Below are 115,343 nucleotides of genomic sequence, written 5' to 3'. Positions count from 1 at the left end.
TCTGCGGTGCCGCCGACCGGCACGGGCCCGGTTCCCGCGGGGCCGGGACGGAGGGAACCGGGGTCGGCCACGGTGCGAGTGCCGCCACCAGGTCGGGGACGGTCCACACCCCTCCGGAGGTGAACAGTTCTCCGAGTACCCGGGAACCGAGCGTGCCGTGCTCCGCCAGCATCGCGGGCAGCGCCCGGACCCAGGCGAGGGCGACGCGGGTGTCGTCCTCCCAGTCCCGGGCGTCGCCGACGGGACGGACCTCGGTGTAGGTGGCCCGCAGGAACCCGGCGCGCAGCGCGACCCCGAACAGCCTGGCCACCTCCTCCCGGGCCACCCCCAGGTGCGCCGAGGCCTCGGCCACGGTGTGCTCGGTGAGCGCCTCCTCCTCGACGGCGGCGCTGAGGGGCAGGCCCCCGTCCGCCCACGCGGCCAGGCGCAGGGCCCGCTCCAGGTCGGGGCAGGCCCGAGCGGCGGAAGCGGCGAGCCCGGCCGGGGGGAGGTGCACCCGGGGGAGGTCCTCCGGTTCCCAGAGCCGCCCCCACCACGGTGCGCCGTCCTCGGTGACCGACCAGGGGGCCTGGTCGTGGGGGAGGGGCTGGACGGCCTCCACCGCCGCGCGCAGGGCGCGGGGGCTCTCCTCCGGTCCCAGCAGGTTCTGGTCCACGAGGTGGTCGCACCAGGTCAGCCAGGTGGCGCGGAAGTCCTCCGGCAGAGGGCCTCCCGCGGACAGGGTGAGCATGACCCGGGTCACGTCGTCGCGGTCCCAGTCGCCCGGGTCGGATCGGACGTGGCCGTGGACGGTGAGGAGGCGGGTGAGGAATCGTGGGTCGACACGACGGGCCCCGTCGGCCCAGTCGAGGCAGGAACGGACGGCGTCGTCGACGGTGGGCAAAACGGTCATGGCGTCCTCGCTTCTCTCCCGGGGGCTGAGTGGCCGCGCCCCGCACCACCGGGAGGTGACGCCGCCACACATCCATCATCGGAGAACGCGGGTTCCTCTGCTGAGGGCCTGTGGACAACCGCGGACGAACGTTCGGGGGACCCGTGGAGAACGTGCGCGCCGGGTTGGTTGAATGCGCTCATGCTGATCCGTACCGCGCCGCCCTCCGAACGGGAGACCGTCGGCGCCCTCCGTGTCCTGGCCTACGAGCACCAGGGGCTCCTGGACGCGAGTCCCGTGTACGCCCACACCCTGCGGGGGCTCGGGTGGGAGGACGGGGACGAGGTCCTGGTGGCCGAGACGGAGGGCCGTGTGGTGGGCACGGTCGTGTTCGTTCCCTGGGGGCCGCGCTGTGAGATCGCCCGGGGCCCCGACGAGGCCGAGGTCCGCGCCCTCGCGGTGGATCCCTCCGCCCGGCGGTCCGGGGTCGGGGCCGCCCTCGTGCGCGCGCTCGTGGACCGGGCGCGCGCGGAGGGGGTGGCCCGTCTGGTGCTCTGCACCCGGACGGTGATGACCGGGGCCCAGCGCCTGTACGAGTCCCAGGGCTTCGTCCGCCTGCCCGAACGCGACTGGACCCCCGTCCCCGGGGTCGACCTCCTTGCCTACGAGCTGGTCGTCAAGGGCTGACGCGGTTCCTACCGAGCCCGGACGGCGGTGTTCCGCAGGGGGCACGCCCCGACGCGGGCCATCACGCTCTCGGCGGAGGGGTCGGCGGCCACGGCGAGGACGAAGGCCTCAGGGTCGTCGTCGAACGTGGGCAGACCGGCGTCCACCAGGTCACGCGCGGCCTCCTTCGGCGGCCGGTCCGCGAGCCAGCGGTCCAGCAGCACCTCCACATCGACCGGTCGGACCCGATCCAGCAGGTCCAGGAGTCCCTTCGCGTCCAGTCCGTCCAGCGGCGGCACGACCGGGACCCGGACACCGGAGTCGCGCAGGTGCCGGGCGGCGCAGTGGTCGCCCAGGCCGGTGCTCCGGTAGCGCCCCGTTCCGACACCCTCCACGGCGCCGAGGTCGGCCAGCGCTTCGAGCGCCCGCAGGACGTGCTGTTCGGGCTCCTCGGAGCTGGGCAGGGCGCCGGGGCCGCAGGCCCCGACCAGCTCGGCGGGGGTGTGCGCACGCCCGGACAGGAACAGTTCGGCCAGGAGCAGGAACGGGGCGGCACCGGGGAGCGCGACCATGGTGGTCAGCGCGTCCGCCCACGCGTCGGCGGCCGCGCCGGGCCGGTCCTCGGCCCAGGCGGTCGCCGCGGGGCCGGGCAGGACGTGCAGGTAGGTGGTGCGCACCAGCGCCGCCGAGCGCGCCACCGAGAACAGGAACCGCACCTCGGCCGGAGTGCGGTCCAGGTCGCGCGCGGCCTGGGCGGTCTCCTCCGCGCCGAGTTCGTCGTGGTCCGTTCCGGGGCGCAGCAGACGCCTCGGAGCCACCCACGCGGACAGCCGGGCCGCTCGGTGCAGGGGCGGACAGGCCAGGGCCCGGGCGTCGAGCTCGGCCCGGGACTCCGGGACGTAGGGCAGCACCGGTGCGGGTTCGGTGCCCTCCAGGAACCCCAGCCGAGCCAGCAGCGGAGAGGCGGCGTCGTCCACGGGATCGTGGCCGGGAGGTCGTGCGGAACCCGGAGTCAGACCGATGCGCTCGATCGCGGCGCGCAGACGGCGCGGACTCTCCGCCGACCGCAGCCCTCCGGAGGAGACGAGGTGGTCGCACCAGGCCAGCCAGCTGTCCCGGAGGCTGTCCGGCAGGGTGTCCCGGTCCCGCAGGTGGGCGGCGACGTCGTGGACGTCGTCCACGGTCCAGTCGCCGGGTTCGTGCGCCCCGGTGTCGCGGTGGACGCTGAGGAGGAGGGCCAGGTCCCGCTCCTCCAGCGCGGGTGGGGGATCGGCTTCGCTGGCCCAGTCGAGGCAGGCGGAGATGGCGGGCAGGAGTCTCTCGGTCATGTCATGGTCACCGAACGTTATGCGGATGGCCGAACCGCATCAGGGTAACCCCGGCAGGTGCCCTCGCATGGGAAAACGTCGAAAACCAGACCCTTCCCGACCGTGTTCGGACGCGGTAATGGACGCGTTTTTCCCTGGTGTTGCTGGGGGAGCGGTGAAGCGGGGGGAGAAAGGGTGGGCAAAAGCGACGGAATCATAACGGGTGGGTGTATCGGTGGGATTGGTCGTGCTCTCTGTCGGTAATAACTAATCGCCGTTTCGCTGGCCGGAATCGGTCATTTTCTCAAGGCGTGCGGTGTTTGGGGTCCGTGGGTCGGGAAGAATCGCCGGAGGCGGCGGGAGGGGGCCGGTGTCGGGCGAGGGAGGTCCGGGCCAGGGCACCCGCACCGCGGGGTGGGAGTGGACTGTCCAGGCACGAGGCGCGTGGATACCCACGGGGAGTACACAGAACGACAAATGCGATAATCCAACTGGGTTACGCACTTTCCGTCATCCCAGGAGGTCGCCCGCGTGGCACGGAGTACCGATCCGGAAAGACGCCCCGAATGGCCCGATGGCATGGACGTCGACGCGCTCCTCGGTCAGGGGTGGCGGCCCACGCCCTTTCGTGAGTTCATCCTCAAGATCCACAGCCGCTGCAATCTGGCCTGCGACTACTGCTACATGTACGAGATGGCCGACCAGAGCTGGCGGTCGCAGCCCCGCCGCATGGCCCGGCCCACCGTGGACCGCGTCGCCGAACGCATCGCGGAGCACGCCCGCGCCCACGGACGCGAGCGGGTGGACGTCGTCCTCCACGGCGGTGAACCGCTCCTGGTCGGCCTCGACCACCTGAGGCACACCGTCCAGTCCCTGCGCAAGGCCTGTGAACCCGACGTCCACGTGGCGCTGCGCATGCAGACCAACGGCGTGCTGATCGACTCCCACTTCCTCGATCTGTTCGAGGAGCTCGGCATCCGCGTGGGGGTGAGCATCGACGGAGCCGAGGCCGACCACGACCGCCACCGCACCCGCGCCAACGGGCGGGGCACCCACGCCGAGGTGCGCGCGGGCATCCAACGGCTCAACGACCGCGACGGCCGCCTGCTGGCGGGCCTGCTCACCACCATCGACCTGGAGTCGGACCCGGTCACGACCTTCGAGCACCTGCTGGAGTACGACCCGCCCGGCGTCGACTTCCTCCTACCGCACGGCAACTGGGACGAACCTCCGCCCGGGTGGTCGCCCACCGAACCGCGCTACGGCGCCTGGCTCGTGTCCGTGTTCGACCGCTGGTACCACTCGACCGAGCGCGAGACCAACATCCGCATGTTCAACGAGATCATCCGACTCGTCCTGGGCAGCCCCTCGCGCACGGAGAGCGTGGGACTCTCGCCCGCCGCGCTCGTGGTGGTGGAGACCGACGGCAGCGTCGAACAGGTCGACAGCCTCAAGTCCGCCTTCGAGGGGGCCGCGAGCACACCCCTGCACACCTTCACCCACACCTTCGACGACGCCCTCTACCTGCCCGCCGTGGCCGCCCGCCAGATCGGGGCCCGCGCGCTCAGCCCCACGTGCGCCGACTGCCCCCTGTCCCGGGTCTGCGGCGGCGGCCTCTACCCGCACCGCTACCGCGAGGGCAGCGGCTTCCTCAACCCGTCCGTGTACTGCGCGGACCTGTTCCACCTGATCACCCACATCCACCAGACCGTGGCCGCGGACGTGGCCCGCATCAGGAGAGGGGTCTGAATGTCAGATCCGGTTCCGGAACCGGTGTTCGAGGCCCTCGCCCGTGGCGGCGGCGGGGACGGGGCCACCGCCCACCTGCGCGCCGCCCAGTTCGGCAAGCACCTCCTGCTGTTGCGCCGCGTCGTGGACGCGGCGCGGGCCGCGCGGCACCCCGACGCCGACCGCGCCCGGAACGCCTACGAACTGCTGGCCCGAGCCCAGGAACAGGCACCCGAGCAGGTCGCGACGGTTCTGCGCCACCCCACCGTGGGGGTGTGGGCCCGGCGGACCGCGTTGGCCTTGGCCGGACACCGACCCGAACGGCCCCGGGTGACCGGACTGGCGGCGGTCGCGGCCGTCGCCGCCCTGCGCGGCCGGATGGACGCGCGCCTGGAAGTGCCCCTGGACGGCCCCACCGCCCCGCTGCCGTCACTGGGCCGGGCCGTCCTCCACACCAGAGGCGGACGGGCCCTGTTCGAGACCACCGGAGGCCGGGCCACCCTGAGTACCGGACACGGTCCGGAGGTGGCCGTTCCCGAGGATCCCCACGAGGACGCGCCCGGTTGGCACGCCCTGCGCCGACTGGCGGCCGAACACCGGGGCCGACGCCTCACGCTGCTCCTGGACGACCTGGACCCCGACCGCATGCCCGGGGCCGACCTCGTCGCCCACCGGATCGGAGCCGCCGAACTCGCCCACTGGCGGAGCACCCTGGAGGGGGCCTGGCGGCTGCTGGTGGACGACCACTGGACGGTGGCCGCCGAGACCGCCGGCACCGTGCTCACCCTGACCCCCATCACCTCGCCGGGCGGGCGTGCCCACACCAGCGCCACCGCCCGACACGCCTACGGCAACCTGGGGCTGTCCACCCCGCCGGGAGCGACCCTGCTGGCCCTCACCTTCGCCCACGAGGTGCAGCACGCCAAACTCTCCGCGCTGCTCGACCTGGTGGACCTCACCCTGCCCGAGGACGGCAGCCGCTACTACGCGCCCTGGCGACCCGACCCGCGCCCCGCCTCGGGGCTGTTCCAGGGGGTCTACGCCCACCTGGGGGTGGCCGGGTTCTGGCGCAGGCACCGGCACGCCGTCACGGGACGGGAGTCCGCCCGGGCCCACGCGGACTTCGCGCACTGGCGGCGCTCCACGGCGGACGCCGCCGGTGCGCTGGCCGACTCGGGCAGGCTCACCACCGAGGGCAAACGGTTCCTGGCCGCCACCGACCGCACCCTGCGGGCGTGGCTGGCCGAACCGGTCCCCGCCCCGGCCGAGGAGGCGGCCGACGCCGCCGCCCGCACCCACTGGGAACGCTGGCACGCCCGCCACGGCTGACCGGGGACGGGCGGGGTGCGACCCGCCCCGGGGGCTCAGAGCAGCGGGGGGTCGAAGTCCGCGACCAGTCGGCGGCCCTCACCCGCGGCGCCGGTGTAGGAGTGCTCACGGCCCAGGGCACGCAGGTAGCCGGTGAACGTGTGCTCGGCCAGCTCCTCGGCGTCCTCCGTCTCGTGCTCGGCGCGCAGGTCCAGCACCAGGTTGGAGGCGCAGGCCAGCGTGCTCGGGTGCTCCTCGCCCAGCAGGGACCGGTAGCGGCGCAGGGTGCCCCGGCCCAGCCGCGTCGCGTTCTTGGCCTCGCCCAGCGCGGCCAGGTCGCTGGCCAGGTTGGTGGCTGCCGCCAGGGTGTAGTGGTGGTTGCGGCCGAGCCTGGCCTCCAGGGCGTTGAGCGCCGACTCGTTCATCGAACGCGCACGCGCCGGGTCGCCCATCAGCCGGTACAGCAGCGCCACGTTGCTCGTGCAGCCGTGCTTGTACGGGTGGTCGGCGCCGTAGGCCTGGGCGTAGCGCATGTCGGTGTCCTCGGCCAGCTCCAGGGCCCCGGCCAGCTCGCCGGTCATCCGCCACAGGTTGGCCAGGCACATCGCCGCCGCCAGGGTGTCCGGGTGGTTGATGCCGCGCAGCCGCAGGTAGCGGGAGTGCGCGTCCTGCCCGAGTTCGAGCGCCTCGTCCAGCTCACCCGAGAGCCGCCGGGCGATCGCCAGGTCCACCTGGGCGCGCAGCGTGCGGGGGTCCTCCACACCCAACTGCTCCCGGCCGTAGGCCAGCGCGTCCTCACCCAGGTCGCAGGCCTCCGTGTAGTCGCCGGACAGCCGCACCACCTGGGCCAGCCCGGACCAGAAGGCCAGCAGCGTGGGCGAGCCCCCGGCCGGTCCGCTGCGCTTGAACAGCATGTAGGCGCGCTCGTGCTTGCTCTGCGCACCCCCGAAGTCGCTGGTGAGCGTGTGGTCCAGGGCCAGGTTGTACAGGGCGCGCAGGGTGGCGGTGTTGTTGGGGCCGAAGGCCTCCTGGTACTGGCGGAGCACCTCCTCGTCGTGCTCGCGGGCCTGCCAGAAGTCGCCGCGCGCCCGGTAGTCCGCGCCCAGGCCGGAGAGCACGGAGAGGGTCTCCGGGTGCGCGTGGCCCAGGGTGCGGCGCATCTTCGGGAGGATCGCCAGGTTGAGGTCGTGCGAGGCGATGTACCTGCCCAGGTCACGGAGGCGGTTGGCGTACTTGGCCTGGGCCTCCAGCACGAAGGAGTCCTCCTCGCCGGAGTCGGCCGTCCACTTCTCGATGAAGTTGCGCGCGTAGCGGCTGGCGGTCTCGTAGTTTCCGGACACGTAGAGGAAGTTCAGCATGTTCAGCGCGAAGCGCCGCACCTCGGGCCGGTCCGACTCCGCGACCCCGGCCGGGCGCATGTGGGAGAGCAGTTCGAGGTAGCGCGCCTGGGCCGAGGCGTCCGTGAAGCTCTTCGGCGCCGCCGCGCTCAGCAGGGACCACACCTCGACCCGGATCGAGTCCTGGGTGTCCTCGTCCAGCTCCTCGCGGAGCAGCGCCTGGATCAGCCGGTGCACCTGGATGGTGCGGTTGGCCTGGTCGAGCCGGACCAGGGCGTACCGGCCCAGCTGGCCGATGGCCTTGCTCAGGCGGATCGGGTCGGCCATCAGCTCCGCCATCTCGGGACGGATCGGCCCCTCGTCCACCGGGAAGAAGAGATCGCGGGGGATGGGCTCGGGGCCGAAGAAGGCGCAGCAGCGCAGCAGCTCCATCGCCTCGGGCAGGTTCTCCTTGAGCTTCTCCACGGACAGCTGCCACGCGGCCGTCATCGGCTTGGGGTACTCCGGCGGCTTGCCCTCACGCAGCAGCGGGCCGGTGCGCTCGGACAGCAGGCGCAGGTACTCCTGCGTGGACATGCCGGTCTCGGACTGGAGGGCTCCGGCCTGCTCCAGTGCCAGCGGGAGGTGCCCCAGGGCCTCGGACAGCTCGACGGCCTCCTCGGTGGTGATGCCGCGCGGGATGCGCTTCTTGAGGAACTCCACGCTCTCGTGCTCGCTGAACACGTTGACCGGCACCGTCTCCGCCACGCCCTCCCACCGGTGGTTGCGGGTGGTGATCAGGACGTGCCCGGGCCCCTGCGGGATGACCTCGGTGAGTTCCTCCGGCTCGTCGGCGTTGTCGAAGATGAGCAGCCAGCGCGCGTACGGCTCGCCCTTGCGCAGGGCCTCCAGCACCGCGTCGGCGGCGTCCTCGACCCCGGTCACCCCCGGCCCGGGCAGGCCCAGGTGTGGCGCCAGGTGGGCCAGCGCGGAGTCCACCAGGCCCGGCTGGTCGGCCATGATCCACCAGACCAGGTCGTACTCGCCCCGGTACCGGTGGGCGTACTCCACGGCCATGAGGGTCTTGCCGACCCCGCCGTACCCCTGGAGCGTGTGGGGGACCACCGGGTCCGAGGGCTGGGGGACCACGGCGGTGACCTGATTGAGCAGTCCGGCACGGAGCGCGCTGATCTGTTCGTCGCGGCCGGTGAAGTTCTTGTGGCGCGGCGGGACACGCCCCCACACTTCCGGGAATCTGTTTCCGCCGTGCCCTTCCGGGAAACGGTTCCGGTTCTGGCCCAGGGGGGTCCCTTTGGAAGCGGTCACGCGTTGTCCTCCGGTTTCACATAGGCCCCACCAGGAATTCTTTTCCCCATCACAATAAGAAGTCCCGGTGTTGTGTCGTGTCGGTACTTGTTGCCTGAGGGATTCGTCAACCTCATCAGAGTAGGCGAAGAGGTTAGGGAAGGACAGGTGTGTGGTAGGAACTTCTGTACGGCGAATCGAAGAACGCCGGTGCGAATGGGCGGACCCCACCGGCCGTTCGCGGTCGGCCGCGGAACGGCGGCCGCTATCACGCGGAGGCGAGCACATGGGAGAACACGGGTTCACCGGTGGAACAGCGCTGGTGGACGTGGGTGAGCTGTCGTTGCGCGACCTGGAGGGCATCGGCGGTTCGGCGATAGCCGAGGCGCTGCGTACGGTGCTCGACCCCGGAGAGGCGGGCGCCGAGGTGGTGGCCGGGTTCGTCAACGACCCCGAGTAGGACCGTTCGGTGGCGACACGTCGTCGGTGCGGCGAAAAGGACACAGGAATGTCACCAGGGCCCGAAACCGGGCCCTGACGTGACACCATGGACAGCGCTCATCACGCAGACGCTGTCTCCATTCTCGCTGGCCGGGAGCTGCTTCATGACACGAGCCGCCATCGTCCACGCGCACGGACCGTTCGTCGGGGCGCGGCCCTTCCGCGCCCGGGACCGGCGACACTTTCTCGGCCGCCGTTCCGAGACCGAGGAACTGGTGCGTTCCTGGAGCCGCCACCGGCTCACCGTCCTTCACGGGGACAACGGGGTGGGAAAGACCTCCCTGGTCGGAGCCGGCGCGCTGCCCGCGCTCACCGATCGCGGGAGCACCGTCCTCCCCCTGGGCGAACTCCGTTTCGACCCGAGCTTCCCCGCCGCCATACTCCCCGGTCAGAACCCCTACAGCAGGGCCCTGTTGGCGCTGTGGAGCCCCTCGGACTTTCCCACACACGGGCCGGGCACCTCGATCACCGACTACCTGCGCACCCACGAGAGCACCGACCGGCAGGGCCTGCCCCGGCCGGTCTTCGCCGTTCTGGACCAGACCGAACTCCTGTTGCGGCGTTCCGCCGCGCCCGAACCGGTGCGCCGGGACTTCCTGGACGAGCTGTTCACCGCTGTGGAACGCCGCCCCGACCTGCACCTGCTGCTGACCGTGCGCACGCAGCACCTCGACGAGCTCCGGCGCCTGGTGGAGAAACGGGAGGTGGAGCACGCGGAGGTGGGGTTGGCCCCGTTCACCCCCGGCACCGCGACCGAGGTGGTGACGCGCTCCCTGACCCTGGCCGGCTCGCGTACCGCGGTCCGGGACTCCGGGCGGCTCGTCGACCAGATCCGCGCCGTGGGCGAGACGGGGAGCGGTCTCCGCGCCGGCGACGACACCGTCGAGCCCGCCCTCCTCCAGATCCTGGGGCAGGCGCTCTGGGAGGAGGCCAACGGGACCGGAACCGCCCTGGTACCGGACTCCGACGCCGAGGTCGACCGCGTCCTCACGGTGCACCTGTCGAGGGTCCTGGCGGAGGTGGCCCACGAACACCTGGTGTCCCCGGAGGTCCCGCACGCGTGGCTGCGCGCCGTGGCCGAGGCGGGGCCCCGGGGCGTGGGCCGTCCCGCCTGCGAGGATCCGGACGGCGAGCTCACACCCGGAATGGTCCACGCCCTGGAGGACCGCCATCTGGTGACCGCGAACCGCGACGGGTCCGCCTACCTGTTACGGCATCCGAGGCTGGCCCGTCCCCTCGCGGCACTGTCCCCGTTTCCTCCGGCTCCCCGCGGCCAGGGCGAGCCGAACCTCCTGGACGCCGCCCGCGTCGCCCACACCCGGGGGGAGACGGCGCTGGCCGCCGAACAGGCGCGTCGGGGCCTGAGCTCCCGTCCGGCACCGGGTCCGAGGGAGCGCGCGCTGCTCACGGCTCTCCTGGGAGACCTCGCCTTCGAGCGGGGCGACCACCGCGCGGCGGCCGGACACTACGCGGACGCGGCACGGCAGCGGGAGGCGGTCGGTGACGGAGCGGCGGTCTCGCGCCTGCTGGTGGCCGAGGCGCGCAACCGCCTGATGGTCGGGGAGCGGTCGGCGGGGCTGACGGGGCTGGCGGCGGCCGAGGGGCGCGTGCACGCCGACCCCAGCCTGCGGGCCGGGATCGGGCAGGTGCTCTGGCTCGCGGGGCAGGGGAGTTCCGCCCTGGACGTCCTGGAGGGCGCCATGGTGGGCGGCGGCGGGATCACCGAGGCGCGGCGCACGCGTGGTGAGATCCGAGCCGAGCAGCGGGGAGCCGCCAAGGGGGGAACGCGTTGAGCCTGTTCGACTCCACCGTGCTGGTCGCACTGATCACCGGCGTCATCACGGCCGTCAGCACTCTGGGGGCGACGGCCCTGTCGGGGCACCGCGCCGCCCAGGTGGAGCGATGGCGCGCCGAGCACGCCCTGGAGCGGGAGCGGGAGCTGCGCGACCACGAGAGGGGTCTGGCCCGGGAGCGGGAGGTGCGCACCCGGTTGGAGGAGGTGCGGGGCAGCGTGTTGCGGCTCGACATCGGCATGCGCAGCATCGCGCAGATCCGGTTGCACGGACCGTCCCGGCAGGGCGGCGACGACCTCTCCGAGCTCGTGCGTCAGGCCCGGACGGACGTCTTCGAGGCGGTGATCGCGGTGGAGCGCATGCGCGACGTCCTCTCGCCGGACGGACAGGACCGGGTCGACGACCTCCGCGACGCGGTGGACGAGGCCCTCAACCACGTCCAGGCGCGTACCGACCGGAGCGCTGAGCAGGTGCACCGGGATTTGGCCTCGGGTCTTCGGGCTCTGGCCGAGGTGGTTCCGGCGGAGTGGGTCCTGGAGGCGGTGGCGGCCCCCGTCGTACGGTCCGGGGGCGCGGCCGGCTCCTTCGCGGTGCCGTTCGAGGCTGACCCGAGCGCAGAACGAGAGCCAGAGTGAACGCGAGGGTGAGCGTTCCGACGGCCGCGCACACCAGCAGGACGGTGCCGTGCACCCCCAGTGACTCCAGCGCGTAGCCCCCGCACAGCATGCCCACGGGCAGGGCGCCCCCGCTGAGGAAGCGCACGGTACCGGTGAGCCGTCCCAGGTACTCGGGGGGCACGTGGGTGGTGTGGTACGTCGCCACGGTGACGTTCATGTGCGCGCCGACGAAGCCGATGCCGCCCCAGACCACGGGCAGCGTCGCCAGGAGCCAGGTCGGTCCGGCCCGCTCGGCCGTCACCAGCAGCAGGGTCAGGGCCAGCCACGACCACAGGCAGAGCACCACCATCCGGGTGGGGGTCAACCTGCGGACCAGGATCGGGGCGAGCAGGGCGCCGAGCAGCCCTCCGGCACCGGTGGCGGCCAACACCACGCCCAGCAGGAAGGCCGACAGCCCCTCGTCGGTGGCGGTCATCATGATGATCAGCCAGACCGACTGGAAGAGCGCGTTCGTGACGGTGCACACGACCAGGGACCGCAGCAGGAAGCGGTCCGAGCGCAGGAGCAGGAAGCCCCCGGAGAGTTCCCTGAGGACACCGTGCCGGGAACCGGAGCGCCGCGCCCTCCTCGGGATCCGGGGCAGCAACCAGGCCGCCCACAGCCCCAGGGCGGAGACGACGGTGTCGAAGAGCGCGGGCAGCCCGTGTGCCAGTCCGTACAGGGCACCGCCGAGCGGGCGGCCGATCATCTGGGTGGCGTCGGTGCGGGCCTCGTTCTTGGCGGCCGCGCCGGCCAGTTCGTCCCGGGGTACGAGCAGGGGCACCGCGGCCGCCCCCGCCGTCGCGTGCAGGGTGCCGCACACGCCGTGCAGGGCCGAGGCCACGGCGAGCAGGACGACCGGCGCGTCGAACACCAGGACGGGACCGACGAAGAGCACGACGCAGGCCACACGGGTGGCCAGACCGACGACCATGACGGTGCGCGGGTCGTGGCGGTCCACCACGAGGCCGACGGGTATGTGCAGGACGGTACGGGGCACCATGCCAGCGGCGGCGATCCAACCGGCCAGGACGGGAGACCCGGTGTGGAACAGGGCCAGGAGGGGGATGGCCAGGCCGAAGGTCATGGTCCCGAGGCTGGCCAGCGCCACACTGCTCCACAGCAACGCGAAATGGCGTCGCCAACGTCCGGTGTCTCGAGTCGGAAAGGTCTCCCCAACGCGGGGTTCCGTTGTTGACATCGTTCTCAATGCAGATGGAAAACGTGGGTGCCGAAAAACCCCGCAAGGTGTACCGGGGTGACAAATCCGAATGCGGCAGGCCCTGTGGTGTAGGGCTTGTGCTGACCCGATCGGCGTGGTCCACGCGGTTCTGAAGGTCCCGGGTCATGCTATCCGGAAAAGCGCGTCACCTAGGCCTGTTGGTGTTCAAGATGAGTGTTTGGGTCGCAAGTGTCAACAGGGGAAAGGGTGATTGGTCGTTTTATGCCGTTTTCTCCGTTTGACCTCAACTCTGGTTGAGGTCGCACACTGCTCGGTAACCGGATCCGGGAGGACCGTACCGCGTCCCGAGACACCCCGACCGCGGGCTAGCCGGTCACCAGTCGGGCCACACGGTGGGCCTCGGTGGGGTCGGGGCACTCCCAGCGCCGGATCAGCCGCTCCACCGCCGCCGCCGGTACCGGCGCGGACCTGCGGCCCATCCGTTCACGCAGCACCCGGGGCGGAGCCTCCAGCGCCACGATCTCCACCCGGGCCCGGTAGTCGGCGGCCAGGGACACCGACCTTCCGCGCAGGTCACGCGAGACGTTGGTGGCGTTCCACACGAACGACCGCCCGGCGCGCAGGTGCTCGCGGGCGCGCTCAGCTGCGGCAGCGACCACCCGACGCTGGTCGGCGGCGGGCCGGACCCCCAGTTCCCTGCGGAGCGCGTCCAGGCTCACCACCGGCACGTCCGGACGGTTCTCCCGGATCCAGTGGTCCTTGCCCGAGCCGGGCAGGCCGGACATCACCGTCACGGTCATTCGCGTGTCGTCGTGGGCGGCGTGGTCCGGGTCGCGGTCGGGCCTGCGGAAGAACCAGAACCGCGCGTGGTCGGACGGAAACGCGCGCGGCACGTCCAGGCAGCGCTGCTCGGCACAGTACTCCGCGTACAGTCCCACGTTGTCCAGGACCTCCGAGGCGTCCCCGCAGTGACGTCCGAGGATGTCGGCGGTCGCCAGCAGCACCAGGTCGTCGTTGCGGGCCAGCAGACTGGCGCGGAAGGCGATCCGGCGCAGGTCCGGGCGCTCCAGAGCCCAGAACGGAACCTGGTGGTGGCGGACCAGCGCCGCCACGTGCTCACGCCACTCGACCGGAGCTCCCGACTCCCAGAGGAACCTGCGGGTCAGCAGGTCACCGGCCCGGGAGTGCCCGTGGGCGGTCACCCGGCCCTCCTCGTCGCGCCGGGTGCACAGGGGTTTGGCCACGTCGTGCAGGAGCACCGCCGCGAAGAGCCGGACCCGCTCCTCGGCGGGCCGCGCGCGCCACCCGGGCAGTTCGGCGAGGGCCTCGCACGCCATACGGGTGTGCACCTCCACGTCCCCCTCGGCGTGGTGCACCGGGTCCTGCTCGACCCCGGAGAGGTCCCGCACCCACGCGAAGGCCTCCCGCACCCGGCTCCAGTCCAGCCCCCAGTGCGGCGGGGCGGGACAGAGTTCATCGAACGGCCGCATACAGCACCTCCGGGTCGGCCAGCGCGTTGGCGATCAGCGGCCGGTCCAGCCAGTGCGTGCCCGCGTCCAGGATCGCGGAGGTGAACTCCGACCGCACCCACTTGTACCGGTCGACGGTGTGGTCGCCCTCCTCGACCTTGACGTACAGCCCCTCCATCAGGTCGGAGCCGTCCGTCTCCGCGAGCGCCCGTCCGGGGTCGGCGCCCCCGGCCCTGGCGGCGTCGGCCAGGGCCTCGCGCCACGCGGGGGTCCGGCAGGTGGAGGTCCCCACCAGGGAGGTCAGCTCTCCGAGGGAGGACAGGGGGCCCTCGTGCAGCACCGGCACCGACACCACGGGCGTACCGGCCAGGAGCGCACGCCAGCGTGGTGTGGACAGGAACGTCCCGGCGCGGGTGTCCAGCACGTCGAACGCGCAGAAGTAGTGCGGCAGCGCGTCGTAGAACACGGTGTGCCGCGCGTACAGCCACTCGCCGTAGAGCACGTACCGGTCGCCCAACCGGGGCCACAGAGCGGGCGCCACCGCCGCCGCCCAGGCCTTGAACGGGCCGAACTGTCGTTCCCGGGGACCGCCGGTCAGGTAGTGGCCCCGGCTCTGGAGCCGCGGCCGCCCGTCGGGCCCGAAGCTGATCCCCGCGTTGGCCCCGTCCAGCTTCTCCTCCACGACCAGGTGCCGTCCGGCCAGGGCGGCGAACGGCGCGGCCGACAGGTCGTGGTCACCGTGTTGGAGCCGCGACCCGCGGATGTGCCGGGTGCGGGGGTACTTGCGAAGCATGTGACGGTTGTACACACCCTTCAGGGCCGGGGGCCAGCGGTTTTCCGAGCTCTCAGGCCAGCCTGGCGCGGGTCCCCAGGGAGGCGGCGTCGGCGGCGGCCCGGCCCTCGTACCAGCCCTCGGCACTGGAGGGGCCCCGGACCCGGGACGAGGTGAGCGCGCCGAAGGCCTCGTCGACGGCGGCCTCCACGGCCTTCTCCCGGGCCGCGAACACCGGGACGAGGTCGGTGCCGGTCTCGGCGGTGACCGCCTCCTCGGTGGCGCGCGCCGACTCGGTCAGCCGCTCACCCACCCGTACCGCGAACGCGGACATGAAGGACGCCCTGAAGTCCCTGCGCGCCCCGCGCCCGGACCGGTCCCGCTTCGCGCCGCTCACCCGCATCGCGGACTCGGCCTGCACCAGCAGCGACGTGTACAGCAGATCCACGGCCTCGACGTCGCCGGGGAAACCCATCACCGTGCTCAGCCCCAGATCGCGGTGCCATACGGCACGGCAGTGGTTGGCCTCCGCGACCTCGTTCAGCAGCACGGCCCGGTGCTCGTCATAGGGCGAGTCCACCGGGAGCCTGCGGGCCGAGGCGGCCTCGGGCTCCTCGGGGTCCCGCTCCACCAGGGCGAGGTCGATGCTGTGTCGCGCCATCATCTCCTGGGCCCGCGCGGTCAGCGCCTCCGCCTCCTGCGGGAACTCGGTGGACTCCGCCTTGGCCAGCAGCGCGCGGACGCGTTGGAGCCGCCCCCGGTCCACCGGGGCGGAGGAGTTCACGCCCGGTCGGAAGGTTCCCGGCGGCGGGCCCAGCCGACGCATCGGAGGCAGCACGCGCAACAGGGCCAGGAGCCGGAGCACCACCTCCACCGCCTCGAACCTCAGCAGGCCGTGCTCGGAGCCCAGTCGGGCCAGGTGCTGGTCGCCCGAGGCCGGGGCGGTCGCGCCCAGGGCGCGTACCTGCTCGGTCCAGCGGGGGTCCACCGTGGCGGCGGAGTGGCGTTCGAGGTCGGCGGTGACGGCTTCCGCGCACACGGTGGCGGCAAGTGGCCCGGACTCGCGGGACACGTGCCGGACCGTCTCCGTGGGCTGCCAGCCGCGCGCCCAGGCGTCGGCGATCGCGAAGAGCAGGGTGTCGAGGAGCGCGCGCCCCGCCGCCCCCGCCCAGGCCGGGTCCTCGGCGTCGGCCAGTCGGGCCGACGCGAGGTCCACCCCGCCGCCCTCCTGTCCTCGCACGAGCGCGTCGACGGCGCCGGTGACCACCTCCACGGGGGTGTCCGTGGGACCTGGCCCGGACCACTCGGCCCCGGCCCGCGCGTCGCCGCCTCTGCGGCCCTTCCTGCCCACGGTGGTACTCCCCGTTCGAGAGACTGTCGGGCCCTGCGGCCGTTGCGGCCCCCTTCGGGCCGACTGGACATCCTACCGGCCTGCGACTTCGGTGGCGGAGTGGGGGATCACACCCCCGCGCCCTGCCGTTTCCCGCAGGGTGACCGGAGGGGTGGCCCCATGGTGGGGCGGATTCCGGCTGCCCGGGTTCGGAGCCATGCCCGTCGCCACCGCCCCGGACCTACCCGACTCGTCGCGCCCGGCTCCGCTCGCCGCGCCCCTGCGTCGGGGCCGGTCCGATTCCTCCGCTCCTGTCTGGTGAAGGGGATCGGTGCCCGACGCCGAAAGACGCCCCTTTCCTCCCGGAATCATCCCGGAAACACCGGCGGCCTAGCGTCGTCCCCACCGCAGCCACCGAGGAGTCTCCATGCGTCAGGGAACCGGGCCCACGGGCGACGAGGCGGCGGGGGGCGGAACGGCGGGCCCATCGCGATGCCCGTACACCGGAGGGGCCGCCCACTCCCTCGACCGGAGCCCGGCACTCGGAGCGGAACCCTCCTGGGACCGGCTGCGGTCCCGGCACGGTGGCCTGATCCCCGTGGAGGTCACCCCCGGAGTCCCCGGCTGGCTCCTGCTCGGCTACAAGGAGAACCTGCGGGTCCTGCGCGACCAGACCCACTTCTCCGCCGACCCGCGCCCCTGGGGCGACGACGCCGCGCCCGTTCGAGGCGCGGCCCTCGCTCGCGACGGTGACGACCACCAGCGCCTGCGCCTGCCGATCGTGGAGGCGCTGGCCTCCGTGGGCACCCCACACCTGGTCCCGGTGGTCGAGCGCGTCGCCGTGCGGCTGATCGGCCGGGTCGGAGCGAAGGGCGCGGCCGACCTCGTCGGGCAGTACGCCGCACCCCTGCCCGCGCTCGTCCTCAACGAACTCCTCGGGCTCCCGGACTCCTACGGCCACCTGCTCGCGGACCTCACCGACCGCCTGCGCGGCGACGACGCCCGGCGGGCCGCGACGGCCGCACCGGCCGTGCGCGCCTACTTCCTGGGGCTGGTCGCCCGCAAACGCGCCGCACCCGGGCGGGACGTCACCTCCGCGCTCCTGGAGCACCCGCACGGGCTGACCGACGACGAGGCGGTCGAGGCGCTGCGCCTGCTCTGGGCGACGGGCCTCGAACCCACCACCCACCTCATCGGCAACGCCCTGCGCCTGCTCGTCGAGGACCGTCGGGTGTGGACCGCCTACCTCGGCGGGACGCTCACACCGGAGGACCTCCTCGACTACGTCATGTGGACCGACCCTCCGGTCCGCGTGCTGGCGGGACGCTACGCGAGAACGGACCTCCGGTTCTCGGGGACCCGGATCCGGCGGGGCGATCCGCTGCTCTTCGCGTTCGGGGCCGCGCACTCCGACCCGTCCGTCGCCGGAGACTCCGGAACCGCCATGGACCAGCTGGCCGGGAACCGCGCCCATCTGTCCTGGGGCGCCGGAGCCCATCGCTGCCCGGCCACGTCCCTCACCCAGGAGCTGGTCCGCACCGCCCTCGACACGGCGTTGGACCGGATGAGGGACATGGTCGCGGTGGTCGGGCCCGCCGGTCCGCGACGACGGGCGTCCCCCGGCGCGCACGGGCTCGAGGAGCTGCCCGTGCGGTTCACCCCGACCGGGGAGAGCGAGCCGGTCGCGGCAGCCGAACCGGATGTCAGAGGCGCCTCCCGGCGCCGCAAACGCCGTCCCGCCGCCCGGGGCGCCCGCTACCAGGCGCCCTTCGCGGAGAAACCGCACGAGCCCGACCCCCTCGAACGGCTCCTGGAGACGTGGACCCCCCGGAGCTGAGCCCCGGGAGCCGATCCCGCCGTGGGCTCAGCCCGCTTCGGGGTCCACCACGACGAGCTCCGGGTGGACGCTTCCCGGATCGTCCAGGAGGGGCTGCTCACCACCGCGCAGGTGGTGGTCGAAGTAGGCGGCGGCGTAGGTCCGCACCAGGTTCACCCCGTGCTCCACCGGGAGGTCGCCGAACTGCGCCCGCCACTGCTCGGGGGTCAGCGTGTCCCGCAGCCCGAGTCGTTCCATGAGCACACCCCGGTCCAGGGCGGTGGAGTGCCCGGAGTCGGTGACGCGGATCCACTGGCGCCAGCCGGTCAGGCCCGCCCAGCGCTCCTCCCAGCCCTCCCAGGACTGCCCCTGGCCGTTGGCGAGCAGCGCCAGCGGCTTGTCGATCTCCTCCTCCAGCTGCGCGGGGTAGTAGGGGCCGTCCAGGTTGAGCCCGGCGTCCACGCGCTCCTCGGTCACCAGCGTCTGGGCGGTGGCCGCCCCGCCCCAGGAGTGGCCCACCATTCCGGTCCGGTCGGTCGCGACCAGCGCGGACCAGCGCCAGGCCCCGCCGTCCTCCAGTGCGTCCAGGAGGAGGGTGACGTCGTCGGCCCGGTTGACCGCGCCGTCCTCCCACCGCTCGGTGGCGCAGGCCCCGCACCGCTCCACGAGCCCGTCGGGGAACTCCACCGGGGCCGCCTCGTGCCGGTGGTCGATCCCGGCCACCGCGAAACCGTGGCTGGCCAGGTCCTCACCGAGCGAGGACATCCAGGTCCGGGAGACCCCGGCTCCGGGGGAGAGCACCACGAGGGGCAGGCCGTCGTCGGTGCGGGCCGGCGGTGCGTCCGCCACGGAGTGGGTGCGCACCCGGGTCAGGGTGTCCGCCGGAAGGTGGTCGAACCCGCTCTGGGCGAGGATCGCCGCGGACTCGGCCTCGGTCAGGTAGGGGGCGGGACGCCCGGTGTCGGTGCGGGCCGGGTACCAGAGCGTCACCATGATCTCCCGGTCACCGCCGAACCACGGGTCCTCGCGGTCGGTGTCCACCAGGTGCAGGTCGGTGGTGCCCACGGGCGCGGGGCCGGTGGGTGCGGGCAGGGCGGCGGTGGGTGGGCGGTCCCCGTCGGTCGCGGCGGAAGCCGGACCGGAGGCGAGGGTGCCGCCCACGGCCAGGGCGCAGGCCAGGGCCAGGGCGCAGGCCAGGGCCAGGGGCGCGGACCGGCGGCGAGCGGTCCGCGCCGGGGGAGCGGGGGTGCGGGAGGACGTGGAGGGGTGCGGCATAGGGGAGCCTTCCGTCGTGGTCGGTCTGCCATCCCCTGAACCCTAGGAAGCGGGGCCCGACCGGCACGAGGGTGCAGGCCATCGACTCCGCCGGGGGCGGGCACGCGGTCACGGGGTGGGGCGGGCACGACCTCACGGCCTCCCACCGGGCCCGCGCCCCCGGAGTTTCAGCCGACGGTCTCCACCAGCAGCACCTCCAGGGTGCGGGGACCGTGCACGCCCTCCACGCGGTTGAGTTCGATGTCGCTGGTGGCCGAGGGGCCGCTGATCCACGTGAGCGGCCGCGCCGGGTCCAGGAGCCGGACGGCCTCGGGTACCCCGCCCACCACCTGGTCGGCCCGGACCACGCACAGGTGGTAGTCGGGGACCAGGGTGAGGGCCCGACGGCCCTGGTCGGGCCCGGCGTCGAGCACGAGGGTTCCGGTCTCGGCCACCGCCACCGCGCACCCGGTCACCACACCGTCGCAGGCGTCGAGGTCGGCCACGGACAGCGGCTCCCCGGGGGTGTCGGTGAGCCGTGGCGCCGTCACCTCCGAGAACCACTCCGGCGGAGCGCCCGAGGGGGTCGCGACCCGGGTCGCGCCGCGTCGCTCCAGGACGGCGGCGATCCGCTCGGGCAGAGCGGCCTCCGGCACCCTCTCCACCAGGGCCCGGTAGTCCCGCAACCGGTCCACCAGCACCTCCAGGGCGTCCCCGGCGAAGTGGTGGTCGGCGTACCCGCCTCCGGGCGGACGCGCCACCGGCTCCTCGCCGGGCACGTCCGACAGCGCCGCCCGCACCCGTGCCAGGACGCGTTCACGGGAGCCCCGGCCCTCGGCGCCCCCACCGCGCACGCCTCCGGTGCCGCTCATCGCCGCCCCCTCTGCTTCCACCACTGTCGGAAGGACTCGCCGGGCACGTCCGGCACGTCCCGGGTGTCGGTCCACGTCCCCGCCGTCCCCGGCAGGTGCCGGGGCAGGTCCCCGCCCACCAGCCCCGCCGCGCGCTGCGCCGCGTCCAACGCCCGGGCCGAACCGAGAACCGCCTCGGCACCGGCCATGACGGCCTTCTCACCGAGGTGCCCCGGACCCTCCGCGACCTGTTCACGCAGGTGCACCAGGACCTCCGGGATGTCGATGGCCACCGGGCAGACGTCGTAGCACGCCCCGCACAGCGACGACGCGTACGGCAGAGCCCGGTCCACCTCCGAGGACATCCCCCGCAGTTGGGGAGTGAGGATCGCGCCGATCGGCCCCGGGTAGACCGATCCGTAGGCGTGACCGCCGGTGCGCTCGTAGACGGGACAGATGTTCAGACAGGCCGAGCAGCGGATGCAGCGCAGCGCCTGCCGTCCCACGGTGTCGGCGAGCACGTCGGTGCGTCCGTTGTCCAACAGGACCAGGTGGAAGTCGCGCGGACCGTCGCCCGGGGTCACCCCGGTCCAGGTGGAGGTGTAGGGGTTCATCCGTTCCCCGGTGGAGGACCGGGGCAGCAGTTGCAGGAACACCTCGAGGTCGGACCACGTGGGCACGACCTTCTCGATCCCCACCACGGAGATCAGCGTCTCCGGCAGGGTCAGGCACATCCGCCCGTTGCCCTCGGACTCCAGCACCACGAGCGTCCCGGAGTCGGCCACGGCGAAGTTGGCCCCCGAGACCGCCACCCTGGCGCGCAGGAACAGCTCCCGCAGGTGCACGCGGGCGGCCTCGGCCAGCGCGCGGGGATCGTCGGTGAGCCCGGGCGGTGCGGGCACCCCCCACTCCGCCATCCGGTCGAGGAAGATCTCCCGGATCTGGGAGCGGGCCAGGTGGATCGCGGGCACCAGGATGTGGGAGGGGAGGTCGTCACCGAGCTGCACGATCAGTTCGGCCAGGTCGGTCTCGTAGGCCGTGATCCCGGCGGCCTCCAGCGCGCCGTTGAGCTCGATCTCCTGGGTGGCCATGGACTTCACCTTGACCACCTCGGTCTCACCCGTCCGACGCACCAGCCGGGTGACGATCTCGTTGGCCTCGGCCGCGTCGGCGGCCCAGTGGACCGTGCCGCCCGCCCGGTGGACCGCCTCCTCCAGGCGTTCGAGGTGGTGGTCCAGGTGGCGCAGGGTGTGCGTCTTGATCCGCTCGCCCTCGGCGCGCAGCCGCTGCCAGTCCTCACCCAGCTCACCGACGACCGCGTCGCGCTTGCCCCGGATGGTGTGGGTGGCCTTGTGCAGGTTGTGCCTGGTACGGGAGTCTCCGACCGCCGAACGGGCGGCCTCGGGAAAGGGCGGAAGGCCCAGGAACGTGGCGCTCATGCGTGCGCGTACTCCTTCTCGGTACTGGCCAGGATCTCCGCGATGTGGGCGATCCGGACTCCGGAACGCTGACGGGACAGGGTGCCGCCGATGTGCATGAGACAGGAGTTGTCCACCGCGCACAGGACCTCGGCGCCCGTCTCGGCCACGTGGCGGGCCTTGTCGAACCCCATGGCGGCGGAGACGTCGCCGTTCTTGACGGAGAACGTGCCCCCGAACCCGCAGCACTCGGCGGCTCCCGGCAGTGCGAGCAGTTCCAGGCCGCGCACGGCGCGCAGCAGCTGGTAGGGGCGGTCTCCCAAGCCGAGGAAGCGCAGTCCGTGGCAGGTGGGGTGGTAGACCACCCTGTGCGGGAAGTAGGCGCCCACGTCGGTCACCCCGAGCACGTCCACGAGGAACTCGGTGAGGTCGTACACGCGGGGTCCCAGGTGGGCCATCCTGCGGGAGAGCCTGCTGCCCTGGGCGCCGAGCTTCGGATAGTTGTCACGCACCATCGCCGCGCACGAGGCCGAGGGGACCACCACCGCGTCGGCCCCGCCGAAGGTCCGGGCGAAGCGCACGGCGAGTCGGGCCGCGGGGCGCCGGTACCCGGTGTTGTAGTGCATCTGGCCGCAGCAGGTCTGGTCCTCGGGGAAGACCACCTCGTGGCCCAGCCGCTCCAGGAGCCGGACCACCGCGCGTCCGGTGTCGGGGAAGAGCGTGTCGTTGACACAGGTGACGAACAGCGCGACGCGCATGGGCCTCCTTCGCACCCCGCCCCGGCGGGGGAGCGTCCGGTCCGACGGACGGCAACCGCGGCGAGTGGTCCGACCACTTTTGCACAGCGGCGCGAGACGGATCAAGAACCCCGTGACGATCGGCGGAATGTGCGCCGATGCGCAGCGCTGGTCCCACGGCACCCTTGCAGTGGTCCGACCAATGTCCGAGAGCGCTGGGACACGAACACGGGCACCGAGAGTAGAATCTCCGTGTTCGTGGTGGAGACGGGGGAGTGACGTGGTCGAGGGCGTACGGACCCCGGTGGCCCAACGGGCGGTCGAGCGGATCAAGGCGATGATCGCCGACGGCGAGGTGGGCCCGGGGGAACGGCTGCCCACCGAACGCGAGCTCTCCGCCCGACTGGGCGTCTCCCGGGGCTCGGTGCGCGAGGCGATCAGCTCCCTCACCACGTTGGGCGTGCTGTCCGTCCGCCACGGCGCGGGCGTCTACGTCACCGCGCTGCGCCCCGCCGACCTGCTGGAGGCCTTCTCCGTCCTGGCCGAGGTCTCACGCGACGAGACCCTGCTGGAGGTCCTCCAGGTCCGCCGCATGATCGAACCGGCAGCCACCGCCGTCGCCGCCGCCCGGGCCACCCCCGAGGACCTGGCCCGGATCGGTGACCTCCTGGACCGCATGGAGGCCGACGCCGACCGCGCGCCCGCCGACGACCTCGACTTCCACCGCGCCGTCGTGGCCTGCGCGGGCAACGCCACGCTCTCCGCAGTCCACGCCGGGCTGTCCTCGCGCACCTTCAACGAACGGGTCTGGGCCGGACTCGGTCGTGAGGGGCTCACCGACACCCTCTTCCAGGACCACCGGCGGATCCACGAGGCACTGACCGCCCGCGACCCCGAGGCGGCCCGGGCGGCCGCCGCCGCGCACGTGCTGCGGGTGGAGCGCTGGCTCAGCCTTCGAGCCGACGGTTGACCCGGTCGGCGTACCGTTCCGCCCGGAGCACCCGTGAGAGGCTCTCGGGCCCGGGTACCCGGGGCGGGTCCTCCGGGTCGGTCTCCGACTCCCCGTCCGGAACCTCCTGGCCGACTCCGGCGTCTATACCGAGTGCCTCGTGGTCCTCGATCTCCTCTATGCGGTAGTCCTCGGGGTGGTCCTCCAGGTACTCCGCCACGGCGGAGTCCTGGTCCGGGGCACCCACGTCCATCTCGGCGTCCACGTCGTCGATGTCCGCGGCGTCCCTGTCGAATTCGGCGGATTCCGTCACCGGCGGCCCCCTCGCCTCGGTTCCCTGTCTTCGATGATGCCTGCTCACGGCTGCGGACGCCAGTGCGGGACGTACCGAGGGAGACGAGGACGAAACGGGCCGCCCCCGCCGACGGTAGGCTTTTGCGCCGTCGCCCGATGACAGAGACGGAGTCTTCCTCCCAGTGACCACGCGTGAACGCGCCCGTGCCCTCGTCGAGGCCCCCTGGTTCCAGGCCAGCGTCATCACCCTCATCCTCGTCAACGCGGTGATCCTCGGTTTCGAGACCTCCAAGAGGATGATGGACAACCACGGTGACCTCCTCAAGAGCATCGACCGGGTGATCCTGACCCTGTTCGTCGTCGAGATGGGTCTGAGGATGTTCGCCCATCGCCGGGACTTCTTCCGGGACCCCTGGAGCTGGTTCGACATGGTGATCATCGGGATCGCCCTGCTCCCCGCCTCCGGCCCGTTCGCGGTGCTGAGGGTGCTCCGCGTCCTGCGTGTCCTGCGACTGTTGTCGGTGATCCCGTCGCTGCGCCACGTGGTGACCGGACTGTTCCGCGCGATGCCCGGCATGGCCTCGATCATGGTCCTGGTGGTCCTGCTTCTGTACGTCTCGGCGGTGATGGCCACCCGGCTCTTCTCCACCGACGCCCCGCAGTACTTCGGAGACCTGGGGACCTCGCTGTTCACCCTCTTCCAGATCTTCACCGCCGACGGTTGGAGCACCATCGCGTCCGAGGTGATGAAGCACCAGCCCTACGCCTGGGTCTTCTTCGTCGTCTTCGTCATGGTGTCCACGCTGATCGCCCTGAACCTGTTCATCGCGGTCGCCGTCGAGGCGCTGGACAAGGCCGGGCACGAGGAGCAGTACGGCAGACCCGGTTCGGGAGGCGCCCCGGGATCCAAGGGGAGCGGCGGGCCCGACGAGGATCCCGGGGACTCACCGGACGGCGGCGCCGCCCGCGCGCCGGACGAGGGACAGCGGCAGATCCTCGACGAACTGCGGGCGCTGCGCGCCGAGGTGGCCTCGCTGCGCGACGAACGCGAACTGCTCCGGGGCGAGCACGAGCGCATCTAGCGACGCTCCACTGACGGGGCCCGGTCCGCCCCCGCTGGTGTGGGCGGGCCGGGGCGGGCGCGCACCGCGTTCGCTGGCCCTCTGACGTGCGTGGAAGGGCCCGTGGTTGGCGGCTTTCGTGGGAGGGTAGGGGGACAGCCGCACGCGGTGTCCCGGAAGGCCGCCGCAAGCCGACCATGGACGACGAGGAGCGACCGGATGTCTGCGAGTACACCCCTTCCTCGGACCGAGGACGTCGGGGGCGACGCACCCGTCCCCCTGAACCGTCGGGCGGAGTGGACCGCGCTCGCCGAGCACCGCGAGCGGTTCGGCGACACCCACCTGCGGTCCCTCTTCGCCGAGGACGCAGGGCGGGTCGACCGGTTCACCCTCGACGTCGGGAACCTCCACGCGGACCTGTCCAAGAACCTCCTCACACCGGAGACCCTGGACCTGCTCACGGACCTCGCGAGGGGCACCGGCGTCGCCTCCCTGCGCGACGCCATGTTCCGTGGCGAGCACATCAACGTCACCGAGGACCGAGCCGTCCTGCACCCCGCGTTGCGCGCCCCGAGCGACGCGGTGTTCCGCGAGGACGGGCGCGACGTGGTGCCCGAGGTGCACGCGGTCCTGGAACGGATGGCGGACTTCGCCGACCGCGTGCGCGCCCGGAAGTGGCTGGGCCACACCGGCAAGCCGGTGACCCGGGTGGTCAACATCGGCATCGGCGGCTCCGACCTGGGCCCGGCCATGGCCTACGAGGCGCTGCGTCCGTACACGGACCGGGGGCTGGGATTCCGCTTCGTCTCCAACGTGGACGGCACGGACCTGCACGAGGCACTGGTCGACGCCGACCCCGAGCGCACCCTGTTCGTGGTCGCCTCGAAGACCTTCACCACCCTGGAGACGGTCACCAACGCCACGGCGGCCCGGGACTGGCTCCTGGCCGGGCTGGGGGCGGACTCCGACGCGATCGCCCGGCACTTCGTGGCGGTCTCGACCAACGCGGACGAGGTCGCGCGCTTCGGGATCGACACCGCGAACATGTTCGAGTTCTGGGACTGGGTGGGCGGGCGCTACTCCTACGACTCCGCGATCGGCCTGTCCCTCATGGTGGCGCTGGGGCCGGAGCGGTTCCGCGAGATGCTCGCCGGGTTCCACGCGATGGACACGCACTTCCGCGAGGCGCCGCCCGAGCGCAACCTGCCGTTCCTGCTGGGAATGCTCGGCGTCTGGTACGGCGGCTTCTTCGGCGCCCAGAGCCACGCGGTGCTGCCCTACAGCCACCACATGTCGAAGTTCACCGCCTACCTCCAGCAGCTGGACATGGAGTCCAACGGCAAGTCGGTCCAGCGCGACGGCCGCCCGGTCGAGTGGCAGACCGGCCCGGTGGTGTGGGGGACACCCGGGACCAACGGGCAGCACGCCTACTTCCAGCTGCTGCACCAGGGCACCCGGTTCGTCCCCGCCGACCTGATCGGCTTCGCGCGCCCCGCCCCGGACCTGCCCGAGGGGCTGGTGCCCCAGCACGACCTGCTGATGGCCAACCTGTTCGCGCAGGGCCAGGCGCTGGCGTTCGGCCGCACGTCGGCCGAGGTCGCCGCGGAGGGGGTGCCCGCCGATCTGGTCCCGCACCGCACGTTCCCCGGCAACCGGCCCACCACGACGATCCTGGCCGACCGGCTCGACCCGTCGGTGCTGGGGCAGCTGGTCGCCCTCTACGAGCACAAGGTGTTCGTCCAGGGCGCGGTGTGGAACATCAACTCGTTCGACCAGTGGGGCGTACAGCTGGGCAAGGTCCTGGCGAAGAGGGTGCAGCCGGCCCTGACCGAGGGCGCCGGGGTGCGCGGTCTGGACGCCTCCACCGAAGCCCTGGTGCGGCGCTACCGGGGCCTGCGCGGGCGCGACTCCGCGTAGCCGGAGGGGTCGTTCCCTCTCGGACGCACTCCGGTCCGCTCGGCGCGTGGCGCGTGCGCGTGACCGCACGTGGTCCGTTCCGTCCGTGGAACGGTCCGGCTTCGGGGTGTCCTTCTCGGGGAAGGGGCCTTCCCGGGAATCCTCGCGGCGGAGTTCCCGGGTTCGGCTACTCCTCGGCGGTGTCGCTGCCGACGGCCAGCAGCGAGGGACCGCGCCCGGCCTCGATGTGCGCGGCCATGGTCAGCCTGGCGAGCCGGGCGTTGCCGGTGCTGACCGCCGCGTAGATCTCGTGGTGCGCCTGGAACTCCAGGTGGGGGTCGCGGAAGGCGGTCAGGGCGAACAGCCAGCGGGAGCGCGACAGGATCGGTGCCATGAGCTCGGACAGCAGCTCGTGACCGGCGGCCTCCACCACCTGCGCGTGGAAGTCCGCGTTGGCGGTCATGATGTGGTCCAGCGAGCCCGTCTCCGTGGCCTCGGCGGTCGCCTCCATGGCCGCGGCCAGCCCGGCGTGCACGTGCCCCTCGGAGTGCTGGCAGGCGGCCCGCTCGGCGGCGAAGGGTTCGAGCCTGATCCGCAGGTCGAAGAGCTCGTCCACCCCTGAGGGGGACATCGTCCGCACGGTCGCGCCCCGGTGGGCGCTGGTCATGATGAACCCGTCGTGCCTGAGATTGCGCAGCGCCTCGCGCACCGGGAGCCGGGAGACGCCCAGCTCCTCCGAGAGCTCGCGTTCGCGCAGCCGTGCCCCCGGTGCGTACCGGCCGGAGATGATCCCCTCACGGATGGCGACCTCGGCCGCCTCGGTCAGAGGGGCCGACCCGCCTGATGTCCGTGTCATGAGACCCGTTCCCGCCGTGTGCGCCTGGATCACCCCCTACCGGAACCGGCGTCCCGGGACTCGGACCCGCGAACCGGGAACGACGGGGGGAAGAGGGCCTCGACCGGGCGGTGGAGGCCGTCCCGCTCACTGTAGCCGCGCTGGAGTCGCTCGAACACCTCCTGCGCCTGGTTCCTGAGCTCGTCCAGGTCCACCCCCGCGATGCGTCCGTCCCGCACCACGGGCCGACCGGCCACGAAGGTGTGGGTGGCGTTGCGGGCGGTGCCGTTGAGCACGAGGGTGCGCAGAGGGTCCTCCACGACACCGTCGCGGAAGTCGTCCAGGGAGAACGCGGTCATGTCGGCGCTCGCCCCGACCTCCAGGCGCCCCAGGTCGGGACGCTTGAGCGCGGCCGCGCCGCCCAGGGTCGCCGCCTCCATGTATCCGCTCAGGCTGACGGCGCCGTGGCCGTGCAGCAGGCGGGAGGCGTGGAGGCCCACGTCCATGCCGCGCACGAGGTCGGGCGGGAAGGAGTCGGTGCCGAGCGCCATCGTGACTCCGGCGTCCACGAAGTCGTTGAAGGTCTCCAGCATGTCCCCGTACCGGAAGGTGGTCAGGGGGCAGTGGATCACGCTGACGCCCGCGCTGGCCAGGCGGGTGAGGTCGACGCCGTTGGGGCCGGTCAGCGCCGAGTTCCGGTCGGTCCACAGGGCGTGGGGGATGAGCAGTCGGTCGTTGAGGAGACCGGTGCGCTCGATGAGGTCCAGCGGGGTGAGACCGTGGCGCTCGATGATCACCTCGCGCTCCCACGGTTGTTGGAGGGAGTGCAGGCGTACGAGCAGGCCGCGTTCGCTGGCCTCCCGCGCCGTGCGCTCCAGCAGTTCGGGGGTGAGCGTCTCGATGCGGCAGGGGAGGAGGACCGGTCGGACCAGGTCGTCGTCGCGCCCGGTGAGCTCGTCCGCGAAGCGCAGCGCCTCGTCCAGGCCGGACTCGCCGCGTTCGGGGTTCTCGACGAAGGTGCGCTCCCCGTCGGCGACGGCGCCCACCGCGGACCGGTACGAGGGGCCCAGGTAGCCGCGCAGGCCCCAGGCGCGGGTGAGGTCCGCCAGGCGGCGCAGTTCGTCGGCGGACTCGTTCCACTCCAGGTGGATCTCGGAGGCGATCGGCATGTAGGTGGTGACGCCGTGCAGCGCGAGCTGCGCGAGCCCGAACCGGCGGAGGGTGTCGCGCTGCTCGGGGGTCAGGACGTCGCGGGGACGGTCCCGCCAGTGCTCGACGGATCCGACCAGGGAGCGGGTGTGGGCCGGGTCGTGGTGCGCGTCGAGGATGAGGTGGTCGATGTCCACCAGGGCGTCCAGGTCGATCAGCCCGGGAGTGAGGATCGTGTCGCCCAGGTCCAGGACGGGAGCGGCGGAATCCGGAGTGCCGGTCCCCACCTCGGTGACGACGCCGTCGGAATGGGCGACGTAGCCGTCCCGCAGCCAGACGTGGGAGCTCTCGGAATGCGCCAGCACGTACCGTGCTCTGATTACCTGATCCATGAAACTTGTATACCACGCACTTTTGAGAACTGGATCGGCGCGTATGTAGGGGGTGCAGAAATTGGGTCCATACCGCTCTTGACAGCGGTTTTGCCCCAACCATAAGCTCCTCGAAAATTCAGCGGCTCACTGATTGGTATCCCAGATGAGGGCAAGAAGGCAGCAAGCGGAGTCGCGCGGGGACGTGGCGAACCGTGGTTCGGTCGGTCGCGGTGACTGGGTGACCGCCCTTGGCGTGAGCGTGCTGATCAGTGTTCTGGCCGTCCTGGTCGGAGAGCACAAGTTCCGGGTCGGGCCCGCCGCGATCGTGCTGTTCCCCCTGGTCTGGGTGGTGCTGATGGGCGCGGTCATCGGCCTCCAGCGATGGTGGCCGCTGCGCGGTGGCACCCGGTCCGCCGGTGAGGCCCTGATCCCGGTCGGCATGGTCCTCTTCCTCGCGCTGCTCGGCACCGGCATCGGCCCGTCGATCGGCATGGTCGAACAGGTCGGACCGGCGCTGCTCATGCAGGAGGTGGGCCAGCTCTTCGGGACGATCATCCTCGCGCTGCCCATCGCGGTCCTGCTCGGCATGGGACGCGCGGCGATCGGCGCCACCTGGGCGATCGACCGGGAGTCCTACCTCGCCTACGCCATCGACCGGTTCGGGACCTCCTCGCCCGAGTACCGGGGCGTGTTCGGCGTCTGGATCATCGGTTCCATGTTCGGCGCCGTCTTCATCTCCCTGATCACCGGGCTCCTGGGCGGGACGGGCCTGTACAACCCGCTCTCGCTGGCCCTGGCTCTCGGCGTCGGCTCCACGTCGATGATGCTCGGCGGAGTGGGCGCCCTGGCGCTGCTCTACCCCGACCAGGCCGCCGAGATCGCCGCCCTGGCGGCCCTGTCCAACCTGGTCACCAACATCGTCGGCTTCTACGCGGGCGTGTTCATCGGTCTGCCCGCCGCCCGCCGCCTCTACGGTTTCTGGTGCCGCGTCTTCCGCCGCCCCGCCCCGGAGATCGAGGAGGCGAAGCTGGTCGCCCGCGGGCGGATCCCCGAGGGTGACGCCTCCGTGCGGTCGAAGGAGTCCCCGGACGGCGGGCCGACCCCGGTCGAGCGTCCGCGCGATCCGGACATCCCCCGGGGCTGGCGACCGGGCGTCGCGGGCTACGTCTTCGCCGGTGTGGCGGGACTGTTGCTCAACTGGCTGGGCACCGGAGCGTTCCACCCGCGTGACGTCGCCGGCATCGTGGTGCTGCTGGCGATGACGGGGGTCGCCATCCTCCTGTCCCGCAAGGTGAGGGCCATCCCGGCCACGGTCTGGGTGCTGGCGATCGCCACGATCGTGACGACGCCGATCTCCCCGGTCGCCGGAGTGATCGCGGACCTCGTGCAGAACCTGAACGTGCTGCTGATCGGGTTGCCGCAGCTGGCCCTGGTCGGTATGACGATGGGCCGGGACCGCGAGGCGTTCTCCCAGCTGAGCTGGAAGATCGTCGTCGCCGCGGCGCTGACCTTCACGACCACCATCGTCGCGTCCGCCACGCTGGCCGAGCTGTTCATCCACCTCTGATCCCCGAACCGAGCGGACACCGAAGGGAACCCCGCATGCGCGTCACCAACGCCGTCCTGCCCGGCCGGTCCGAGCCGGTCACCATCGTCACCGAGGGCGGGCGGATCACCGCGATCAAGGAGTCACCCGGCGTCGGCGCCCCGGGCGAGGAGGTCATCGACGCGGCGGGCCGGACCGTCCTGCCCGGACTGGTCAACGCGCACGCCCACATCGACAAGACCCTCCACGGCGGTCCGTGGGTCTCCGCCCCGCAGGTGGAGACCGTGGCCGAACGCGTCGCGCACGAGCGGCGCCACCGGGACACCCACGGCCTGCCCTCGCGGGAGTACGTCGCCTCGCTGGTGGAGGCGATGGTCGTGGCGGGCACCACGCACCTGCGCACGCACACGGACGTCGACCCCGGAGTCGGCCTCCGGGGGATCACGGCCGTCGCGGAGGTCGCCCGCCGCTACGAGGGCGTGATCGACATCCAGCAGGTGGCCTTCCCCCAGGGCGGGCTCATCACCAACCCGGGCACACTGCCGCTCCTGCGCGACGCCGTGGAGGCCGGGGCCTCGGTGATCGGCGGACTCGACCCCGCCGGGTTCGACGACGCCCCCAACGCCCATCTGGAGGCCGTCTTCGACCTCGCCGCCTCCACGGGCACCGGCATCGACATCCACCTGCACGACGGCGGGTCGCTCGGGGCCTGGGAGATGGGCCTCATCGCCCGCATGACCCGGGAGTACGACCTGGGCGGTCGCGTGGCGGTCTCCCACGCCTTCGGGATCGCCCACCCGCCGACCCAGGCCGCCCTTCTCGAACGGTTCGCCGAGGCGGGCGTGGCCCTGGTGAGCGCGGCGGTGTACGACGCGCCGGTGCCCCCGCTCCGGGCCTGTGCGGAGCACGGCGTGCTCCTGGCGGGCGGAACGGACGGCATCAACGACCTGTGGGGTCCCTTCGGCGACGGCGACATGCTGCGCCGGGCCATGCTCATCGCCTACCGCAACTCCAGCCGAAGCGACGACGAGCTGATGCTCGCGCTGGACGCGGTGACGACCAATGCCGCCCGCGTGCTCGGGATCGAGGACCACGGTCTGACGGCGGGCGGTCCCGCCGACCTCGTGGTCGTCGACGCCCGGTCGGCGGCCGAGGCCGTCGCCAGGGTGCCGGGGAGGGACCTCGTGATCAGGTCCGGGAGGGTCGTCGCCCGTGACGGTGCCCTCGTCGGCGCGGAGGGTGGAAACGCCCCACTCCACTAGGGCAAACTCTGCGTAGTCACGTGGCCACACACAGACGCCGGTGTGTGGCCACACGCAGAGACAGCGGGAGGCAGGGGTACATGACCGCGCCGATGGACGTGCCCGAGTCGTCCCAGCACGCCGAGCCAGAGGCGGTCGTCGCGGGGGCCAGGAACACCGCCAGCCGCTCTCTGCGCCAGATCGCCTGGCAGCGCTTCCGCAAGGACCGAGTCGGCATGACCGGCGGGGTCGTGGTCGTCCTGCTCATCCTGGTCGCGATCTTCGCGCCCCTGCTCACCGCCTGGTTCGGCCAGCCGCCCAACCAGTTCGACCAGGGCCTGGTCGACCCGCTCACCGGAGGGGTCCTGCGCGACCCGGACGACCCCGCCCAGGGCCTCGACCCCTGGGGCGGGATCAGTCCCCAGCACCTCCTGGGCGTGGAGCCGGTCAACGGCCGCGACCTGTTCAGCCGTATCGTCTACGGGGCCCGCACCTCCCTGCTGGTCGCCACCGTCGCCACCGTGGTGTGCGTGGTCATCGGCACCGTCCTGGGCATCCTGGCCGGGTACTTCGGCGGCTGGGTGGATGTGGTCATCAGCCGCACCATGGACATCTTCCTCGCCTTCCCGCTGCTGCTCTTCGCCATCGCCCTGGTCGGGGTCATCCCCGACGGAGCCTTCGGCCTGTCCGGCAACAACCTGCGCATCGGCGTCCTGGTGTTCATCATCGGCTTCTTCAACTGGCCCTACATCGGCCGCATCGTGCGCGGACAGACCCTCACCCTCAAGGAACGCGAGTTCGTCGAGGCCGCGCGCAGCCTCGGAGCGGGCAGCACGCACATCGTCTTCCGGGAGATCCTGCCCAACCTGGTCACGCCGATCCTCGTCTACTCCACCCTGCTCATCCCCACGAACATCCTCTTCGAGGCGGCCCTGAGCTTCCTGGGCGTGGGCATCAACCCGCCCATGGCCACCTGGGGCGGCATGTTGGAGAACGCCCTGCGCTTCTACACCACCTCGCCGCACTTCGTGATCATCCCGGGTCTGGCCATCTTCGTGACCGTCCTCGCCTTCAACCTCTTCGGCGACGGACTGCGCGACGCCTTCGACCCGCGCTCCTCCGACTGACGTCCACGGGCCACCCGGCCCCACAGTCCAGCCGAGACCCCTCGGCCGGGGCCGTGCGCCGCACGGCCCCACCAGCGAACCGACCAGGAGGCCCAGGTGACCACCCATCACTTCACGCGCCAGGTACCGCCCCGGCGGCGCGGCGCGTTCCGACGAGCCGCCGCGCCCGTGGCCATGGGGACCGCCGTGGCGGTGCTCCTGGCCGCCTGCGGGGGCGGCGGGGGCGGGGGCGGCGGTCAGTCCGACGCCGAGTTCAACGAGGGCGAGACCACCATCGTCAACCCCTCCGACCAGTCCGGCGGCACCCTGCGCTACGCCATCTCCTCCGACTTCGACTCACCCGACCCGGGCAACACCTACTACGCGTTCAGCTGGAACTTCTCCCGCTACTACGCGCGCACCCTGCTCACCTACACCGAGGCCCCCGGAGAGGAGGGCATCGAACTCCAGCCCGACCTGGCCGAGGCGATGCCCGAGGGCAACGAGGACTCCACCGAGTGGACCGTGCGCATCAAACCGGGCCTGAAGTACGAGGACGGTTCGGAGATCACCGCCGAGGACGTCAAGTACGCCGTCGCGCGCAGCAACTTCGGCGACCAGGCGCTGCCCAACGGCCCCAAGTACTTCCAGGGGCTGCTGGCCGACAGTGACGACTACCAGGGCCCCTACGCGGACGAGGCCGACCCGCTGGCCGGGTTCGACGGGATCGAGACCCCGGACGAGCACACCCTGGTCTTCCGCCTCAAGGAGAGCTTCTCCGAGTTCCCCTACCTGCTCCTCCAGCCCCAGACCGCGCCGGTGCCCGCCGACGCCGACCGGGGCGAGCAGTACCAGAGCCACGTGCTGTCCTCGGGGCCCTACAAGTTCGACGGGGACTACCGGCCGGGCGTCTCCCTGAACCTGGAGCGCAACGACCAGTGGGACGCCTCCACCGACCCCACACGCAAGGCGTTGCCCGACCGCGTCGAGGTGGAACTGGGTGTCGACCAGAACGAGATCGACCAGCGGCTGGTCAACGGCGAACTCGACGTCGACCTCGCCGGGGCCGGCGTCGGACCGGCGATGAAGGGCACCGTCATCACCGACGAGGGCCAGCGCCACAACGTCGACAACCCGCAGACCAACACCCTGCGCTACGTCAACATCAACACCGTCATGGAACCGCTGGACAACCTGGCCTGCCGTCAGGCGATCATGTACGCGGCCGACCGGGACGCCCTCCAGCGCGCCTGGGGCGGCGACACCGGCGGTGACGTCGCCACGCAGATCATGCCCGGTGCCCTGCCCGGGTCCGACCCGAGCTTCGACCCCTACCCGTCCGACGAGAACAAGGGCGACCTGGACAAGGCCCGGCAGAAGCTGGAGGAGTGCGGCCAGCCGGACGGCTTCTCGACGGCCATCGGCGCCCGCGCCGACCGGCCCTCGGACGTCAGCACCGCCGAGGCGCTCCAGCAGGCCCTGGCCCGGGTGGGCATCGACACCGAGATCAAGCAGTACCCGTCCGACACCTACACGAACACCCAGGCGGGTTCGCCGTCCTTCGTGGCCGACAACGACCTCGGACTGACCGTGTACGGCTGGGCACCGGACTGGGCCAGCGGCTACGGGTTCATGAGCAAGATCCTGGACGGGGACGCCATCCAGCAGGCGGGTAACGCGAACATCTCCGAGATCGACGACGCGCAGATCAACGACTGGTTCGACGAGGTCGTCGCGGTCGCCGACCCGGACGAGCGCGCGGAGATCTACACGAGGATCGACGAGCGGGCGATGGAGCAGGCCCCGATCCTGCCCGCCGTGTTCGAGCGGACGGTGCTCTACCGTCCCGCGAACCTGACCAACGTGTACTACCACGCGGGTTACTCGATGTACGACTACATGCCCCTGGGCACCAGCAACAACTAGCGGACCCGGGGCGGCACGGCGGCGGTTCCTCCGGGGGAGGGGCCGCCGTCTCCCCGTGCGCAGGACGCCCGCGTGCTCCGAGCGCGGATGGCCCTGTACACGCCGACTTCGTCGCGTGATCGTCCGATTGCGATGGGTTACGGTTTGGCTTCGGGGTGGAATCGTCTCCGCCCCGAACACGGGCCCCGCGGCCCTGTCCCCTGACGAGAGAAGGCACGCGCCTTGCTGACCTACATCCTGCGCCGTCTGGGCGCCGGTCTGCTGCTCCTGGCCGTGGTCACCATGGTCACCTTCGCCATCTTCTACGTGGTGCCCCGATGGGCGGGACGGACCACCGAGCAGCTGGCCACGATGTACGTCGGCCGGGCCCCCACCCCCGAGGCGATCCAGGCCACCATCGAACGCCTGGGCCTCGACAAGCCGATCGTGGTGCAGTTCGGGGAGTTCGTCCGGGGTATCTTCCTCGGCGCCCAGTACCAGTTCGGCCGGGACACCATCGAGTGCGCGGCCCCCTGCTTCGGCTACTCGTTCCAGACCTACCAGGAGGTGTTCCCCGAGATCCTCTCCCGCCTCCCGGTGACCGCCTCCCTGGCCCTCGGCGCGGGCGTCATCTGGTTGGTGGGCGGCGTCGCCGTCGGCGTGATCTCGGCCGTCTGGAAGGGCAGCCTCTTCGACCGCCTGGCCATGGGCGTCGCGCTGGCCGGCGTCTCCCTGCCGATCTTCTTCACCGGTCTGCTGGCCCTGGCCTTCCTGGTCCACTCCTGGGGCCTGTTCGCCACCCCGCGCTACGTCCCCCTCACGGAGGACCCCCTCGCCTGGGCCCAGGGCATGCTCCTGCCGTGGCTGACCCTGGCGTTCCTGCACGCGGCCATGTACGCCCGCCAGACGCGCGCGGGCATGCTGGAGACGCTCAACGAGGACTACATCCGCACCGCTCGGGCCAAGGGCCTGAGTGAGCGCAGGGTCGTGCTCAAGCACGCGCTGCGGCCGACCCTCACCCCCATCGTCACCATCTTCGGCCTCGACCTGGGGCTGGTCCTGGGCGGCGCCGTCCTCACCGAGCAGGTCTTCTCCCTCAACGGGATCGGCCGGTACGCGGTCCAGGCCATCACCCAGAGCGACCTGCCGGTCATCCTCGGAGTGACGCTGTTCGGGGCCTTCTTCATCGTCATCTGCAACCTGCTGGTCGATCTGGTCTACCCGCTCATCGACCCGCGCGTGCGCATCCACAACTGAGAGAGGCCTTCCGATGACCGCAACCCCGTCAGGGTCCCCGGCCGGTTCCTCCGCCGCCCCGGTCGTACGCGTGGACGACCTGCACGTCACCTTCCCGACCCTGGACGGCGACGTCCGGGCGGTGGACGGCCTGTCCTTCGAGGTGCCCGCCGGTGGCGCGCTCGGGATCGTGGGTGAGTCGGGTTCCGGCAAGAGCGTGACCTCCTTGGCGCTGATGGGCCTGCACCGGGGCAGCCGCGCCCGGATCACCGGCGGGATCGAGGTCGTGGGCACCGACGTGGTCGCCGCGAGCGACAGGAAGCTGCGTTCGATGCGCGGCAACGACATCGCGATGGTCTTCCAGGACCCGATGCAGTCGCTGCACCCGCAGTACACGATCGGTAACCAGCTCGTCGAGGCGTTGCGCGTGCACCGGCCGCAGGTGTCCCGGACCCAGGCCCGTTCCAGGGCGGTCGAGTCCCTGGAGAAGGTCGGTATCCCCGAACCCGCCAAGCGGATCAACTCCTATCCCCACGAGTTCTCCGGCGGCATGCGCCAGCGCGTCCTGATCGCCATGGGACTCATGTGCGACCCCAAGGTGCTGCTCGCCGACGAGCCGACCACCGCGCTGGACGTCACCGTGCAGGCCCAGATCCTCGACCTGATGGACGAGCTGCGCCGCGAACTCGACATGGCACTGATCCTGGTCTCCCACGACCTCGCCGTGGTGGCGGGTTCGGTGGACGAGGTCGTGGTCATGCGCAAGGGCGAAGCGGTGGAACGCGGCCCGGTGCGCGCGGTCCTCGCGGAGCCGGAGCACCCCTACACGCAGGCGCTGCTGGCCGCGGTGCCGCGCGTGGAGGTCTCCCGGGCCGAGCGGCGCGCGCGGGACCGCGCCGAACGCGCCGAGACGGAACGGGATCCGCGTCGCGCCCCGGAGAGCTCCGACACCGAGGCGGCCGAGTCCGCGCCCCCCTCCGCCTCCCGGCCCCCCGCCACGGAGGACCGGGGAGCGCCGCTGCTGCGCGTCCGCGACGTCGCGCAGAGCTTCAGGGTGCGCGGTGGGCTGTGGGGGCGTTCCACGGACTTCTGGGCGGTCAAGGGGGTCAGCTTCGACCTGTACAAGGGCGAGACGCTCGGCATCGTGGGGGAGTCCGGATCGGGCAAGAGCACGCTCTCCAGGATGGTCATGCGGCTGCTGGAGCCGACCGAGGGCACGGTGGAGTTCGAGGGCCAGGACATCACCCATCTGCCGGAACGGCGACTGCGTCCGCTCCGTCGCGACGTGCAGATGGTGTTCCAGAACCCCTACTCCTCGTTGAACCCGCGACTGACCATCGGACAGAGCATCGGCACCGCGCTCCGCGTGCAGGGCGAGAACGACGGTCGGAGGATCCGGTCACGGGTCCAGGAACTGCTGGAGCGGGTCGGGCTCGAACCCGACCACTACAACCGGTTCCCGCACGCGTTCTCCGGCGGTCAGCGCCAGCGCATCGCCATCGCCCGCGCGCTGATCCTCAAACCGAGGCTGATCGTGTGCGACGAGCCCGTCTCGGCGCTGGACGTGTCCACGCAGGACCAGGTGCTGCGCCTGCTCTCCGAGCTCCAGGACGACTTCGGGCTCACCTACATCTTCGTCGCCCACGACCTCGCCGTCGTGCGCCAGGTCAGCGACCGCGTCGCGGTCATGCGCAGGGGCGAGATCGTGGAACTGGGGGACAGCGACACCATCTACGAGAGCCCGCAGAGCGACTACACGAGGCAGCTGCTCACCGCCGCCCCGGTCCTGGACCCCGACGAGGCCCGCGAACTGCGCAGCGAACGGGTGCGGCTGCGGGGCGCCTGACCGCTCAGCCCGAGAGGCCCGTGAGCAGGGCCCGCAGCCCGAACCGGAACCCGGCCAGGGCCTCTGCCGCGTCGACCGCGTCCTCACGGCCCTCGTGCCGGACCTGGTGGGCGACCGAACCCAGGCAGTAGGCGTTCAGCGTGTCGCACGCCCGGGGCACGTCGTCCTCGGAGAGGCCCGCCTCGGTGAAGGCCGCGTGGAGCAGCGCCCGCGTGTCCTCCTCGCCCACGGTGTGCGGGGCGCGGTGCATGAGCAGGGACAGCGCACCGGAGTAGGCCAGCAACCGCTCCCGGTAGGCCTCGGCCCAGAGCGTCAGGCGCCGGTCCCAGGGGAGGTCGTCCGCCCCGGCCACCGCCACGGGGTGGGCACCGGTCGCCTCCTCGCCCTCGCCGTCGCCGTCCCCGGGCGGGCCCTGGCCCTCCGTCAGCCCGCTGACCACCCGCGCCGTGGTGACGTACGCGGCGATCGCGTTGAACAGCTGCTCCTTGCCCTTGGGGAAGTGGTGGTAGATCGCCATCGCCTCCACGTCCAGCGCGTCGCCAAGCCGCCGCATGGACAGCCCGCCCAGGCCCCGACCGGCGATGATGTGGAGCGCCTCGACGATGATGCGCTCACGGCTCAGACCCGCGTAGTTCCTGCTCACTCTGGTGCCTTTCGGGGGACGTGGGGGTCGACGGAGTCAAGCTGGCAGGTCCGCCGCCGGGACGCCACCACCGACGCACGGTCCGGCTCGCCCGATGATCTTCGTCACCCATAGAGTTGCCTCGACACGGCTGACGGTACTCCCCACGGAGAGCGGACATGGGACTTGGCAAGCAGGACAGGACGAAGGCGCGCGAGGAACTCGCCCACGACCAGGAGCGGGCCGAGCGGCTCCCCGAGCTCCTGAGGTCGGTGGCCGAGGCGGAGCGGGCCCTGGACGAGGCGCGTGAGCGGGGCGCCCTGGTCGAGGAGGTCCACGAGCAGGGCGTGCGGCTCGACACCGCCCTCACCGAGGCGATGCGCGCCGCCTACGCGCGGGAGCGCGTGCTGGTCGGGGTCGGCGGCTACACGGACCGCATCAGGCGTCGCAAGCGTCTGGCCCGGCCCGAGATCAAGCAGGCCACGCAGGTCGCGGAGCACCTGCTCACCGTCCGGGAGGCGCACCGACTGCACGGTATCCAGCAGGCCCCCCGGTCGGTCGTCTGACCCGGGAACCGGCGTCGGCGGCCTCACGGCTCACCCCGTGGGGCCGCGTCGTCGGTGCCCCGACCTCCGACGACTGGGGAGGATCTGACCCAGGGTGACCAGTGGGACGAACTGTGCGCGGAGCGTGACCCCAGCGAGGTTGGTGGAGGGTCGCGAGTGGGCATAGGTTGGACGAACACCCGGTCCGTGCCGGTTGAGTGGTCGGCGATTCACGTGGGGAGCGCAGAAGGACATGGCGGATTTCATCCGCATTGATCCAACGTCGAAGGTTCCGCCCTACGAACAGATCAGAGCCCTCGTCGCGATCGCCGCGGCCAACGGTGAACTCCCGGTCGGGTACCGGCTGCCCACCGTCCGCGCCCTGGCCGGAGAGCTCTCGGTCGCGGTGAACACCGTCGCCCGCGCCTACCGGGAACTCGAACAGGCCGGGGTCGTCGAGACCCGGGGCCGCTCCGGGACCTTCGTCGCCGCCGCTGGGGACGACCAACGAGCCGAGGCCCTGGCCGCAGCGCGTGCCTACGCCGAGGTCATCACCCGGGTGGGCCTGGAGCGCGAGGAAGCCGTCGAGATCCTGCGCGCCGCCCTGGAGGGGGCACCGGGCGTCAGCCACTGACGACGCACACGGGACCCGTGGGGTTCCCTCTGTTCGCTGTGGTGACCGCAATCGGACCGAACCCGTCCCGAACCCCCTGAACTGGGGCGTTCAGCGGTACTGTCGTGGTGCGCCGCCCTCCCCCGGTGGCGGTGAACGACAACCCCCAAGGAGGCGCCCGATGAGCAGGAGATCCGGCGGCGGACGGTCATCAGGCGGACGTTCGGGCGGAGGCCGCTCCGGAGGAGGTCGCTCCGGCGGCGGACGTTCCGGAGGAGGCCGCTCCGGCGGCGGCAGTTCCCGCGGCGGCGCCGCCCGCCGTGGCGGTGGTTTCAACTCGCGCGGCAGCGGTGGCGGGGCCGGGCGCTCCGGCGGCTTCGGCTCCGGTGGCGCCGCGCGTCCCGGCGGCGGGTTCGCCTCGCGTTCGGGCGCCGCACGTTCCCGGAGGTCGTCACGTGCCTCGCGACCGAGCCGGCACACCCACGTGGTGGGTTCCGCGCACAGCGACCGCCCCCGGAACCGCTGGCACTACGGACGCAACCGCCACTACTACAGCGACGGCCCCGGCTTCGCCCCGCGCGGCGGCGGCCTGGGAGCGGTGCTGGGATGCCTGGGGGCCGTCGTCGGCCTGCTGGTCGTCCTGGTGGTCGTCTTCGCACTGATGATCTGATCCCGTCCCGCGCGACCATGTCCCCCCAGCAGGAACCCGAGAAGGAAGCAGTATCCGTGTCCCATCCCCCGATCCTCACCCGTGCCCTGTCCCTGACCCTCGCCCTGGCCGTCCCCCTGGCGCTGACCGCCTGTTCGGGCAACAAGGCGGAGATCGACGCCGCCTGTGCCGACATCCAGAGCAACATCAACGCCGTCGACCTGGCGGCCGAGAGCATCGGGACCGACGTCCTCGACGACGGAGTCCCGTTCCAGGACGACCACTACGCGGTGCTGGACGCCCACGTGCTGGACGTCGAACGCCTGGAGAACGCGGCGCGCGGAGGCCTCCGGGAGGACGCCACCGAGCGCGCCGACGCCGTCAACGCGGTCCTGGAGGAACTGGACTTCGGCGACGCCAACGGACTGGCCGACGCCCTCGACTGGACCGCCGAGACGCACGACATGATCCTGGCGGCCTGCGGCTACTAGGCCTCCGCGCCACGGACTCGAGAACGGGGAGACGGGGGCGGGCGGAGCGGTCCGCCCCCATCCCTGTGCCGGGAGGACCCGGCCCGGGCGGGTGAGCCCTCCCGGCTGGGCGGCGCGCTCAGCGACGCAGGCCCAGGACCGCGATCAGGTAGAAGCCGATCAGACCCGCCCACACCATGAAGACGGACATGGCGCTCCCGACCAGGGCGGCGACGATACCCGTCACCGGGATGCTGACGCCCAGGCACACCAGGGCCAGGACCATGCGCACGGTGTTGGAGGCCACGCCGACGCGAGCCTCGTCCCTTCCGGCCTGGCGGGCCACGTGGTGCCGGACGCGTTCCTCGATGGTGTCGTCGACCCGCTCGACCAGGGAGGCGGCCACCGCGTCGTCGTACTCGGGGCCCAGCTCACGGCTGGCGCGCAGCGCGGCGGCGATCTCGTCCTTGTGCCGCTGAGGGTTGTCGGTCATGCGCCCATCGTCCCACCGGGCCGCGGCGCCGTGCGCTCCCGTCTCCGGATACCAGGGGAAGTTCGGGGTTGTCCCTGAGCCCGGACAGCCGAAGGGGCCGCTCTCCCGAGGGGGGAACGGCCCCGTACGTCACACGAGGGGTAGGCTCAGCTGGCGAAGTCCAGCAGCTGCTGGGCCCGGCTCGGGTGGCGCAGCTTGGACAGCGACTGCTTCTCCAGCTGCCGGATGCGCTCCCGGGTGAGCCCCAGGTGTTTGCCGATCTCGTCGAGGGTGCGCGGTCGGCCGTCCATCAGCCCGAACCGCAGCGACATGATGGTCGCCTCGCGCGGCTCCAGGTCCGACAGGGCGTTGCGCAGCTGGTCGGCCATGAGCTGGCGGTCGACCACCTCGGAGGCCTCCGAGGCGTCCACGTCCTCGATCAGGTCACCGATGCGGGTCTCGCCGTCCTCACCGATGGTGGAGTCGAGGCTGATCGGCTGGCGGGTGACGCGCAGCAGCTCCTCGATCTGGGCCGGGGTCTTGTCCAGCTCCAGGCCCAGCTCCTCGGGGGTGGGCTCGCGGCCCAGCGCCTGGTGCATGTCGCGCTCCAGGCGGCTCACCTTGCTGAGCAGCTCCAGGACGTGCACGGGCAGGCGGATGGTGCGCGCGGAGTCCGCGAACCCGCGCTGGATGGCCTGGCGGATCCACCACATGGCGTAGGTGGAGAACTTGAAGCCCTTGGTGTAGTCGAACTTCTCCACGGCGCGGATGAGGCCGAGGTTGCCCTCCTGCACCACGTCCAGCAGGGACATGCCCCGGTCGCTGTACTTCTTGGCCACGGAGACGACCAGGCGGAGGTTGGCCTCCAGCATGTGGGACTTGGCCTTGCGGCCGTCCTCGGCCACCCACTCCAGTTCGTCGCGCTCGGCGTCGGCCATGGGGACCGCCCCGTCGACCTCGCCGTGCAGTCCGAGCCGGTACTCGGCGTAGAGTCCGGCCTCAACGCGCTTGGCCAGGTCCACCTCCTGCTCGGCGGTGAGCAGCTGACGCCGCCCGATCGCCTTGAGGTAGGTGTGGACCGAGTCGCCCATGGCGGGTGACTGGTCGTCGAGGTCGGCCTCGCCGGTCTCCGGGTCGGTGGTGTTCTGGTTGGTCTCGGTCTTCTTGGCGCGCCGCGTGGTGCGGGCCTTCCTCCGGGTGGAGGGGCCCTTGCGCGAGGCGGCCTTGCCGGTCGCGGCCTTGGGTGCCTCGTCGGTGTCGGGTACCGTCGCGATGAGAGTGTTTTCCAGCACGTCGTCCTCGGCGTCAGGGTCGGCCACCATCGCGGAGTCGTCGCCCCCGTTGGCGAGTCGGACCCCGTTCTCGGTGAGTTCACGCAGGATGGAGCGGCCGTCACTGGAGGTGACTCCGGCCGCGGAGAAAGCGGTACGTAGTTCTGAGAGGGACAGGTGTCCCTGGGCGCGCCCCTGGGTGATCAGGTCGGTCAGAGCCTCGTGGGCGGCACGGCCCTCGGTCGGAGCGTTGCCGTCGGGGACTTCGGCCTCGGGGCCCGAAGCGTCTAGGGCAGTGCTCGTCATGTGGGCACCTCCCTCCCTTCCAGGACGTGTGGCACGCGGCGGAGGGTTCCCGCCGACTGGTCGCGCCAATATGTCCAACGTGTCGGCGAGTCAAATGTTCCCTGTCTCGATTGGATATCGAAGAGGGTGGTATGGATCACTGTCCCATGAGTGGCGGAGTACCGACCCATGCGGGTAATGGCGCCCGCTCGGTCCGAGTGCGAGAACCGCCGCGCGACAGGCGTTCCGGGCGCGGGGGAGGGCGCAGGGGAGCGGACGGTGGGGTCGATGGCTGCCGCCAACCGCGGACCTCCTTGGAAGAGGGGCCGAAGAGACCGGATACTCAGGTAGACGCCAGGGAGCTTTCGGAAGTTCCCCGCCAACCGGACAAGGTCTCCCGGGCCAGGGTCCCACGTGTGGGGACCACACCGGTACACGCGTCCTCGACCCCCGGTGGAGCGCGTTCCGGCTCCGACCAGCGGAGCCGGAGGAATCCGTGAGCCGGGGCGGCCCCGGACGGCGGCTCGGGTGGGCGGGGACGGCCCGGCGGATCAGGGGGCGGTGCGGCGCAGGGCGACGAGGTCGGGCTTGCCGGAGGCGAGCATCGGCAGGGCGGACCGCAGGTCCAGTTCACGGGGGGCGGCGTAGGCGGGCAGCCGTTCGCGGACCCACTCCCGCAGCTGCTCCAGCGTGGGCGGGTCGCTGGGATCGGCGGGCACGACGACGGCGCTGACCCGCTCGCCCCACTCGGGGTCGGGACGGCCCACGACCACCGACTCCGCGACCTCGGGGCGAGCGGCCAGGATGGCGTTCACCTGGCCGGGCACCACCTTGTGACCGCCGGTGTTGACCACCTCGTCCATCCGGCCCAACACGTGCAGGCGTCCCTCGGAGTCCAGACGTCCCAGGTCGTTGGTGCGCAGCCACGGTTTCCCGGCGTCGTCGAGGACCATCCCCGCCTCGTCCTCTCCTCGGACCCACCCCCGCTGTTCCGACCCCGGGGGCATCCGGTACCCGGTGAGCAGGGTCGGTCCGCCCAGCACGACCCGGCCGGGCTCGCCCGGCTCCGCGCCGACGATCCCGACCTCGACCCCGTCCAGCGGAACACCGTCGTACACGCATCCGCCGCAGGTCTCGCTCATGCCGTAGGTGGTCACGACCCGGCCGCCCGCCACGCGGGCCGCGTCCAGCAGGGACGGCTCGGCCGCCGCGCCGCCGAGCAGGATCGTGCCGAACGCCGACAGGTCGGCCCCGGCCGCGAGCAGGCGACGCAGCTGGGTGGGGACCAGCGACACGTGCGGACGCGACGTGCGCGCCAGCTCCGCCACCGTGTCGGTGTCGAACGGGGCGTGCACCACCTCGCCCCCGGTGACCAGGGCGCGGATCATGACCTGGATGCCGGAGATGTGTCCCGCGGGCAGCACGCACAGCCAGCGGTCGCCCGGCACCGCGCCGATCCGGGCCACGGAGGCGCGCGCCGAGGCGCGCAGGGCGGACGCGGACAGCTCCACGCCCTTGGGCTCACCCGTCGAACCCGAGGTGGTCACCAGCAGCGCCCCGTCGGGGCCCACGGGGAGACCGTCGGGCAGATCGGTCACGCCGTCGGGAGTGCGCAGCGACGAGGGCCGCATGGCGGCCAGCAGGGCCTCGGCGCGCGGCTCGGGGGTGCCGTCGGGGATGGGCAGCAGCGCGGGTCCGGTGCCCTCCAACGCGTGGGCGAGCAGCTCGTGCATGAGGGCGGGGGACAGACCGCGCACCGCCTGGAGGGCGCGTTCGCCCTCGCGGCCGGGGACCTGGGACCGGACTTCGCTTGCTTGTGCCACGGTGCCCCAGCGTACGCCCGACCGGGGGAGGAGACGTCCCGTGGGGCCGGGCGCCGGGTGCGTGCCCGTCCGTCCCGGCTCGCCTGGCACAATGCGTAGGGTTGACGTCTGGGCGCGACGGCCACCCCGGCCGCGCCCACACCGTCCCCATCCCCGTGAGGAGAAGCAGAAGCCGTGAGCAGCGTGATCGACTGGCAGCGGTCGGGCGAGTATTCCGACATCATCTACGAGACCGCGGAGGGCATCGCCAAGATCACGATCAACCGCCCCGAGCGGCACAACGCGTTCCGCCCCCAGACGCTCTTCGAGCTCCAGACGGCGTTCAGCATCGCCCGGGACGACTCCAGCGTCGGCGTGATCATCTTCACCGGCGCCGGTGACCAGGCGTTCTGCTCCGGCGGCGACCAGAAGATCCGTGGCGACGACGGCTACATCGGTGACGACGCCGTGGCCCAGCAGGGGATCGGCCGCCTCAACGTGCTCGACCTCCAGGTGCAGATCCGCCGTCTGCCCAAGCCCGTGATCTGCATGGTCGCCGGGTGGTCCATCGGCGGCGGCAACGTCCTCCAGGTCTGCTGCGACCTCACCATCGCCGCCGACAACGCCAAGTTCGGCCAGACCGGCCCCAAGGTCGGTTCCTTCGACGGCGGTTACGGCGCCTGGCTGCTGGCGGAGACCGTGGGCCTGAAGAAGGCGCGCGAGATCTGGTACCTGTGCCGCCAGTACAGCGCCCAGGAGGCGCTGGACATGGGCATGGTCAACACCGTCGTGCCGCTGGCGGACCTGGAGAAGGAGACCGTCTCCTGGGCCCGCGAGATGCTGGAGAAGTCCCCGCTCGCGCTGCGCATGCTCAAGGGCGCCATCAACGCCGTGAGCGACGGCGCCGCCGGGATGCAGCAGTTCGCCGGTGACGCCACGATGCTCTACTACATGAGCGAGGAGGCCCAGGAGGGCCGGGACGCCTTCAAGGAGAAGCGTCGTCCGGAGTTCGACAAGTTCCCGCGCCGCCCGTGACCGGCGCCTCGGAGCCTGCCCCGGCGGTGACCGCCGCCGGGGGCCGGGCCTTCGCCATCGGCCTGCGCAACCGCTTCCGGGGCATCACGGTCCGTGAGGGGATGCTGGTGCGCGGCCCCGCCGGATGGGGCGAGTTCTCGCCCTTCGCCGAGTACGGGCCGCGCGAGTCCTCCCGCTGGTGGGCCGCCTGCCAGGAGGCGGCCCACCACGGCTGGCCGGAGCCCGTGCGCGACCGGGTCCCCGTCAACGTGACCGTGCCCGCCGTGGACCCCGGGCGCGCCGCCGCGATCGTCGCGGCGGGCGGCTGCGCCACCGCCAAGGTCAAGGTCGCGGAGAAGGGCCAGAACTGGCGCGAGGACGTGGCCAGGGTCGAGGCGGTCCGCTCCGCGATCGGCCCCTCCGGCCGGGTGCGGGTGGACGCCAACGGGGCCTGGGACGTGGACACCGCCGTGCGGATGACGCGCGAGCTGGACCGGTTCGACCTGGAGTACGTGGAGCAGCCCTCCGCTTCCCTGGACGAGTTGGCCGCCGTCCGCCGCCGAGTGGACGTGCCGGTGGCCGCCGACGAGTCCGTCCGGCGCGCGGAGGACCCGCTTCGTGTGCGTGCCTCCGAGGCGGCGGACATCGTCGTGCTCAAGGTGCAGCCCCTGGGCGGCGTCCGCGCCGCACTGCGGGTGGCCGAGGCCTGTGGACTTCCGGTGGTGGTCTCCAGCGCCGTGGAGACGTCGGTGGGCCTGGCGGCGGGGGTGGCCCTGGCCGCGTGCCTGCCCGAGCTGCCCTACGCCTGCGGTCTGGCCACCATGCAGATGCTGAACGCCGACGTCACCGCCGACCCGCTGCTGCCCGTGGACGGGTTCCTCCCGGTCCGTCCGGCCGTGGTGGACGAGGCGGCGCTGGCGGCGGTCGAGACCGATCCGGGCGCCTGGCGCGCACGGGCCGAGGCCGCCGAGGCGGCGGGGCGGACCCCCTCCGACCCGTCCTGACCACGGACGGGGTCGGCGCCGGGTGCCCCGGGGTGACGTGCGACCGTCCCCCGTGGGCAGGAGATCACAGCCCGGATCCCTCGCCGTTCGGAACCGAACGGGGTTCACTGGAGGGGACCGGGTCCGTTCGACCGGGTCGCACCGCACGGGGATACTGGCACATACCTTGACGAACGAAAGACTCTGATGAATCCGTCTACCGCCCTGGCTCGGGTCCTCGTCGACGAACTGGCCCGCTGCGGGATGGTCGAGGCCGTCGTCGCTCCCGGATCGCGCTCGACGCCCTTGGCGCTGGCCCTGGTCGCCCACTCCGGCATCCGGGTCCACGTGCGTGTGGACGAGCGTTCGGCCTCCTTCCTCGCCCTCGGCCTGGCCCGTGCCTCCCGCCGCCCCGTGGCGGTGGTGTGCACGTCCGGCACCGCGGCCGCCAACCTCCACCCCGCGGTTCTGGAGGCGGACGAGAGCGGGGTCCCGCTGCTGGTGCTCACCGCGGACCGGCCTCCGGAGCTGCGCGGAACGGGCGCCAACCAGACCGTCGACCAGATCGGCCTGTACGGCGGCGCCGTGCGGATGTTCGCGGAGGTCGGCACGCCCGACCCGGCCCCGGGCATGGTGGCGTACTGGCGCTCCCTGACCTGTCGGGCCTGGGCGTCGGCGACCGGCGGTCGCCCCGGCCCGGTCCACCTCAACGTGGCCTTCCGCGACCCGCTCACCCCGGACGAGCCCTCCGCCACCCCGACCTGGACGGCGCCGCTGGACGGCCGCCCGGACGGCCGCCCCTGGATCTCGCGTCCCGGCCCGTTCACCGAGCCTGCGCCGCTGGTCCTGCCGGACGTCGAACGCGGCGTGATCGTGTGCGGGGACGGCGACTACGACCCCGTCCCCTTCCTGGCCCTGTCCGAGGTGACCGGCTGGCCCCTGCTGGCCGAACCCACCTCCAACGCCCGCCGGGCGGGCGCGGTCTCCACCTACCGGCAGCTGCTGGCCTCCCCGGGGTTCTCCGAGGAGCACACCCCCGAGCTGGTCGTGAGCGTGGGGCGGCCCAACCTGTCCCGGCAGGTGCTGGCGTTCCTGCGCCGTGCCGACCGCCACGTGGTGGTCACGGCCGGAGCCCTGGGCGACCCGGCGGCGAGCCTGGCCAACGACTTCTCCGACCCCGTGCGCACGGCCACCGACGTGGTCGCGGCGGTGGCCCCGCCCGCCGGTCTGGACTGGGCGCACCCGCGCCGCACCGACTGGTCGCGTTCGTGGGAGCGCGCCGAGGCGGTCGCCCGAGGGGTCATCGACGGGCTGCTGGACGCGGAGGAGACCCTGACCGAGCCGCGCCTGGCACGTGACCTCGTCTCCCAGCTTTCCGAGGGCTCACTGCTCTTCGCCGGTGCGAGCATGCCCATCCGCGACCTCGACGCCACGATGGGTGCCCGCTGCGGCGTGCGGCTGGTCGGCAACAGGGGTGTGAGCGGGATCGACGGGACGGTGTCCACGGCGATCGGCGCGGCCCTGGCCCACCAGCGGGAGGGCGGGGGCCAGGCCTTCGCCCTGCTCGGCGACCTGGCGATGCTGCACGACCAGAACGGTCTGATCATCGGCCCGGGCGAGCCCCGACCCGACCTCGCGATCATCGTGGTCAACAACGACGGCGGTGGCATCTTCTCGGGCCTGGAACAGGCGGGTCACCCCGACTTCGAGCGGGTGTTCGGCACCCCGCACGGCGTCTCCATGGAGAGGGTGGCGGCCGTGGCGGACCTGCCCTACACCCGGGTCGAGTGGGCCACCGACCTGCCCAAGGCGCTCCTCGGCGAGGGTCCGCGCATGGTGGAGGTCCGCACGACCAGAGCGGGCAGCGCGGCGTTGCGGCGCCGCCTCCAGGACGCGGTGGACCACGCGCTCGGCGCTCTGCCCTAGCGGAGCGTCGCACGAAGGGGGAGGCACGGAGCACCGTGCCTCCCCCTTCGTCCGCCGGTCAGCGGTCCAGAATGTCGGTCAGGTCGCACTCCAGCTTCAGCGGAACGGAGGTCCTGAGCGACTTCCGGTGGATGGTCGGCCTGCCGTAGTCGCCGGAGGGGCTGGCCGGGTCCTTCTCGTACTCGTAGACCACCGCGTCGTTCCCGTCCTGCTCGACGCGCCAGTAGAAGCGCACACCGGCCCGCGCGTAGAGCTCGGGCTCGCGTTCCCGGTCCCGTACCTCCGACTCCTTGGAGACCACCTCGACCGCCAGCTCCACCGCCTCGGGCGGGAACCAGGTCCGCTCCAGCTTCCGGAACGCGTCCGTGCGAACCAGCACCAGGTCCGGCTCCGGCCGCTTCCTGGTGTCGCTTTCAGCCAAGGTTCCTACCCAGAGGATGCACCAGGACCCGGGGAGGCGGTCGCCCACGGGGCCGGGACACGCCCGGGTCCCTCGCGGTGGCGCCGGTGCTGAGGACGGCGCGCGTCGTGACGGGTTCCCGGGGGTTCGGCGGCCATACTGACGGGACCGTTACCGAGGAGGGCGTGCGATGCGCGACGTGGTCTATTCGATGGGTGTGTCCCTGGACGGCTACGTCGTCGGGCCGGACGGCTCCTTCGACTGGTCGGTACCGGACGAGGAGGTCTTCACCCTCGCGACCGACGAGGTGCGCCGCGTCGGCGTCTACCTGTTGGGGCGGCGGCTCTACGAGACGATGGCCTACTGGGAGACCGTCGACCAGAACCCGGCACACGACCACTCGACGGTCGAGTTCGCCCGGATCTGGCGGGCGCTCCCCAAGGTGGTGTTCTCCTCCACGCTGTCCGAGGTGCGGGGCAACACCCGCCTGGCGTCCGATGGTCCGGCGGAGGTGATCGCGCGCCTGAGGGCCGAGCCCGGCGAGGGGGACATCGCCGTCGGCGGCGCGACCCTGGCCGCCGAGGTGGCCGACCTGGGACTGGTCGACGAGTTCCGGCTCCGGGTGTACCCGGTGCTGGTGGGCGGTGGCACCCCGTTCTTTCCCCGGGGCGAGCGTCGGCAGGACCTGCGTCTCGTCGAGTCGCGGACCGTCGGCGCGGGGATCGTCTACCTCCGCTACCGCGTGGCACGCTGACCCGCGAGGGGGGTCGAGGCCCCGCCGGACCGTTCCGGCGGGGCGCTCACGGCCTACCCCCGCTCGAAGTGGCGACGGCGTTCGAGGTCGGTGACCGTGGCGGAGAAGGCCGCGAGCTCGGCGCGGCCCGCCGCCGCCTGGTTGCGCACCACCTCCGGGCCGAAGCAGGCCAGGGCGATCTCACTGTCCTCCCAGGCCCGGACGGCCTCCTCCAGGGAGGCGGGCAGGCGGGCGGCACCACTGGCCGAGGCGTCCCCCACCGTGGGTTCGGGCAGGGGCAGCGCCTGGTCGATGCCGTACAGGCCCGCCGCGATGATCCCCGCGACGGTCAGGTGGGGGTTGGCGTCCCCGCCCGGCACCCGGAACTCGATCCGCGCGGACTCGCCCGACCCGATCACCCGTACCGGGCAGGTGCGGTTGTCCAGACCCCAGGTGACGGTGTTCGGGGCGTAGGCCTGCGGTGACAGGCGCTTGTACGAGTTGACGTTGGGCGCGTGGAGCAGGGCGAAGTCCCGGGCGCAGGCCAGCTGCCCGGCGACGAAGTGCTCCATGTGCTTGGACATGCCGTACCGGCCCGCGCCGTCGTCGGCGAAGACCGGGTGGCCGGTCTCGTCGCGCAGCGACAGGTGCACGTGGCAGGAGTTGCCCTCGCCGCCGTCGTACTTGGCCATGAAGGTCAGCGCGACTCCGGCCTGCGCCGCCAGCGCCCTGGCCCCCGCCTTGTACACGACGTGGTTGTCGCAGGTGCGCAGGGCGTCGTCGTAGCGGAAGACGATCTCGTACTGGCCGGGGTGGCACTCGCCCCGGGCCGACTCCACGGTCATGCCGGTGCGCTCCATGGCGGTGCGGATGCGCCGCATGAGCGGGTCGATCTCGGTGACCTCGGGCACCGCGTAGTCGGAGTTGAAGCGGGTCGCGGTGGTCAGGCCCCGGTAGTCGGCCTCGAAGGCCTCCTGGTAGGAGTCGCGGAACACCAGGAACTCCAGCTCCGTCCCGGCCAGGGCGCGCCAGCCGCGTTCGGTGAGCCGGTCCATCTGGGTGCGCAGCACCTGGCGGGGAGCCACCGGCACCGGGGTACCCCCGGCGTCGCGGGCGTCACCGAGCACCAGGGCGGTGCCCGGGTCCCAGGGCAGGTAGCGCAGGGTGCCGGGGTCGGGCAACACGGAAAGGTCCCCGAGCCCGCCGTCCCAGGGGTCGACGGCGTAGCCGGGGCGCGACTCCATCTCGACGTCCGTGGCGAGCAGGTACAGGCAGGCGTCGAAGCCGTGGTCCAGCGTCCGTGAGAGGAAGTCCCGGGGGTTGATCCGGCTTCCCTGCACCCGCCCCTGGAGGTCGGGCAGGGCCACGATCACGTCGGTGATCGCCCCCGACTCCACGTCGGCGCGCAGGCGTTCGAGCGGTACCGGGAAGGGCGGCGGCGGTGGGGAGGGCGGCAGGGTCTCGGTCAGCGGCGGCAGTCCGTCGCCCACGATCCGGTTCATCGGGCCTCCTCGGGACTGGTGGCGGGGGCCCGGTGGAGCGGGTTGGGGATGGGCGGCGCGTCCAGGTGGAACTCCGCGTCGCGTTCGGCCCGGTCGTGGTAGCCGTCGCCCAGGAGGCGCTCCCGGTTCAGGCACACGCGCTCGTACTCGGGGGCGAGCAGGTCGAACACCGCGAAGCGCGCGGCCAGCTCGGGGAACTCCTCCTGGTAGCGCGTGACCTCCGCGCGCACCAGGTCCCAGAACCGCGCCTCGGGCACGTCCAGGTGCTCCTGGACCAGCGGCGCGAGGTAGCGGAAGTGGCCGACGAACAGGGACTTGGCGACCGAGGAGGTGAGTTCGCGGGCGTCGAAGCGCATGAGCACGCCCAGCGTCTCCTCGGGCAGGTCCGCGTACTCGGGCAGGTCGGTGTCGAGGAGTTTCATGTCGTCCACGAAGTCCTTGACGGCGAGCCGGACCGGGCGGTCGTTCCCGTCGTGGACCACGATCGCGTTCTCCCCGTGCGGGTTGAAGGCCAGCCCGTACCGGTACAGCAGGTGCAGGATCGGCGGCAGCAGCGCCGCGAACAGCGCGCGCAGCCACTCCTCCGCACCCAGACCGGAGCGTTCCACGAGTTCGCTGACGAGGGCCCGCCCCTCGCCGTCCACGTGCAGCAGCGCGGCCAGGGTACGGGCGCGCTCCCCGGGGTCGAGCTGTTCGGTGACCGGCTCGCGCCACAGGGCGCCGAGCAGCTGGCGGTGCCGGTAGGGGGCGTCGGGGATGTCCTCCAGGACGGGGTGGCGCACGGCCACGGCCGCGACCTCGCCGGGCAGGACCACCCGGCAGCGCTCGGAGAGGAAGGGGTCGCGGTCGCGCAGGGCGTGCACCCACCCGGTGCTGGCCGGTGCCGCCCGGCACAGCTCGGTGGGGATGCCCCGGTAGACCATCGTGTTGAGGATGGCCAGCGAGAGCTTGACGTTGAGCCGGTCGGGACGGTCGAGGTTGGTGAAGGTGCGGATGGACTGCTGCGGCAGGTAGTCGTCGGCCGCCTCGCCTAGGGGCACGACGAGGCGGTGGGAGATCTCGGCGGCGAACAGCGGCACGACCACCTCGTCCCACTGCCAGGGGTGGACCGGCAGCCACACGAACTCCGTCGCTTCGGTACCGGAGCCCCGCAGGGTCCGCTCCAGCCGGGCGGTGAACGCGGAGGTCAGTTCGGGCCCCAGTTCGCGGGCGCGCAGGGTCTCCTGGTCCAGGCCCGGGACTCCGTGGTGTTCGGCCAGGGAGCGGTGCACGGCGATCCAGGGCATCCGCGCGGGGCGCCGGGCCTCGGGCGGGAACAGGGCGCGGTCGCGGGCGGAGAAGCCGACCCGGCCCTTGTTGGCGAAGATCCAGGGGTGGCCGGTCTGGTGCCCCTCCAGTTCGGCGTGGGGGAGCGCGGCCAGAGCGGCGCTGGAGGTGCGGGAGGAGGCCAGGCGGGCGTCCCCGCTCAGGGTGGCGGTGAGCTCTCCGACGGTGAACGCCTCCACGTCCGGTGAGACGATCCCGGCCGCGCCGAGGTCGCGCAGGAGCGTGAAGGGCGCGGCTGCGGTCCGTGTGCCGTCGGCGGCCTCGCGTTCGACGGTGCCGGGGTGGACCCGCCAGCCGTCCATGGTGGTGCGCCGTCCCTCGAACACGTAGGCGGCGCCGGGGTGCACGCGGGCCCGCCAGATCCCCGGACCGCCGGGTTCGGGGCGCAGGGCGTACTCGAAGCAGAGTTCCGCGAGCATCTTGGCGGCCAGGTGGTCGCTGGCGCGGTCCCAGTGCTCGGCGGTGAGTTCCGGGGGGACCGGCAGCGGATCCGGGTCGGCGGCGGCCGGGCCCCTGGAGGGGGCCGATACCTGGGCGCGGGTCGGGTTCTGGGTGGTCATCGGCGGGTTCTCCGGGCTGGTGGTGGTCACGGCTGCGCGAGGGGGTTGTCGACCAGGCCGTGCATGACGTCGAACTCGGCGTCGCGTTCGGCGCGCTCGTGGAAACCGCCGCCCATCAGCTGCTCGCGGTTCAGGGCGACCCGGCCCACCTTGGGCGCGAGGAGGTCGAACATCGCGAAGCGGTCGGCCAGCTCGGGGAAGCGCTCCTGGTAGGCCAGGACCTGCTCGCGGGCGAGCCGCCACAGCGTCTCGCCGGGTACGCCCAGCTCGCGTTCGACGATGTCGGCGAGGAACCGCAGGTGGCCCGCGCAGATCGCGGACAACACCGAGTGGGCCAGCTCCTCGGGCTTCCACCGGTGCAGCACCGAGCGCACGTGGTCGGGGATCTCGGCGTACTCGGGCAGGTCGAAGGGGAGCAGCTCGACGTCGGAGCCGAAGTCCTTCAGCGCGACGCGGACGGGGGTCTCGTCGCCGTCGAAGACCAGCACGACGTTCTCGCCGTGGGGGGTGAAGGAGGCCCCGTAGCGGTGCAGGTAGTGCAGGACCGGGGGGAACAGCGCTCCCAGGAACCGCTCCAGCCACACCTGCGGCGCCAACCCCGAGCGCTCGACCAGCTCGGTCACGAGCGCACGCCCGTCGGCGCCCTCCAGGAGCAGACACGCCATGGTGCGGGCCCGCTCCCCGGGGGCGAGGTGGCCGTGGATCGGCTCGCGCCAGATCGTGCCCAGGAGTTCGTGGAAGCGGTAGGGGGCCTGCGGCATCTGGTCGAACACGGGGTGGGGGACGGTCGCCGAGGCGCGCTCCGCGAGCATGATCACCCCGGTCTCGGCGAGGTACGGGTCACGCTCGGCGAGCGAGCGCAACCAGGTGCTGGTGTGCGGGGCGCACCCGGTCTGGGTCCCCGAGAGGCCGCGCCACACCAGGGTGTTGCGGATCATCAGGGGCACCTTGACGTTGAGGCGGTCGGGCCGGTCCAGGTTCATCAGGGTGCGGATGGACTGGAAGGGGCGGTAGCGGTCGCGGCTCGGGCCGAGGCGCACCACCGTGCCGAGGGCGATCTCGGAGGCGAACAGCGGGGCGACCACCTCGTCCCACTGGAAGGGGTGGACCGGCATCCACAGGAAGGCGTCGGGGTCGCCGCCGCGCGCCCGCACGGCCTCCGCGAACTCCGTCCGCTGGTCCTCGTCGAGTTCGCGGGTGAGCAGGCCGTGCCGTTCGGTGTCGGCCATGGACTGGAAGCTCCCGAGGTCGGGGTGGACCGCGATCCACACGAGGTGGAACGCGCCCCGGGCCTCGGGGGTGTAGCGGGCGGCGTCGTCGGCGGAGAACCCCAGGCGTCCCTTGTTGACGAAGATGCAGGGGTGGCCGGTCTGGTGTCCTTCCAGGTCCTCGTACGGGAGGTCCGCGAGCTCGGCGGCACCGAGGGCGGAGGAGACCAGCCGGGCGTCGGCCGCGTGGGTGGCCAGGAGGTCGCGGACCACCTCGGCCAGGGAGTCACCGGGCAGGCCCACGGTGGCCTGGGCGTCGGTCACGAACAGGGCGGGGTCCCAGGCGGGCGCCTCGGCCTCGCGGGTCCGGCGGACGAGGGAGTCGGGATCCACGTGCCAGGAGCCGAACCCGCCCCGGCGCGCGGTGAAGCCGTAGGAGACGCCGCCGTCCACGGCCAGGGTCCAGGCGGGGGAGGCACCGGGGCCCGTGTCGGCAGCGGCCTCGGGGACGACCATCTCCTCGTAGGCCATCTCACCGACCATGTGGGCGAGCAGGCGACGCCCGGCCCGGCGCCAGTTCTCGGCGTCGGTGGTGGCGGGGTCGGTGGTGGCGGGTGCGGTCTCGGGCAAGGGGTTCCCTTCCGTCCGGTGGTCGGTCGGTGTGGTGGGCGGGCTGGTCACGGGCGCTCCTCGTCCGGAACACCGAAGGTCTGGTAGGCGGTGCGTTCGGGGAGCCGGTACACGGTGCGTCCGGTGAGGCCGTTGAGGATGGTGGCGGCCCGCCAGGCACCCAGGCCCAGGTCCGGGGTGCCGACGCCGTGGGTGTGCAGCTCCGCGTTCTGCACGTGGATGGGGGCGGACAGCGCGGGGTCGGTCTCCAGACGGTGGTCCGGACCGATCAGGTGCCGCCCGCGCGCGTCCGTGCGCAGGAACTTGGCCACCGGGGCGAGGAAGTCGGGCGCGCGCTGGGCGTACCCGGAGGCGGCCACCACCGCGTCGGTGCGCACCGTGAACGCGCGCCCCTGCTCACGGTGGCGGAAGCGCAGTTCGTAGCCGTTCCCCTCGGCGCGGGCGTCGACGAGCTCGCACTGCGCGGCCAGGGAGGCGCCGACCTCTCCGCCGCCGATGCCGCGCTCGTAGAGCACGTCGTGGATCTCCGCGATGGTGTCGGCGCTGACGCCCTTGTACAGCTGCCACTGCTCGGGCACCAGGCGGTCCCGCACGGGTTCCGGCAGGGCGTGGAAGTAGGCCGTGTAGTCGGGGGTGAAGTGCTCCAGGCCGAGCTTGGAGTACTCCATGGGGGCGAAGGCGGGCGAGCGGGTCAGCCAGCGCACCCGGGTGTCGCGGTGGTCGGGGGAGCGCAGCAGGTCGAGGAAGACCTCGGCGCCCGACTGGCCGGAGCCGACCACGGTCACGTCGTCCGCCCCGGCCAGCGCGGCCGTGTGGTCGAGGTAGTCGGCGGCGTGCAGGACGCGGTCGCCCTCCAGTGCGCGCAGGGGTTCGGGCAGCACCGGAGCGGTGCCGATCCCGATCACCAGGGCGCGGCCCCGCACGGCCTCCCGGGAACCGTCGGCTCGGGCGTACTCGACGGTGAACACGCCGTCCTCCGCCCGCACGGCGGTGACCTCGGCGTCGAAGCGGCAGGAGTCCAGACTGTGCGCCACCCACCGGCAGTAGTCGTCGTACTCGCGCCGGGGCACGTGGAAGTGCTCGGCGAAGTAGAAGGGGAAGAGGCGGTCGTGTTCACGCAGGTAGGACAGGAACGACCACCGGCTGGTCGGGTCCACCATGCTCACCAGGTCAGCGAGGAAGGGCACCTGGAGGCGGGCACCCTCCAGCAGGAGCCCGGGGTGCCAGGAGAAGTCCGGGCGGGCCTCCAGGAAACGCGCGGAGAGCCCGGGGACCGCGTCGGAGAGGGCGGCCAGGGCGAGGTTGAACGGGCCCAGCCCGACCCCCACGAGGTCATGGACGCGGGGGTCGTCGTGCGGGAAGGTCAACGGGTCTCCTCGGGGACGGTCCGTTCGGCGGTGCCCGCCCTGGCCACCTCGTCGAGCAGCGCGGCGGTGTCGTCGGCGGTCGTGTCGGGGTTGAGCAGGGTGAGCTTGAGCCACACCCGTCCGTGCACGGCGGTGCGGCCCACCACGGCGCGGCCCTGTTCGAGCAGGCGGCGGCGCAGACGCGCGTTGACGGAGTCCGCGTGCTCTCCGGCGCGGTAGCGGAAGACCACCGTGGTGAGGCTGGGCGTGGCCAGGAGTTCGAGGTCCGGATGGGCGGTGACCAGGTCGGCGGTCTCCAGCGCGAGGTCGTGGCAGGCCTCGACCAGACGGCCCAGCCCGGCGGTGCCCAGGGCGCGCAGGGTGACGGCGATCTTGAGGACGTCCGCCCGGCGGGTGGTGCGCAGCGAGTAGCCGAGCAGGCTGGGGTAGCCCGCCTCCTCGTCGTCGGTCGGGTTGAGGTAGTCCACCGAGCGTGACAGCGGAGCGAACAGGGCGCGCTCGCGAGTGAGGAGCATTCCTGCGGCCACCGGCTGCCAGCCGAGCTTGTGCAGGTCCAGGCTGACCGAGTCGGCGTTCTCGATCCCGGTGAGCAGGGTGCGCAGGCGCGGGGAGAACAGGGCGCCGCCACCGTAGGCGGCGTCCACGTGCAGCCACACGCCGGACTCCCGGCAGACGCGGGAGACCGCGTCGAGCGGGTCGACGCCGCCCAGGTCGGTGGTACCGGCGGTGGCGACCACGGCCACGGCCGTGTCGCCGTCCGCACGGACGCGTTCGAGGGCGGCGCGTAGCGCCTCGGGCCGCATGCGGTGCCGCTCGTCCACCTCGACGGTGACCACGGCGTCCTCGCCCAGCCCGAGGAGGGCGGCGGAGCGCTGAACGGAGAAGTGCGCCACCTCCCCGCACAGCACGCGGGGCCGGGCCGTGCCGGAGGCCCCGGTCAGTCCGTGGCGGCCCGCTCCGGGCAGGGCGTGGTCGCGGGCGAGGAGCAGGGCGGTCAGGTTGGACTCGGTGCCGCCCGAGGTGACGACGCCGCCCGCGCCGGACCCGTCGTAGCCGACCAGCCCGGCCAGTTCGGCCACCACCTCGGTCTCCAGCGCGGTGGCCGCGGGCGCCTGGTCCCAGGAGTCCATGGACTGGTTGAGGACCGAGGCGACGGTGTCGGCGGCGACCGCGACGGCCAGGGGAGGACAGTGCAGATGGGCCGCGCAGTGGGGGTGGGCGGGGTCGGCGGCGCCGAGGGTCAGCGCGTGGGTGAGTCGTTCCAGGACGGCCTCGGCGGAGGCGTCGGGTACGGGGAGGAGGGGGCCCAGTGCCGCGCGGACCCGCTCGGCGACCTCGGCGGGGCCTTGTGCGGGCAGGGGGCCGCCGCGGAGGGCGGCGGCTGTGGTCAGTGCCTCGGTGGCCCTCCCCACGAGGGTGGCGACCGTGGCGGGTCCGCCGGGTGCTCCGGCCAGCCGGGAGGCGAGGAGGGGGACGGGCGGGTCGGTCTCGGTGTCACTGGAGGTGCTCATGGTCAGAGTCGAGTCACTCTGTGTGATGGGCATGGGTGTCGGGCTCCTGTGGGTCCGGGTGCGGAACGCTCGGGGCGGGTGGAGGTGCGGCGACCGTTCCGGGTGCTGCCGTGCCGGACGGTTCAGAGGAGGAGCCGCGGTGCGGGGGCGCGCGTCCTGCTGGAGGGCGCGGGCCGAGTCGGTCGGGGGGTGGGCCGGGGGCCTGGTCAGGAAGGCAGGGGCAGGACCAGGGCGTGGTGTCCGCGCCAGCCCGGGTGCGGGGCGACCTCGCCCACGTGCCGCCAGCCGTTGGCGAGGAAGAGGTCCAGGGCACGGGTGTTGCCCTCGGCCACCAGTGCGGTGGCCCGCTCCTCCCGGCGGCCCGCCATCAGCAGGGTCAGGGCCCGGCGCGCCACGCCCCGGCCGCGGAAGCGGTCGTGGACCAGCACCTCACACAGGGCGAGGGTGCGTCCGGGGTGCTCCCGGGTGGTCTCTCCGGCGTCGACGCCGGGCCGGGGCTCGAAGCCGTCCCACCAGCCCGTGGTGACGGGCAGCGTGTACCCGTAGGCGAATCCGGCCGGTTCGTCGTCGACACGGCAGGCCGTGAGACGGAAGCCGGGGCGGGAGGCGCTGAACGCCAGGCGTTCGCCGAAGGTGGGTTCCCGGTGGTCGGGCAGGTGCAGGGAGTCGGCGTAGACCGTCTCGTAGGCCTGGATCCAGGGCTTCGGGTCGGCCTGGACGTCGTGGCCCCGGAGGTTCTCCAGGTGCCACTGGGCATCCGGCGCTGGTGCGGACGTGGGAGCGGGTGTCACGGGCATCGGGGGCGCTCTTTCGTCGGGGTCCTCGGGGTGCCGCGGGGGAGTGGGTGTGTCGCCGGAACGACCGTGGTGTTTCGGTGACGTGGTGTGGCCGGGTTCAATTAGGGCAGGCTAACCTAATCAAGTCAATGCTCCGTCGGAGTGCTCAAGTTCACGTTTGGGCGCGGGTGCGGCGGGTGTCGACCGTCCTCCTCGGCGCACCCGGATGCGCCAGGAACGCGGGCATCGCGAACTCGTGGCCGTAGGCGCCCGCGTTGGGGAAGACCACCACGTCACCCGCGCGCAGCGACGCCACCCGCACGTCCCTGGCCAGCACGTCCTCGGGTGTGCACAGCTCTCCTGAGACCGTCACCGAGACACCCTCCACCCCGGGGCGCGGCAGGTCCCGGGGCCAGTCCCCGCCCTCCACGGCGGCGAAGTTGTGCCTGATCTCCCAGGAGGTGGGCAGTTGGAACTGGTTGATGCCGCCGCGCACCACCGCGAAGTGCTCGCCGTAGGCCGACTTCACGTCGGTCACCCGAGCCGCGTACCAGCCGGTCGGCGCGGCGATCCACCGGCCGGGCTCGAACACCACCTCCACCCCCGGGTCGGGCAGCGCGGCCAGGGCCGCGCCCAGGGCGGCGAGGTCGAACTCACCGTCACCCTCCTCGAACGGCACCCCGAGCCCCCCGCCCACGTCCACCACACGCAGGTCCACGCCGTGGCGCTTGGCGGTCTCCGCCGCCCACTCCAGGCACCAGAGCACGTAGGCGGCGTGCGCCACGGCGTCGGTGTTGCCGCTCACCGCGTGGACGTGGAACCCCACCAGGTCCAGCTCGGGCAGCGACATCGCGGTCGCCACCGCCTCCGGAACCCGGGGCTCGGGCAGACCGAAGGGGCTCGGCGCGCCGCCCATCACAAGGGACCCGCTCACCGGCACCCGCTCGGGATTCACGCGCAGCGTCACCGGGAGCACGACGTCCGCCGCACGGGCCGCGGCGGCGGTCCGGTGCAGCTCCAGTTCGCTCTCGACGTTGACCACCACGTCGGCGCCCCGCTCGGCCCGCAGCCGGGCCAGGCCCGAGAGCATCTCCGGGGTCTTGCCCGGACCGCTCACCGCGATCCGCTCGCCGCGGGCGGAACCGCCGTCGGCGCCCTCGGACCCCTCCCGTTCGCGCAGGGCGGCCAGGGCCGTGCGGGCCTCGCTCAACGACGCCGCCTCGAACCCGTCCACGGCCTCGGACAGGTGCGACAGCACCGGGGCGAACCCGTTGGACTTCACCGCGAAGTACACGCGGGCCCAGTCCGGCAGGGCCGCGCGCAGGGTGTGCACGCGGTCGGCGGCCAGGGCCGGGTCGTAGACGTACCCGGAACCGGGGGAGGCCGCCAGTTCCAGGGCGGCCCGGCGGACCGCCTCCGGGAGGACGTCGGCGGACAGGGCGGGCGTGTGCTCGAAGGAGCGGGGCGGTTCCATGGTGGTTCCCTCTCGGCGTGTCATGGTCCGCGCACGGACTGTGCGCGGGTCAGGGCAGGGCAGGGGGGCCCGGAGCCCGGGCCCCGCGAGGGTGGTCAGTTCCGGGGGTCGACGTCGAAGACCTCGGCCACGTCGTCGAGGACCGCGTGAGCGGAGATCAGGCCCACGCCGGACATCCAGTAGTCGTCGTCCACGTCGGTCTTCTCGCCCTCCAGCTGGTCCCACAGCGGGTTGGTGACGTAGTCGTCCTTGGACTCGTCCACCTCGCCCGCGCCGTCGTCGTAGGTGGCCACCAGGATCCGGTCGGCCTCCAGGTCGAGCAGGCGCTCGGGGCTGTGGTAGGTCGCGATCTCCTCGGAGTCGGTCTCGGTGTGCTCCCCGGCGGGCAGGCCCAGGTCGTCCAGGATCACTCCCACGTAGGAGTTGCGCGTGTACAGGCGCACGCCCTCGGCGTCCCCGGCGAAGCGGACCACGGACACCGTGGGGGCCCCTCCGTCGTGGGTCTCGGCGATCTCCTCCCCGATGGCGGCCGCGCGGTCCTCGAACTCGGTGATCAGGCGCTCGGCCTCCTCGGACTGGCCCAGGGCCGCGCCGGTCAGGCGCAGGTTGTCCTTCCAGGAGACGCCGGTGTCCTCGGACATCACGGTGGGCGCGACCTCGGCGAGCTGGTCGTAGCCGTCGCCGTGGCGGACCTCGGCGGACAGGATCAGGTCCGGCCGGGTCTGGGCGACCAGCTCGGGGCTGATCTCCCACAGCAGTCCGACCGACTCGGCCCCGTCGGCGTCGCCGGTGTTCCAGTCGCTCTCGAACAGGTACTCGGGCAGACCGTCCTGGTTCTCCGCGATCTGCGTGTAGCCCACCACGTTCCCGCCCAGGGCGAGGGTGGCGTCCACGTACGTGAAGTCCAGCGGCAGCACCCGCTCGGGGGCGGCCGGGATCTCGGTGGAACCCATGGCGTGGTCGACGGTGAGGGGGAATCCCTCGGCGGACCCGCCGTCGCCGGAGCCGTCACCGCCGTCGGCGTCCTCGCCGGGGCCGGCCGCGCCGCACGCGGTGAGCAGCGCCAGTGAGGAGACCGCCGCCAGCGCGGCCAGCCCCGGGCGGCGGGGGAGGAGGGGGTGGTTCATGGTGGGGGCTCCCGAAGGGGTGTGGGTGGTCCCGGTGCCGCTCCGTCGAGGTTGCCGCGACGAGCTGCCGGAACTTGACGAACGGTCGGACGGGGTGACTCTCTGGTGTGAACCGTGGCAAACTTAGATCATCCAAGTGTGGCTAGGCAAACCTAACTTAGGTCTGCCTGGCCTTTTCTCTGAGGGGAGGCCGGGTGAGCCGGACCACAGTCCCGACCCAGGAAGCGGGCGGGGCACCGCGTTCCCGGGAACCGGCGCGTTCCGCCGTCGACGCCCGACGATCGCGCCGACTGGGCGGCCTGGTGCTGCTCACATCGCTGCTCGCCGTCGCCCTCGCCGCCAGCGTGCTCGTGGGCGCCCGCACCCTCGACCCCGTCACCGTCTGGCAGGCCCTGACGACCGGCGCGGGGCCCGAGGCCGACACGATCGTCAACGAGATCCGCCTGCCCCGCACCGTGCTCGGCCTCCTGGCCGGGATCAGCCTCGGCCTCGGCGGCGCCCTCATGCAGGGCCACACCCGCAACCCCCTGGGCGACCCCAGCATCCTCGGGGTGACCTTCGGCGCCGCCCTCGCCGTCGTGGCGGGCATCCACTTCTTCGGTGTCACCGCCCTGCACACCCAGGCCTGGTTCGCCTTCGCCGGGGCCGGTGCCGCCGTGGTCGTCGTGTACGCGGTGGCCTCGGTCCCCGGACGCGGACCCACCCCCGTCACCCTGGCGCTCGCCGGAACCGCCATCAGTTGGATGGCCTACTCGATCGCCTCCGGGCTGGTCCTGCTCGACCAGTCCACCATGGAGAACTTCCGGTTCTGGAGGGTCGGATCCCTCTCCGGCCGCGACCCGTCGATCATCCCCCAGATGGTCCCCGTCGTCCTCGTCGGCGCCGTGCTCGCCCTGGTCAACGCCCGTGCCCTCAACGCCCTGGCCCTGGGCGAGGACACCGCCCGCGCCCTGGGGTTCCGCATCGGACGGGCCCGCCTCGTCGGCCTGGCCGCCATCACCCTCCTGACCGGCATCACCGTCGCGGCCTGCGGTCCCATCGCCTTCGTCGGCCTCATCGTCCCGCACCTGGCACGGGGCATCGTCGGTGCCGACTACCGCTGGCTGATCCCCTACTCGGCCCTCATGGGCGCGGTCCTCCTCCTCGCCGCCGACATCCTCGGCCGGTTCCTCGCCCCGCCCGGCGAACTCCAGGTCGGGGTGGTCCTCGCCCTGGTCGGCGCCCCCTTCTTCATCCACGTCGTCCGCCGCCGGAGGTTGTTCGCGCTGTGACCGCCACCCTCGACCCCCCGCCCCCGCGCGACCCCCTGGCACGCCGGGCCCGGGCGATCACCCTCGGCCCCGTCACGGTCCCGCTCCGCCCGCGCCTGGTCGCCGTCGCGACGCTCACCGCCGTGGTGGTCGTGGCCCTGACCGGGCTCAACCTCTCCGTCGGGGACGTCTTCGTCGCCCCCGGCCAGGTGTGGGCCAACGTCGTCGGCACCAGCTACGACGAGTACTTCACCATCTGGCGGGTGCGGATGCCGCGCGTAGTGGTCGGCCTGCTCGCGGGCGCGGCGCTGGCCGCCGCCGGAGCCATCACCCAGGCGATCATGCGCAACCCGCTGGCCAGCCCCGACCTGCTCGGGGTCACCCACGGCGCCAGCGCGGGCGTGGTGGCGGTGATGGCCTTCGGCGGCAGCTACGGGATCGTCAGCGGCCCCCTCGCCCAGATCGGGGTCCCCGCGCTGGCGCTGATCGGCGGCCTGGCCGCCGGGGCGCTCTGCTACGGGCTGGCCTGGCGCGGCGGCGTCGACGGCTTCCGCCTCCTGCTGGTGGGCGTGGGCGTGTCCACCGTCCTGATGAACGTCACCCTCTGGATGCTCACCCTCGGGGAGGTCAACGACAGCGGCCGGGCCATGGTGTGGATCGCGGGCAGCCTCTCCATGCGCACCTGGACCCACGCCCTGCCCGTGGCGGTCGCCCTCGCCGTCCTGCTGCCGCTGGCCCTGGCCGGTGCGCGCACGCTGGACGCCCTCTCCTTCGATGACGACGTCACCCGCGGCCTCGGCGTGCGCGTGGAGGCCGCCCGCACGGGCATGCTCGCGCTGGCCGTGCTCCTCGCCGCGTTCGGCACCTCGGCGGCCGGGCCCATCCTCTTCGTGTCGCTGGCGGCCCCGCAGATCGCCCTGAGACTGGGTCGCGCGGCACGGCCGCCGGTCCTGCTCTCGGCCCTGGTCGGGGCCGCCCTGGTGGCCGGGGCCGACCTCGTGGCCCGCAACCTCTTCGGCACCGTCCAGCTCCCCGTCGGCATCGTCACCGGCTGCCTGGGCGCCCTCTACCTCGTGTACCTCCTCGTCCGCGGCAACCGAAAGGTCCAGGCGTGACCACCGAACAGACCCACCCGAGCCCGCTCCCGGACACGGCGCCCGCCATGGCCGACGCGCCCAGGGCGCGGCTGAGCGCCCGCGGCCTCACCCTGGCCTACGACGAACGCACCATCGTCGACGGTCTGGACGCCGACATCGTCGAGGGCACCGTCACCTGCGTGATCGGACCCAACGGCTGCGGGAAGTCCACCATGCTCCGCGCCCTGGGCCGCCTCATGCGCCCACGCGCCGGTGTGGTGGAGCTCGACGGCCGCGACATCCACCGGGTGCCCACACGGGAGGTGGCCCAGGTGCTGGGGGTCCTGCCGCAGCAGCCGACCGCCCCCGACGGCCTCACCGTCGCGGACCTCGTCGCGCGCGGGCGTCACCCCTCCCAGAAGTGGTACCGGCAGTGGTCGGGGGACGACCACCGGGCCGTCTCCACCGCCCTGGAACGGACCGGCCTCCTGGAGCTGGCCGACACCCCGCTCCAGGAGCTGTCCGGCGGCCAGCGCCAGCGCGCGTGGATCTCCATGGTCCTGGCCCAGGGCACGGACCTGCTGCTGCTGGACGAGCCCACCACGTTCCTGGACCTGGTCCACCAGGTGGACGTCCTGGACCTCGTCCGCGACCTGCACCGGCAGGGCGGCCGCACCATCGTGATGGTCCTGCACGACCTCAACCTCGCGGCCCGCTACGCGGACACCATCATCACCATGCGTGACGGCCGGGTGGTGGCCAGCGGGACGCCCGCCGAGGTGCTCACCCCCGCACTGCTGCGCGAGGCCTTCGGCCTGGAGGCCGTCGTCACCGAGGACCCGGTCTCCGGAGGCCCGCTCGTGGTCCCCGTGGGCCGCGCGGGACGCTGACCCGCCGAGCCGTCGAGGAGGGACGTACCGCTTCGAGCGCGACTGGCTCAGGGGAGGCATGGGGCAGATGTGGCGTGACACATGCGGTCAGATCGTCAGAAGACACCCGCGACGCCGGGCGAGGCATCTGGACGTGATCGAGTCGGTAGGCGAGGATCACCACAAGTGGTCCGACGGTGCGTGTTCGTACGACTTTGCTGGGTGATGCCCCCGGGCGTGCCTGGGGAGTTGTCGACGCGTTCACCCGGGTTTCACCATCGCGTGTGAAAACTCGGCCAAGGTCGTGAGCGACCAGGCAGGACCTCCTGCACGATCGCTGTCGCGCCTCCGAGCGGAGCCCCGCAGCCCGACGGGGCGCGTGAGCGGTCACGATCCCCGAGGAGAACGTGTGACCCCATCCGCGCCCCGCCGCCGCCTCCTGCCCCTGCTCGGAGTCGGAGGAGGACGTTCCCCCAAGACCTGCGAGTACCGGTGCGGCAACGCCTGCTTCCACCCCGCTCCCAACAGGAGCGACAACGCCTACTTCGGTGACATCTTCCAGGGCGTGCTCTCCCGGCGCACCGCGCTCAGGGGAGCGGCGGTCGGCGCCGGAGCCGGCGCCCTCGGCCTGGCCGCCTTGAGCCCGGCCGCCGCGGACAGAGGCCCCGGCCGACCGCACCCCTCGCCCCGCCCCACCTTCAAGAGCGTCCAGCCCAACAACCTCGACGCGGTCACGGTCCCCGAGGGCTACGACCACCACGTGATCGTGCGCTGGGGCGACCCCGTCCTGCCCGACGCCCCGGAGTTCGACTTCGACAACCAGACCGCCGAGGCCCAGGAGCGGCAGTTCGGTTACAACTGCGACTACGTCGGCTTCCTTCCGCTGGACGACGACAGCGGCCTGTTGTGGGTCAACCACGAGTACACCAACGAGGAACTGATGTTCCGCGGCTACTCCGACGGCGCGGACGCCGACCTCGAGTGGATCCGCGTGGCGATGGCCGCCCACGGCGGTTCCGTGGTGGAACTGGACCGGGTGGACGGCACCGGCCAGTGGGTGCTCTCCGAAGGCGAACGGGCCTTCAACCGGCGCGTCCACCTCGGCACGGAGTTCCGGCTCACCGGCCCCGCCGCCGGGGACGAACTGCTGCGCACCGAGGCCGACCCCGAGGGCACGCGGGTCCTGGGCATGCTCAACAACTGCGCGGGCGGCACCACCCCCTGGGGGACCATCCTCAGCGGCGAGGAGAACTACAACCAGTACTTCGTCGCCGCACCCGACACCGAGCCCTACGCCCGCTACGGCTTCTCCACCAGCCGTGGAGGGCGCCGCTGGGACCGCGTGGACGAGCGCTTCGACCTCTCCAAGCACCCCAACGAGGCGCACCGCTTCGGCTACATCGTGGAGATCGACCCGCACGACCCCGACTCCACCCCGGCCAAGCGCACCATGCTGGGCCGCTTCAAGCACGAGGGCGCCAACGTCAACCTCACCGAGGACGGCCGCGTGGCCGCGTACATGGGTGACGACGAGCGCTTCGACTACATCTACAAGTTCGTCAGCGCCAAGAAGTACGTCGAGGGCTCCCGCAGACACAACATGACGCTGCTGGACTCCGGCACGCTCTACGTGGCCCGGCTGGAGGGCAACAGCCCCTCCGACGAGATCGACGGCACGGGCGCGCTGCCCTCCGACGGCGAGTTCGACGGCACCGGCGAGTGGATCCCGCTCTGCACCGACACCGAGAGCTTCGTGGAGGGCTTCTCCGTGGCGGAGGTGCTGATCCACACCCGTCTGGCCGCCGACCGGGTCGGCCCCACCAAGATGGACCGCCCCGAGGACTTCGAGCCCAGCCCGGTGACCGGCAAGGTCTACTGCGCGCTGACCAACAACAGCGCGCGTGAGCCCGGCCAGGCCGACGAACCCAACCCGCGCGGCCCCAACAAGTTCGGACACGTCCTGGAGATCATCGAGGACGGTTCCGACTCCGGGGCCACCACGTTCACCTGGATCGTGCCGATCGTCTGCGGCGACCCCGAGGACGATTCCACCTACTTCGCCGGGTTCGACAAGTCCAGGGTCATGCCGATCTCGGCGCCCGACAACGTGGCCTTCGACAAGCACGGCAACCTGTGGATCTCCACCGACGGACAGCCGGGCAGCCTGGGCATCAACGACGCCCTGCACGTGGTCCCGGTCGAGGGCCGCTTCCGTGGCGAACTGCGGACCTTCGCCACCGTCCCGGTCGAGGCCGAGACGTGCGGCCCGCTGATCACCGAGGACCAGAAGACCGTCTTCCTCGCGCCGCAGCACCCGGGCGAGAACGGCACGGTCGAGCAGCCGACCAGCCTCTGGCCGGACGGGGACTTCCCCCGCCCGTCCGTGGTGTGCGCCTGGCACAAGGGCGGCCGCGACATCGGCACCTGATCACCGCACCCGGAGGGTGCGACCGGGCCGTGTCGGCCCGGAGCAGACCACCGGCCCCGGTTCCCTCCGTCGTGGGGGAGGAACCGGGGCCGGTTCCTCGTGCGGGCGCCTCACACGGGCCGGCGCCTCACAGGGCCCGCTCGAAGCACAGTGAGCCGGGGGTGTCCGCGTAGGCGCCGAAGGCGGCGATGGGGCCGTACCCGGCCTTCGTGTAGAACCGCACCGCGTCCGGCTGGCGGTCGCCGGTCTCCAGACGCAGACAAGTCCAGCCCCGCTCGCGGGCCCACCCCTCCAGGACGCTCAGCAGGGCCCCCGCCGCGCCCGAGCCCCGGCTCTCCGGTCGCACGAACATGCGCTTGACCTCGCCGCGTCCGTCACCCAGGTCCCGCAGGCCGCCGCAGCCCACGGCGGTGCCGTCGTCGTCGCGCACCACCGCGAACACCGCGATGTCGTCGGCGGAGGGCGGGGTCCCCGGCTCGGAGTCCGGGGTGGCGTAGCGTGCGGCGATCTCCCGCCGCTGGCCGAGGCGGAGCGCGACGGCGTCGGGATCGTCCCAGGGGACCAGTGTGACGTGCATACCGCGAGCCTGCCGTGCCCGTGTTTCCCCCGTGTGAACCGCCGACCGCGCGTACCCGGCCGGGGAACGGGCCCCGGCCTCCGGCCCCCGAGCCCTGGCCAGGGCTGGCCCCGGGGCTCAGGCCTCGGGGTCGGTCAGGGCCTCACGCATCACCCGGAACTTCGACTCGGCCTCGGCCACCTCCGAGACCGGGTCCGAACCGGCCACGATCCCCCCGCCCGCGTACAGGCGCGCGTGGGCGCCGTCCACGTGGGCACAGCGCAGCGCGATCCCCCACTCGGAGTTGCCCGCGCCGTCCAGCCAGCCCACCGGCCCGGCGTATCCGCCCCGGTCCATGCCCTCCACCTCCGCGATGAGGCGCATCGCCGTCGCGGTGGGGGTACCGCCCACGGCGGCCGTGGGGTGCAGCGCCGCCACCGCGTCCAGGGCGGACACCTCCGGGGAGAGGCGGGCGTGCGCGCGCGTGGCCAGGTGCTGCACGTTGGCGAGTCTGAGCAGGTGCGGCCAGGCCGGGACCACCAGCTCCTCGGAGAGTGGCTCCAGGGCGGCCCGCAGGGAGTCCACCGCCAGCCCGTGCTCCTCGACGTCCTTGGCGGAGGCCAGCATCTCCTGACCCAGGCGCTGGTCGGACTCGGCGTCCTCGCCCCGGGGACGGGTCCCGGCCAGGACCAGGGAGGTGAGCTGGTCGCCCTCACGACGCAGGAGGAGTTCGGGGGTGGCGCCGACCATGCCGCCCACGGAGAACGTGAAGCAGGCGGGGAAGCGGGTGCGCAGCCTCTCCAACAGCACGCGCACGTCGACGGGGGCGTCGGCGTCGGCGAAGGAGTCCCGGGCCAGTACGGCCTTCTCCAGTTCACCGGCGCGGATGCGCGCGACCGTCCCGGCCACGGCGCCCATCCACTCCTCGCGGGTCAGCGAACCGGGACGCCACCGCACGGGGCCGACGGGACGCGGCGCGGAACCGGGACGCAGCAGTTCCTCGGGATGGGTGCCGGGCTCGTCGGTGACGGTGGTCAACCAGGTGCGCCCGGCACGGCGGCCCACGACCACACGCGGCACGATCAGCGTCGAACCCGCGGAGGTGGGCGCGAACGTGAACGTGCCGAAGGTGACCAGTCCCGTGCCGGGCAGGTCGACCTCGTCCTCGACCTCGGCGCGCTCCAGCAGAGCGTCGAACCAGCGCGCCGCCTCGTCGAACCGGCTGGTGTCGGTGGGCGCGGTGCCCTCCGGAAGCGGTGCGCACTCCAGCCGGGCGGCCTCGCCCCAGCCCACGATGCCGTCGTCCCCCGACAGCCAGGCGAGCGGTACCCCGTCGGGAAGACGTCGGACCAGACTGCTGTCGGCGCGGTCACGCAGGGCGACGGTGCGGACGAACAGCTTCCTGGCGTCGGGGTTCGGATGGCTCTGCTTCTGGGGGTGCGGCACGGCGTTCACGGGACTCGATTCTAGGACGTGGCCTGGGACGTCGTGTCCCGGGTCGGTCCCGTCAGGGCGTTTCACGGTGGGACCGTTCCCCGGCGCGGTCGTGGCCCCGGGGGAGAACTTTGCCCGGACCGGGGTGTGGCCTGCCGGAAGCGCCGCCCCGGCGGTGCTTCGTTGACCTGGCAAAAGATTCCCGTTGAGCACCGCGTGCGACGTTATCCACATTATGGCCGAATCGTGTCCGAAAATTGACATCTTGCCCTACTGTGGTTCGCGGCGTGGCGCCAAGCGGACGGCGACACGCGGACCTCCCGAAGGAGATCTGTTGTTGATGCGTTCGAAGGCACGGGACGTGGGTACGCCGCGAGCCGGAGTGCGATGGGCGGCGGCCGCCGCGGCGGCCACGGTGCTGCTGGCGGGGTGCTCCGCTAAGGAGGGTGGCCCCGAGGCGGGAGCCGAGGCCGCCGTCCCCGGTGGCGAGGGCATCGCCGCGCCCGCCCAGTGCGGGACCGACGACGACAAGCGTCAGATGCGCGGCGCCTGGCTCACCACCGTCCGTAACATCGACTGGCCCTCCGAGCCGGGCCTCTCTGCCGACGAGCAGAAGGCCGAGCTCGACGAGTGGCTCGACGAGTCCGTCGACATGGGCCTCAACGCCGTGTTCCTGCACGCCCGGCCCACCGCGGACGCCGTGTACGAGTCCGAGCTCGAACCGTGGGCGCGCTACCTCACCGGTGAGCAGGGCGGCGACCCGGGGTACGACCCGCTGGAGTACGCGGTGGAGGAGGCGCACAAGCGCGGCCTGGAGCTGCACGCCTGGTTCAACCCGTACCGGGTCGGCCTCCAGGACCCCGACGTCGAGAACCTCGCCGACGACCACCCCGTCAAGCAGAACCCCGACTGGCTGGTGGACTTCGGCAAGGAGGCCTACGTGGACCCGGGCAACCCCGAGGTCCGGGAGTGGGTCACCTCCGTCATCATGGACGTCGTCGAACGCTACGACGTCGACGGCATGCACTTCGACGACTTCTTCTACCCGTACCCGCAGGAGGGCGCGACCTTCGACGACGACGCCACCTGGGAGGAGCACGGGGGCGACTTCGACGACCGGGGCGACTGGCGGCGTGACAACGTCGACCAGCTCATGCGCGACGTGCACGGCCAGATCCAGGAGACCAAGCCGTGGGTGAGCTTCGGCGTCTCCCCGTTCGGCATCTGGCGCAACGACAGCACCGACGCGTCGGGCTCGCCCAGCTCGGGCCTGCAGTCCTACGACGCGCAGTACGCGGACACCCGCACCTGGATCCAGGAGGGGACCGTGGACTACGTCGCGCCCCAGCTGTACTGGGAGCGGGGCTTCTCCACCGCCGACTACGAGGCCATGACCGACTGGTGGGCCAACGAGGTCGAGGGCACCGACGTGGACCTGTACGTGGGCCAGGGCGCCTACCGTCTCGGGGAGAGCGGCTGGACCGACGACGACGCGCTGAGCACCCAGCTCGACTACTCGGGCGGGCTCGACGAGGTCTCCGGTGACGTCTACTTCTCCATCAAGAGCATGCGCGACAACCCGGACGCGGTGGACCACCTGAAGGAGTCCCACTACGCCCAGCCCGCGCTGCCTCCGGTGATCGAGTCACCCGAGGACGACGGCCCCCGGGTCGGCGCTCCCACCGAGGTCTCGGCCGAGGTCGGGGACGGTGAGGTGAAGGTGGAGTGGCAGGCCATCGACGACGCCCGTTTCTACGCGGTCTACCGTCTGCCCGCCGAGGCCGCCCGAGCGCTGGAGGCCGGTGACGAGGAGGCCTACTGCGCCGCGCTCGCCCCGGAGAACCTGGTCGGCATGACCGGTGAGCCCACGCTGACCGACACCGAGCCGCTGGATGACGGCGCCGGATACGTGGTCACCGCCCTGGACGACTACCGGGCCGAGGGCCCGGTCAGCGAGATCGCCGCCCCGCGCGGCTGACCTCCGAACCGACGGGGCCGACGGGTCCGCTCCCCACACGGGGGGCGGACCCGTTCTCGTGTGTCCGGGGGTCCACCTCCGGACACACGAGAACGGGCCCGCCTGTCGCGCGTCGGGCTCCGTCTGGCATATTCGCCGAATACGGGCCACGAAGCTATGATTTGCCAGGTCCAAGTACGTCAAAACCTCGTATGTGCGAGTAGTAGGTTCTTTCCCATGCCGACCTTCCAGATCAGCGAGGCCGCCGACCTGCTCGGCGTCAGCGCCGACACCGTGCGCCGATGGGTGGACTCCGGCCGCCTGGCCGCCACCCGTGACGCCTCCGGCCGCCGTCACGTGGACGGCGCCGAGCTCGCCGCGTTCATGCGGGCCGGGGCCGACGAGGACCCGGGCCGCCGCGTCTCCTCCGCGCGCAACCGCTTCCGCGGTCTGGTCACCCAGGTGGTCCGCGACCAGGTCATGGCCAGCGTCGAGATCCAGGCCGGACCGCACCGGGTGGTCTCCCTGATGAGCCGCGAGGCGGCCGACGAGCTCGGCCTGGAGATCGGGAGCGCGGCCACGGCCGTCGTGAAGTCCACCAACGTCATCGTCGAGACCACCGGAGAACTCCATGCGTGAGAGCGTCCCCCACCGCACCGGCCACCGTCCCCCAGCGTCCGGGCTCGCCGCCGTCGCGGCCGTCTGCGTCGTCCTGACCGCCTGTGGCGCCGAGGACACCGAGCCCGGTGACGGCGCCGACTCCGCGGGGGCCCTCACCGGGGAGCTCACCGTCTTCGCCGCCGCCTCCCTCACCGACGTCTTCACCGAGATCGCGGAGGACTTCCGGGACCGGCACCCCGACGTCGAGGTCACCTTCAACTTCGCGGGCAGCAGCGAGCTGGCCCAGCAGATCAACTCCGGGGCACCCGCAGACGTGTTCGCCGCCGCCAACACCGCCACCATGGAACAGGTGGTCGCGGGCGAGGGCCTGGACGCCGACTGGGCGGCCGAACACGGCGAGGACGGGCTGGTCTTCGTCACCAACACCCTGCGGATCGCCGTGCCGCCGGACAATCCCGCCGGGATCGAGAACCTGGCCGACCTCGCGGACGACGGCGTGCAGGTGGCCTTCTGCGCCGAGGAGGTGCCCTGCGGGGCCGCGACCACGGCCGCGCTGGACGCCTCCGGCCTGGACGTCACCCCGGTCACCTACGAGGAGGACGTCCGCGCCGTCCTCACCAAGGTCGAACTGGGTGAGGTGGACGCGGGCATGGTCTACTCCACGGACGTCATCTCCTCGGGGGACCGGGTCGAGGGACTGGAGTTCCCCGAGGCCGAGGAGGCCGTGAACGACTATCCGATCGGCGTACTGTCGAGTTCCGGCGACTCCGCGCTCGCCAGCGCGTGGGTCGAGGCGGTCACCTCCGACGAGGGCGCGGCCGTCCTCCGGGACGCGGGCTTCGGCACACCGTGAGCGCCGCGACACCCGGCCGCTCCGGGCCCGCCTCGCGCGGGCGGGCCCCGCGCCCGAAGTCCGGGCGGGTCCCCTGGATCCTGGTCGTCCCCGCCGTCGCGGGCGTGCTCTTCCTCGTCCTGCCCTTCGCCGGGATGCTGGTCCGCGCGCCCTGGCCCACCATGGGCGCCCGCGTCACCGACCCCACCGTGCTCGCGGCCCTGTGGCTGTCGCTGTCCACCGCCACCGTGGCCACCGTCGTCTCGCTCCTGCTCGGAGTCCCCCTCGCCTGGCTGCTGGCCCGCACCGAGTTCCCCGGCCGCAGGTTCGTCCGGGCCCTGGTGACCGTCCCGCTGGTGATCCCGCCCGTGGTGGGCGGTGTGGCCCTGCTGCTGGTGCTGGGCCGCAACGGTCTGGTGGGCCGGTACCTGGACGCCTGGTTCGGGCTCACCCTGCCGTTCACGCCCGCCGCCGTGGTCATCGCGCAGGTGTTCGTGGCCATGCCGTTCCTCGTGATCAGCGTGGAGGGAGCCCTGCGCGGTGCGGACCGCCGCTATGAGGAGGCCGCCGCCACCCTGGGCGCCGACCGCGTCACCGTCTTCACCCGCGTCACCCTGCCGATGGTGCTGCCCGGGATCGGGGCGGGGGCCGTGCTCTGCTGGGCGCGCGCCCTCGGTGAGTTCGGCGCGACCATCACCTTCGCCGGGAACTTCCCCGGCGCCACCCAGACCATGCCGCTGGCCGTCTACATGGCCATGCAGCGCGACCCCGAGGCCGCCATCGTGCTCAGCCTCGTCCTGCTCCTGGTGTCCCTGGTGGTCCTGGCCACCCTGCGCGAAAGGTGGGTGAACGCCTCGTGAGGCCCACCGCCCCGACCACCGCCCGCGGGCTCGACGCCGACCTGCGCCTCACCCGGGGCGCCTTCGCCCTGGACGTGACCCTGTCCGCGGAACCGGGGGAGATCGTCGCCCTGCTCGGCCCCAACGGGGCGGGCAAGTCGTCCGCGCTGCGCGCCCTGGCCGGGCTGGTCCCGCTCTCCGGGGGACACGTCCGGGTGGACGGCGTCGACGAGACCGCCACCGCCGTCGAGCACCGGCCCATCGGCATGGTCTTCCAGGACTACCTGCTCTTCGAGCACCTCAGCGCCCTGGACAACGTCGCCTTCGGACCGCGCTGCCAGGGAGCGGGCAGGACCGAGGCGCGCTCCCGCGCCGCCGAACTGCTGGACCACATGGACCTGGCCGACCACGCCCACGCGCGGCCCCGGCAGCTGTCCGGAGGCCAGGCACAGCGGGTGGCGCTGGCCCGTGCCCTGGCGGTCCGGCCCCGCCTGCTGCTGCTGGACGAACCGATGGCGGCCCTGGACGCCAGCACCCGGATCGACGTCCGGGCCAGGCTGCGCCACCTCCTGGAGGACTTCGACGGTGTGACGGTCCTGGTCACCCACGACCCCCTGGACGCCATGGTTCTGGCCGACCGTATCGCCGTGATCGAGTCGGGCCGGGTCGTGCAGCGTGGTGAACCCGCCGAGGTGGCCCGGCGCCCGCGCACCTCCTACGTCGCCCGCCTGGTGGGGCTCAACCTCTTCCGTGGTCGGGGCGAGGGGGAGTCGGTCGCCCTGGCGGCCGGTCCGGACGGGGACGGCGTCGCCCGGGTCGCGGTGCGCGAACCGCACGAGGGCCCCGCCCTGGTGGCCTTCCCGCCGCGCGCGGTGGCCCTGTACCCGGAGCACCCCCATGGCAGCACGCGCAACGTGTGGCGGCTGACGGTGGAGGGGATCGAGCGCTTCGGCGACCAGGTCCGCGTGCACCTGAAGGGTCCGCTCTCCCTGGTGGCGGACATCACCCCCGCCGCCCTGGCCGAGCTGGGGCTGGCCCGGGGGGACACGGTCTGGGCGGGGGTCAAGGCCGCCGAGGTGGAGTGCTACCCGGACTGAGCGGAGGCGCCCCGGGGCGGAATGCGGTTCTCACATCATGGAACAAATCGCTTTATCTGCCATCAACAGTGAAATGCGGTGCGAAAATACGCCGAACCCTTGGATATCCGGACCGTACCCGGGGGAGACTCAGGACATCCGGTGACGACAGTCCTTCCCTCATGGCCGAGGAGGGTTCCATGTCCCTGCGAGAGCACGAACGACGCATCCTCGCGGAAATAGAGCGACAGCTCAGCGAGGAGGCTCCGGCGCTGGCCGGACGCCTGGAGGCCTTCGGGAGCGATGATCCCGACGCCCCCATCGACCCCGGTCTGCGAAGTTGGCGGCCCTGGGTCGCCTGCGGACTGATCGCCGCTTTCACCGCCGGGCTGCTGGTCCTGCTGTTCGTGCTCACGCCGAGCGCCCCGCAGCCGGACGTTCCACGCCCCGCGGAGACCTCACAGGGCACCGAACCGGCGCCGGAGGGCGGCACAGCGGACCGCGTCCCCGCGCCCGCCGACTGACCGCCGGCGCCACACCACGACGAAGGCCCCGCCCGGAGCGTCTCCGAGCGGGGCCACACGCGCGCCCGGCTACAGCGCGTTGGTGAACTTGGCGGCCAGCGGGCCGGCGACCGACCCACCGCCTCCGCCACCCTCGACCACGAGGGCGAAGGCCACGTCGCCCTTGTAACCGACCATCCACGCGTGGGTGGGCAGTTCGTCGTCCTCGTCGGCGTCGTCGGCGGTGCCGAACTCGGCGGAGCCGGTCTTGCCGAACACGTCTCCCTGGAATCCGGCGTCCTTGGCCGTGCCGTCCGTGATGACCTCGCGCATCATCGGACGCAGGGCCTCGGCGTTCCCGATCGCCTGGGGCTCGCGTAGGTCGTCCCTGGCGGGCTCGGTGACCAGCACCGGCTGACGCCACGAGCCGTCCGCGACGGCGGCGGGGACCGTCGCCATGTGCAGCGGCGAGGTGAGGATCTGGCCCTGCCCGATGCCCTGGGCGCCCATCATGGTGGTGCTGTCCACGGGCGGGAAGCTCGGCTCCTGGGTGGTGACACCGATGTCCAGCGGAGCGTTCATCCCGAACTGCTCGGCGCTGGCCTGGAGGGTCTCCGGGTTCAGGATCTGGCCGATCTCGTGCACCAGCGCGGTGTTGCAGGAGGTCGCGAACGCCTCCGACACCGACTGCTGGCCGTACTCTCCGCCGCCCGCGTTGCGGAACGGCCACCCGCCCAGCTCGTACTCCTCCGGGCAGTCCATGGTGGCGTCCACCGACAGGCCGTTGTCCAGGAGCGAGCTGTAGGTGACGATCTTGAAGGCCGACCCCGGCGGGTACTGGCCCTCGAAGGCGCGGTTGAAGCCGCCGGGCACGTTCACCGCCGCCAGGACCTCACCGGTCGAGGGGCGGACCGCCACCAGACCGGCGGGGTCGTCGGCGTCGATGATCGCGTTGGCGGCCGCGTTCTGGACGCCCATGTCGAAACTGGTGGTGATGGACTCACCGTCGGAGCCGTCCAGGGAGGCGACGGTGTTCTCCTCTGTGACCTCCGGAGCCTCGCCGCCCTCGACCTCGGCCGCGTCCACCATCACGATGGTCGTGGCGGCCTCCCCGGCCAGCCGCTCCTCGTAGGTGCGCTGGAGTCCGGTCTTGCCGATGGTGTCACCCACGTCGTACGCCGGACCCAGCCGCTCGACGTCGTCCTCGTCGGCCTCCCCCAGCTCGCCCACGATCATCTGGATCGAACCGGACACGTCCGGGGCGTCCAGACGGGTGCCGTCGGCGGCCAGGACCTGTCCGCGCTCGCCCCACACGGCCGTGCGGGTGAGGATCTGGCCCTCACCGAGCCCGGGGTAGGCGACCTCGGGGGAGAACTCGACCAGCCACTCGCCGTCCTCCCGCACCAAGGGGAGCTCACCCTCCCAGCCGAAGTCACTGGCGTTGGTCAGCGACAGCGTGACCTCGTAGGGGGCGCTGCCGGTGCCGCCGTCGGTGGTGGGGGAGCCGACCTCGACGTCGACACCGTCCACACCCAGGCCGGAGTCGATTCCGCCGAGGATCGCCTCGGCGTCGTCACCGGTGGTGACGGCGGCCAGACGGGCGAAGTCCTGCTCCTCCCAGGCGGCCTCGAACTCGGAAGTGGCCTCCTCGGGCTGCGGCAGCGTGTAGACGTACCAACCGGCTCCCGCGCCGACCAGGGCGAGCACGACCACGGTCGCGACCACGCCGATGACGAGTCCACGCCGGGACTTCCTGGGCGGCGGCCCCTGGTCGTAGCCGTCGTAGCCGTCGTCGTCACCGGGACCACCGGGCCCCCGCGGGCCCTCGGGGCCGCCGGGTCCGTCGGGCGCTCCGGCTCCGCCGTAGAGGTACTCGTAGCCAGCACCCTGACCGTTCCGCTCCTGTGCCCCGGGCTCGCCGTGCTGATCGGGAGCGGACCCCGGGTAGGGGGTGTCGCCCTGGTAGGCGGGCTGGCCCCCGTACGGGGTCTCCCAGGACTCGGCGGGGGGACCGACGGGCTCGTGGCCCTGGGCCGTCCGGGCCCAGCCGTCCTGGGGAGCGTGCCCGGGGGTGTCCCTGGGCACGGGTGCGACCGGGGTGCCCCACGGCTCGTGGGGCTCCTCAACGGAGGCGTGCGCGCCCTCGCGCGATCCCGGAGGCGGGACCGGCGTGCCCCAGCTGTCCGAGGGCGTCTGCGGCCCGGACGAGGCGTCCCAGCCGTACTGCGCAGACGACGCATCCGCGGGCGCGCCCCAGCCGTCCGTCGAGGGCTGCGGCTCGGGGGTGGTTCCCCAGCCGGGCTCGGAGGCCTGGGCGGTGGTTCCCCAGCTTTCGGTCGAGGGGGCGGTGGTTCCCCAGGTGTCGGCTGGTGCCTGTGGGCCGGAGGAGGTGTTCCACTCGTTCCGCGTGGCCTGTGAGTCGGTGGTCGACTCCCAGCTTTCGGTGGAGGTCGTGGGGGAGTCCCAGCCGTTGGCTGGTGCCTGTGGGCCGGACGGGGCGTTCCACTCGTTCCGCGTGGCGTGGGGGACGGGGGCTGATCCCCAGCTTTCGGTCGAGGGGGCGGTGGTTCCCCAGGTGTCGGCTGGTGCCTGTGGACCGGACGGGGCGTTCCACTCGTTCCGCGTGGCCTGTGAGTCGGTGGTCGACTCCCAGCTTTCGGTGGAGGTCGTGGGGGAGTCCCAGCCGTTGGCTGAGGTCTGCGGCGCCGGTGGCTCGGAGGTGGATCCACGGCTCGACTCGGAGAGCGGCGGGGGCGACCCCCAGCTGTCCGCCGGGTCCTCGTTCGAGGGCGGGACCGGGGTACCCCACGGCTCCTGCTCCTCAGCCGAACCGGACCAGCTCTCCGAAGTGACCTGAGGGGACGCGGGAGCGTCCCAGCCGTCCCGGGAGGAGGCCGGGGCAGGTGCGTCCCAGCTGTCGGAGGAGGCCTCGGGTGCGTCCCAGTTCTCCGACGACGCCCGGGATTCGGGCGACGAACCCCAGCTCGGGGACGAGGGCGTGCCGGGAGTGTCCCACGGCTCGCGGGGCTCGTCGGCGGTGGGCACGGAATCCCGTTCGGACCCCTGGGGCGCACCCCGGTACGGGGTGCCCCAGGGTTCGTCCGACCCGTCGTGACCGTCGCCGGGCGCGGACTCGCCGCCGCCGTGCTGACCGGCGTCAGCGCTCCACGACTCCTCGGGTTCGGAGACCGGCGACACCGGCGGGTCCACCGGGCGCGGGTGTTCGAACCCGAAGTTCCCGGTGTCCGAGGGGCGGGGAGCCGAGGGCCGTTCCGGGATGCGGTAGGGGTTCTCCGGGCGCGACCGACGCGCCTCCGTACCGTTCGAATCCTCGGGCGGCCCGGAGGAATCCGGCTGCCGGGGGGACCGTTCGTCCACGCCTGACCGTCCTTCGTTGCGTTTTCCTGGAGATACCACGATGCCCCGCTCCCACCTCGGTGGGAGCGGGGCACGAGGATGAGGTCGGCATGGCGGTCGCCTCTCGGCGCGGGGCACAACGGGGCTCCTGGCCGTCCGATCAGCCCACCCGCGAGGGGCGGGTGCCGGACACGGTATTCCGCGAAGGCAATAGTTGAGGCCCGGGGGACACTTGCTACCACACCGACCAACAGTGACTCTAACCCATACGCCCGAGGAGTTGTTCCACGAACCCGGGGAGAGCTCCATGCGCAATCTCACGGTGCCACATGGCGAAGATCGGGTAAAGACGAAGGGCCGGTCCCGCAAAGGGGTACGGGACCGGCCGGGAAGCTCACACGCGGCTACGCCTGGCGTGCGACGCTGGTCTGTTCCTCACGGCTGAGCAGCTTGAGGCGCTTGCGGCCGCGCTCGGCGCCCAGCTCCTCCTCGCGGGCCTCGATGCGCTTCCAGCCCTCCCAGGTGGTGTACTCGACACCGCGCTCGGCGAGCAGGGACCGGAAGGCCGCCGGGTCGGGCTCGGCGGCGGGGGTGAAGGCTTCGCGGTCGGCCACGAGGTTGGTCACGGTCTCCAGGGCGTCGCCCTTGGTGTGGCCGATGAGGCCGACCGGGCCGCGCTTGATCCAGCCGGTGGCGTACACGCCGTCCACGTGCTTCTCGTCCAGGTCCAGGACCCGGCCCCCGGAGTTGGGGACGACCCCCCGGTCCTCGTCGAAGGGCAGGTCGGTCAGGGGCGAGCCCAGGTAGCCGATGGCCCGGTAGACGGCCTGGACCTCGGTGTCCACGAACTCGCCAGTGCCCTTGACGCTGCCGTCTCCGGTCAGCTCCATGCGCTCGGTGCGGATACCGCTGACCCGGTCCTCACCGAGGATCTCCACGGGCGAGTGCAGGAAGTGCAGGTGCAGGCGGCGCTCGGCCCCGCGCTCGTCCCGGATCGCCCAGTTCTGGAGGACCTTGACGTTGGTCTTGACCTGGTTGGACTCCTCGCAGGCCTGGAGGCTGCCCTCGTCCATGTCGAAGTCCTCGGCGTACACCAGGACCTCGACGCCGGGCTGCTTGTCCAGCTCGCGCAGCTCCATCGGGGTGGCCTTGCACTGGGCGATGCCCCGGCGGGCGAACACGTGCACGTCGGTGATCTGCTTGGCGCGCAGACCCTCGTACACGTTGTCGGTGATGTCGGTGGACAGCAGGTCGTCGGCGTCCTTGGCCAGGATGCGCGCGACGTCCACGGCCACGTTGCCCGCGCCGATCACGGCCACGCTGGTGCCGTCGACGTGCCAGGAGGGGGCGACGTCCGGGTGGGAGTCGTACCAGAAGACGAAGTCGGCGGCGCCGTGGCTGCCGGGCAGGTCGACGCCGGGGATGTCCAGGGGACGGTCGCGGTCGCTGCCGGTGGCGAAGACGACCGCGTCGTAGTGGCGGCGCAGGTCCTCCAGCTTGAGGTCCACGCCGTACTCGACGTTGCCGTAGAAGGTGATCTCCGGCTTGTCGAGGATCTTGTGCAGGGCCCCCTGGATCTGCTTGATCCGGGGGTGGTCCGGGGCCACGCCGTAGCGGACCAGGCCGTAGGGGGACGGCAGCTTGTCGAGGATGTCGATGCTGACGGACGTGCCGCACGAGGACAGGGTCTCGTCCTTGGTGAGCAGGTCCGCGGCGTAGATTCCCGCGGGGCCCGCACCAACGATTCCCACTCGCAGTGGTCGCGTCATCGCACAGCTCCAAGTCTTCGCGCCAGGGTCGGACGCCATAGGTAAGGCTTGCCTAATCTATCCGATGTCACCACCGGAAAAACCTACTATAAGGGTAGGGAATTCTTCTCTCCCCGCCAGGGAGGGGAAAGGCTCCGGATCGCCACCCCGTGGCCGCGATCCAGGCGAGAGGCCGTGTGTGGCCTCACCGAAAGGGCCCCTCAGTCTGGGGTCAACGCCTCGTCAAGGGGGATTCAGCCCCGTGGGGGCTGTGGGGAAAGTCACTGCTGTTCGAGCTCCGCCTTGACTGAGGCAGCGTACCGGGAGATCCGCTCCTGTCCGGACAGCTTCGCGATCGCGCCCATGATCGCGTCGGTCGACTCCCGGCGCGCCTTCGCCCTGTCCGCCTGGCCCTCCCAGGGTGACAGGTCCACCGGCGCCCCGAAACGCACACCCACCCGGTTGAAGGACGGAAGCCTGCGGCCGGGGGGAAGGATGTGCCCGGTGCCGGTGAGCGCGACCGGGACCACGGGCGCCCCCGTGCTCAACGCCAGCCAGGCCAGACCCGTCTGTCCCTTGTACAGGCGCCCGTCGGGGGAGCGGGAGCCCTCGGGGAAGATGCCGAAAACCTCGCCGCCCTTGATGACCTCCACGCTGTTGTTCATGGCCTCCTGGGAGCTCTGTCCGGGGCGGCGGTCCACCGAGACCGGCCCCAGCGCCCTGAGGGCGCGGGAGAGCAGTCTCCGCAGGAACGTGCTCTCGTCGAAGAGCTCCTTCTTCGCGATGAACCGCACCTGCCGGGGGCAGGCCAGGCCGAGGAAGAGGGGGTCGAAGTTCGACAGGTGGTTGGCGGCCAGGATCACCGGGCCGTCCTCCGGGACCAGGTGCGCGCCCTCCACCTTCTGGGGCCACATCACACGGGTGACGGGTGCGACGACGGCCTTGGCCGCTCCGTACGGTGACACAGGTAGCCCCTTCTCGGTGGGTCGCGGAACTCGCGTGGGAGCGCGGTGTGCGGGGACGAGGGGGTGGGTCGCCCGTGACCGCGCCACCAGAGCTTATCCGGGTTCGTGGTGATCCGCCGGGGCCGGGTTCGTCGAAGTCGGTGTCGCCGACCACTGCCGTGACCTGGGACACGCGCGCTAGGCTTATGGTCTAGACCTCTGATCCAGGTCGGGGGTCCCCTCCGGACGCGAACGAGGAAGACAGCCATGGCGAAACTGGTCGACGTCAGCCACCAGATCACCCACGGGATGAGCACGTGTCCCGGCCTGCCGCGGCCGGTGATCGAGGAGAGCACCACCGTCGCGGGGGCCGTCCCCGGCCACGGAGACAGCAGCGGCCGCGTCAGCATGGTGGGGGCCACCGGCACCCACGTCGAGATCCCCGCCCACCGCTACCGGGACGGGGCCGACCCCGCCGACCTCGACCTGGAGCGCGTCGCGGACCTCCCCGGAGTGGTGGTCACCGCCACCGAGGGACGTCAGATCGGTCCCGAGGCCTTCGCGGGGCTCGACCTGCGCGGGCGGGCCGTCCTGGTCCGTACCGGCTGGGACCGGCACTGGCGCACCGAGGCCTACGGTTCGTTCGACCATCCGCACCTGACCGAGACCGCCGCCAAGGCCCTGGTGGAGTCGGGCGCCATCCTGGTCGGTGTCGACTCGGTCAGCGTCGACGACACCGCGCCCTCCACCGAGGGCTCCCGCCCCGTCCAGGCCGCGCTGCTGGCGGCGGGTGTCCCGATCGTCACCCACCTGTGCCTCCTCGACCAGCTGCCGGAGGAGGGCTTCCGGTTCCACGCGGTCCCCGCCAAGGTGCGGGGAGTGGCGGCGTTCCCGGTGCGCGCCTTCGCCGTGGTCCCCTAGGTCGTGTTTTTTGGATCATTCCGCGCTCGCGTTGCCAGGCTGCCTCTCGCCGCGCCGATGAAGCTCGGACAGCCAAACCCGGGCTGACCTTCGCTCATCGTCTTGCGAGAGATGGCCTGGCTGCCGCTCGCATCGATGGCGGCTCCGCCGCCACCGGCGAAAGCATCCGAAAAACACTCCCTAGGGCGACCGCGCGGGGCCGGGCTAGAGGTCGGCGTCGACGTCCTTCTGGGCTCGGCGCCGCTCGCGCTGGGCCCGACGTTCGGCCTCCTGCTGGGCGGAGCGCTCGTCCTGGGCGACGGCGCTGGTCATGGAGTTGGCCAGCGCCCGCAGCTCCATGTTGATCCTCGGGTAGGCGGGCAGGCGCGGCAGGGCGCCCAGCCTCGGGGTGCGGCGCTCCTCCATCGCGGAGATGAGCTCGTGGAAGGCCAGGTCCACCCGCTGGAGGGTGATGGCCCCCGCGGGGTCGGGGCTGCGGTCCTGCGACAGTGCGGCCAGGGCCAGGTAGCCGATCCGCTGGGTGGCCACCACCACCGGCCACAGCGGACGCGTGGAGGCGGCCCGGGGGACGTCGCCGATCGCGCTGTCGTAGACACCGCGCAGGCTGACCAGCGCGGCCCGCATGTCACGGCGCAGACGGTAGCGGCGCTCCTCGGTGATCTCCACGTCCTGGTCCAGCACCGCCATCATGCACTGGCGGGTGCTCTCCAGGACGTTCGCGATCGCCTGCGGCAGCCGGGTGGCGGAGGCCCGCCGCCACAGCAGCAGTGAGCCCGCCATGCCGAAGGCCGATCCCACCAGGGTGTCGATGATCCTGGAGCCCGCGAGCTCGGCCACCGGGTAGGGGTTGGCGGTGTACGACAGCATCAGCGCCATCGGGGTCAGCAGCACCGACCCGTAGAAGAAGTTGCGTCCCACCACCAGCTGGGTGGCGCCCTGGAACAGCCCGGCCAGGACGATCACCGCGACGAGGGGCAGGTCGAGGGTGAGCAGCGCGACGCCGCCCAGCACACCGAGCAGCGTGCCCAGCGAGCGCTGCACCGACCGGTTCATGGTCAGCACCACGTTGCCGCCCTGGAGGACCGCCGTGGTGGTCAGGGCCACCCAGTAGTAGTGGTCCAGGCCCATCGAGAGCCCGAACGCGCCCGCGAGGGTCACCGTCAGCCACATGCGCAGCGCGGTCGGGCGGATCAGCGAGTCGCCGCTCAGGCTGGAGCGCAGCGAGCTCCACAGCGCCGGGTAGCGGTCGTCGTGGAGGTCCGCGGTGCGCTTGTCGTCCTCCTCCTCGTCCGAACCGCGTCGCGCGGACTGGGCCGCGCGCGACAGCAGATTGTACAGGCGCGCCTCCAGCGAGCGCGGGCGCATGCCCCGGCGAAGGTCGTCCAGCGAGTCCGGATCGGGGGCGCTGGCCGGGTCCGCGACGGCCAGGGCCATCTGGTCCGCGAAGTCCGCGGCCCGTTCGGGCAGCGCGGTGGGCCGGGCCATGCAGACCTGGGTCGCGGCCAGGTGGATGTCGGAGACCCAGCGCAGCAGCGCCCGCAGGCGCGCGGCCTCGGCCGTGGTGCGGTAGCCGCGCGTCTGGCCGAGCAGCACGATCCGCCAGGCCTCCGCGAGCGCCACCGACGCCGCGTGCTGGGCGTGGTCGAGGTCTGCGGTGCCCACCGCCCGCAGCAGGGTGGCCAGCTCCCGGTAGGCCGCGGCCACCGCCTTGTACTCGGGGTGGCGGGCCCGCAGCGGGGCTCCGGACATCGACACGGTCCAGCCCACCGCCGCGCCCAGGGCGGCGACCAGCGCGTGCAGGGGAACCTCGGCCAGGCCGCCGGGGGCGATGGTGGAGATGGTGGCGACCAGCACGAAGAACATCGTCCCGGGCTTGTCCACCCGCCAGGCGGCGCACACCCAGGTGGCGATACCGGCGGTCAGTCCGATGGAGGCCACCGCCGCCCACGGGGAGAGTGAGGCGGCCAGGGAGTTCACGGTCACCGCCGCGACGAACCCCAGACCCACCAGGGCCAGGGCGGCGGCGCGGTACGCGTAGGGGGTCTTCTTCTCGTAGAGGACGGTCATGGAGCCCAAGGCGGCGAGCGTGCCGATCTGGGGGCCGAAGATCAGCGAGGCCAGGGCGAAGGAGACGGTCATCGCGACGGTCGCCTGGAGCGCGGTGGTCCAGGCCCAGGGGCCGGACTCCAGGCCGAAGATCGCCCTGAGGTCGACGCGCGGTCGCGGTCGCTCACCCACCGTGACACGCTCCGGGGCCTTGGCGGACTCGTCTCCGCCGAGGTTCAGCGGGCCGGTCTCGCCAGTGGTTCCCAGATCTCGCACGTGGCCATCCTAAGCCGAAATACCGTGACGAAAGGGCACGTAGGCCGCAGATGTGCCCTATCAGGCACTCTGAGCCGCGGCCTCCTTCGCGCCTTCGAGCTCGCTCTCCGCCCGCTCGGCACGCTCCAGAGCGTGGTCGCGCGCCTCCTCCGCCACGGACAGACGCGCGGAGGCCGCCTCCCTGGCCTCGGTGAGGGTGAGTTCGGCGTTGCGGCGCTGGGTGTCCAGGTCGCTGGTCAGGCGCTCCAGCTCGGCTGTGAGACGGCCGCGCTCGGCCTCGGCCGCCGCCCGGTCGGACTCCAGCCTCTGGTGGGCGCGCTCCAGTTCGGTGCCCAACCGGGCACGCTCGGTCTCCAGGGTGCTCGCGTTCCGCGCCGCCTGTTCCTCCGCGTGTTCGGCGCGGGCCAGGGCGCCGCGCTCGGCCAACTCGGCCTCGTCCCGGCGGCGGGACTGCTCGGCCAGGTCGGCGCGCAGACGCTCGGACTCCTCCAGGACCCGCTCCAGACGCTCGGCCGACACGGCCCGCTCCTGCAGGAGCTCGGTCTGCGCGCGTTCGGCGGTCTCGGTGATCCTGCGCTCGGCGGCCGCCAGCCCGGCGTTGGCCTCGGCCACGGCGGCGTCGCGTTCGGCGACGGCGGTACGGGCCAGCTCCGCCTGGCGTTCACGTTCGGCCTCGGCGGTGTCCCTGCGGTGCAGGGCCTCCTCGGCCATGCGCTCGGCGTCCTGGGTGGCGGTCACCGCGGCGGCGGTCGTCTCCTCCGCCGAGCGGCGGGCGGCCTCGGCCTCCCTGCGGCGGTTCTCCGCCTCCAACCGGGCGGAGTCGGCCTCCGACACCTGCCGGGCGGCGGCCAGCCGGGCCGCCTCCACCTGCGCCTCGGCGGCGGCCGGGTCGGACATCGTCGCGAAGGCCTCGGTCGCGGAGTCGAGGGTGGCGCTGAGCTGTTCGGCCTGGACCGCGAACCTCGTGAGGAGGTCGTCCGCGCGCAGCCGGGCGGCGGTGACGGGCTCGGCGCCCTGGGCGGGGGCCGTGGCCGCCGACTTCTCGGCCGGTTCTGCGCGGGCCGCCTCCTCGGCGTTCTCGGCCTCCTGGGCCAGTCGCTGCCGTTCCTTCCAAGCCCGCCAACGCGTGTGTTCGGGCAGGTCGCAGTACTGCGGAGGGCGTCCGGGGGAGGACCCCCGGGGAACCGGGCGGGTACAGCCGGGGAAGATGCAGGTGCTGGAGTCGGAGGAGGCCACGGGCCCGAGCGTAGCGCTTCGTCGCCCGCCCGCGCCGGGGTGTGTCGCGGGGTGTCGCCGGACGGAGGCCCGGACCCGGCCCGGGCCCGGACGCGGAGAAGCCCCCGCGCGGGACGTGGGTATGACCGCGCGGGGGCTGGTTCGTGGGGCCGTCACCGCGGACCCTCCCGCCTGGGAGGGAGGGGGGAGGCCTAGTCGTGGGCGCCGAAACCGTCCACGCGGCAGACCATCGTGGTGACGAAGGGGCGGAAGCCCTCCTGCTCCAGGAAGCTGATGTCCTCGGAAGCGGTGGCCAGCGCGGAGAACTCGATGTCGCGGATGCCCGTGGAGGCGAGCTGGCGGCGGACCTCCTCCAGGAGCTTGGAACCCACGCCGGTGCCCGTGTAGTCGGGGTCGACCGCGAACGTCTGCACGACGGCGACGCGCTCGCCACGGTCCCAGCTGCCCTGCGCGCTCTCGCGGACGGTGACCATCGCGTACCCGGCCGGGTCTCCGCCGTGCTCCGCGAGGATCGCCATGGTGTCGGGATCGCGGAGCCAGTCCAGGTACTGGGCGCGGCGGCGGCGCCAGGACTCGTCCAGGCCCACCGAGCTGATGATGTCCTCAAGGTGCGGGGCGGTCATCGTGTGCTGCTGGTGCAGGGCGCCCCACAGGTCCGCGAGCTCCTCCACCTCGTGGGCGCCGAGGTAGCGGAAGCCGAGAACGCCGACGTTCGTCGAGCCAGGTTTGGTCATCAGCGAAGTTTGCATGTTCTTCCCACCCGTTCCAGCAGCATGGGGTGCGGTCCCCCGGGAGTCGCGCTCTACGACTCCATGGTTGAGCTGTGGGTCTGACTGTACGTGCCGGTATCAACCGGAACAGGGGTGACACGAGGAAAAAGGGAGCGCGACGTCTCTGTCGAGAAAAAATGCCAAATCTTTCCTCTTGGGCTCTCGCTGTCGGAGGCGGGCGCACCGGTGGACGATGTGTAAGGAATCACCACGAAACACTGGTTCATCAGACCGGAACACCATCGAAACCTGTTCGTTCTGTCCTAAATTGGGACGCATGATCGACGTTCGGCGGTTGCAGCTCCTTCAGGCCCTTGACCACCACCGCACGGTGGCCGCCACCGCGGAGGCCCTCAACGTCACGCCGTCGGCGGTCTCCCAGCAGCTCGCCGCCCTGGCCAAGGAGGCCGGGGTCCCCCTCGTCGAACGTCAGGGGCGCCGCTTCCTGCTCACCGGCGCCGCCCGGGTCCTGCTCAAGCGCGCGCACGTGATCTTCGCGGAGATGGAACGCGCCGCCGCCGACCTCGCCGAGTACACCGACGGCGACCGGGGCGTCGTGCGGGTCGGCTCGTTCTCCACCGGTATCAGCGACCTCGTCGCCCCGGCCCTGGCCCGCCTGCGCACCAGCCACCCCGGCTGGACCTTCGAGGTCGTGCAGGCCGAACCGGAGGAGAGCGCCGAGATGGTGCGCTCCGGGCGCCTGGACGTGGCCGTCACGATGTCCACCAGCCACCTGCCCGCCGCGGGTGACCCGGACTTCCGGAGCGACCCGGTCATGGTCGAGCTCTTCGACGCGATCCTGCCCTACCAGCACCCCCTGGCCACCCGGACCAGCCTGCACCTGGCCGAGGACCTGGCCGACGAGGACTGGATCATGTCCGGGCCGGGAACGGCGTGGAACTCCTGCGTGACCGCCGCCGCGAACCAGGCCGGTTTCCAGCCCCGGGTCGTGCACACCGTCGACGACTTCAGCGCCGTCTTCTCCATGGTGCAGGCGGGCCTCGGGGTCGCCCTCATGCCGAGGCTCGCGTGGACGGGACTCAACCACCCGCAGATCGTCGTACGCGGGGTGCGCGAGACCGCGCGCCGCCACATCGTCGTCCTGTCCCGGGCCGGGTCCACCCCCGAGCCGCTGCTCACCGCCGTCCGCGAGGCCGCCAGCAAGGTCCCGGTCCCCTCAGTGGGGCCCTTCGCCATCGCGGGCTGACCCAGGAGGCGGGCCGCGTCGTCCGGTTCCCGGCCGGACCCTCGCGTGGCCGGGGCTCAGAACGGGAGCGACGGGACCTCGTCGAGCACGTCCTCCGCGGCCTGGCGCAGGTAGGAGGCGACCACACGGATCGGTCGCCACGCCCAACCGCCGGTGCGCCCGGCCAGGAACACCTGACGGAATCCCCCCAGCTCACCCAGGGGAGCGTGCGCGACCCCGCGCCGGGTGGAGGTCGAGAGCCGGGGTACCACGCCCACGCCCACCCCGGTGGCCACCAGCTCCTCGAACAGCTCCAGGGTGTCCACACGGTGCCTGATCCTCGGGGTGAACCCGGCGTCGGCGCACATCCGTTGCAGCAGGGCCTCCTCGTCGCCACGGAAGGGGCTGGCGATCCACGAGGCGTCGGAGAGCTCGCGCAGGCGGCGCCGGGTCAGCGTGCGGCTGTCCGCCCCCTGGGACGGCTGGGAGAGCAGGAGCGCCTCCGTTCCCACCGGATACACCGTGAGCGTGCCCGGGAATTCCCGGGGGAGAAGACTGTACTGGTACACCACCCCCAGATCCGCTCCTCCGTCCTGGAGGAGGTCCAGCGCCTGGTCCGACTCGTACTCGGTCAGGCGGATGTCGATCCCGGGGTGGTCGCGCCGCAGACGGCGGAGGGCCGGGAGCACGATCGGCGCCGCCGACGTGTACATCACCAGGTCGACGCGGCCGACGGGGTCGGTGTCGCCGTCGAACTCCGCCTGGGCCGCCTCCACTCGGGCCAGGATGTCCACGGCGTGCTCCGCGAGCCTGCGCCCGGCCGGCGTGAGCCGCACCCGCCGTCCGTCCGGGACGAGGAGGGGGACCCCCGCCTCCTTCTCCAGGACGGCGAAGTGTTTCGAGACGGCCGACGTGCTCATGCCTGTGACCTCGGACACGGCAGCCATGGTCCCGAGTCGCTCCAGTTCGACGAGCAGTCGAAGTCGGGTGAAATCCATCAACCAAAACTACACGGTTCATCAACCATCAGTCCGTGGACAGAAACGAACGACATGGGTCCAATGGTCGGGTGATCCGCTCCTTCCTCTCCTCGCCCCGCCGTGCCCGGATTCAGGTCCCGGCGCCGTTCATGCTGCTCGTCGCCATGTTCACGCTGCACACGGGCAGCGCCCTGGCCGTGACCGCCTTCGACCAGGCGAGCCCGGCGACGGTCACCTGGCTCCGGCTGACGTGGGCGGCGCTCCTCCTCCTGGCGATCGGTGGCCCCTCCCTGTGGCGTGCCGTGCGCGCCGCGACCCCGCGTGAGCTGGGCGCGGTGGTGATCCTGGGCACAGCGAGCGCGGGGATGATGCTGTTCTACTCCGAGGCGACGGCGCGGATCGAGCTCGGCACCGCCACCTCCATCGAGTTCCTCGGCACCCTCGTGGTCGCCGTCGCGGCCATGCGTCGCCGTCGGGAGCTCGTGTGGATCGTCGCCGCGGTCGTGGGCGTGGTCTGCCTGACCCGTCCCTGGCAGAGCGAACTCGACCTCGCGGGGATCGGCTTCGCGCTGGCCGGTGCGGTCTGCGTGGTCGGCTACATCGTGCTCACCCAGCGCGTCGGGGCCGGGTTCGGGGCCGTGCACGGTCTCGCCCTGGCGATGACCGTGGGCGCGCTGGTCACCGCGCCGCTGGGCGCTCCGGCGGCCGTCGCCGCGCCCGATCTCGAACTGGTGATGTTCACCCTGCTCATCGCGCTGCTCTTCCCGATGGTGCCGTTCCTGCTGGAGATGATCGCCCTCCAGCGGATGAGCCGGACCGGGTACAGCACCTTCTCCAGCCTGGAACCCGCCGTGGCGCTGGTGATGGGTATGGTCGTCATCGGCCAGGCGCCGGTGGCCGTGCAGCTGGTGGGCATGGCCCTGGTGGTGGTCGCGGGGGTGGGTGCCGCCAGGGGGGACCGGGGGTCCAGGCCCGCCGTGCCTCAGAGGGAGACCGTACGGAGACGTCGCGCCCGCACCCGGGGGTCCGAGGGCGCTCCGACCGCCGGAGGGGAGCTCCCGCCGGACTCCCTGGCCACCGCCAGCGCGCAGCACGAGGGGAATCCGCTTCCGGAGATCCCGGTGGAGGTGCGGGACCTCACGGCCCCGGCCGACGCCCCGCAGGACCGCGAGCCCCAACGGGCCGCCTGAACCCGGTCCCCCACCGCGTGCCCCCAGGAGGGCGGACGCGGCGCGGCGGGGGACCGCTTCGTACCTCCCGAGGTGGTCGTGGGGCACCTCCCGGACGCCCTGGAGCCGCGACGGGTACGCGCCCTCGGTCAGTGACCGCCCCGCGCGGTCTCCGGCACGGGGCTCGGCACGCCACCACGGGAGCCCGCCCCGGAAGAGGTCGCCGCACCCCTCTCCGGGGCCGGGCGGCGGCATGACACGCGCCACTCCGCCGCACCGCGCCTCAGTGCGCGCGGCCCTCTCCCCATGCACTAACTTGGTCCGAATCATGGCGGCCAAATCTGACCTCGAACTCCTGCGCGCCCACGAACCAGTGCTCATGTGCACCAAGGGGGAACTCTTCTTCCCCACCGACGTGGACGCCTACGTACGCAGCTGCAGTCTCTGGATCGAGGAGCCCGGCGGACGCGAGAGCGTCATCGTCCCCGCGGGCGAACTCACCCTCGACCGGCTCTCCCAGGCCGAGGAGGAGTGGCCGGGCCGCCACAAGCACCTCCGCTTCGTCCAGGAGGAGACACTGCGTGAGGAGGCCCGGCGGTTCAAGGGCATCGCCCGCTCGGTCATCCCCAAGAGCGGGCGCCTGGCCGCCGTGGGCGTGCTCGGCCGCGTCCTCGACATCCTGATGAAGCTCTCCCTCCTCATCCGGGGCGCCGTCCCCGGCGGTGTCACCTTCGCCGCCGTCACCCGCTACCGCGAGCGCGTGGACAACGGCGGCGCGACCTACTACGGCCGCGTCACCCGCGAGGGCGGCTACATCGTCCTCCAGTACTGGTTCTTCTACGCCATGAACGACTGGCGCACGATCTACGGCGGGGTCAACGACCACGAGGCCGACTGGGAGCGCGTCACCGTCTACGTGGTGGAGAACCCCGACGGCACCACCCGGCCGGTGTGGGTCGGCGCCTCCTCGCACGAGTACCACGGCGACGACCTGCGCCGCTCCTGGGCCGACCCCGACCTGCACCGGGACGGCGTCCACCCCCTCATCTACGTCGGCGCGGGCTCGCACTCCCACCAGATGCTCCCCGGCGACTACCTCATCCAGGTGGACCCCGCGTTCCTTCGCGGACTCGTGAGCGGGTGGCGCAGGTTCACTCAGCGGCTGTTCCGCGCCGACGCCGCCATCAACCGGCACGGGATCGGTGTTCCCTTCGTCGACTACGCGCGCGGCGACGGAGAACGTCTCGGCCCCGGCGGCGACCGCGAGTGGAACGCCGTCCTGATCGACGAGGACACCCCCTGGGTGCACGGTTTCCGTGGCCTGTGGGGACGCGACACCCGCGACTTCTTCGAGGGCGAGCGCGCCCCCAGCGGTCCCCGGTACGAGCGCGACGGCACCATCCGCCGCTCCTGGGCCGATCCGCTGGCGTGGGTCGGGCTCCAGAAGGTCGCGCCCACGGAGAGCGCCGCCCGCGCCGAGCTCCGCTCCCACGTGCGCGGCCTGGAGACGCGCCTGCGGGGCCTGGACGGCGACGTCGTCAGCCGCCGCGACCGCCTCCGCCAGCTCGACTCGGCCCGCATGGCCCTCGAGAGGGAGGCCGCCTCCCGTCCGCGTGCCCGCGAGTACGCCCAGCGGATCGAGGGACTGGAGAAGGAGCTCGCGGAGATCTACGAGAAGCGGGCCCTGCTCGCGGACGAACGCGACACCCTCCTGCGCTCCCTGGAGAGCGACACCCCGCTGGTGCCGTCACCGACCGGTCACCTCAAGGCGCCCCACATGCCCTACGCCTCGGGTGAGCAGCGCGCCAACCGCTTCCTGCACCTGTGGGTCGCGTTGAGCACGCCCCTCCTGCTCATCTCGCTGGCGCTGACGCTGTTCCTGCTCCACGGGCAGATGACGCTCTGGGCCATGCTCGGCGTGGTTCTGGCGTTCGCCGCGATCGACTCCGTGGCCCGTCGCAAGTTCGTCCAGTACCTCACGGGGATCGCGATCGCGGCGCTGGTGATCGGCCTCGTCGTCGGGGTGGTGGCCGCCTTCATCGCGGACTGGCGTATCGCCATCACCGTGCCCATCGTCCTCATCGTGATCGTCCTGCTCGTGGTCAACATCCGCGACCTCATGCGCCGCTGACCCCTTTCGGTCCCGGGCCCCGGCGGTGCCGACCCCGCCGGGCCCGGTCACGGGCGGGAGCGCGGGCGTCCGTGCATGATGGACCCATGGACGACGCGCTGTTCGGACCACCGACCGTCCCCGTAGCACCGGGAGCGGTCCACCTGCCCGGCTGGCTCACCCCGGACACCCAGGCCGACCTGGTCCGCAGGTGCCGGGAGTGGGCCAGCGGACCGGCCGGGACCCGCCGCCACCCCATGCCGCGCGGCGGGGTCATGAGCGTGTCCATGACCTCGCTCGGCTGGCAGTGGGCTCCGTACTCCTACTCCCGGACCCTGCCCGACGGCACCCCGGTCCAGCCCTTCCCCGACCTGCTCGGAGACCTGGCCAGGCGCGCCGTCGAGGCCGCCTACGAGGCCCCGTACGAAGGCGACCCCTACGACGTCGCCCTCGTCAACTTCTACGACGCCGACGCGCGCATGGGTATGCACCAGGACCGCGACGAACGGTCGCCGGCCCCCGTGGTCTCGCTCAGCCTCGGCGACTCCTGTGTCTTCCGGTTCGGCAACACCGAGACCCGCACCCGCCCCTACACCGACGTCGAACTCCGCAGCGGCGACCTGTTCGTCTTCGGCGGCCCCTCCCGACTGGCCTACCACGGGGTCCCCCGCACCCGACCGGGCACCGCGGACCCCGCCCTCGGGCTGAACGGTCGGCTCAACATCACCATCCGGGCCTCCGGGCTGCGCGACTGACCCCGGGGTCGTCCGACCGCGCTCCGGCGTGTCGGAACGCCCTCCCGCGCCCTCCGCGTCAGGATCGGGCAGGTCAGGCCAGCCAGGGAAGGGCAGACCATGACCGAATCCGCGCCCGAACGCACCATGGCGCTGGGCCGGGAGGAGGCGGCGCTCCCCGCCGACGCGCCCCCCGGTGAGTGCCGGATCATCCTGTACCGCTCCGGCGAGCGCCAGCAGGAGGCGGCCACCCTCGCGGAGGCGCACGCGGCGGTGCGCGCCGACCCCACACTGGGGGCCTGGGTCAGCCTCACCGAACCCAACCGGGACCAGCTCCTGGAGGCCGCCCGGGAGTTCGACCTGCCCCGGCTGGCCGTGGAGGACGCGATCGTCGCCCACCAGAGGCCCAAGGCAGAGACCTACGGCGACGTGTTCTTCCTGGTGCTCCGCCCCGCCACCTACGACGAGCGCCTGGAGACGATCAAGGTGGGGGAGGTGCACGTCTTCGGCACCCGCGACGTGGTCATCACCGTCCGCCACGACCCCTCGGTGGACTTCGAGCAGATCCGTTCCCGGCTGGAGTCCAACCCCCACATGATGGGCCACGGCGCCCTCGGGGTCATCTACGCCGTCCTGGACCGGGTCGTGGACGACTACGCGCCGGTCGTCGCCGCGCTCCAGGAGGACATCGACGAGGTGGAGACCGCCGTCTTCGCGGGGGCCAGGAACGCCTCCCAGCGCACCTACCGGCTGGCCCGGCAGATCATCCTGCTGCAACGGGCCGTCGATCCGCTCGGCCAGGTCCTGGCCGAGATCATGGAACCCCTCGACAGACCCGAGCGGTTCGGACCCAACATGCCCCGGCCGGGCCAGCACCACAGGGGCGAGCTGCGCGAACACCTCCGCGACGTGGCCGACCACGTGGCGGCCGCCCGGGACCACGTCGAGGGGTTCCGCCAGCTGTTGAGCAACATCATGACCGTGGAGAGCAACCTGGTCGACCGGGCCCAGAACGAGGCCATGAAGAAGGTGTCGTCCTGGGGCGGCATCCTGGTCGTCCCCACGCTGATCGCGTCGGTCTTCGGCATGAACATCGCGCCCCAACCCGGCTTCCACTGGGTGTTCAACTGGCCGCTCGTCCTGGCGTTCATGTTCCTCTCGTCACTGCTCCTCTACTTCCTGTTCCGTCGCAACGACTGGCTGTGACGCCGGTTCACGGGTCGAGCAGGGAACGGATCGCCTCCAGGTCGCGCCGGGCCGTCACCGCGTGCTCCTCGGCCTCCGCCCGGGTCCGGCGCCAGTCGTCCACCGCCGTGTCGACCTGCCGGTCCAACGTGCGGCTCTGGTGCCGGAGGACGGTCTCGGCTTCCTCCGCCTCCCGTCGGGACACGAGGAAGGCGTATCCGGCGACGGCCGCGCCGACCGCTGTCAGCGCCCACAGGAAGCCGTTCCCCGAGAGCAGGGACAGCAACAGCAGGGCTCCGGTGGTGGCCGCTGCGCCCCAGAGGAGCCTCCGGTGCCCGCCGTCGGGGACGGTGCGCTGACGCAGCCGCCGACGTGCCTCCTCGACCTGCTGGCGGTCGGCTCCGGAGGACGTGACGCGAACCGCGACCCCGTGCAGTCTCACCTCCGTCTCCTCGGAGAGTGCGCCGCCGGCCTGGTTCGCCAGCCCCTCGGCGGCCTCCAGGACGCCGGAGCGTAGGAGGACCAGCGAGAACGTGCGGCGGTGCGGGGGCGCGTCCTCCCGGGTCAGGTCCCGCTGGAGGAGTGAGCCCACGGTGCCGACCTCGTCCCCCCACGCCGGGAGGACCCCTTCCCGGCCGCTGTTCTCGATCACGGCGCGCAGGCGGTTGGCCTCGGCCAGCAGGGGCGCCTCCTCCGGGCTGCCCTCCTCCACGAGCAGTCGCAGGGAGTCCCGGAGGAAGTCGGAACTGGCCTGGTCCGGGCTGAGCGCGTCGACGGTGGAGTCCTCACCTCCCAGCGCGGTGATCCGGCTGATCCGCTCGTGCAGGCGAGCCAGTGCCGAGGCGGCCTCACGCCGTGGCGTGGCGTTCGTGGAGCCCCCGCTCCGGGAGGCTCGGGCGCCACGGCCCTGGGTGGCCGGGCCGGTGACGGACCACTCCACGACCAGCGAGCTCCTCACCTCCTCGACCGACCAGCCGCGCAGCGTGGACAGCAGGAGGTGTTCGCGGGCGTCGTCCCCGAAGGAGCCGTCGGCGGTGAGGATCCACAGGGCGCGCTGGCCGCGGGTCACCTCGGAGTCGGGGTCGGGAAGCCGGGGCAGCAGGTCCGCGGAGACGCCCTCGCCGAGGGCGCGGGCGTGCTCCGCGCGGGTGAGCGCGCCGACCAGCGCCGCGAAGGTGCGGGCACGCGGCGGGTCGACGCTCGCGGCCTCGTCGAAGTGCATGCGGGCCCGGGGGAGGTCGTCCCGCAGGAGGGAGTGCAGGCCCCGTGCGGCCGGGACCAGCCAGTACCCGGGGACGTCGGTGAGGTCCAGGCCGGGAAGGGGGGTCCCGTCCAGCATCTGGAGGGTGCGGTGACGGGCCATGGCGGCAGCGTCGTACATCGCGAGGGTGGCACGGACGTCGCTGAGCTCGATGAACGCGTCCAGGGTGGCCGACACCCGGTCGAGCCGCTGCTCCAGCGTGCCCCTGACCCGCCCCAGTTCGGACCGCATGCGGCTGCGCTCGCGGTCCATCCGCGCGTGGGCGACGCTCAGGTCCTCCTGGAGCTCGCGGATCCTCCGGTCCTGGGAACCGTCCCTGGACAGGAGGATGCGCGAGTAGTCGGTGTGGCTCATACCGTCCCTTTCCCTGCGTTCCGGCGGTCGCCGGGGCGCACCCAGGAGTGTGACGGGTCCGGACCCGTTCTGGTTCGGGGGTTGCCAGGGGCCGGTTCGACCGTCAGTATGGGAGCGCTCCCAAAGAGAAGGGTCCCCATGCTCGCACCGCGACTCCCCGCGCACCTCCTGTTCGGTACCGCCACCGCCGCCTACCAGGTCGAGGGCGCCGCCGCCGAGGACGGCCGCGGACCGTCCATCTGGGACACCTACTGCCGCACGCCCGGCCGGGTGGCCCGCGGGGAGACCGGCGACGTCGCCTGCGACCACTACCACCGCTACGAGGAGGACGTCGCCCTCATCGCCGGGCTCGGCGTCGACCTGTACCGGTTCTCCGTCTCCTGGCCCCGCGTCCAGCCCGACGGACGGGGCGGCCCCAACGCCAGGGGCCTGGCCTTCTACGACCGCCTGGTCGACTCCCTCCTCGACGCGGGCGTGGAACCGGCCCTCACCCTCTACCACTGGGACCTGCCCCAGGCACTGGAGGACGAGGGTGGGTGGCGGGTCCGCGACACCGCGCACCGCTTCTCCGAGTACGCGAGGATCGTCGCCGACCACCTGGGCGACCGGGTCAACCGCTGGATCACCCTCAACGAGCCCTTCTGCAGCGCCTTCGTGGGACACGCGGTCGGCCGCCACGCCCCCGGCACCAGGGAGGGCGTCGGCGCCCTCGCCGCCGCCCACCACCTGCTCCTCGCCCACGGGCTGGCCGTGGGCGAACTCCGGGACGCCGGGGCCGGGGAAGTCGGCATCACCCTCAACCCCGACCACCTGGTCCCCGCGACGGACTCCGAGGCGGACCGTGCCGCGGTCGAACGCGTCCGTACCCCGCACAACCGGACCTGGTTCGACCCCCTCTTCACCGGCGCCTATCCGGACAACGAACGCGAGGTCTGGGGGCCGTTGGCCGACGCCACCCACCGCAGGGAGGGTGACCTGGAGATCATCGGCCGTCCCCTGGACTTCCTCGGTGTCAACTTCTACCGGCCCCTCATGTTCCGCGACGCCCCGCACACCGAACCGGACCCGGCCCTGCGCACCGCCGTGGACGTCGGTGCCGAACAGGTGGAGTTCACCGGCCCGTGGCGGCGCACCACCATGGGATGGCCGGTCGTGCCGGACACCTTCGAGGAGCTCCTCGTGGACCTCAACCGCCGCTACCCGGGTCTCCCGCCCCTCCTCATCACCGAGAACGGTTCGGCCGAACCGGACCGCCCGGACGACGACGGCCGGGTCCACGACACGGAGCGCGTCGCCTACCTGCGCGACCATCTGGCGGCCCTGGGGCGCGCGATCGAGGCCGGGGTGGACGTCCGGGGCTACTTCGTGTGGTCGCTGCTGGACAACTTCGAGTGGGCCTACGGGTACGAGCGCAGGTTCGGACTGGTGCGCGTGGACTACGAGAGCCTGGAGCGGCACCCCAAGGACAGCTACCACTGGTACCGGGACTACCTGGCCGGGCACCGGGCCCGCAGAGGGTAGCGGGGGCGACCCACAGGCTTCCCTGGGGGACCAACGGCGTGTTGGCATACGTCCCGATCTGGGGCAAGCTGGAGGGCGTTGGCACACGAGGGCCGCGGGGGCTCATGACGGACGGATCTCACATGACGGCGCCGCAGGACGCGAGTTCCGGGACCAGCGGGAGCCTCCGGGCCGCGCAGCGCATGCTCCAGTTGCAGAACAGTCTGGTGGAGCTGCTGCGGACCAAGCCCTTCAGTCAGATCACCTACAAGGAGATCACCGAGGGCGTCGACATCGACCGGTCCACCGTCTACCGCTACTACAACCACAAGAACCAGGTGCTCCAGGCCGCCGTGGACGTGCGGTTGACCGCCTTCGCCTCCCAGGTGGACCTCACCTTCGGCCGCATGGAGTCCATCGACGGATACCTGGGCCGTCTGGTGGACGCCTGGACGGAGCTGTGGGTGGAGTCGGGCGCGCTGCTCGCCGCCGCCTCGGGCCTGGGCGCGGAGCCGGGGGAGCAGCGCCGGTGGTGGCGCGAGCGGATCGGACCCTGGATCGAGGCGGTCCGCGAGGCGATCGAGGTGGGCCGCTTCGTGGAGGAACTGCCCAGGGACGGACGCCCGGCACTGCCGCTCGCCGAGATGACGGTGGGGCTGTGCCTGTCCACCCTCAACAACGAACTCACCGTGCCGCACACCCCGGAACACCGGACGATGGTCCGGGACCTCCTGCTCGACGCGATCCTGCGCACGATCGGCCGTAGGTAGCGGCGTCAGGCCGGTTGCCGGGCCAGTTTGCCGAAGGACCCGACGACCGCCCCGAACGCGAACATGGAGGCCTCGTCCTCGTCCATGTGCACGATCCCGGCGGGGACGCGCACACGGTAGGGCTTCTCCTCGGCGGGCAGGAACTCCAGCCCGTCGATGATGCCCTGCCCCTCCAGCATCAGGAGGGCCTCCCCGACTCGCCCCGTACGATCTCCCCGCGCCCAAATCGACATGCGTTCACCCTAACTACGGCGCGTGGCCGAAAGCGGATCCGCTCCGGTTCCGAGACCGCGGCGCCGTGGGATCTCGGGAGGTTCGTGGCAAAGCGAACCCGACCTGGAACACCCGGTTCGCCACCCCCTGGCTCCCGTCCGGAATGGGGGACTCTGTACCCAGTGATATCACCGACGGTGCAGTTGCACGTGCATACGCATGTGAGTATGGCCGGAAGCGGTCACGGGCACGGGAGGTGACCTCCGGCCCGTTGATCCCGGGCGAATCCGGGTAGGGCGGGCGTTCTGCCTCAGCGCGACAGGACGGTCATCTCCTCACCGTGCGCGTCGAGGGCCGTCAGATCGACCTCCCCGCCCGGCGGCTCCTCCGAGCGCGGACCGCTCACCGCGAGCACGCCCTCACCGTCGTCGGCCGCGCCCTCCGCGCCGCCCGCCACCGTGAGCGATGCGGCCTCGCGGGAGGCGGCGGCCAGGTAGTGCCACCGGCTCCCGTCGTCCTGCCACCATGTGCCCGCCGCCACCTGGCGGTCGAGGTTGCTGCAGGACCAGCCGCCGTCGCGTTCACCGGCGACCACGGTTCGGGTGCCCTCGTCGGTCCGTGTGACCAGCACCGCGCGGGCCAGCCCGCCGCCGTCGTGTGCCCCGAAGCGCACGCAGGTCCAGCGGCCCTCGCCGCCTCCGGGCAGCTCCTGGACCGCGAACTCCCACGCGGTCACCGTCCGCACCGGCTCCTCCGGTGTCCCACCGGCGCAGGCCAGTTCTCCCCACAGGTCGAAGCCGCGCTCCGCGTCCAGCACCTCGTGCGGGCCGAGTCGCCTGATCTCCGAGGGCGGGGGCGGCATGTACCCCAGGTGGGCGGTGTCCGGACCGCCCAGGTCGATGGCCGAGTACGGCTCGCCGTGCGCCACCTCGGGGGCGCGCAGGCGCAGCACCGGGCCGACGCCGCAGTACCCGCCGGTGGGCAGGGCCTCCGTCACCCCGTGCTGGAGGCGCACCTCGGACCAGTCGGCGTCGGGATGCCCGAGCGGGGCGGTGGCGGCCTCCGTCACCCACGGGGGGAGCAGGTAGTGGGTGCCCTCGTCGGTGTCGGCGAGCCGCAGGGCGGGCCAGTTGGCCACACCGTTCGGGGGTTCCGGGAAGACCTCGACCACCTCCGTTCCCGCTCCGTCCCCTCGTGTGTAGCGCGCGACCCGCGGGCCGTCGTGCAGCAGGACGACCTCACGGTCGGCCACGGTGCCCGCGAACAGCACCCGGGGCGCGCCGGGAGGCAGCCCCCGTTCTTCGGACTCCTGTTCGGACCAGGCCGTCAGCGCGCGACGGAGGAGCGCGTCGTCCTCCACGGCGCCGCCCCGGGGGTGCCAGGCGTTCAGGTCCAGCCGGAAGCTCTCCCGCCAGGTGTCCGGGGCGGTGGCGGGGGAGAGGCGGGGCGCGCCCGCGAGAACGGCGGGGCTCGTCCCACCACCGGGGTCGGCGGTGGTGAGACCCAGGGCGGCGGCCACCCCCAGTGCCAGGGCGACGGTCGTCGCCACCAGTCCGCGCCGCTGCAGCCACGACCCCCTGCCGCTCACCCGCACCACCGTGGGGTCGGGCAGGGGAGGGGTGGACGGTGCCCGCCGGGCCCGTTCCACGGCGGCGGCCGCGTCCCGGACCCCGACGGACCGGAGAAGGTCGGCGGCGGCCCGCGCCTCCAGGGATTCCAGCCGCATCAGGGTGTAGGCGGCGCGGGCGGGCGCGTCCAGCCCGTCGAGCGCGTCCAGTGCGCGTGCCTCACCACCCGCCCCGTCCCAGGGGGAGACGCGCAGCCCGGCCCGGCCACGGGGGTGCCAGCTCCGGGGGCGGAGCGATCTGCGCAGCACCCGGCGGCGGGTCCTCGCGTACTCGTGGGGGCGCGGGTGGCGGCGGCCCCGGGGCAGCGCCCCGGTCACCAGTCGGTGCGCGTCCTCCCACAGGCCGGGAGAGTCACCGTGCCCGGAGAGCGTGGCCAGGGCCAGCAAAACCAGGTTCCGGTAGGGGTTGCGCGGCAGGACGGTCTCCGGTGTCGGGGGCATGACGCTCCTAGGCGGAAGGGGGGCTTCGTCAGAAGGGGTATTTCGGAGCGAGCCTAGGGAAAGCGGTGCGGCGGGATCACCCGAACGAGAATTCGTGTCCGATAGGCCGGAAATATTCACTGGTCACCGACGGAGATCCCGAACTCCAGGTGAACGAGGTGCGCAAACGGGAAATCTACGACATAAAGGTGCCGCTTCGGCTCACGTGATCCACACGAGAATCTTGCCGAATTCGCGCACGGGAACAGGGAGGGAGTCCGTACCCTGGACCCGCGTGACCGCCGGTGCGGAACGCGGTGGACGGGTGATCCGCACCGGCGCCCAGCGGAGCCGTGCCCTCGGTCGGCCTCGTGGAGGCGCCTGAGGGGCGGCCCGCACGTACGGATGTGCCGACGTGTGGGACGTGCTCGTGACCGCCATCGCCTGGTGCGGCGGCGTGACGCGCTCGCGGGACGGTGCCTCGCGGCGCCGGCCTTCCGGGCGGTCGAGCACGCCCGGAAGGCCGACGGTCGGTGGTACGCGGGGGCCTCGGAGACCGGTGGACTCCACGTGGCGGTCAGTCTCCCGGGCCCGATCACCGGTTCACGGACACCCCGGGCTTCCACGGGTCCGGTCGCGGGCGGCCCGGGAGACGGGCCTCACGCTGGGTCACTGGAAAGCGGGAGGCAGGGTCATCAGGTCGATACCCCACAGCCACGGCAGGACGTAGAGGGTGCCCCCGACGATGAGGGCGAGGGCGACCCAGTTCAGCCAGAAACCGGCCTTCACCATCTCCATGATCGTCAGTTTCCCCGTGCCGAACATGATCGCGTTCGGCGGTGTGCCCACCGGGAGCATGAACGCGCAGTTCGCGGCCATCGCGCAGGGGACCATCAGCGCGTACGGGTGAATGTTCAGCGAGACCGCGAAGGCGGCCATGACCGGGAGGATCATCGTCGCCGTCGCGGCGTTCGAGGTGATCTCCGTGAGGAACAGCACGAGAGCGGTGGCGATGACGATGATCAGCACGATGCTGATCCCGTCCAGGGCGCGCAACTGCTCACCTATCCACGAGGAGAGGCCGGTCTCGACGAACCCGGCGGCGATGGCCAGGCCGCCGCCGAACAGGAGGAGGATGCCCCAGGGGATCCTCTTCGAGTCCTCCCACTGGAGGATCCTCTTGTCCCTGCCGCCGCTGGTCGGCAGCGTGAACAGGGCCACCGTGGCGGCGATGGCGATCACACCGTCGCTGATCCCCGGGAGGAGGTCCTCCCAGAGGAAGGTGCGGGTCACCCACAGGAACGCCGCCGCGAGGAAGACGGCGAACACGACCCTCTCCTCGGTGGACGTCCTGCCGAGGGACCTCCGCTCCTCCCGGATGATCTCCTTGCCCCCGGGGAGGTGCCTGAACCGGACCCTGAACTTGACGCCGGTCAGGTAGAACCAGGTGAAGGCGAGGAGGGCGACGGCGATCGGAACGCCGAACAGCATCCAGCCACCGAACGAGATGCTCTGTCCGAAGAGCTCGTTGGAGGTCGCGGCGAGGATGGCGAGCGGCGGGGTGCCGATCAGCGTCCCGAGGCCGCCGATGGTGGCCGCGTAGCCGATGCCGAAGACCATGGACTTCTCGAACTTCGGCAGGTCGTCGGCGAACTCCCCGCCCCGCAGGGTGCGGGCGGCCTGGTACGCGACCGCCAGTCCGACCGGGATCATCATCATCGTGGCTGCCGTGTTGGAGACCCACATCGACAGGAACCCCGTCGCGACCATGAAGCCGAGGACGATGCGGCGCGGACTCGTGCCGATGGCCGAGACGATCGTGAGGGCGATGCGTTGGTGGAGGTTCCACTTCTCCATGGCGATCGCGATGGAGAACCCGCCCAGGAAGAGGAAGATGATGTCGTTGCCGTAGGCCGAGACCACGGCGTCCCCGTCCAGCGCCCCGGACAGCGGCAGGAGCACGATGGGGAGCAGGGACGTGACCGGGATGGGGATCGCCTCGGTGATCCACCAGGTCGCGACCCAGAGGGTCGTGGCGAGGACCGCCCGGCCCTCCGGGGAGAGCCCCTCGGGGTGGAAGAACAGCAGCGTCAGCACGAACAGCAGCGGCCCGAGGACCAGGCCGACGATCCGGGCGGGCGTGTATCCGGGGTCGGAGCCGTCGGGCTCCTCGGCCGACTCCGAGGCCTCGGCTCCACCCACGGCCTCAGCGGGTCCGCTGTCCCCGCCCCCGCCCGCGGTGGACGCCACCAGCTCCGTCCGTCGGGGCGCGCCGCGCCAGGAGAACGTCAGGAGTTCCTTGATCTGCCGGTGTGAATCCCACAGGCTTCCCCACAGGGAACGCGGATGGGAGAGTGCCATGGCTGCACCTTCTCTGGTCTCGGCTCGACCCGCCACAGGTCGTTCGGGAGTTCGGGGGAGCGTCGGTCGTGCGGGTGACCGGGCCCCGGCACGTCGCCTCGACGCGGCCGGACGTTGACGGGGACGGCGCAGGGGACGTGAGCGCCCGTCGGTCGGAGAGTCAGTCGTGCAGGCCCCGGAGGACCTCGTGGAACCGGGCCTTGCCCTCCAGTCCGATGCCCGGGAGGTCGCCCGGGGCCACACGGCCTCTGGTGATCACGGCGTCGTCGGTGAAGCCGCCCGTGGGCTGGAACTCCCCGGGGTAGGACTCGTTGCCGCCGAGCTTGAGGGCGGAGGCGATGTGCAGCGAGAACTGGTGGCCGCCGTGCGGGACGCACCGGCGGGAGGACCAGCCGTGCAGGGCGAGCATGTCCAGGACGCGGCGGTACTCGGTCAGTCCGTAGCTCAGCGCCGGGTCGACCTGGATGAAGTCCCGGTCCGGGCGCATACCCCCGTAGCGGATCAGGTTCCGGGCGTCCTGCAACGAGAACAGGTTCTCTCCGGTCGCGATGGGGTGGCGGTAGTGCTCCGACAGGGTGGCGTTCAGGCCGTAGTCCAGCGGGTCGCCGACCTCCTCGTACCAGAACAGGCCGTACTGGTCGATGGCCCGGCCGTAGTCCAGCGCGGTCCGCAGGTCGAACTTGCCGTTCACGTCCACCATCAGGCGGGACCCGTCGCCGCCCAGGACGTCGATGACCGCCTCGATGCGCCTGAGGTCCTCGGCCAGATCGGCGCCGCCGATCTTCATCTTGACGATCTCGTATCCGGCGTCGAGGAATCCGCGCATCTCGTCCTGGAGGTCACCCAGGGTCTTGCCGGGGGCGTAGTAGCCGCCGGCGGCGTAGACGAAGACGTCCTCGTCAGGGTCGCCGTCCCCGTGGTGGTCGGAGATCCACCGGTAGAGCGGCACGCCCGCCGCCTTGGCGGCGAGGTCGTGCAGCGCCATGTCCGCCACGCCGACGGCGACGGAGCGTTCTCCGTGTCCACCGGGCTTCTCGTTGCGCATCATGACCTCCCACGCTCGGGAGGGGGAGAGCGCACCGTGCTCGTCCAGTAGTTCGTCCGGCGCGGCGTTCCGCAACCGTGGCAGCACCCGTTCGTTCAGGATGGCCGTGGCGTTGTAGCGCCCGTTGGAGTTGAAGCCGTAGCCCACCAGGGGCTTGCCGTCGACCACCACGTCACTGACCAGGGCCAGGATCGTGCAGTCCATCCTGCTGAAGTCGATGTACGCGTTGCGCATCGACGAGCTGATGGGAATGGTGCCGACATGGGCGGAGACGATTCTCATGGACCTCCTTCTGTCGCAGGTCTTATAACTCCCTTATAAGTACGAGGCGGAGTCTAGGCTGCATGAGACGCGGGTCACAAGCCCGTGAGTGGACATTCTGTGAGAGAGGTCACGATGACCAGCGAGAGCGCCTTCTCCAGCAAGGGCGGGCTGGCCTATACCGAACTGCGTCGCCGGATCACCTCCGGAGAGCTCGCCCCGGGGTCGCGCCTGTCGCAGTACGCACTGGCTGAGGAGCTCGGGATGAGCATCACCCCGCTGCGCGAGGCGATCAGGCGACTGGTCAGTGAGGAGTGGGTCGTGATGGACGCCCACCGAGACGTGCGTGTGGCGCCCATGAGCGCCGCCGAGGCGCGCGAACTGCTGGAGGTCCGCTTCTCACTGGAACCGTCGGCCACGGAGCTCGCCGCCCTGCGCAGGACGGAGAGCGAGATCGCCGCGATGCGGGCGGCGGCCGACGAACTCCTGCCGGTCACCCGTACCTGGGGTGAGGACGCCATCACGGCGCACCGGGCCTTCCATCGGGCGATCTACGCCGCCTCCCACAACAACGTGATGGTCAGACAGCTGGACGACCTGTGGGACAAGGCCGACCGGTACCGGCGGATCGGCCTGGAACTGCCCGCTGGCGCTGAGCCGCGCACCCTCGACCTCCAGCAACACCACAGGATCCTGGAACTCGTCGTCGCCGGTGACGGCACGGCCGCCGCCGCCCTGGTGCGCTCGCACATCCGCAACAGCCTGGGGGCCGTGGTCACGGACGTCCTCGGGGGCCTGGAGCGCGCCTACCACCCCATCGCCGCCCGAACGACCTGAGGTCCCGGCTGTCGGGGAGCCGGTCCGCCCATCGGTGGGGAGAACGGACCACGCCCGGGCCGGGGCCGAACGGGTGGTCCGCACCGGCCCGGGCGCGCGAACGGCTCAGCCGGCGTTGTGCGCGATGACCAGGTCGGTCAGCTCCTGGCTGGGGAAGTCCATGACCACCACGCCCGTGCGGGGAGCCGCCACCGGACGCAGGTGGTCCACCGCGCGGGGGTTGACACCCCGGATGCCCAGCGCGCCCCACGCGACCTCGCGCGGGTTGGCCCAGGGGGCGCCGCTGCCGCTGAGGTGGTTGACGTACAGGACGTCGTCGGCGCCGGTGGCGGTCCGCTCGAAGTGGTCGCGGGCCTTCTCCCACTTGGCGGGGACGTCGAAGAGGGTGGGGACCCGGTAGTCGTCCTGGATGTCCAGGGACGCGCCGTTCCAGTGCACGCCGTAGTCCCGGGACGCGGAGAAGTCCTGCACGATGACGATGCGCCCCCGGACCTCACCGAGGTCGGGGACCCGGTCCGCGCCCTGTTCCGGCACCCACAGGCGTTCGGTCAGGATGTCCCGGGTGTCCGGGTCCTCCTCGATGTAGTGGTTCAGCGTCTCCTCGTAGCTCCGGGTGTTCTCCTCCTCGGTGTGCTCCTTCTTCATCCGCATGAGCACGGTCTCGGAGGGGTTCGCGTCGAGGAAGGCGCCGATGTCGGTGACCACGTCGGTGAAGTTCAGGTTCAGGTACTCGACGCCGTGGTGGATGGGGAAGGCGTCCCGGTAGTGGCGGGTGCGCACGTCGAGGAAGCGCACTCCGGAACCGAGCTGTTCGGAGAGGGTGAGGTCCTGCGTGCGCGAGAACACGGAGCCGGTCCAGGCACCGGTGTCGTGCGTGCCGGGGATGGACAGCGCGGCCAGGCTGGTGCCGTCGGGGATCTCGTCCATCCACGCGGTGCGCGCCGCCGACGGGTTCTCCTCGGCGGCGGCAGGGGCCGCGGGGGAGAGAGCGGACAGGAGCGAACCGGCGAGGAGGAGGGCCGTCAGAACCGGCCCGGTACGTCGGGGGAGCGCCGTGGCGGCGGAGGGGAGGGTGAGCATGGGGGTCCTTCGTGAGCGGGGGTGTGGACCCGGTAACGGGCCGCCCTCACCCTGTCACGCGGCGGCTCCGTTGACATCCCCCCTTGCCCCACGCCGTCGGCGGAGGGGCGGGTGACGGGCGCCCTCAGGGCGCACCCGCCGAACCGGTACCGGTGCCGCCCGCCCTTCACCACCTCGACGGGCGCCCGCGGAGCGGCCCCCGTCCACCGCTCGCGACGGGCGGCACCCTCCGAGCCCGCCCTAGCGGGTCTTCACCAGGGTCGCGATGAGACCGGAGATGATCATCATGGACAGGCTGACGATCATGAGCACGAACGCGATGGTTCCGATCATGGTGTTTCCTTCACTGTGTCGTCCCCCGGGCACCGTGGGCCGTTCTTCCCCGGCGCCCGGCACACCGGGACACCCGGAGTCTCGGGCGCGGCATGTTACCTCTTCGATGGATCACCCTATCTCTCCGTCGCGGGGACGCCGCGTCGGGTGCCCGCTCTGACCAGCGTGGTTCAGCTCTCGTTCCAGAACCGCTGGTAGGTCCGGACCAGCCAGCGGTCGGCCCAGTCGGTGTCGGGTGTCGCGGGCAGGTGCGAGGTCCGGCACAGGTCCTCCAGGCGGCTCTCCAGTTCCCCGGCCCGTTCCAGGGCCTCGTCGCGGGTGTGCTCGCCCCGGCGCAGAGCCAGCAGCCAGCTCCGGTCGGGTTCGGGCATGGGCAGGGTGATGTCGCCGGACTCCATCAGTTCCACGCCCTGGAGGCCCAGCCGGACCATGTGGTAGGCGTACTTGGTGTCGAAGCCGTGCCTCGCGACCAGTTCCGGGCGGTTGGTGTGACGGCCGCCCCGGATGCCCGCCAAGCGGTCGCGTTGGGCGCGCAGGTAGCCGAGGAAGCGCTCACCGGCGCGGCGGGACAGCAAGCGGTGGGCGTTGGCGCGCAGGTCACGGCCGACGGGCGTGAGGGTGACGAACTCGTCCTCGGGGACGAAGAGCGGCAGCAGGACGGTGGGGTTGCCCTCCAGCGCCAGGCGGGTCCACTTGCGCAGCGAGTAGACGGTGAGGTCCAGGTCGCCGGGGCCCGAGCGTCCGTGTTCGCCCTGGTCGCGAAGGATGAACTGCTCGAAGTCGCGGAGTCCGATGACGTACTCGGGCGGCTCGACACAGATGCCCATCTCGTCGCGGTCGTTCTGGCCCTCCAGATGGAGGCCGTGGACGACGGAGCCGATCTGGCAGCGCAGGACGGTGCCCTGTGCGGCGATGCGGGCGAACTCCTCGGTGGAGTGCTTCACCTGGTCCTCCCGGTGCGGTGGATCGTGCTGCGCAACCTATCGGGGCGGTGGTGGGAGCCACGAGCCGTTTTCGGTCGCCTCCGGCGTGGCACGAGCCCCATCAGAGGGCTCACGGGCGTACCGGAGACAACAAAACACCGATTTCACACCAAACCAGGACCTAAGGTTCTTGCCCGGCGCACCGTGCTTCCGTTTAGCTGGTCCCGTACCCCGCCCGGCACCGGCCGGGCCCGGCAGTGGAGAGCAGGACCCGTGCCCCCCGAGAACACCGAAGCCAGGATCGACACCACCGTCCCCCACAACGCCAGGATCTGGAACTACTGGTTGGGCGGGAAGGACAACTACCCCGTTGACCGGGAGATGGGCGAACAGATTCGCTCGTTCTTCCCCGAGATCGTCGACAACGCGATCGCTGACCGCGCCTTCCTCGTCCGTGCCGTCACCCACCTGGCCCGTGAGGAGGGGATCCGGCAGTTCCTGGACGTGGGAACGGGCCTGCCCACCCACAACAACACCCACGAGGTGGCGCAGTCGGTGGCGCCCGACTCCCGCGTGGTCTACGTGGACAACGACCCGCTGGTGCTCACCCACGCCCGGGCCCTGCTCACCGGCTCCGACCAGGGCGTGACCGACTACGTCGACGCCGACCTGCGCGACCCGGACTCCATCCTGGCCACGGCGGGCAAGACCCTCGACCTCGACCAGCCGGTGGCCCTGCTGCTGCTCGGCGTGGTCAACTTCGTGGCCGACGACGCCGAGGTGCGCTCGATCCTGGACCGGCTGCTGGGCGCGCTCGCCCCCGGCAGCTACCTGGTGGTCTCGCACCCCACCGACGACATCGACCACGAACGCGCCCACCAGGTGGCCGCCGCGTGGAACGAGAAGGGCACGCCCAAGATCACCATCCGCACGGCGGCGGAGATCGAGGGGCTCTTCGACGGCCTGGAACTGCTGGAGCCGGGCCTGGTGTCCTGCTCGCTGTGGCGGCCGGGCCCGACCGAGGTGGGCACGCTCCGACCGGTCGCCGAGTACGGCGGTGTGGCCCGCAAGGCCTGACCGATCCACCCCGATCGCAACCGGAGGACACCCGTGGCCGACCAGCCGCGCGCACCGATCGACCCCGAGCACTGGCGTGCGCGGTTGGCGGTCCTCAGCGAACGCCACGGCGTCCCCGGGGCCCAGCTCGGCCTCCTGCGGATCGGCGCCGACGCTGCCGCCGACGAGGCGGTCGAGGTCGCCCACGGGGTCCTCAACGCCGCGACCGGGCACGCGGTGGACACCGGCTCCGTCTTCCAGATCGGATCCGTCACCAAGGTGTGGACCGCCACCGTCGTCATGGGGCTCGTGGACGAGGGCCTGCTCACGCCGGACACACCCGTGGCGGAGCTGCTGCCCGAACTACGGCTGCCCGACCCGGCCCGGCGAGTGACCGTGCGGCACCTGCTCAACCACACGAGCGGGATCGACGGGGACGTCTTCACCGACACCGGGCGCGGCGACGACGCGCTGGAGCGCTACGTCGCCCTGCTGGCCGACACGGAGCCGGTGCACCCCGTGGGCGCCGCCTTCTCCTACTGCAACGCGGGATACGTGGTGCTGGGCCGGATCGTCGAACGGCTCACCGGCCTCGTCTGGGACCGGGCGGTGCGCGAGCGGCTCTTCGCGCCCCTCGGGATGACCCGCGCCTGCACCCTGCCGGAGGAGGCCCTGCTCCACGGGGCGGCGGTCGGTCACGTGGAGGGTCTGCCCGAACCCGAGACGGCGCCGGTGTGGGGGATCCCCCGGTCGATGGGGCCCGCCGGGACCGTCCTGGCCAACGCCGGGGACGTGCTGCGCTTCGCCGCCGCCCACCTGCGTCGCGGCCTCGGCGCCGAGGGCGACCGGGTGCTCTCCGAGGCCTCGGCCCGGGCGATGGGCGACCACGAGGTGACCCTGCCCGACCCCCACACCCTGGGGGACTCCTGGGGGCTGGGCTGGATCCGCTTCGGCTGGGACGGGCGCCTGGTGCTGGGGCACGACGGCAACACCGTCGGCCAGTCGGCGTTCCTCCGCCTGCTTCCCGACGCCGGGTTCGCGGTGGTGCTCCTGACCAACGGCGGCCGCACACGCGACCTCTACCAGGAGCTGTACGGAGAGGTGTTCCGCGAGCTCACGGACGTCCGGGTGCCGACGCCGCTGGGGCCCGACCCCGCACCGGACCCGGGGTCCCGACCCGTGGCAGACGAGGCGCCGGTGTCGGCCGTCTACGAGAGCACCGCCCAACGACTGGAGATCCTGGGTGAGGGGGAGCGGCGCACCCTGAGGGTGATCGACCGGGCTCCGCTGCCGGGTGTGGATCCCGATCCGGTCGAGGAGTGGCCGCTCCTGCCCGCCGGGGGCACGGAGGGACAGTTCGTGTTCCGCCCCGAGGGACGGCGCACCTGGGTGCCGGTGCGGATCCACGCGCTGGAGACGGGGGAGGAGTACCTGTACCTGGGTGGGAGGGCGGTTCCCCGCGTCAGGGCCGGGAACGGCTGACGCACCCGTGCCCCGCGCGGACCCTCGTCACCCCGTGCTCACAGCACCAGGAACACGACCAGCACCACCGCCAGCAGGCTCACGTAGGACACGGCGTGCGCCCGGTCGGGGATCCGCCCCACGTGGCGGCGGACCACGGCGATGGTGGGCAGGGAACCGGCGAGGAGCAGTGCTCCGGCCACCAGGTCCACCGAGCCCAGGTGTCCCTGCCCGGAACCGGCGCCGCCGGTCCCCCACAGCGCGTAGACGAGGGTCCCGGCCAGTGCGACCGGCACGGTGAGCGGGTTGGCCATGGCGGTGGCCTCACCCATGGGGAGACCGCGCCGACGCAGCAGGGGCACGGTCATGACGCTGCCGCCCACCCCCAGGAAGCCGGTGACGGCGCCGATGCCCAGCCCCACCGCCCGGGTCGTTCCGGGGCGCGGCACGCGGGCTGGGGTCCCCGACGGCGGGGTGAGGAAGCCCCGGCGCAGCAGACTGTCGAGGATGGTCACCGCCAGGTAGACCGCGAACAGGGCGTGCTGGACCGTGCCGCCCGCCGCCGTGGCCACCAGCGCTCCCACGGCGGAGCCCACCCCGATGGGGGCGGCCAGGGGCCACAGGTGTGCGCGGCGCAGGCGTCCGGCGCGGTGCTGGGCCCAGGTGGCGACCAGGGAGTTGACGACCATGACCGCGGTGGAGGTGGCCACGGCCACCGCCATGGCGTCCACGCCCGGGTCGGCGCGGGCCAGGGTGACGGCGTACACGACCGGAACGGTCACGAAGCCGCCGCCGAAGCCGAACACGACCGTGGTGACGCCGGTCAGGCAGCCCAGGGCCAGGAGGACGAGGATCGAGGAGAGCACCCGCACCACGGTAGGGAGACGGTGGCTTGGCGTGCATTCGACGAAGGGACAGGAACGATCGCGCAACGGACAGGGTAGCGTCGGTGTCCGTGCGCAACGTCCCCGTCTCCGAAGTGGACCACGTCGACCGGTCGGTGCTGGCCATCGGCACCGACTACCCGCCCGGGTTCGTGCTGGCCAGGCACCGGCACCGCCGGGCCCAGTTCCTCTACGGCGCCACCGGGGTCATGCGGGTGGTGACCGACGACGGCGCGTGGACCGTGCCGCCGCAGCGGGCGGTCCTCGTGCCCGCCGGAACCGACCACGAGGTGACGATGGAGGGGGTGAGCACCCGCAGCCTGTACGTGGAACCGGCCGTCGTGCCGTGGTTCCCCGCCCGGTGCCAGGTGGTGGAGGTGTCCGCGCTGCTGCGCGAGCTGCTGTTGGCGGCGGTGGACATCGACCCCCTCCACGATCGCCACGGCCGGGACGCGGCCCTGGTGGAACTCCTCCTCCACGAACTCCGGGGGCTGGTGCCCCTGCCGCTGGACCTGCCCCTGCCGCGCCACGAGGAGCTGCGCGCCCTGTGCGAGGAGTTCCTGGAGGAGCCGCGTGTTCACGATCCGCTCGCCCGCTGGGCGCGACGCCTGCACGTGAGTGAGCGCACGGTGAACCGGCTGTTCCGGGCGGAGACCGGGATGGGGTTCGCGCGGTGGCGGCAGCGGGCCTGCGTCCTGCGGTCCCTGCCCCCGTTGGCGCGGGGTGAGGCGGTCGCGCGGGTCGCCTCGGATCTGGGCTACGACAGCCCGGCGGCGTTCTCGGCGGCCTTCGCGCGCCTGCTGGGCACCAGCCCCCGGGACTACCGCTCCGCCGCCACCTCGTAGTCGGGCGGCGCGCGTCGCGGACGTGCCGGGGCCCCGCGACCGTGGGGGGCGCGGGGCCGGTGCGGGGGAGGCCTACTCCTTCGGGCGCTGGTCGACGATGCGGCGGAACTTGCCCACCGAACGCTCGATCTGCTCGGGGTCGACCACGTCCACGGTGACGCTCACACCCACGCGGTCCTTGATCATCCCGGTGATCTCCCTGCTCAGGACGGTGCGGCGGTCGGTGGTGCAGTCCGGGGCCGCCTCCACGCGCACGGACATGCGGTCCAGGCGGCCCTCCTTGGTGAGCACCAGCTGGAAGTGCGGGGCGAGACCGTCCAGGCCCAGGACGATCTCCTCGATCTGTGTCGGGAAGACGTTGACCCCGCGCAGGATGATCATGTCGTCGCTGCGGCCGGTGATCTTGTCCATGCGGCGCATCGGACGGGCGGTGCCCGGGCGCAGGGTCGTGAGGTCGCGGGTGCGGTAGCGGATGACCGGCATGGCTTGCTTGGTCAGCGAGGTGAAGACGAGCTCACCGTTCTCCCCGTCCGGGAGCGCGTCCTGGGTGACGGGGTCCAGCACCTCGGGGAGGAAGTGGTCCTCCCACACGTGCAGGCCGTCCTTGGACTCCACGCACTCGTTGGCCACACCCGGGCCCATCACCTCGGAGAGGCCGTAGATGTCCACGGCGTTGATGTCGAAGCGCTCCTCGATCTCCAGGCGCATCCGCTCGGTCCACGGTTCCGCGCCGAAGATCCCCACCTTGAGCGAGGTCGTGCGCGGGTCGATGCCCTGCCGCTCGAACTCGTCCAGCAGGGTCAGCATGTAGCTCGGGGTGACCATGATGATCTCGGGCCGGAAGTCCTGGATGAGCTGGACCTGCTTGGCGGTCTGGCCTCCGGAGGCGGGGATGACGGTGCAGCCCAGCTTCTCCGCTCCGTAGTGGGCGCCGAGGCCGCCGGTGAACAGGCCGTAGCCGTAGGAGACGTGCACCTTGTGCCCGGGGCGCCCGCCGGAGGCGCGGATCGAGCGCGCCACCACGGTGGCCCAGGTGTCGATGTCCTCGCGCGTGTAGCCGACCACGGTGGGCTTTCCGGTGGTGCCGCTGGAGGCGTGGATGCGGCTGACCTGGCCCTGGGGGACCGCGAACATCCCGAACGGGTAGTTGTCGCGCAGATCGGCCTTGGTGGTGTGCGGGAAGAGGGCGATGTCCTCCAGTGACCTGAGGTCCTCGGGGCGCACCCCGGCCTCGTCGAACCTGCGCCGGTACAGGGGCACGTTCGTGTAGGCGTGTTCCAGGGTCCAGCGCAGGCGCTCGAACTGGAGGGAGCGCAGCTCGTCGACACTCATGCGCTCGGCCGCGTCCAGGGAACCGGGCTCGGGGGCCCGTCCGAGGCGCCTCCGGAGGGCGGTACCGGCCGAATGCGTGGTGGTGTCCTGGCTTGCCATGGGCCTCTCCGGGTACTGTGCACGGGGTTTCCGCCGGACCGGGGACGGACGCGTCGTCCCCGGACACGGAGCGGCGCCGCCGTGCGATGCCGCGGCGCACTTTCCGGCGGTCCAACCGCGCTGAGGTGGGTCTTCGCCGGTCCGTGGAGGAGCCGACTTGCTTACTGACCGAACGTTCGGTTACTAATGCATTTACTCAGTCTCCGCGTGGCCGTGTCAAGGAGACGTGTTGAAGACTTCACACAGGACGGTGGCACAGGCCACCGCCATCGACAAGGGAGGCCGTTCGTGAGCGACGTCTACGTGGTCGACGGGGTGCGCACCCCCCAGGGGCGGTACGGGGGCGCCCTCGCGGCCGTCCGCCCCGACGACCTCGCCGCCCGGGTGGTGGCCGAGGCGGTCCGACGCGCCGGGGTCCCCGGAGAGGACGTGGACGAGGTCATCCTCGGCGCGGCCAACCAGGCCGGTGAGGACAACCGCAACGTCGCCCGGATGGCGGCCCTGCTGGCCGGGCTGCCCTCCACGGTCCCCGGCTACACGGTCAACCGGCTGTGCGCCAGCGGGCTCACCGCCGTCGCCTCGGCCGCGCAGGCGATCAGGGCGGGCGAGGCCGACCTCGTGGTCGCCGGAGGCGTGGAGTCCATGACCCGCGCCCCCTGGGTGATGGCCAAGCCCGGCACCCCGTGGGCGAAACCGGGCGAGGTCGCGGACACGTCCCTGGGCTGGCGCTTCACCAATCCGCGCTTCGCCGCTGCCGACGCCGAGGTGTCCCCGGACGCCGCCCCCGACGAACTGCGCTACACGCTGTCGATGGGGGAGACCGCCGAGGAGGTCGCCACCCTGGAGGGGATCACCCGCGAGGAGAGCGACGCCTTCGCCCTGCGCAGCCACCAGCGGGCCGTGGCCGCCACCGAGGCGGGCCGGTTCCGGAACGAGATCGTCCCCGTCACGGTCCACGACCGCAAGGGACGCACCCACGAGGTCACCGAGGACGAGGGGCCGCGCCCGGGCTCCACCATGGAGAGCCTGGCCACGCTCCGACCGGTCTTCCGCAAGGGCGGGATCGTCACCGCGGGCAACTCCTCCTCGCTCGCGGACGGCGCCTCCGCACTCGTCCTGGCCAGTGCCGACGCCGTGCGCCGGTACGGCCTGACCCCGCGCGCCCGCGTCGTCGCCTCCGCCTCTGCCGGGGTGGATCCGCAGGTCATGGGGCTCGGTCCGGTGCCGGCCACCCGCAAGGTCCTGGACCGGGCCGGATGGTCGCTCGACGAGGTCGGCGCGGTCGAACTCAACGAGGCCTTCGCCGCCCAGTCGCTCGGTGTCGTGCGCCAGCTCGGCCTGGACGAGTCCCGGGTGAACGCGGACGGTGGGGCGATCGCTCTGGGCCACCCGTTGGGCTCCTCCGGTGCCCGTCTGGTGGTCACCCTGATGAACCGCATGGAGCGCGAGGACGTCGGGCGCGGCCTGGCCACCCTGTGCGTGGGCGTGGGACAGGGCACCGCACTGCTGGTGGAGCGCCCGTGACCTCCGCCCCCGACCCGTCCGGCTCCGAACGGGCCGACGCCACGACCCCGAACGAGGACGGCCCGACCATGGACTTCGAGACCCTGCGCGTCGACTGGCGGGAGGACCGCGTGGTGGTCGAGCTGCACCGCCCCGAGGCCCGCAACGCCATCAACGGGCGGATGATCGCGGAGCTGCACGAGGTGTGCGCCCGGATCGAGGCCGACCCCCGACCCCTGCTCCTGACCGGTCACGGCACCGTGTTCGCCGGCGGGGCCGACATCTCCGAACTGCGCGAACGCGGCCGTGAGGAGGCCCTGGCGGGGATCAACAGCCGCCTGTTCGAGCGCCTGCACCGGCTCCCGGCCCCCACCGTGGCGGCCGTCGACGGGTTCGCCCTGGGCGGCGGCGCCGAACTCTCCTACGCCTGCGACATCCGCGTCGCGACCCCCACCGCCGTGTTCGCCCAGCCCGAGCCGGGTCTGGGCATCATCGCGGGGGCGGGCGCCTGCTGGCGTCTCAAGGAGCTCGTGGGCGCGTCGGTGGCCAAGCAGGTGCTGCTGGGCGGGTTCCGCCTCGACGCCGAGGCCGCGCTGCGCCACGGTCTGGTCGCCGAGATCGTGCCCTCCGAGGAGCTGCGCGAGCGCGCGCACGCCGTGATCGACCGGATGGCCGCCTCCTCGGCCACGGCGCTGCGGATGACCAAGCTCGTGCTGGACGCCGAAGGTGTGCACCCCCTGGCCGACGACCTCACACAGGCGGTGTTGTTCGAGAGCGCAGACAAGCACGACCGCATGACCCGTTTCCTGGAGAGGAAGAAGCGTTGAGCGAGATCACCCCGCAGGGCGTCCCCGACACCGTCGCCGTCATCGGCGGCGGCACCATGGGGGCCGGGATCGTCCAGCAGTTCCTCACGGCCGGGGCGAACGTGGTCCTGCTGGAGGCCACCGCCGAGGCCGCCCAGGCCGGGCTCGGGCGGGTCGCCGCCGGGCTGGACCGGGCTCGCGACCGGGGCAGGATCGACGGCGAGCCCGCCGCCTACCTGGCCCGCCTGGGTCTGGTCACCGACGCCTCGGAACTCCCGGACGGGACCGGACTGGTCGTCGAGGCCGTCCCGGAGAAGCCGGCGCTGAAGATCGCGGTGCTCACCGCGGCGGAGGCCGCCGTCGGCGAGGACACCGTCCTGGCCTCCAACACCAGCTCGCTGTCGGTCACCGACCTGGCCGCCGCGCTGAAGCGTCCCGGCCGGTTCCTGGGCACGCACTTCTTCAACCCCGTCCCCGCCTCCAAGCTGGTGGAGATCGTGACCGCGCCCGAGACCGACCCCGACGTCCTGGAGGCGGTGCGCGGCTGGGTCGGTGCCCTCGGGAAGACGGAGATCGTGGTCCGGGACTCTCCCGGGTTCGCCACGAGCCGCCTCGGCGTGATGCTGGGTCTGGAGGCCATCCGCATGGTCGAGGAGGGTGTGGCCTCGCCCGCCGACATCGACACCGCCATGGAACTGGGCTACCGCCACCCCATGGGTCCGCTCAAGCTCACCGACCTGGTCGGACTCGACGTGCGCCTGGCCATCGCGGAGCACCTGGCGAGCGAACTGGGGGACCGGTTCTCGCCCCCGGAGCTCCTGCGCCGTAAGGTCGCCGAGGGCAGACTCGGCCGCAAGAGCGGCGAGGGATTCCACCTCTGGGACAAGGGAGACAAGGCGTGAGCGAGGACAGGGCCGCGGAGTTCGTCGAGGTCGACGGGGTCGCCACCGTCAGGCTGAACCGTCCGGGGCTGACCCGGAGGGCCAAGGAGGAACTGCTGGAGGCGGTGACCCGGGCGGCGGAGTCCACCACTGCCCGCGCGGTGCTGTTCCTGGGGTCGGACCGGGCGTTCTGCCTGGGCCAGGACCTGGCGGAGCACGCGCGGATCCTGGAGGAGACCCCGGGGCAGGCGCTGACCACGGTGCGCGAGCACTACAACAGGATCGTGCTGGCCCTGGAGAGCGTCCAGGTGCCGGTGGTGGTCGGGATCGGCGGTGCCTGCGTGGGCGCCGGCCTCGGGTTCGCCCTCGCCGGGGACGTGCGCGTGGCGGCCGGACGGGCCAA

At 72.3% G+C, this 115,343-nt stretch carries 95 protein-coding genes (2 of these 95 only partly in view); 50 read left to right on the top strand and 45 right to left on the bottom strand.

The window, feature by feature from the left end; genetic code table 11:
• Window positions 1–892, bottom strand: partial view of a hypothetical protein gene (locus tag ACFW3L_RS06005; RefSeq protein ID WP_378736877.1) — the 5' portion only. It extends 686 nt beyond the left edge of the window; only the first 892 of its 1,578 coding nucleotides appear in the window; its start codon is at window positions 890–892; the stop codon falls past the left edge of the window.
• A 180-nt stretch (window positions 893–1,072) separates the two neighbouring features.
• On the opposite strand from ACFW3L_RS06005, the gene ACFW3L_RS06000 reads away from it, so the two are divergent.
• Window positions 1,073–1,558 carry a GNAT family N-acetyltransferase gene (locus ACFW3L_RS06000; RefSeq protein WP_378736875.1) on the top strand — a complete coding sequence of 162 codons (486 nt, stop codon included), beginning with the start codon at window positions 1,073–1,075 and terminating at the stop codon, window positions 1,556–1,558.
• Window positions 1,559–1,566: 8 nt separating this feature from the next.
• On the opposite strand, the gene ACFW3L_RS05995 is transcribed toward ACFW3L_RS06000, so the two are convergent.
• A complete protein-coding gene (locus ACFW3L_RS05995) occupies window positions 1,567–2,865 on the bottom strand; it encodes a hypothetical protein (protein ID WP_378736873.1) in 1,299 nt (432 codons plus the stop codon).
• Window positions 2,866–3,423: 558 nt separating this feature from the next.
• Between ACFW3L_RS05995 and ACFW3L_RS05990 the strand changes: the two genes are divergently transcribed.
• Window positions 3,424–4,593: an FxsB family cyclophane-forming radical SAM/SPASM peptide maturase gene (locus ACFW3L_RS05990; protein WP_378736871.1), complete on the top strand. Its 1,170-nt coding sequence runs from the start codon at window positions 3,424–3,426 to the stop codon at window positions 4,591–4,593.
• Complete coding sequence (locus ACFW3L_RS05985) at window positions 4,594–5,901, top strand: HEXXH motif domain-containing protein (RefSeq protein ID WP_378736869.1); 1,308 nt, start codon at window positions 4,594–4,596, stop codon at window positions 5,899–5,901.
• Between the two features lie 35 nt (window positions 5,902–5,936).
• On the opposite strand, the gene fxsT is transcribed toward ACFW3L_RS05985, so the two are convergent.
• Complete coding sequence (gene fxsT / locus ACFW3L_RS05980; RefSeq protein ID WP_378736867.1) at window positions 5,937–8,441, bottom strand: FxSxx-COOH system tetratricopeptide repeat protein; 2,505 nt, start codon at window positions 8,439–8,441, stop codon at window positions 5,937–5,939.
• A gap of 346 nt (window positions 8,442–8,787) precedes the next feature.
• On the opposite strand from fxsT, the gene fxsA reads away from it, so the two are divergent.
• Both fxsA and ACFW3L_RS05970 read left to right on the top strand, forming a co-directional pair.
• Window positions 8,788–8,961: an FxSxx-COOH cyclophane-containing RiPP peptide gene (gene fxsA / locus ACFW3L_RS05975; protein WP_378736865.1), complete on the top strand. Its 174-nt coding sequence runs from the start codon at window positions 8,788–8,790 to the stop codon at window positions 8,959–8,961.
• Between the two features lie 145 nt (window positions 8,962–9,106).
• Window positions 9,107–10,795 carry an ATP-binding protein gene (locus ACFW3L_RS05970; protein ID WP_378736863.1) on the top strand — a complete coding sequence of 563 codons (1,689 nt, stop codon included), beginning with the start codon at window positions 9,107–9,109 and terminating at the stop codon, window positions 10,793–10,795.
• Window positions 10,796–11,224: 429 nt separating this feature from the next.
• On the opposite strand, the gene ACFW3L_RS05965 is transcribed toward ACFW3L_RS05970, so the two are convergent.
• The 4 genes from ACFW3L_RS05965 to ACFW3L_RS05950 form a co-directional block, all read right to left on the bottom strand.
• On the bottom strand, window positions 11,225–12,562 hold the full coding sequence (locus ACFW3L_RS05965; RefSeq protein ID WP_378736861.1) for an MFS transporter: 1,338 nt from the start codon (window positions 12,560–12,562) through the stop codon (window positions 11,225–11,227).
• Between the two features lie 437 nt (window positions 12,563–12,999).
• Window positions 13,000–14,124: an AAA family ATPase gene (locus tag ACFW3L_RS05960; RefSeq protein ID WP_378736859.1), complete on the bottom strand. Its 1,125-nt coding sequence runs from the start codon at window positions 14,122–14,124 to the stop codon at window positions 13,000–13,002.
• Window positions 14,108–14,896 carry an RNA ligase family protein gene (locus ACFW3L_RS05955; protein ID WP_378736857.1) on the bottom strand — a complete coding sequence of 263 codons (789 nt, stop codon included), beginning with the start codon at window positions 14,894–14,896 and terminating at the stop codon, window positions 14,108–14,110. Before ACFW3L_RS05955 ends, ACFW3L_RS05960 begins: the two co-directional genes overlap by 17 nt.
• Window positions 14,897–14,948: 52 nt before the next feature.
• A complete protein-coding gene (locus ACFW3L_RS05950) occupies window positions 14,949–16,226 on the bottom strand; it encodes a DUF2786 domain-containing protein (RefSeq protein ID WP_378736855.1) in 1,278 nt (425 codons plus the stop codon).
• A gap of 406 nt (window positions 16,227–16,632) precedes the next feature.
• On the opposite strand from ACFW3L_RS05950, the gene ACFW3L_RS05945 reads away from it, so the two are divergent.
• Entirely contained in the window at window positions 16,633–18,042 is a 1,410-nt protein-coding gene (locus ACFW3L_RS05945) for a cytochrome P450 (RefSeq protein ID WP_378736853.1), read from the top strand.
• 27 nt (window positions 18,043–18,069) lie between these two features.
• Here the strand turns inward: ACFW3L_RS05945 and ACFW3L_RS05940 are convergent, their stop codons facing one another.
• The 4 genes from ACFW3L_RS05940 to ACFW3L_RS05925 form a co-directional block, all read right to left on the bottom strand.
• Entirely contained in the window at window positions 18,070–19,296 is a 1,227-nt protein-coding gene (locus ACFW3L_RS05940; RefSeq protein ID WP_378736851.1) for an alpha/beta hydrolase family protein, read from the bottom strand.
• Between the two features lie 167 nt (window positions 19,297–19,463).
• The gene (locus ACFW3L_RS05935) at window positions 19,464–20,147 is read right to left on the bottom strand and encodes a lactate utilization protein C (protein WP_378736849.1); all 684 of its coding nucleotides are present in this window, start codon (window positions 20,145–20,147) and stop codon (window positions 19,464–19,466) included.
• Window positions 20,144–21,565, bottom strand: a complete 1,422-nt coding sequence (locus tag ACFW3L_RS05930; RefSeq protein ID WP_378736847.1) for a lactate utilization protein B — start codon at window positions 21,563–21,565, stop codon at window positions 20,144–20,146. The genes ACFW3L_RS05935 and ACFW3L_RS05930 overlap by 4 nt, the downstream gene beginning before the upstream one ends.
• Window positions 21,562–22,302 (bottom strand): (Fe-S)-binding protein, encoded by a 741-nt coding sequence (locus ACFW3L_RS05925; protein WP_378736845.1) that lies wholly within the window; start codon window positions 22,300–22,302, stop codon window positions 21,562–21,564. Before ACFW3L_RS05925 ends, ACFW3L_RS05930 begins: the two co-directional genes overlap by 4 nt.
• 259 nt (window positions 22,303–22,561) lie before the next feature.
• Between ACFW3L_RS05925 and ACFW3L_RS05920 the strand changes: the two genes are divergently transcribed.
• Window positions 22,562–23,251, top strand: a complete 690-nt coding sequence (locus tag ACFW3L_RS05920; RefSeq protein WP_378736843.1) for a FadR/GntR family transcriptional regulator — start codon at window positions 22,562–22,564, stop codon at window positions 23,249–23,251.
• Here ACFW3L_RS05920 and ACFW3L_RS05915 read toward each other — a convergent pair.
• The gene (locus tag ACFW3L_RS05915) at window positions 23,229–23,543 is read right to left on the bottom strand and encodes a hypothetical protein (protein WP_378736841.1); all 315 of its coding nucleotides are present in this window, start codon (window positions 23,541–23,543) and stop codon (window positions 23,229–23,231) included. The two genes, ACFW3L_RS05920 and ACFW3L_RS05915, sit on opposite strands and share 23 nt — an antisense overlap.
• 163 nt (window positions 23,544–23,706) lie before the next feature.
• Between ACFW3L_RS05915 and ACFW3L_RS05910 the strand changes: the two genes are divergently transcribed.
• Window positions 23,707–24,606 carry an ion transporter gene (locus ACFW3L_RS05910; protein WP_378736839.1) on the top strand — a complete coding sequence of 300 codons (900 nt, stop codon included), beginning with the start codon at window positions 23,707–23,709 and terminating at the stop codon, window positions 24,604–24,606.
• Between the two features lie 198 nt (window positions 24,607–24,804).
• Complete coding sequence (gene pgi, locus ACFW3L_RS05905) at window positions 24,805–26,502, top strand: glucose-6-phosphate isomerase (RefSeq protein WP_378736837.1); 1,698 nt, start codon at window positions 24,805–24,807, stop codon at window positions 26,500–26,502.
• A 166-nt stretch (window positions 26,503–26,668) separates the two neighbouring features.
• Here pgi and ACFW3L_RS05900 read toward each other — a convergent pair whose 3' ends face one another.
• On the bottom strand, window positions 26,669–27,337 hold the full coding sequence (locus tag ACFW3L_RS05900; protein ID WP_378736835.1) for a GntR family transcriptional regulator: 669 nt from the start codon (window positions 27,335–27,337) through the stop codon (window positions 26,669–26,671).
• A gap of 29 nt (window positions 27,338–27,366) precedes the next feature.
• On the bottom strand, window positions 27,367–28,857 hold the full coding sequence (locus tag ACFW3L_RS05895; protein WP_378736834.1) for a chlorohydrolase family protein: 1,491 nt from the start codon (window positions 28,855–28,857) through the stop codon (window positions 27,367–27,369).
• A 220-nt stretch (window positions 28,858–29,077) separates the two neighbouring features.
• Here ACFW3L_RS05895 and ACFW3L_RS05890 point away from each other — a divergent pair, with 220 nt between their 5' ends.
• The 6 genes from ACFW3L_RS05890 (at window position 29,078) to ACFW3L_RS05865 (ending at window position 37,719) form a co-directional block, all read left to right on the top strand.
• On the top strand, window positions 29,078–30,406 hold the full coding sequence (locus ACFW3L_RS05890) for a DUF3100 domain-containing protein (RefSeq protein ID WP_378736833.1): 1,329 nt from the start codon (window positions 29,078–29,080) through the stop codon (window positions 30,404–30,406).
• A gap of 35 nt (window positions 30,407–30,441) precedes the next feature.
• On the top strand, window positions 30,442–31,647 hold the full coding sequence (locus ACFW3L_RS05885; protein WP_378736831.1) for an amidohydrolase: 1,206 nt from the start codon (window positions 30,442–30,444) through the stop codon (window positions 31,645–31,647).
• An 80-nt stretch (window positions 31,648–31,727) separates the two neighbouring features.
• On the top strand, window positions 31,728–32,753 hold the full coding sequence (locus ACFW3L_RS05880; protein WP_378736829.1) for an ABC transporter permease: 1,026 nt from the start codon (window positions 31,728–31,730) through the stop codon (window positions 32,751–32,753).
• Between the two features lie 96 nt (window positions 32,754–32,849).
• Window positions 32,850–34,658 carry an ABC transporter substrate-binding protein gene (locus tag ACFW3L_RS05875; RefSeq protein ID WP_378736827.1) on the top strand — a complete coding sequence of 603 codons (1,809 nt, stop codon included), beginning with the start codon at window positions 32,850–32,852 and terminating at the stop codon, window positions 34,656–34,658.
• A 222-nt stretch (window positions 34,659–34,880) separates the two neighbouring features.
• Entirely contained in the window at window positions 34,881–35,894 is a 1,014-nt protein-coding gene (locus ACFW3L_RS05870; RefSeq protein WP_378736825.1) for an ABC transporter permease, read from the top strand.
• 13 nt (window positions 35,895–35,907) lie between these two features.
• Window positions 35,908–37,719 carry an ABC transporter ATP-binding protein gene (locus ACFW3L_RS05865; protein WP_378736823.1) on the top strand — a complete coding sequence of 604 codons (1,812 nt, stop codon included), beginning with the start codon at window positions 35,908–35,910 and terminating at the stop codon, window positions 37,717–37,719.
• Between the two features lie 4 nt (window positions 37,720–37,723).
• On the opposite strand, the gene ACFW3L_RS05860 is transcribed toward ACFW3L_RS05865, so the two are convergent.
• Complete coding sequence (locus tag ACFW3L_RS05860) at window positions 37,724–38,362, bottom strand: helix-turn-helix domain-containing protein (protein ID WP_378736821.1); 639 nt, start codon at window positions 38,360–38,362, stop codon at window positions 37,724–37,726.
• A 158-nt stretch (window positions 38,363–38,520) separates the two neighbouring features.
• Here ACFW3L_RS05860 and ACFW3L_RS05855 point away from each other — a divergent pair, with 158 nt between their 5' ends.
• The 4 genes from ACFW3L_RS05855 to ACFW3L_RS05840 all read left to right on the top strand — a co-directional run bounded on the left by ACFW3L_RS05855 (window position 38,521) and on the right by ACFW3L_RS05840 (window position 40,639).
• Window positions 38,521–38,907, top strand: coding sequence for a hypothetical protein (locus ACFW3L_RS05855; RefSeq protein WP_378736819.1), 387 nt, complete (start codon window positions 38,521–38,523; stop codon window positions 38,905–38,907).
• A 232-nt stretch (window positions 38,908–39,139) separates the two neighbouring features.
• Window positions 39,140–39,520, top strand: a complete 381-nt coding sequence (locus tag ACFW3L_RS05850; protein WP_378736817.1) for a GntR family transcriptional regulator — start codon at window positions 39,140–39,142, stop codon at window positions 39,518–39,520.
• A 160-nt stretch (window positions 39,521–39,680) separates the two neighbouring features.
• Window positions 39,681–40,169, top strand: a complete 489-nt coding sequence (locus tag ACFW3L_RS05845) for a hypothetical protein (RefSeq protein ID WP_378736816.1) — start codon at window positions 39,681–39,683, stop codon at window positions 40,167–40,169.
• Window positions 40,170–40,225: 56 nt separating this feature from the next.
• Window positions 40,226–40,639, top strand: coding sequence for a hypothetical protein (locus ACFW3L_RS05840; RefSeq protein ID WP_378736814.1), 414 nt, complete (start codon window positions 40,226–40,228; stop codon window positions 40,637–40,639).
• Window positions 40,640–40,757: 118 nt separating this feature from the next.
• On the opposite strand, the gene ACFW3L_RS05835 is transcribed toward ACFW3L_RS05840, so the two are convergent.
• The 3 genes from ACFW3L_RS05835 to ACFW3L_RS05825 all read right to left on the bottom strand — a co-directional run bounded on the left by ACFW3L_RS05835 (window position 40,758) and on the right by ACFW3L_RS05825 (window position 44,469).
• Entirely contained in the window at window positions 40,758–41,111 is a 354-nt protein-coding gene (locus ACFW3L_RS05835) for a hypothetical protein (protein WP_378736812.1), read from the bottom strand.
• A 146-nt stretch (window positions 41,112–41,257) separates the two neighbouring features.
• Complete coding sequence (locus ACFW3L_RS05830; RefSeq protein WP_378736810.1) at window positions 41,258–42,667, bottom strand: RNA polymerase sigma factor; 1,410 nt, start codon at window positions 42,665–42,667, stop codon at window positions 41,258–41,260.
• 530 nt (window positions 42,668–43,197) lie between these two features.
• Entirely contained in the window at window positions 43,198–44,469 is a 1,272-nt protein-coding gene (locus ACFW3L_RS05825) for an AMP-binding protein (RefSeq protein ID WP_378736808.1), read from the bottom strand.
• Window positions 44,470–44,643: 174 nt separating this feature from the next.
• Between ACFW3L_RS05825 and menB the strand changes: the two genes are divergently transcribed.
• The 3 genes from menB to menD all read left to right on the top strand — a co-directional run bounded on the left by menB (window position 44,644) and on the right by menD (window position 48,371).
• A complete protein-coding gene (gene menB / locus ACFW3L_RS05820; protein ID WP_378736803.1) occupies window positions 44,644–45,483 on the top strand; it encodes a 1,4-dihydroxy-2-naphthoyl-CoA synthase in 840 nt (279 codons plus the stop codon).
• Window positions 45,480–46,466, top strand: a complete 987-nt coding sequence (locus ACFW3L_RS05815; protein ID WP_378736801.1) for an o-succinylbenzoate synthase — start codon at window positions 45,480–45,482, stop codon at window positions 46,464–46,466. Before menB ends, ACFW3L_RS05815 begins: the two co-directional genes overlap by 4 nt.
• 186 nt (window positions 46,467–46,652) lie before the next feature.
• Complete coding sequence (gene menD, locus ACFW3L_RS05810) at window positions 46,653–48,371, top strand: 2-succinyl-5-enolpyruvyl-6-hydroxy-3-cyclohexene-1-carboxylic-acid synthase (protein ID WP_378736799.1); 1,719 nt, start codon at window positions 46,653–46,655, stop codon at window positions 48,369–48,371.
• 58 nt (window positions 48,372–48,429) lie between these two features.
• On the opposite strand, the gene ACFW3L_RS05805 is transcribed toward menD, so the two are convergent.
• Window positions 48,430–48,792, bottom strand: a complete 363-nt coding sequence (locus ACFW3L_RS05805; RefSeq protein ID WP_378736797.1) for a Uma2 family endonuclease — start codon at window positions 48,790–48,792, stop codon at window positions 48,430–48,432.
• Between the two features lie 169 nt (window positions 48,793–48,961).
• Between ACFW3L_RS05805 and ACFW3L_RS05800 the strand changes: the two genes are divergently transcribed.
• Entirely contained in the window at window positions 48,962–49,525 is a 564-nt protein-coding gene (locus ACFW3L_RS05800; protein ID WP_378736795.1) for a dihydrofolate reductase family protein, read from the top strand.
• A gap of 53 nt (window positions 49,526–49,578) precedes the next feature.
• On the opposite strand, the gene ACFW3L_RS05795 is transcribed toward ACFW3L_RS05800, so the two are convergent.
• The 8 genes from ACFW3L_RS05795 to ACFW3L_RS05760 all read right to left on the bottom strand — a co-directional run bounded on the left by ACFW3L_RS05795 (window position 49,579) and on the right by ACFW3L_RS05760 (window position 60,985).
• Window positions 49,579–51,006, bottom strand: a complete 1,428-nt coding sequence (locus tag ACFW3L_RS05795; protein WP_378736793.1) for a glutamine synthetase family protein — start codon at window positions 51,004–51,006, stop codon at window positions 49,579–49,581.
• The gene (locus tag ACFW3L_RS05790) at window positions 51,003–52,922 is read right to left on the bottom strand and encodes an IucA/IucC family protein (protein WP_378736791.1); all 1,920 of its coding nucleotides are present in this window, start codon (window positions 52,920–52,922) and stop codon (window positions 51,003–51,005) included. Before ACFW3L_RS05790 ends, ACFW3L_RS05795 begins: the two co-directional genes overlap by 4 nt.
• Window positions 52,919–54,730 (bottom strand): IucA/IucC family protein, encoded by a 1,812-nt coding sequence (locus ACFW3L_RS05785; RefSeq protein ID WP_378736789.1) that lies wholly within the window; start codon window positions 54,728–54,730, stop codon window positions 52,919–52,921. Before ACFW3L_RS05785 ends, ACFW3L_RS05790 begins: the two co-directional genes overlap by 4 nt.
• A gap of 47 nt (window positions 54,731–54,777) precedes the next feature.
• Window positions 54,778–56,097 carry a lysine N(6)-hydroxylase/L-ornithine N(5)-oxygenase family protein gene (locus ACFW3L_RS05780; protein WP_378736787.1) on the bottom strand — a complete coding sequence of 440 codons (1,320 nt, stop codon included), beginning with the start codon at window positions 56,095–56,097 and terminating at the stop codon, window positions 54,778–54,780.
• Complete coding sequence (locus ACFW3L_RS05775) at window positions 56,094–57,608, bottom strand: pyridoxal phosphate-dependent decarboxylase family protein (protein WP_378736784.1); 1,515 nt, start codon at window positions 57,606–57,608, stop codon at window positions 56,094–56,096. Before ACFW3L_RS05775 ends, ACFW3L_RS05780 begins: the two co-directional genes overlap by 4 nt.
• A 206-nt stretch (window positions 57,609–57,814) precedes the next feature.
• Window positions 57,815–58,405 carry a GNAT family N-acetyltransferase gene (locus tag ACFW3L_RS05770; protein WP_378736782.1) on the bottom strand — a complete coding sequence of 197 codons (591 nt, stop codon included), beginning with the start codon at window positions 58,403–58,405 and terminating at the stop codon, window positions 57,815–57,817.
• 151 nt (window positions 58,406–58,556) lie between these two features.
• Complete coding sequence (locus ACFW3L_RS05765) at window positions 58,557–59,858, bottom strand: hypothetical protein (RefSeq protein ID WP_378736780.1); 1,302 nt, start codon at window positions 59,856–59,858, stop codon at window positions 58,557–58,559.
• A gap of 95 nt (window positions 59,859–59,953) precedes the next feature.
• Window positions 59,954–60,985: an ABC transporter substrate-binding protein gene (locus tag ACFW3L_RS05760; RefSeq protein ID WP_378736778.1), complete on the bottom strand. Its 1,032-nt coding sequence runs from the start codon at window positions 60,983–60,985 to the stop codon at window positions 59,954–59,956.
• Window positions 60,986–61,179: 194 nt separating this feature from the next.
• On the opposite strand from ACFW3L_RS05760, the gene ACFW3L_RS05755 reads away from it, so the two are divergent.
• The 4 genes from ACFW3L_RS05755 (at window position 61,180) to ACFW3L_RS05740 (ending at window position 66,608) form a co-directional block, all read left to right on the top strand.
• The gene (locus ACFW3L_RS05755) at window positions 61,180–62,256 is read left to right on the top strand and encodes a FecCD family ABC transporter permease (protein ID WP_378736776.1); all 1,077 of its coding nucleotides are present in this window, start codon (window positions 61,180–61,182) and stop codon (window positions 62,254–62,256) included.
• Entirely contained in the window at window positions 62,253–63,350 is a 1,098-nt protein-coding gene (locus ACFW3L_RS05750; protein ID WP_378736774.1) for a FecCD family ABC transporter permease, read from the top strand. Before ACFW3L_RS05755 ends, ACFW3L_RS05750 begins: the two co-directional genes overlap by 4 nt.
• Window positions 63,347–64,201: an ABC transporter ATP-binding protein gene (locus tag ACFW3L_RS05745; protein WP_378736772.1), complete on the top strand. Its 855-nt coding sequence runs from the start codon at window positions 63,347–63,349 to the stop codon at window positions 64,199–64,201. Before ACFW3L_RS05750 ends, ACFW3L_RS05745 begins: the two co-directional genes overlap by 4 nt.
• A 388-nt stretch (window positions 64,202–64,589) precedes the next feature.
• The gene (locus ACFW3L_RS05740) at window positions 64,590–66,608 is read left to right on the top strand and encodes a PhoX family protein (protein ID WP_378736770.1); all 2,019 of its coding nucleotides are present in this window, start codon (window positions 64,590–64,592) and stop codon (window positions 66,606–66,608) included.
• A gap of 127 nt (window positions 66,609–66,735) precedes the next feature.
• Here the strand turns inward: ACFW3L_RS05740 and ACFW3L_RS05735 are convergent, their stop codons facing one another.
• Both ACFW3L_RS05735 and ACFW3L_RS05730 read right to left on the bottom strand, forming a co-directional pair.
• Window positions 66,736–67,185 (bottom strand): GNAT family N-acetyltransferase, encoded by a 450-nt coding sequence (locus tag ACFW3L_RS05735; RefSeq protein ID WP_378736768.1) that lies wholly within the window; start codon window positions 67,183–67,185, stop codon window positions 66,736–66,738.
• Window positions 67,186–67,302: 117 nt separating this feature from the next.
• The gene (locus tag ACFW3L_RS05730; protein ID WP_378736766.1) at window positions 67,303–68,619 is read right to left on the bottom strand and encodes an isochorismate synthase MenF; all 1,317 of its coding nucleotides are present in this window, start codon (window positions 68,617–68,619) and stop codon (window positions 67,303–67,305) included.
• A 319-nt stretch (window positions 68,620–68,938) separates the two neighbouring features.
• Between ACFW3L_RS05730 and ACFW3L_RS05725 the strand changes: the two genes are divergently transcribed.
• The 6 genes from ACFW3L_RS05725 to ACFW3L_RS05700 all read left to right on the top strand — a co-directional run bounded on the left by ACFW3L_RS05725 (window position 68,939) and on the right by ACFW3L_RS05700 (window position 74,447).
• Complete coding sequence (locus ACFW3L_RS05725; RefSeq protein ID WP_378736764.1) at window positions 68,939–70,576, top strand: glycoside hydrolase family 10 protein; 1,638 nt, start codon at window positions 68,939–68,941, stop codon at window positions 70,574–70,576.
• A gap of 216 nt (window positions 70,577–70,792) precedes the next feature.
• Complete coding sequence (locus tag ACFW3L_RS05720) at window positions 70,793–71,194, top strand: molybdopterin-binding protein (RefSeq protein ID WP_378736762.1); 402 nt, start codon at window positions 70,793–70,795, stop codon at window positions 71,192–71,194.
• Entirely contained in the window at window positions 71,187–72,029 is an 843-nt protein-coding gene (gene modA / locus ACFW3L_RS05715) for a molybdate ABC transporter substrate-binding protein (RefSeq protein WP_378736760.1), read from the top strand. The genes ACFW3L_RS05720 and modA overlap by 8 nt, the downstream gene beginning before the upstream one ends.
• Window positions 72,026–72,868: an ABC transporter permease gene (locus ACFW3L_RS05710; protein ID WP_378736758.1), complete on the top strand. Its 843-nt coding sequence runs from the start codon at window positions 72,026–72,028 to the stop codon at window positions 72,866–72,868. Before modA ends, ACFW3L_RS05710 begins: the two co-directional genes overlap by 4 nt.
• A complete protein-coding gene (locus ACFW3L_RS05705; protein ID WP_378736756.1) occupies window positions 72,865–73,944 on the top strand; it encodes an ABC transporter ATP-binding protein in 1,080 nt (359 codons plus the stop codon). Before ACFW3L_RS05710 ends, ACFW3L_RS05705 begins: the two co-directional genes overlap by 4 nt.
• 179 nt (window positions 73,945–74,123) lie before the next feature.
• Window positions 74,124–74,447: a DUF3040 domain-containing protein gene (locus ACFW3L_RS05700; RefSeq protein WP_378736753.1), complete on the top strand. Its 324-nt coding sequence runs from the start codon at window positions 74,124–74,126 to the stop codon at window positions 74,445–74,447.
• A gap of 69 nt (window positions 74,448–74,516) precedes the next feature.
• Here the strand turns inward: ACFW3L_RS05700 and ACFW3L_RS05695 are convergent, their stop codons facing one another.
• The gene (locus tag ACFW3L_RS05695) at window positions 74,517–76,511 is read right to left on the bottom strand and encodes a penicillin-binding transpeptidase domain-containing protein (RefSeq protein WP_378736750.1); all 1,995 of its coding nucleotides are present in this window, start codon (window positions 76,509–76,511) and stop codon (window positions 74,517–74,519) included.
• A gap of 85 nt (window positions 76,512–76,596) precedes the next feature.
• Here ACFW3L_RS05695 and ACFW3L_RS05690 point away from each other — a divergent pair, with 85 nt between their 5' ends.
• Window positions 76,597–77,283, top strand: coding sequence for a hypothetical protein (locus ACFW3L_RS05690; RefSeq protein WP_378736748.1), 687 nt, complete (start codon window positions 76,597–76,599; stop codon window positions 77,281–77,283).
• A gap of 904 nt (window positions 77,284–78,187) precedes the next feature.
• Here the strand turns inward: ACFW3L_RS05690 and ACFW3L_RS05685 are convergent.
• Window positions 78,188–79,534: an FAD-dependent oxidoreductase gene (locus ACFW3L_RS05685; protein ID WP_378736958.1), complete on the bottom strand. Its 1,347-nt coding sequence runs from the start codon at window positions 79,532–79,534 to the stop codon at window positions 78,188–78,190.
• A 278-nt stretch (window positions 79,535–79,812) separates the two neighbouring features.
• A complete protein-coding gene (locus ACFW3L_RS05680; protein ID WP_378736746.1) occupies window positions 79,813–80,496 on the bottom strand; it encodes a lysophospholipid acyltransferase family protein in 684 nt (227 codons plus the stop codon).
• Between the two features lie 246 nt (window positions 80,497–80,742).
• Here ACFW3L_RS05680 and ACFW3L_RS05675 point away from each other — a divergent pair, with 246 nt between their 5' ends.
• The gene (locus ACFW3L_RS05675; protein WP_378736744.1) at window positions 80,743–81,396 is read left to right on the top strand and encodes a cyclase family protein; all 654 of its coding nucleotides are present in this window, start codon (window positions 80,743–80,745) and stop codon (window positions 81,394–81,396) included.
• Window positions 81,397–81,600: 204 nt separating this feature from the next.
• Here ACFW3L_RS05675 and ACFW3L_RS05670 read toward each other — a convergent pair whose 3' ends face one another.
• The 3 genes from ACFW3L_RS05670 to ACFW3L_RS05660 form a co-directional block, all read right to left on the bottom strand.
• Complete coding sequence (locus ACFW3L_RS05670; protein ID WP_378736956.1) at window positions 81,601–83,682, bottom strand: FUSC family protein; 2,082 nt, start codon at window positions 83,680–83,682, stop codon at window positions 81,601–81,603.
• A gap of 96 nt (window positions 83,683–83,778) precedes the next feature.
• Window positions 83,779–84,954, bottom strand: a complete 1,176-nt coding sequence (locus ACFW3L_RS05665) for a hypothetical protein (RefSeq protein ID WP_378736742.1) — start codon at window positions 84,952–84,954, stop codon at window positions 83,779–83,781.
• 191 nt (window positions 84,955–85,145) lie between these two features.
• Window positions 85,146–85,688 (bottom strand): GNAT family N-acetyltransferase, encoded by a 543-nt coding sequence (locus tag ACFW3L_RS05660; protein ID WP_378736740.1) that lies wholly within the window; start codon window positions 85,686–85,688, stop codon window positions 85,146–85,148.
• A 313-nt stretch (window positions 85,689–86,001) separates the two neighbouring features.
• Here ACFW3L_RS05660 and ACFW3L_RS05655 point away from each other — a divergent pair, with 313 nt between their 5' ends.
• On the top strand, window positions 86,002–86,931 hold the full coding sequence (locus ACFW3L_RS05655; protein WP_378736738.1) for a LysR family transcriptional regulator: 930 nt from the start codon (window positions 86,002–86,004) through the stop codon (window positions 86,929–86,931).
• Window positions 86,932–86,987: 56 nt separating this feature from the next.
• On the opposite strand, the gene ACFW3L_RS05650 is transcribed toward ACFW3L_RS05655, so the two are convergent.
• Window positions 86,988–87,908: a LysR family transcriptional regulator gene (locus ACFW3L_RS05650; RefSeq protein ID WP_378736736.1), complete on the bottom strand. Its 921-nt coding sequence runs from the start codon at window positions 87,906–87,908 to the stop codon at window positions 86,988–86,990.
• A gap of 71 nt (window positions 87,909–87,979) precedes the next feature.
• Between ACFW3L_RS05650 and ACFW3L_RS05645 the strand changes: the two genes are divergently transcribed.
• The 4 genes from ACFW3L_RS05645 (at window position 87,980) to ACFW3L_RS05630 (ending at window position 93,109) form a co-directional block, all read left to right on the top strand.
• The gene (locus ACFW3L_RS05645; RefSeq protein ID WP_378736734.1) at window positions 87,980–89,080 is read left to right on the top strand and encodes a DMT family transporter; all 1,101 of its coding nucleotides are present in this window, start codon (window positions 87,980–87,982) and stop codon (window positions 89,078–89,080) included.
• Window positions 89,081–89,387: 307 nt separating this feature from the next.
• A complete protein-coding gene (locus ACFW3L_RS05640; protein ID WP_378736732.1) occupies window positions 89,388–91,190 on the top strand; it encodes a hypothetical protein in 1,803 nt (600 codons plus the stop codon).
• An 86-nt stretch (window positions 91,191–91,276) separates the two neighbouring features.
• Complete coding sequence (locus tag ACFW3L_RS05635) at window positions 91,277–91,924, top strand: alpha-ketoglutarate-dependent dioxygenase AlkB family protein (RefSeq protein ID WP_378736730.1); 648 nt, start codon at window positions 91,277–91,279, stop codon at window positions 91,922–91,924.
• 99 nt (window positions 91,925–92,023) lie between these two features.
• The gene (locus ACFW3L_RS05630) at window positions 92,024–93,109 is read left to right on the top strand and encodes a magnesium and cobalt transport protein CorA (protein ID WP_378736728.1); all 1,086 of its coding nucleotides are present in this window, start codon (window positions 92,024–92,026) and stop codon (window positions 93,107–93,109) included.
• A 7-nt stretch (window positions 93,110–93,116) separates the two neighbouring features.
• Here ACFW3L_RS05630 and ACFW3L_RS05625 read toward each other — a convergent pair whose 3' ends face one another.
• On the bottom strand, window positions 93,117–94,703 hold the full coding sequence (locus ACFW3L_RS05625) for a hypothetical protein (protein ID WP_378736726.1): 1,587 nt from the start codon (window positions 94,701–94,703) through the stop codon (window positions 93,117–93,119).
• Between the two features lie 138 nt (window positions 94,704–94,841).
• Here ACFW3L_RS05625 and ACFW3L_RS05620 point away from each other — a divergent pair, with 138 nt between their 5' ends.
• Together ACFW3L_RS05620 and ACFW3L_RS05615 are read left to right on the top strand one after the other, a co-directional pair.
• Entirely contained in the window at window positions 94,842–96,224 is a 1,383-nt protein-coding gene (locus tag ACFW3L_RS05620; RefSeq protein WP_378736724.1) for a GH1 family beta-glucosidase, read from the top strand.
• A gap of 182 nt (window positions 96,225–96,406) precedes the next feature.
• Window positions 96,407–96,973 (top strand): TetR/AcrR family transcriptional regulator, encoded by a 567-nt coding sequence (locus ACFW3L_RS05615; protein ID WP_378736955.1) that lies wholly within the window; start codon window positions 96,407–96,409, stop codon window positions 96,971–96,973.
• A 5-nt stretch (window positions 96,974–96,978) separates the two neighbouring features.
• Here the strand turns inward: ACFW3L_RS05615 and ACFW3L_RS05610 are convergent, their stop codons facing one another.
• The 4 genes from ACFW3L_RS05610 to ACFW3L_RS05595 form a co-directional block, all read right to left on the bottom strand.
• Window positions 96,979–97,152, bottom strand: a complete 174-nt coding sequence (locus ACFW3L_RS05610) for a hypothetical protein (RefSeq protein ID WP_352388623.1) — start codon at window positions 97,150–97,152, stop codon at window positions 96,979–96,981.
• A 344-nt stretch (window positions 97,153–97,496) separates the two neighbouring features.
• Complete coding sequence (locus ACFW3L_RS05605; RefSeq protein ID WP_378736721.1) at window positions 97,497–99,254, bottom strand: hypothetical protein; 1,758 nt, start codon at window positions 99,252–99,254, stop codon at window positions 97,497–97,499.
• A gap of 648 nt (window positions 99,255–99,902) precedes the next feature.
• Entirely contained in the window at window positions 99,903–101,594 is a 1,692-nt protein-coding gene (locus ACFW3L_RS05600; RefSeq protein ID WP_378736719.1) for an SLC13 family permease, read from the bottom strand.
• Window positions 101,595–101,754: 160 nt separating this feature from the next.
• A complete protein-coding gene (locus ACFW3L_RS05595; protein WP_378736717.1) occupies window positions 101,755–102,921 on the bottom strand; it encodes an enolase C-terminal domain-like protein in 1,167 nt (388 codons plus the stop codon).
• 114 nt (window positions 102,922–103,035) lie between these two features.
• On the opposite strand from ACFW3L_RS05595, the gene ACFW3L_RS05590 reads away from it, so the two are divergent.
• Window positions 103,036–103,737, top strand: coding sequence for a GntR family transcriptional regulator (locus ACFW3L_RS05590; protein ID WP_378736715.1), 702 nt, complete (start codon window positions 103,036–103,038; stop codon window positions 103,735–103,737).
• 105 nt (window positions 103,738–103,842) lie between these two features.
• Here the strand turns inward: ACFW3L_RS05590 and ACFW3L_RS05585 are convergent, their stop codons facing one another.
• Both ACFW3L_RS05585 and ACFW3L_RS05580 read right to left on the bottom strand, forming a co-directional pair.
• On the bottom strand, window positions 103,843–104,817 hold the full coding sequence (locus ACFW3L_RS05585; RefSeq protein WP_378736713.1) for a phosphatidylinositol-specific phospholipase C: 975 nt from the start codon (window positions 104,815–104,817) through the stop codon (window positions 103,843–103,845).
• 503 nt (window positions 104,818–105,320) lie between these two features.
• Window positions 105,321–106,094, bottom strand: a complete 774-nt coding sequence (locus ACFW3L_RS05580) for a DNA polymerase beta superfamily protein (protein ID WP_378736711.1) — start codon at window positions 106,092–106,094, stop codon at window positions 105,321–105,323.
• A gap of 252 nt (window positions 106,095–106,346) precedes the next feature.
• Here ACFW3L_RS05580 and ACFW3L_RS05575 point away from each other — a divergent pair, with 252 nt between their 5' ends.
• Both ACFW3L_RS05575 and ACFW3L_RS05570 read left to right on the top strand, forming a co-directional pair.
• Complete coding sequence (locus ACFW3L_RS05575; RefSeq protein ID WP_378736709.1) at window positions 106,347–107,150, top strand: SAM-dependent methyltransferase; 804 nt, start codon at window positions 106,347–106,349, stop codon at window positions 107,148–107,150.
• Between the two features lie 33 nt (window positions 107,151–107,183).
• Window positions 107,184–108,611 carry a serine hydrolase domain-containing protein gene (locus ACFW3L_RS05570; protein WP_378736707.1) on the top strand — a complete coding sequence of 476 codons (1,428 nt, stop codon included), beginning with the start codon at window positions 107,184–107,186 and terminating at the stop codon, window positions 108,609–108,611.
• 38 nt (window positions 108,612–108,649) lie between these two features.
• On the opposite strand, the gene ACFW3L_RS05565 is transcribed toward ACFW3L_RS05570, so the two are convergent.
• Window positions 108,650–109,456: a sulfite exporter TauE/SafE family protein gene (locus tag ACFW3L_RS05565; RefSeq protein ID WP_378736705.1), complete on the bottom strand. Its 807-nt coding sequence runs from the start codon at window positions 109,454–109,456 to the stop codon at window positions 108,650–108,652.
• Between the two features lie 89 nt (window positions 109,457–109,545).
• Here ACFW3L_RS05565 and ACFW3L_RS05560 point away from each other — a divergent pair, with 89 nt between their 5' ends.
• Complete coding sequence (locus ACFW3L_RS05560; RefSeq protein ID WP_378736703.1) at window positions 109,546–110,319, top strand: AraC family transcriptional regulator; 774 nt, start codon at window positions 109,546–109,548, stop codon at window positions 110,317–110,319.
• 72 nt (window positions 110,320–110,391) lie between these two features.
• On the opposite strand, the gene paaK is transcribed toward ACFW3L_RS05560, so the two are convergent.
• Window positions 110,392–111,750 (bottom strand): phenylacetate--CoA ligase PaaK, encoded by a 1,359-nt coding sequence (paaK, locus tag ACFW3L_RS05555; RefSeq protein ID WP_378736701.1) that lies wholly within the window; start codon window positions 111,748–111,750, stop codon window positions 110,392–110,394.
• Window positions 111,751–112,038: 288 nt separating this feature from the next.
• Between paaK and ACFW3L_RS05550 the strand changes: the two genes are divergently transcribed.
• From ACFW3L_RS05550 to ACFW3L_RS05535, 4 genes are all read left to right on the top strand, one after another.
• Window positions 112,039–113,274 carry a thiolase family protein gene (locus ACFW3L_RS05550; protein ID WP_378736699.1) on the top strand — a complete coding sequence of 412 codons (1,236 nt, stop codon included), beginning with the start codon at window positions 112,039–112,041 and terminating at the stop codon, window positions 113,272–113,274.
• A gap of 68 nt (window positions 113,275–113,342) precedes the next feature.
• Window positions 113,343–114,080 (top strand): enoyl-CoA hydratase/isomerase family protein, encoded by a 738-nt coding sequence (locus ACFW3L_RS05545; protein ID WP_378736953.1) that lies wholly within the window; start codon window positions 113,343–113,345, stop codon window positions 114,078–114,080.
• Window positions 114,077–114,961 (top strand): 3-hydroxyacyl-CoA dehydrogenase family protein, encoded by an 885-nt coding sequence (locus tag ACFW3L_RS05540; protein ID WP_378736697.1) that lies wholly within the window; start codon window positions 114,077–114,079, stop codon window positions 114,959–114,961. The genes ACFW3L_RS05545 and ACFW3L_RS05540 overlap by 4 nt, the downstream gene beginning before the upstream one ends.
• Window positions 114,958–115,343, top strand: the 5' portion of a protein-coding gene (locus tag ACFW3L_RS05535) for an enoyl-CoA hydratase/isomerase family protein (RefSeq protein WP_378736695.1). The gene runs 403 nt beyond the window's last position; 386 of the gene's 789 nt are visible here — the first part of the coding sequence; the start codon lies at window positions 114,958–114,960; its stop codon lies off the right edge, out of view. The genes ACFW3L_RS05540 and ACFW3L_RS05535 overlap by 4 nt, the downstream gene beginning before the upstream one ends.

Origin of the sequence: Nocardiopsis sp. NPDC058789 (assembly GCF_042745575.1) — a bacterium.
GTDB lineage: Bacteria > Actinomycetota > Actinomycetes > Streptosporangiales > Streptosporangiaceae > Nocardiopsis > Nocardiopsis eucommiae.
This window is presented reverse-complemented; position numbering and strand designations above follow the sequence as displayed.

Bases quoted from the DNA above. Each gene is read 5' to 3' on its own strand.
- ACFW3L_RS06000 (WP_378736875.1), top strand. From the start codon at position 1,073: ATGCTGATCCGTACCGCGCCGCCCTCCGAACGGGAGACCGTCGGCGCC.
- ACFW3L_RS05995 (WP_378736873.1), bottom strand. From the start codon at position 2,865: ATGACCGAGAGACTCCTGCCCGCCATCTCCGCCTGCCTCGACTGGGCC.
- ACFW3L_RS05990 (WP_378736871.1), top strand. From the start codon at position 3,424: ATGGACGTCGACGCGCTCCTCGGTCAGGGGTGGCGGCCCACGCCCTTT.
- ACFW3L_RS05985 (WP_378736869.1), top strand. From the start codon at position 4,594: ATGTCAGATCCGGTTCCGGAACCGGTGTTCGAGGCCCTCGCCCGTGGC.
- fxsA (WP_378736865.1), top strand. From the start codon at position 8,788: ATGGGAGAACACGGGTTCACCGGTGGAACAGCGCTGGTGGACGTGGGT.
- ACFW3L_RS05970 (WP_378736863.1), top strand. From the start codon at position 9,107: ATGACACGAGCCGCCATCGTCCACGCGCACGGACCGTTCGTCGGGGCG.
- ACFW3L_RS05960 (WP_378736859.1), bottom strand. From the start codon at position 14,124: ATGCGGCCGTTCGATGAACTCTGTCCCGCCCCGCCGCACTGGGGGCTG.
- ACFW3L_RS05955 (WP_378736857.1), bottom strand. From the start codon at position 14,896: ATGCTTCGCAAGTACCCCCGCACCCGGCACATCCGCGGGTCGCGGCTC.
- ACFW3L_RS05945 (WP_378736853.1), top strand. From the start codon at position 16,633: ATGCGTCAGGGAACCGGGCCCACGGGCGACGAGGCGGCGGGGGGCGGA.
- ACFW3L_RS05940 (WP_378736851.1), bottom strand. From the start codon at position 19,296: ATGCCGCACCCCTCCACGTCCTCCCGCACCCCCGCTCCCCCGGCGCGG.
- ACFW3L_RS05935 (WP_378736849.1), bottom strand. From the start codon at position 20,147: ATGAGCGGCACCGGAGGCGTGCGCGGTGGGGGCGCCGAGGGCCGGGGC.
- ACFW3L_RS05930 (WP_378736847.1), bottom strand. From the start codon at position 21,565: ATGAGCGCCACGTTCCTGGGCCTTCCGCCCTTTCCCGAGGCCGCCCGT.
- ACFW3L_RS05925 (WP_378736845.1), bottom strand. From the start codon at position 22,302: ATGCGCGTCGCGCTGTTCGTCACCTGTGTCAACGACACGCTCTTCCCC.
- pgi (WP_378736837.1), top strand. From the start codon at position 24,805: ATGTCTGCGAGTACACCCCTTCCTCGGACCGAGGACGTCGGGGGCGAC.
- ACFW3L_RS05900 (WP_378736835.1), bottom strand. From the start codon at position 27,337: ATGACACGGACATCAGGCGGGTCGGCCCCTCTGACCGAGGCGGCCGAG.
- ACFW3L_RS05895 (WP_378736834.1), bottom strand. From the start codon at position 28,857: ATGGATCAGGTAATCAGAGCACGGTACGTGCTGGCGCATTCCGAGAGC.
- ACFW3L_RS05885 (WP_378736831.1), top strand. From the start codon at position 30,442: ATGCGCGTCACCAACGCCGTCCTGCCCGGCCGGTCCGAGCCGGTCACC.
- ACFW3L_RS05880 (WP_378736829.1), top strand. From the start codon at position 31,728: ATGACCGCGCCGATGGACGTGCCCGAGTCGTCCCAGCACGCCGAGCCA.
- ACFW3L_RS05865 (WP_378736823.1), top strand. From the start codon at position 35,908: ATGACCGCAACCCCGTCAGGGTCCCCGGCCGGTTCCTCCGCCGCCCCG.
- ACFW3L_RS05855 (WP_378736819.1), top strand. From the start codon at position 38,521: ATGGGACTTGGCAAGCAGGACAGGACGAAGGCGCGCGAGGAACTCGCC.
- ACFW3L_RS05850 (WP_378736817.1), top strand. From the start codon at position 39,140: ATGGCGGATTTCATCCGCATTGATCCAACGTCGAAGGTTCCGCCCTAC.
- ACFW3L_RS05845 (WP_378736816.1), top strand. From the start codon at position 39,681: ATGAGCAGGAGATCCGGCGGCGGACGGTCATCAGGCGGACGTTCGGGC.
- ACFW3L_RS05835 (WP_378736812.1), bottom strand. From the start codon at position 41,111: ATGACCGACAACCCTCAGCGGCACAAGGACGAGATCGCCGCCGCGCTG.
- ACFW3L_RS05830 (WP_378736810.1), bottom strand. From the start codon at position 42,667: ATGACGAGCACTGCCCTAGACGCTTCGGGCCCCGAGGCCGAAGTCCCC.
- menD (WP_378736799.1), top strand. From the start codon at position 46,653: ATGAATCCGTCTACCGCCCTGGCTCGGGTCCTCGTCGACGAACTGGCC.
- ACFW3L_RS05800 (WP_378736795.1), top strand. From the start codon at position 48,962: ATGCGCGACGTGGTCTATTCGATGGGTGTGTCCCTGGACGGCTACGTC.
- ACFW3L_RS05795 (WP_378736793.1), bottom strand. From the start codon at position 51,006: ATGAACCGGATCGTGGGCGACGGACTGCCGCCGCTGACCGAGACCCTG.
- ACFW3L_RS05775 (WP_378736784.1), bottom strand. From the start codon at position 57,608: ATGAGCACCTCCAGTGACACCGAGACCGACCCGCCCGTCCCCCTCCTC.
- ACFW3L_RS05770 (WP_378736782.1), bottom strand. From the start codon at position 58,405: ATGCCCGTGACACCCGCTCCCACGTCCGCACCAGCGCCGGATGCCCAG.
- ACFW3L_RS05765 (WP_378736780.1), bottom strand. From the start codon at position 59,858: ATGGAACCGCCCCGCTCCTTCGAGCACACGCCCGCCCTGTCCGCCGAC.
- ACFW3L_RS05760 (WP_378736778.1), bottom strand. From the start codon at position 60,985: ATGAACCACCCCCTCCTCCCCCGCCGCCCGGGGCTGGCCGCGCTGGCG.
- ACFW3L_RS05735 (WP_378736768.1), bottom strand. From the start codon at position 67,185: ATGCACGTCACACTGGTCCCCTGGGACGATCCCGACGCCGTCGCGCTC.
- ACFW3L_RS05725 (WP_378736764.1), top strand. From the start codon at position 68,939: ATGCGTTCGAAGGCACGGGACGTGGGTACGCCGCGAGCCGGAGTGCGA.
- ACFW3L_RS05720 (WP_378736762.1), top strand. From the start codon at position 70,793: ATGCCGACCTTCCAGATCAGCGAGGCCGCCGACCTGCTCGGCGTCAGC.
- modA (WP_378736760.1), top strand. From the start codon at position 71,187: ATGCGTGAGAGCGTCCCCCACCGCACCGGCCACCGTCCCCCAGCGTCC.
- ACFW3L_RS05700 (WP_378736753.1), top strand. From the start codon at position 74,124: ATGTCCCTGCGAGAGCACGAACGACGCATCCTCGCGGAAATAGAGCGA.
- ACFW3L_RS05675 (WP_378736744.1), top strand. From the start codon at position 80,743: ATGGCGAAACTGGTCGACGTCAGCCACCAGATCACCCACGGGATGAGC.
- ACFW3L_RS05660 (WP_378736740.1), bottom strand. From the start codon at position 85,688: ATGACCAAACCTGGCTCGACGAACGTCGGCGTTCTCGGCTTCCGCTAC.
- ACFW3L_RS05655 (WP_378736738.1), top strand. From the start codon at position 86,002: ATGATCGACGTTCGGCGGTTGCAGCTCCTTCAGGCCCTTGACCACCAC.
- ACFW3L_RS05650 (WP_378736736.1), bottom strand. From the start codon at position 87,908: ATGGATTTCACCCGACTTCGACTGCTCGTCGAACTGGAGCGACTCGGG.
- ACFW3L_RS05640 (WP_378736732.1), top strand. From the start codon at position 89,388: ATGGCGGCCAAATCTGACCTCGAACTCCTGCGCGCCCACGAACCAGTG.
- ACFW3L_RS05635 (WP_378736730.1), top strand. From the start codon at position 91,277: ATGGACGACGCGCTGTTCGGACCACCGACCGTCCCCGTAGCACCGGGA.
- ACFW3L_RS05630 (WP_378736728.1), top strand. From the start codon at position 92,024: ATGACCGAATCCGCGCCCGAACGCACCATGGCGCTGGGCCGGGAGGAG.
- ACFW3L_RS05625 (WP_378736726.1), bottom strand. From the start codon at position 94,703: ATGAGCCACACCGACTACTCGCGCATCCTCCTGTCCAGGGACGGTTCC.
- ACFW3L_RS05620 (WP_378736724.1), top strand. From the start codon at position 94,842: ATGCTCGCACCGCGACTCCCCGCGCACCTCCTGTTCGGTACCGCCACC.
- ACFW3L_RS05615 (WP_378736955.1), top strand. From the start codon at position 96,407: ATGCTCCAGTTGCAGAACAGTCTGGTGGAGCTGCTGCGGACCAAGCCC.
- ACFW3L_RS05610 (WP_352388623.1), bottom strand. From the start codon at position 97,152: ATGCTGGAGGGGCAGGGCATCATCGACGGGCTGGAGTTCCTGCCCGCC.
- ACFW3L_RS05605 (WP_378736721.1), bottom strand. From the start codon at position 99,254: ATGCCCCCGACACCGGAGACCGTCCTGCCGCGCAACCCCTACCGGAAC.
- ACFW3L_RS05600 (WP_378736719.1), bottom strand. From the start codon at position 101,594: ATGGCACTCTCCCATCCGCGTTCCCTGTGGGGAAGCCTGTGGGATTCA.
- ACFW3L_RS05595 (WP_378736717.1), bottom strand. From the start codon at position 102,921: ATGAGAATCGTCTCCGCCCATGTCGGCACCATTCCCATCAGCTCGTCG.
- ACFW3L_RS05590 (WP_378736715.1), top strand. From the start codon at position 103,036: ATGACCAGCGAGAGCGCCTTCTCCAGCAAGGGCGGGCTGGCCTATACC.
- ACFW3L_RS05585 (WP_378736713.1), bottom strand. From the start codon at position 104,817: ATGCTCACCCTCCCCTCCGCCGCCACGGCGCTCCCCCGACGTACCGGG.
- paaK (WP_378736701.1), bottom strand. From the start codon at position 111,750: ATGGCAAGCCAGGACACCACCACGCATTCGGCCGGTACCGCCCTCCGG.
- ACFW3L_RS05545 (WP_378736953.1), top strand. From the start codon at position 113,343: ATGGACTTCGAGACCCTGCGCGTCGACTGGCGGGAGGACCGCGTGGTG.